This is a genomic window from Pseudomonas sp. NPDC096917, assembly GCF_044762555.1.
Classification (GTDB): domain Bacteria; phylum Pseudomonadota; class Gammaproteobacteria; order Pseudomonadales; family Pseudomonadaceae; genus Aquipseudomonas.
The window spans coordinates 1-113,643 of sequence record NZ_JBIWEO010000007.1 but is presented as its reverse complement, the minus strand read 5'-3'; the positions used below and the strand labels follow the sequence as shown (position 1 = coordinate 113,643).

General features: G+C 56.8%; 109 protein-coding genes, 1 tRNA gene and 2 pseudogenes (1 of these 112 only partly in view). 46 read left to right on the top strand and 66 right to left on the bottom strand.

The features are described from left to right. The 5 genes from gcvP to ACIQYF_RS10255 all read left to right on the top strand — a co-directional run. On the top strand, positions 1-1,785 hold the 3' portion of the coding sequence (gene gcvP, locus ACIQYF_RS10275) for an aminomethyl-transferring glycine dehydrogenase (RefSeq protein ID WP_402860442.1). 1,074 nt of this gene lie to the left of the window's left edge; only the last 1,785 of its 2,859 coding nucleotides appear in the window; the start codon falls outside the window, past its left edge; its stop codon occupies positions 1,783-1,785. Positions 1,786-1,936: 151 nt separating this feature from the next. Next, positions 1,937-3,313: an L-serine ammonia-lyase gene (locus tag ACIQYF_RS10270; RefSeq protein WP_402860439.1), complete on the top strand. Its 1,377-nt coding sequence runs from the start codon at positions 1,937-1,939 to the stop codon at positions 3,311-3,313. Positions 3,314-3,330: 17 nt separating this feature from the next. Further along, positions 3,331-4,455: a glycine cleavage system aminomethyltransferase GcvT gene (gene gcvT, locus ACIQYF_RS10265; protein ID WP_402860436.1), complete on the top strand. Its 1,125-nt coding sequence runs from the start codon at positions 3,331-3,333 to the stop codon at positions 4,453-4,455. 483 nt (positions 4,456-4,938) lie between these two features. Then, a complete protein-coding gene (locus ACIQYF_RS10260) occupies positions 4,939-5,151 on the top strand; it encodes a cold-shock protein (RefSeq protein WP_007977299.1) in 213 nt (70 codons plus the stop codon). Between the two features lie 94 nt (positions 5,152-5,245). Next, on the top strand, positions 5,246-5,734 hold the full coding sequence (locus tag ACIQYF_RS10255; protein ID WP_402860433.1) for an RDD family protein: 489 nt from the start codon (positions 5,246-5,248) through the stop codon (positions 5,732-5,734). A gap of 146 nt (positions 5,735-5,880) precedes the next feature. Here ACIQYF_RS10255 and ACIQYF_RS10250 read toward each other — a convergent pair whose 3' ends face one another. From ACIQYF_RS10250 to rpoE, 4 genes are all read right to left on the bottom strand, one after another. Continuing rightward, positions 5,881-7,305 (bottom strand): DegQ family serine endoprotease, encoded by a 1,425-nt coding sequence (locus tag ACIQYF_RS10250; protein WP_402860430.1) that lies wholly within the window; start codon positions 7,303-7,305, stop codon positions 5,881-5,883. A 184-nt stretch (positions 7,306-7,489) separates the two neighbouring features. Next, on the bottom strand, positions 7,490-8,458 hold the full coding sequence (locus tag ACIQYF_RS10245) for a MucB/RseB C-terminal domain-containing protein (RefSeq protein WP_402860427.1): 969 nt from the start codon (positions 8,456-8,458) through the stop codon (positions 7,490-7,492). Between the two features lie 8 nt (positions 8,459-8,466). Continuing rightward, entirely contained in the window at positions 8,467-9,057 is a 591-nt protein-coding gene (locus tag ACIQYF_RS10240; RefSeq protein ID WP_402860424.1) for a sigma-E factor negative regulatory protein, read from the bottom strand. Between the two features lie 31 nt (positions 9,058-9,088). Further along, on the bottom strand, positions 9,089-9,670 hold the full coding sequence (gene rpoE, locus ACIQYF_RS10235; RefSeq protein ID WP_019411405.1) for an RNA polymerase sigma factor RpoE: 582 nt from the start codon (positions 9,668-9,670) through the stop codon (positions 9,089-9,091). 519 nt (positions 9,671-10,189) lie between these two features. Between rpoE and nadB the strand changes: the two genes are divergently transcribed. Further along, on the top strand, positions 10,190-11,806 hold the full coding sequence (gene nadB / locus ACIQYF_RS10230) for an L-aspartate oxidase (protein WP_402860420.1): 1,617 nt from the start codon (positions 10,190-10,192) through the stop codon (positions 11,804-11,806). Here nadB and ACIQYF_RS10225 read toward each other — a convergent pair. Next, positions 11,775-12,227 carry a protein YgfX gene (locus ACIQYF_RS10225; RefSeq protein ID WP_402860417.1) on the bottom strand — a complete coding sequence of 151 codons (453 nt, stop codon included), beginning with the start codon at positions 12,225-12,227 and terminating at the stop codon, positions 11,775-11,777. The genes nadB and ACIQYF_RS10225 overlap by 32 nt on opposite strands. After that, entirely contained in the window at positions 12,211-12,465 is a 255-nt protein-coding gene (locus tag ACIQYF_RS10220) for a succinate dehydrogenase assembly factor 2 (protein WP_402860414.1), read from the bottom strand. Before ACIQYF_RS10220 ends, ACIQYF_RS10225 begins: the two co-directional genes overlap by 17 nt. A 149-nt stretch (positions 12,466-12,614) precedes the next feature. On the opposite strand from ACIQYF_RS10220, the gene ACIQYF_RS10215 reads away from it, so the two are divergent. Further along, entirely contained in the window at positions 12,615-13,559 is a 945-nt protein-coding gene (locus ACIQYF_RS10215; protein ID WP_402860411.1) for a YgfZ/GcvT domain-containing protein, read from the top strand. A gap of 21 nt (positions 13,560-13,580) precedes the next feature. Then, the gene (locus ACIQYF_RS10210) at positions 13,581-14,399 is read left to right on the top strand and encodes an HDOD domain-containing protein (RefSeq protein ID WP_402860408.1); all 819 of its coding nucleotides are present in this window, start codon (positions 13,581-13,583) and stop codon (positions 14,397-14,399) included. 168 nt (positions 14,400-14,567) lie between these two features. Here ACIQYF_RS10210 and ACIQYF_RS10205 read toward each other — a convergent pair whose 3' ends face one another. Next, entirely contained in the window at positions 14,568-15,971 is a 1,404-nt protein-coding gene (locus ACIQYF_RS10205; RefSeq protein ID WP_402860406.1) for a sensor histidine kinase N-terminal domain-containing protein, read from the bottom strand. Beyond that, positions 15,964-16,635, bottom strand: a complete 672-nt coding sequence (locus tag ACIQYF_RS10200) for a response regulator (protein WP_402860403.1) — start codon at positions 16,633-16,635, stop codon at positions 15,964-15,966. Before ACIQYF_RS10200 ends, ACIQYF_RS10205 begins: the two co-directional genes overlap by 8 nt. A 451-nt stretch (positions 16,636-17,086) precedes the next feature. Here ACIQYF_RS10200 and ACIQYF_RS10195 point away from each other — a divergent pair, with 451 nt between their 5' ends. The 7 genes from ACIQYF_RS10195 to ACIQYF_RS10165 all read left to right on the top strand — a co-directional run bounded on the left by ACIQYF_RS10195 (position 17,087) and on the right by ACIQYF_RS10165 (position 22,338). Beyond that, the gene (locus ACIQYF_RS10195; protein ID WP_402860400.1) at positions 17,087-18,064 is read left to right on the top strand and encodes a Bug family tripartite tricarboxylate transporter substrate binding protein; all 978 of its coding nucleotides are present in this window, start codon (positions 17,087-17,089) and stop codon (positions 18,062-18,064) included. Between the two features lie 56 nt (positions 18,065-18,120). Continuing rightward, a complete protein-coding gene (locus tag ACIQYF_RS10190) occupies positions 18,121-18,579 on the top strand; it encodes a tripartite tricarboxylate transporter TctB family protein (protein WP_402860397.1) in 459 nt (152 codons plus the stop codon). A 1-nt stretch (position 18,580) separates the two neighbouring features. Then, positions 18,581-20,101: a tripartite tricarboxylate transporter permease gene (locus tag ACIQYF_RS10185; protein ID WP_402860394.1), complete on the top strand. Its 1,521-nt coding sequence runs from the start codon at positions 18,581-18,583 to the stop codon at positions 20,099-20,101. After that, positions 20,094-21,128: an AbrB family transcriptional regulator gene (locus ACIQYF_RS10180; protein WP_402860391.1), complete on the top strand. Its 1,035-nt coding sequence runs from the start codon at positions 20,094-20,096 to the stop codon at positions 21,126-21,128. The genes ACIQYF_RS10185 and ACIQYF_RS10180 overlap by 8 nt, the downstream gene beginning before the upstream one ends. A 155-nt stretch (positions 21,129-21,283) precedes the next feature. Then, positions 21,284-21,553 (top strand): response regulator transcription factor, encoded by a 270-nt coding sequence (locus ACIQYF_RS10175; RefSeq protein WP_402860388.1) that lies wholly within the window; start codon positions 21,284-21,286, stop codon positions 21,551-21,553. Between the two features lie 34 nt (positions 21,554-21,587). Then, the gene (locus ACIQYF_RS10170; protein WP_402860385.1) at positions 21,588-21,998 is read left to right on the top strand and encodes a head completion/stabilization protein; all 411 of its coding nucleotides are present in this window, start codon (positions 21,588-21,590) and stop codon (positions 21,996-21,998) included. Further along, positions 21,988-22,338, top strand: coding sequence for a putative holin (locus ACIQYF_RS10165; protein ID WP_402860382.1), 351 nt, complete (start codon positions 21,988-21,990; stop codon positions 22,336-22,338). Before ACIQYF_RS10170 ends, ACIQYF_RS10165 begins: the two co-directional genes overlap by 11 nt. 1 nt (position 22,339) lies before the next feature. Here ACIQYF_RS10165 and ACIQYF_RS10160 read toward each other — a convergent pair whose 3' ends face one another. Beyond that, positions 22,340-22,759 carry a helix-turn-helix domain-containing protein gene (locus ACIQYF_RS10160; RefSeq protein ID WP_402860379.1) on the bottom strand — a complete coding sequence of 140 codons (420 nt, stop codon included), beginning with the start codon at positions 22,757-22,759 and terminating at the stop codon, positions 22,340-22,342. Between the two features lie 340 nt (positions 22,760-23,099). On the opposite strand from ACIQYF_RS10160, the gene ACIQYF_RS10155 reads away from it, so the two are divergent. Beyond that, positions 23,100-23,369, top strand: a complete 270-nt coding sequence (locus tag ACIQYF_RS10155) for an ogr/Delta-like zinc finger family protein (protein ID WP_322234192.1) — start codon at positions 23,100-23,102, stop codon at positions 23,367-23,369. Continuing rightward, the gene (locus tag ACIQYF_RS10150; protein ID WP_402860375.1) at positions 23,366-23,725 is read left to right on the top strand and encodes a hypothetical protein; all 360 of its coding nucleotides are present in this window, start codon (positions 23,366-23,368) and stop codon (positions 23,723-23,725) included. Before ACIQYF_RS10155 ends, ACIQYF_RS10150 begins: the two co-directional genes overlap by 4 nt. A gap of 88 nt (positions 23,726-23,813) precedes the next feature. On the opposite strand, the gene ung is transcribed toward ACIQYF_RS10150, so the two are convergent. Together ung and ACIQYF_RS10140 are read right to left on the bottom strand one after the other, a co-directional pair. Next, positions 23,814-24,506: a uracil-DNA glycosylase gene (gene ung, locus ACIQYF_RS10145; protein ID WP_402860372.1), complete on the bottom strand. Its 693-nt coding sequence runs from the start codon at positions 24,504-24,506 to the stop codon at positions 23,814-23,816. A 146-nt stretch (positions 24,507-24,652) separates the two neighbouring features. Then, the gene (locus tag ACIQYF_RS10140; protein WP_402860369.1) at positions 24,653-24,943 is read right to left on the bottom strand and encodes a hypothetical protein; all 291 of its coding nucleotides are present in this window, start codon (positions 24,941-24,943) and stop codon (positions 24,653-24,655) included. A gap of 226 nt (positions 24,944-25,169) precedes the next feature. Here ACIQYF_RS10140 and ACIQYF_RS10135 point away from each other — a divergent pair, with 226 nt between their 5' ends. The 4 genes from ACIQYF_RS10135 to ACIQYF_RS10120 all read left to right on the top strand — a co-directional run bounded on the left by ACIQYF_RS10135 (position 25,170) and on the right by ACIQYF_RS10120 (position 27,272). Next, on the top strand, positions 25,170-25,391 hold the full coding sequence (locus ACIQYF_RS10135) for a cysteine-rich CWC family protein (protein WP_402860366.1): 222 nt from the start codon (positions 25,170-25,172) through the stop codon (positions 25,389-25,391). A gap of 33 nt (positions 25,392-25,424) precedes the next feature. Continuing rightward, positions 25,425-26,138, top strand: coding sequence for a pseudouridine synthase (locus tag ACIQYF_RS10130; protein WP_402860363.1), 714 nt, complete (start codon positions 25,425-25,427; stop codon positions 26,136-26,138). An 80-nt stretch (positions 26,139-26,218) separates the two neighbouring features. Next, positions 26,219-27,091 (top strand): alpha/beta fold hydrolase, encoded by an 873-nt coding sequence (locus ACIQYF_RS10125; protein WP_402860788.1) that lies wholly within the window; start codon positions 26,219-26,221, stop codon positions 27,089-27,091. Between the two features lie 107 nt (positions 27,092-27,198). Continuing rightward, positions 27,199-27,272, top strand: a tRNA-Gly gene (locus ACIQYF_RS10120). 260 nt (positions 27,273-27,532) lie between these two features. Here the strand turns inward: ACIQYF_RS10120 and ACIQYF_RS10115 are convergent. The 12 genes from ACIQYF_RS10115 to ACIQYF_RS10060 form a co-directional block, all read right to left on the bottom strand. Then, the gene (locus ACIQYF_RS10115) at positions 27,533-28,537 is read right to left on the bottom strand and encodes an isopenicillin N synthase family dioxygenase (RefSeq protein WP_402860360.1); all 1,005 of its coding nucleotides are present in this window, start codon (positions 28,535-28,537) and stop codon (positions 27,533-27,535) included. 13 nt (positions 28,538-28,550) lie between these two features. Then, a complete protein-coding gene (locus tag ACIQYF_RS10110) occupies positions 28,551-29,294 on the bottom strand; it encodes an amino acid ABC transporter ATP-binding protein (RefSeq protein WP_402860357.1) in 744 nt (247 codons plus the stop codon). Continuing rightward, complete coding sequence (locus tag ACIQYF_RS10105; RefSeq protein ID WP_402860354.1) at positions 29,294-30,007, bottom strand: amino acid ABC transporter permease; 714 nt, start codon at positions 30,005-30,007, stop codon at positions 29,294-29,296. The genes ACIQYF_RS10110 and ACIQYF_RS10105 overlap by 1 nt, the downstream gene beginning before the upstream one ends. Beyond that, positions 30,004-30,702 (bottom strand): amino acid ABC transporter permease, encoded by a 699-nt coding sequence (locus tag ACIQYF_RS10100; RefSeq protein ID WP_402860785.1) that lies wholly within the window; start codon positions 30,700-30,702, stop codon positions 30,004-30,006. The genes ACIQYF_RS10105 and ACIQYF_RS10100 overlap by 4 nt, the downstream gene beginning before the upstream one ends. Before the next feature lie 109 nt (positions 30,703-30,811). Continuing rightward, positions 30,812-31,636, bottom strand: a complete 825-nt coding sequence (locus ACIQYF_RS10095) for an ABC transporter substrate-binding protein (RefSeq protein WP_402860351.1) — start codon at positions 31,634-31,636, stop codon at positions 30,812-30,814. A 227-nt stretch (positions 31,637-31,863) separates the two neighbouring features. Next, a complete protein-coding gene (locus ACIQYF_RS10090) occupies positions 31,864-32,751 on the bottom strand; it encodes a metal ABC transporter substrate-binding protein (protein ID WP_402860348.1) in 888 nt (295 codons plus the stop codon). A gap of 32 nt (positions 32,752-32,783) precedes the next feature. After that, on the bottom strand, positions 32,784-33,653 hold the full coding sequence (locus ACIQYF_RS10085; protein ID WP_402860345.1) for a metal ABC transporter permease: 870 nt from the start codon (positions 33,651-33,653) through the stop codon (positions 32,784-32,786). Beyond that, the gene (locus ACIQYF_RS10080) at positions 33,650-34,405 is read right to left on the bottom strand and encodes a metal ABC transporter ATP-binding protein (protein WP_402860342.1); all 756 of its coding nucleotides are present in this window, start codon (positions 34,403-34,405) and stop codon (positions 33,650-33,652) included. Before ACIQYF_RS10080 ends, ACIQYF_RS10085 begins: the two co-directional genes overlap by 4 nt. Positions 34,406-34,686: 281 nt before the next feature. Beyond that, entirely contained in the window at positions 34,687-35,967 is a 1,281-nt protein-coding gene (locus ACIQYF_RS10075; protein WP_402860339.1) for a diguanylate cyclase domain-containing protein, read from the bottom strand. Between the two features lie 76 nt (positions 35,968-36,043). Beyond that, entirely contained in the window at positions 36,044-36,679 is a 636-nt protein-coding gene (locus ACIQYF_RS10070; RefSeq protein ID WP_402860336.1) for a LysE family translocator, read from the bottom strand. Positions 36,680-36,812: 133 nt separating this feature from the next. After that, positions 36,813-37,967, bottom strand: a complete 1,155-nt coding sequence (locus tag ACIQYF_RS10065; RefSeq protein ID WP_402860333.1) for a phosphatidylserine/phosphatidylglycerophosphate/cardiolipin synthase family protein — start codon at positions 37,965-37,967, stop codon at positions 36,813-36,815. A 1-nt stretch (position 37,968) separates the two neighbouring features. Continuing rightward, positions 37,969-38,559 carry a YceI family protein gene (locus tag ACIQYF_RS10060; RefSeq protein ID WP_402860330.1) on the bottom strand — a complete coding sequence of 197 codons (591 nt, stop codon included), beginning with the start codon at positions 38,557-38,559 and terminating at the stop codon, positions 37,969-37,971. 233 nt (positions 38,560-38,792) lie between these two features. On the opposite strand from ACIQYF_RS10060, the gene olsB reads away from it, so the two are divergent. Together olsB and ACIQYF_RS10050 are read left to right on the top strand one after the other, a co-directional pair. After that, positions 38,793-39,548: an L-ornithine N(alpha)-acyltransferase gene (olsB, locus tag ACIQYF_RS10055; protein WP_402860327.1), complete on the top strand. Its 756-nt coding sequence runs from the start codon at positions 38,793-38,795 to the stop codon at positions 39,546-39,548. Further along, on the top strand, positions 39,548-40,396 hold the full coding sequence (locus tag ACIQYF_RS10050; protein ID WP_402860324.1) for a lysophospholipid acyltransferase family protein: 849 nt from the start codon (positions 39,548-39,550) through the stop codon (positions 40,394-40,396). Before olsB ends, ACIQYF_RS10050 begins: the two co-directional genes overlap by 1 nt. A 286-nt stretch (positions 40,397-40,682) precedes the next feature. Here the strand turns inward: ACIQYF_RS10050 and ACIQYF_RS10045 are convergent, their stop codons facing one another. Next, positions 40,683-41,267, bottom strand: coding sequence for an ACP phosphodiesterase (locus tag ACIQYF_RS10045; protein ID WP_402860321.1), 585 nt, complete (start codon positions 41,265-41,267; stop codon positions 40,683-40,685). Positions 41,268-41,437: 170 nt separating this feature from the next. Here ACIQYF_RS10045 and ACIQYF_RS10040 point away from each other — a divergent pair, with 170 nt between their 5' ends. Genes ACIQYF_RS10040 through ACIQYF_RS10030 form a run of 3 tightly spaced genes read left to right on the top strand, consistent with a single transcriptional unit; the run spans position 41,438 to position 43,988 of the window. Further along, positions 41,438-41,740 carry an ArsR/SmtB family transcription factor gene (locus tag ACIQYF_RS10040; protein ID WP_402860318.1) on the top strand — a complete coding sequence of 101 codons (303 nt, stop codon included), beginning with the start codon at positions 41,438-41,440 and terminating at the stop codon, positions 41,738-41,740. An 11-nt stretch (positions 41,741-41,751) separates the two neighbouring features. Continuing rightward, positions 41,752-42,918 (top strand): MFS transporter, encoded by a 1,167-nt coding sequence (locus tag ACIQYF_RS10035; RefSeq protein ID WP_402860315.1) that lies wholly within the window; start codon positions 41,752-41,754, stop codon positions 42,916-42,918. 20 nt (positions 42,919-42,938) lie between these two features. Further along, entirely contained in the window at positions 42,939-43,988 is a 1,050-nt protein-coding gene (locus ACIQYF_RS10030) for an alkene reductase (RefSeq protein WP_402860312.1), read from the top strand. Positions 43,989-44,675: 687 nt separating this feature from the next. On the opposite strand, the gene rpoS is transcribed toward ACIQYF_RS10030, so the two are convergent. The 8 genes from rpoS to ACIQYF_RS09990 form a co-directional block, all read right to left on the bottom strand. Next, positions 44,676-45,680 (bottom strand): RNA polymerase sigma factor RpoS, encoded by a 1,005-nt coding sequence (rpoS, locus tag ACIQYF_RS10025; protein ID WP_402860309.1) that lies wholly within the window; start codon positions 45,678-45,680, stop codon positions 44,676-44,678. A 108-nt stretch (positions 45,681-45,788) separates the two neighbouring features. Beyond that, positions 45,789-46,616, bottom strand: a complete 828-nt coding sequence (locus ACIQYF_RS10020) for a peptidoglycan DD-metalloendopeptidase family protein (protein ID WP_402860306.1) — start codon at positions 46,614-46,616, stop codon at positions 45,789-45,791. 209 nt (positions 46,617-46,825) lie between these two features. Next, on the bottom strand, positions 46,826-47,461 hold the full coding sequence (locus ACIQYF_RS10015; protein WP_402860782.1) for a protein-L-isoaspartate(D-aspartate) O-methyltransferase: 636 nt from the start codon (positions 47,459-47,461) through the stop codon (positions 46,826-46,828). Between the two features lie 41 nt (positions 47,462-47,502). Beyond that, positions 47,503-48,252, bottom strand: a complete 750-nt coding sequence (gene surE, locus ACIQYF_RS10010) for a 5'/3'-nucleotidase SurE (RefSeq protein ID WP_402860303.1) — start codon at positions 48,250-48,252, stop codon at positions 47,503-47,505. Next, positions 48,240-49,298: a tRNA pseudouridine(13) synthase TruD gene (truD, locus tag ACIQYF_RS10005; RefSeq protein ID WP_402860300.1), complete on the bottom strand. Its 1,059-nt coding sequence runs from the start codon at positions 49,296-49,298 to the stop codon at positions 48,240-48,242. Before truD ends, surE begins: the two co-directional genes overlap by 13 nt. Beyond that, positions 49,295-49,768, bottom strand: a complete 474-nt coding sequence (gene ispF, locus ACIQYF_RS10000) for a 2-C-methyl-D-erythritol 2,4-cyclodiphosphate synthase (RefSeq protein ID WP_322234258.1) — start codon at positions 49,766-49,768, stop codon at positions 49,295-49,297. Before ispF ends, truD begins: the two co-directional genes overlap by 4 nt. Before the next feature lie 52 nt (positions 49,769-49,820). Continuing rightward, positions 49,821-50,666, bottom strand: a complete 846-nt coding sequence (gene fghA / locus ACIQYF_RS09995) for an S-formylglutathione hydrolase (protein WP_402860295.1) — start codon at positions 50,664-50,666, stop codon at positions 49,821-49,823. 88 nt (positions 50,667-50,754) lie between these two features. After that, positions 50,755-51,867 (bottom strand): S-(hydroxymethyl)glutathione dehydrogenase/class III alcohol dehydrogenase, encoded by a 1,113-nt coding sequence (locus ACIQYF_RS09990; RefSeq protein WP_402860292.1) that lies wholly within the window; start codon positions 51,865-51,867, stop codon positions 50,755-50,757. A 108-nt stretch (positions 51,868-51,975) separates the two neighbouring features. Here ACIQYF_RS09990 and ACIQYF_RS09985 point away from each other — a divergent pair, with 108 nt between their 5' ends. Beyond that, the gene (locus tag ACIQYF_RS09985) at positions 51,976-52,872 is read left to right on the top strand and encodes a LysR substrate-binding domain-containing protein (protein ID WP_402860289.1); all 897 of its coding nucleotides are present in this window, start codon (positions 51,976-51,978) and stop codon (positions 52,870-52,872) included. Between the two features lie 70 nt (positions 52,873-52,942). Here ACIQYF_RS09985 and ispD read toward each other — a convergent pair whose 3' ends face one another. The 23 genes and pseudogenes from ispD to rpsB all read right to left on the bottom strand — a co-directional run bounded on the left by ispD (position 52,943) and on the right by rpsB (position 78,598). Then, positions 52,943-53,647, bottom strand: a complete 705-nt coding sequence (gene ispD, locus ACIQYF_RS09980; RefSeq protein ID WP_402860286.1) for a 2-C-methyl-D-erythritol 4-phosphate cytidylyltransferase — start codon at positions 53,645-53,647, stop codon at positions 52,943-52,945. Next, positions 53,644-53,922, bottom strand: coding sequence for a cell division protein FtsB (gene ftsB / locus ACIQYF_RS09975; protein ID WP_019411453.1), 279 nt, complete (start codon positions 53,920-53,922; stop codon positions 53,644-53,646). The genes ispD and ftsB overlap by 4 nt, the downstream gene beginning before the upstream one ends. 169 nt (positions 53,923-54,091) lie before the next feature. Continuing rightward, positions 54,092-55,381, bottom strand: a complete 1,290-nt coding sequence (gene eno / locus ACIQYF_RS09970; RefSeq protein WP_402860282.1) for a phosphopyruvate hydratase — start codon at positions 55,379-55,381, stop codon at positions 54,092-54,094. Positions 55,382-55,576: 195 nt separating this feature from the next. Then, a pseudogene (locus ACIQYF_RS09965) lies at positions 55,577-55,948 on the bottom strand (3-deoxy-8-phosphooctulonate synthase); the annotation flags it as partial. Positions 55,949-55,954: 6 nt separating this feature from the next. Further along, positions 55,955-57,586 (bottom strand): CTP synthase, encoded by a 1,632-nt coding sequence (locus tag ACIQYF_RS09960; protein ID WP_402860279.1) that lies wholly within the window; start codon positions 57,584-57,586, stop codon positions 55,955-55,957. A gap of 272 nt (positions 57,587-57,858) precedes the next feature. Next, positions 57,859-59,175 carry a tRNA lysidine(34) synthetase TilS gene (gene tilS / locus ACIQYF_RS09955; protein ID WP_402860276.1) on the bottom strand — a complete coding sequence of 439 codons (1,317 nt, stop codon included), beginning with the start codon at positions 59,173-59,175 and terminating at the stop codon, positions 57,859-57,861. 83 nt (positions 59,176-59,258) lie between these two features. Further along, a complete protein-coding gene (locus ACIQYF_RS09950) occupies positions 59,259-60,206 on the bottom strand; it encodes an acetyl-CoA carboxylase carboxyltransferase subunit alpha (protein ID WP_402860273.1) in 948 nt (315 codons plus the stop codon). Between the two features lie 184 nt (positions 60,207-60,390). Then, positions 60,391-63,912, bottom strand: coding sequence for a DNA polymerase III subunit alpha (gene dnaE, locus ACIQYF_RS09945; RefSeq protein WP_402860270.1), 3,522 nt, complete (start codon positions 63,910-63,912; stop codon positions 60,391-60,393). 78 nt (positions 63,913-63,990) lie between these two features. Further along, the gene (gene rnhB, locus ACIQYF_RS09940; protein ID WP_402860267.1) at positions 63,991-64,617 is read right to left on the bottom strand and encodes a ribonuclease HII; all 627 of its coding nucleotides are present in this window, start codon (positions 64,615-64,617) and stop codon (positions 63,991-63,993) included. Positions 64,618-64,628: 11 nt separating this feature from the next. Next, positions 64,629-65,759, bottom strand: a complete 1,131-nt coding sequence (gene lpxB / locus ACIQYF_RS09935) for a lipid-A-disaccharide synthase (RefSeq protein WP_402860264.1) — start codon at positions 65,757-65,759, stop codon at positions 64,629-64,631. 2 nt (positions 65,760-65,761) lie between these two features. Continuing rightward, positions 65,762-66,538, bottom strand: coding sequence for an acyl-ACP--UDP-N-acetylglucosamine O-acyltransferase (gene lpxA / locus ACIQYF_RS09930; protein ID WP_402860261.1), 777 nt, complete (start codon positions 66,536-66,538; stop codon positions 65,762-65,764). After that, positions 66,535-66,975: a 3-hydroxyacyl-ACP dehydratase FabZ gene (fabZ, locus tag ACIQYF_RS09925; RefSeq protein WP_019411583.1), complete on the bottom strand. Its 441-nt coding sequence runs from the start codon at positions 66,973-66,975 to the stop codon at positions 66,535-66,537. The genes lpxA and fabZ overlap by 4 nt, the downstream gene beginning before the upstream one ends. Positions 66,976-67,084: 109 nt before the next feature. Beyond that, positions 67,085-68,140, bottom strand: coding sequence for a UDP-3-O-(3-hydroxymyristoyl)glucosamine N-acyltransferase (gene lpxD / locus ACIQYF_RS09920; protein WP_402860258.1), 1,056 nt, complete (start codon positions 68,138-68,140; stop codon positions 67,085-67,087). A gap of 2 nt (positions 68,141-68,142) precedes the next feature. Continuing rightward, on the bottom strand, positions 68,143-68,646 hold the full coding sequence (locus ACIQYF_RS09915) for an OmpH family outer membrane protein (protein ID WP_402860255.1): 504 nt from the start codon (positions 68,644-68,646) through the stop codon (positions 68,143-68,145). 45 nt (positions 68,647-68,691) lie between these two features. Then, positions 68,692-71,040 (bottom strand): outer membrane protein assembly factor BamA, encoded by a 2,349-nt coding sequence (bamA, locus tag ACIQYF_RS09910; protein ID WP_402860252.1) that lies wholly within the window; start codon positions 71,038-71,040, stop codon positions 68,692-68,694. 74 nt (positions 71,041-71,114) lie between these two features. Further along, positions 71,115-72,467, bottom strand: coding sequence for a sigma E protease regulator RseP (gene rseP / locus ACIQYF_RS09905; protein WP_402860249.1), 1,353 nt, complete (start codon positions 72,465-72,467; stop codon positions 71,115-71,117). Between the two features lie 44 nt (positions 72,468-72,511). Beyond that, positions 72,512-73,699 (bottom strand): 1-deoxy-D-xylulose-5-phosphate reductoisomerase, encoded by a 1,188-nt coding sequence (gene ispC / locus ACIQYF_RS09900; protein WP_402860246.1) that lies wholly within the window; start codon positions 73,697-73,699, stop codon positions 72,512-72,514. Then, complete coding sequence (locus tag ACIQYF_RS09895; protein ID WP_402860243.1) at positions 73,696-74,502, bottom strand: phosphatidate cytidylyltransferase; 807 nt, start codon at positions 74,500-74,502, stop codon at positions 73,696-73,698. The genes ispC and ACIQYF_RS09895 overlap by 4 nt, the downstream gene beginning before the upstream one ends. Further along, complete coding sequence (uppS, locus tag ACIQYF_RS09890; RefSeq protein WP_402860240.1) at positions 74,502-75,257, bottom strand: polyprenyl diphosphate synthase; 756 nt, start codon at positions 75,255-75,257, stop codon at positions 74,502-74,504. The genes ACIQYF_RS09895 and uppS overlap by 1 nt, the downstream gene beginning before the upstream one ends. Positions 75,258-75,272: 15 nt before the next feature. Beyond that, positions 75,273-75,830 carry a ribosome recycling factor gene (frr, locus tag ACIQYF_RS09885; RefSeq protein WP_402860237.1) on the bottom strand — a complete coding sequence of 186 codons (558 nt, stop codon included), beginning with the start codon at positions 75,828-75,830 and terminating at the stop codon, positions 75,273-75,275. Continuing rightward, the gene (pyrH, locus tag ACIQYF_RS09880) at positions 75,827-76,570 is read right to left on the bottom strand and encodes a UMP kinase (RefSeq protein ID WP_003440426.1); all 744 of its coding nucleotides are present in this window, start codon (positions 76,568-76,570) and stop codon (positions 75,827-75,829) included. The genes frr and pyrH overlap by 4 nt, the downstream gene beginning before the upstream one ends. A gap of 208 nt (positions 76,571-76,778) precedes the next feature. After that, positions 76,779-77,648, bottom strand: coding sequence for a translation elongation factor Ts (gene tsf / locus ACIQYF_RS09875; RefSeq protein ID WP_402860234.1), 870 nt, complete (start codon positions 77,646-77,648; stop codon positions 76,779-76,781). A 206-nt stretch (positions 77,649-77,854) separates the two neighbouring features. Then, on the bottom strand, positions 77,855-78,598 hold the full coding sequence (gene rpsB, locus ACIQYF_RS09870; protein ID WP_055102581.1) for a 30S ribosomal protein S2: 744 nt from the start codon (positions 78,596-78,598) through the stop codon (positions 77,855-77,857). 579 nt (positions 78,599-79,177) lie between these two features. Between rpsB and map the strand changes: the two genes are divergently transcribed. Genes map through dapC form a run of 3 tightly spaced genes read left to right on the top strand, consistent with a single transcriptional unit; the run spans position 79,178 to position 83,944 of the window. Further along, positions 79,178-79,960 (top strand): type I methionyl aminopeptidase, encoded by a 783-nt coding sequence (gene map / locus ACIQYF_RS09865; protein WP_019411595.1) that lies wholly within the window; start codon positions 79,178-79,180, stop codon positions 79,958-79,960. Between the two features lie 58 nt (positions 79,961-80,018). Beyond that, a complete protein-coding gene (locus ACIQYF_RS09860; protein WP_402860230.1) occupies positions 80,019-82,721 on the top strand; it encodes a [protein-PII] uridylyltransferase in 2,703 nt (900 codons plus the stop codon). Positions 82,722-82,744: 23 nt separating this feature from the next. Beyond that, positions 82,745-83,944, top strand: a complete 1,200-nt coding sequence (gene dapC / locus ACIQYF_RS09855; RefSeq protein ID WP_402860227.1) for a succinyldiaminopimelate transaminase — start codon at positions 82,745-82,747, stop codon at positions 83,942-83,944. Between the two features lie 91 nt (positions 83,945-84,035). Here the strand turns inward: dapC and ACIQYF_RS09850 are convergent, their stop codons facing one another. Next, positions 84,036-85,682, bottom strand: a complete 1,647-nt coding sequence (locus ACIQYF_RS09850; protein ID WP_402860224.1) for a Na+/H+ antiporter — start codon at positions 85,680-85,682, stop codon at positions 84,036-84,038. Positions 85,683-85,928: 246 nt separating this feature from the next. On the opposite strand from ACIQYF_RS09850, the gene ACIQYF_RS09845 reads away from it, so the two are divergent. The 4 genes from ACIQYF_RS09845 (at position 85,929) to ACIQYF_RS09830 (ending at position 89,042) form a co-directional block, all read left to right on the top strand. Beyond that, positions 85,929-86,291 (top strand): ArsC family reductase, encoded by a 363-nt coding sequence (locus ACIQYF_RS09845; RefSeq protein ID WP_019411599.1) that lies wholly within the window; start codon positions 85,929-85,931, stop codon positions 86,289-86,291. A 47-nt stretch (positions 86,292-86,338) separates the two neighbouring features. Further along, entirely contained in the window at positions 86,339-87,373 is a 1,035-nt protein-coding gene (dapD, locus tag ACIQYF_RS09840; RefSeq protein ID WP_402860220.1) for a 2,3,4,5-tetrahydropyridine-2,6-dicarboxylate N-succinyltransferase, read from the top strand. A gap of 62 nt (positions 87,374-87,435) precedes the next feature. Next, positions 87,436-88,641 carry an aminotransferase class V-fold PLP-dependent enzyme gene (locus ACIQYF_RS09835; RefSeq protein WP_402860216.1) on the top strand — a complete coding sequence of 402 codons (1,206 nt, stop codon included), beginning with the start codon at positions 87,436-87,438 and terminating at the stop codon, positions 88,639-88,641. Next, entirely contained in the window at positions 88,638-89,042 is a 405-nt protein-coding gene (locus ACIQYF_RS09830) for a SufE family protein (RefSeq protein ID WP_402860213.1), read from the top strand. The genes ACIQYF_RS09835 and ACIQYF_RS09830 overlap by 4 nt, the downstream gene beginning before the upstream one ends. Positions 89,043-89,139: 97 nt before the next feature. Here ACIQYF_RS09830 and tcdA read toward each other — a convergent pair whose 3' ends face one another. Further along, a complete protein-coding gene (tcdA, locus tag ACIQYF_RS09825; protein ID WP_402860210.1) occupies positions 89,140-89,952 on the bottom strand; it encodes a tRNA cyclic N6-threonylcarbamoyladenosine(37) synthase TcdA in 813 nt (270 codons plus the stop codon). 277 nt (positions 89,953-90,229) lie between these two features. On the opposite strand from tcdA, the gene ACIQYF_RS09820 reads away from it, so the two are divergent. The 4 genes from ACIQYF_RS09820 (at position 90,230) to ACIQYF_RS09805 (ending at position 95,339) form a co-directional block, all read left to right on the top strand. Continuing rightward, on the top strand, positions 90,230-92,821 hold the full coding sequence (locus tag ACIQYF_RS09820) for a glycosyltransferase (RefSeq protein WP_402860207.1): 2,592 nt from the start codon (positions 90,230-90,232) through the stop codon (positions 92,819-92,821). 100 nt (positions 92,822-92,921) lie between these two features. Beyond that, positions 92,922-94,073 (top strand): succinyl-diaminopimelate desuccinylase, encoded by a 1,152-nt coding sequence (gene dapE, locus ACIQYF_RS09815; protein WP_402860204.1) that lies wholly within the window; start codon positions 92,922-92,924, stop codon positions 94,071-94,073. Further along, positions 94,073-94,882 (top strand): putative RNA methyltransferase, encoded by an 810-nt coding sequence (locus tag ACIQYF_RS09810; protein ID WP_402860201.1) that lies wholly within the window; start codon positions 94,073-94,075, stop codon positions 94,880-94,882. The genes dapE and ACIQYF_RS09810 overlap by 1 nt, the downstream gene beginning before the upstream one ends. Positions 94,883-94,961: 79 nt before the next feature. Beyond that, positions 94,962-95,339, top strand: coding sequence for a hypothetical protein (locus ACIQYF_RS09805; RefSeq protein ID WP_402860198.1), 378 nt, complete (start codon positions 94,962-94,964; stop codon positions 95,337-95,339). A gap of 138 nt (positions 95,340-95,477) precedes the next feature. On the opposite strand, the gene ACIQYF_RS09800 is transcribed toward ACIQYF_RS09805, so the two are convergent. Continuing rightward, positions 95,478-95,687, bottom strand: coding sequence for a cold-shock protein (locus ACIQYF_RS09800; protein WP_402860195.1), 210 nt, complete (start codon positions 95,685-95,687; stop codon positions 95,478-95,480). A gap of 239 nt (positions 95,688-95,926) precedes the next feature. Here ACIQYF_RS09800 and plsB point away from each other — a divergent pair, with 239 nt between their 5' ends. From plsB to ACIQYF_RS09780, 4 genes and pseudogenes are all read left to right on the top strand, one after another. Further along, positions 95,927-98,422 carry a glycerol-3-phosphate 1-O-acyltransferase PlsB gene (plsB, locus tag ACIQYF_RS09795; protein ID WP_402860192.1) on the top strand — a complete coding sequence of 832 codons (2,496 nt, stop codon included), beginning with the start codon at positions 95,927-95,929 and terminating at the stop codon, positions 98,420-98,422. A gap of 148 nt (positions 98,423-98,570) precedes the next feature. Continuing rightward, positions 98,571-98,960 carry a hypothetical protein gene (locus ACIQYF_RS09790; protein WP_402860189.1) on the top strand — a complete coding sequence of 130 codons (390 nt, stop codon included), beginning with the start codon at positions 98,571-98,573 and terminating at the stop codon, positions 98,958-98,960. A gap of 176 nt (positions 98,961-99,136) precedes the next feature. Next, entirely contained in the window at positions 99,137-99,535 is a 399-nt protein-coding gene (locus tag ACIQYF_RS09785) for a YbaY family lipoprotein (protein ID WP_402860186.1), read from the top strand. A gap of 78 nt (positions 99,536-99,613) precedes the next feature. Beyond that, a pseudogene (locus ACIQYF_RS09780) lies at positions 99,614-99,721 on the top strand (DUF4197 family protein); the annotation flags it as partial. Between the two features lie 68 nt (positions 99,722-99,789). On the opposite strand, the gene ACIQYF_RS09775 reads toward ACIQYF_RS09780, so the two are convergent. Together ACIQYF_RS09775 and ACIQYF_RS09770 are read right to left on the bottom strand one after the other, a co-directional pair. Further along, complete coding sequence (locus ACIQYF_RS09775) at positions 99,790-102,855, bottom strand: efflux RND transporter permease subunit (protein ID WP_402860183.1); 3,066 nt, start codon at positions 102,853-102,855, stop codon at positions 99,790-99,792. A gap of 5 nt (positions 102,856-102,860) precedes the next feature. Continuing rightward, positions 102,861-103,961, bottom strand: coding sequence for an efflux RND transporter periplasmic adaptor subunit (locus ACIQYF_RS09770; RefSeq protein WP_402860180.1), 1,101 nt, complete (start codon positions 103,959-103,961; stop codon positions 102,861-102,863). Between the two features lie 90 nt (positions 103,962-104,051). Here ACIQYF_RS09770 and ACIQYF_RS09765 point away from each other — a divergent pair, with 90 nt between their 5' ends. Next, positions 104,052-104,690 (top strand): TetR/AcrR family transcriptional regulator, encoded by a 639-nt coding sequence (locus ACIQYF_RS09765; protein WP_402860177.1) that lies wholly within the window; start codon positions 104,052-104,054, stop codon positions 104,688-104,690. 147 nt (positions 104,691-104,837) lie between these two features. Here ACIQYF_RS09765 and ACIQYF_RS09760 read toward each other — a convergent pair whose 3' ends face one another. Further along, complete coding sequence (locus ACIQYF_RS09760; RefSeq protein WP_402860174.1) at positions 104,838-105,626, bottom strand: class I SAM-dependent methyltransferase; 789 nt, start codon at positions 105,624-105,626, stop codon at positions 104,838-104,840. 92 nt (positions 105,627-105,718) lie between these two features. Here ACIQYF_RS09760 and ACIQYF_RS09755 point away from each other — a divergent pair, with 92 nt between their 5' ends. Beyond that, positions 105,719-106,339, top strand: a complete 621-nt coding sequence (locus ACIQYF_RS09755) for an energy transducer TonB (protein WP_402860171.1) — start codon at positions 105,719-105,721, stop codon at positions 106,337-106,339. On the opposite strand, the gene ACIQYF_RS09750 is transcribed toward ACIQYF_RS09755, so the two are convergent. The 5 genes from ACIQYF_RS09750 to ppc form a co-directional block, all read right to left on the bottom strand. Beyond that, complete coding sequence (locus ACIQYF_RS09750; RefSeq protein ID WP_402860168.1) at positions 106,336-107,205, bottom strand: DUF72 domain-containing protein; 870 nt, start codon at positions 107,203-107,205, stop codon at positions 106,336-106,338. The two genes, ACIQYF_RS09755 and ACIQYF_RS09750, sit on opposite strands and share 4 nt — an antisense overlap. A gap of 4 nt (positions 107,206-107,209) precedes the next feature. Beyond that, positions 107,210-107,506 (bottom strand): hypothetical protein, encoded by a 297-nt coding sequence (locus ACIQYF_RS09745; RefSeq protein WP_402860164.1) that lies wholly within the window; start codon positions 107,504-107,506, stop codon positions 107,210-107,212. Positions 107,507-107,667: 161 nt separating this feature from the next. Further along, complete coding sequence (gene tsaB / locus ACIQYF_RS09740) at positions 107,668-108,351, bottom strand: tRNA (adenosine(37)-N6)-threonylcarbamoyltransferase complex dimerization subunit type 1 TsaB (protein WP_402860161.1); 684 nt, start codon at positions 108,349-108,351, stop codon at positions 107,668-107,670. Positions 108,352-108,447: 96 nt separating this feature from the next. Then, positions 108,448-109,095: an adenylate kinase gene (gene adk / locus ACIQYF_RS09735; RefSeq protein ID WP_402860158.1), complete on the bottom strand. Its 648-nt coding sequence runs from the start codon at positions 109,093-109,095 to the stop codon at positions 108,448-108,450. Positions 109,096-109,380: 285 nt separating this feature from the next. Then, positions 109,381-112,011 carry a phosphoenolpyruvate carboxylase gene (ppc, locus tag ACIQYF_RS09730; protein ID WP_402860155.1) on the bottom strand — a complete coding sequence of 877 codons (2,631 nt, stop codon included), beginning with the start codon at positions 112,009-112,011 and terminating at the stop codon, positions 109,381-109,383. A gap of 268 nt (positions 112,012-112,279) precedes the next feature. Here ppc and ACIQYF_RS09725 point away from each other — a divergent pair, with 268 nt between their 5' ends. Continuing rightward, positions 112,280-112,693 (top strand): DUF4398 domain-containing protein, encoded by a 414-nt coding sequence (locus ACIQYF_RS09725; protein WP_402860152.1) that lies wholly within the window; start codon positions 112,280-112,282, stop codon positions 112,691-112,693. Positions 112,694-112,759: 66 nt separating this feature from the next. Further along, complete coding sequence (locus ACIQYF_RS09720) at positions 112,760-113,539, top strand: OmpA family protein (RefSeq protein ID WP_402860149.1); 780 nt, start codon at positions 112,760-112,762, stop codon at positions 113,537-113,539. Positions 113,540-113,643 lie beyond the last annotated feature (104 nt).

The following is a 113,643-nucleotide window of genomic DNA, read 5'->3' as shown; positions in this document are numbered from 1 at the left end:
CAGCGCATTCATCAGTTGACTGCGATTCTGGCGCAAGGCCTGACGGCGCTGGGTTTAAAGGTTGAGCAAAGCCAGTTCTTCGACACTTTAACGCTGAACACCGGCAGCCAGACGGCCGCCCTGCACGCCAAGGCGCATGCTCAGCAGATCAACCTGCGCGTGGTCGACAGCGAGCGTCTGGGCCTGTCGCTGGACGAAACCAGCAGCCAGTGCGACGTGATCGCTCTATGGACGCTGCTCGCCGCTGACGGCCAGGCACTGCCTGATTTTGACGCGCTGGCTCAATCGGTTAAAGGCACCTTACCCGCTGCATTGCTGCGCCAATCGCCGATTCTGACCCACCCGGTGTTCAACCGTTATCACTCCGAAACCGAGCTGATGCGTTACCTGCGCCGCCTGGCCGACAAGGATCTGGCGCTGGACCGCACCATGATCCCGCTAGGCTCGTGCACCATGAAGCTCAACGCCGCCAGCGAAATGATCCCGGTGACCTGGGCCGAGTTCGGCAACCTGCACCCGTTTGCACCCGCTGAGCAGAGCCTGGGCTATCAGCAACTGACCAACGAACTGGAAGCCATGCTCTGTGCGGCCACCGGTTACGACGCCATCTCGTTGCAACCCAACGCCGGCTCACAAGGTGAATACGCAGGCTTGCTGGCCATTCGCGCCTATCACCAGAGTCGTGGCGATGAGCGCCGCGACATCTGCCTGATCCCATCCTCAGCGCACGGCACCAACCCGGCCACTGCCAACATGGCGGGCATGCGCGTGGTGGTGACCGCCTGTGATGCACGCGGCAACGTCGACATTGAAGACCTGCGCGCCAAAGCCATCGAGCACCGCGACCACCTCGCGGCCCTGATGATCACTTACCCGTCGACCCACGGCGTGTTCGAAGAAGGCATCCGCGAAATCTGCGGCATCATTCATGACAACGGCGGCCAAGTGTACATCGACGGCGCCAACATGAACGCCATGGTCGGCTTGTGCGCTCCGGGCAAGTTCGGCGGCGACGTATCGCACCTCAACCTGCACAAAACCTTCTGCATCCCACATGGCGGTGGCGGCCCGGGCGTTGGCCCGATTGGCGTCAAGTCGCACCTCACGCCTTTCCTGCCGGGTCACGGCACCATGGAGCGCAAAGAGGGCGCGGTCTGCGCAGCACCGTTTGGCAGTGCGAGCATTCTGCCGATCACCTGGATGTACATCCGCATGATGGGCGGCGAAGGCCTCAAACGTGCTTCGCAACTGGCCATTCTGAACGCCAACTACATCGCCCGACGTCTCGAAGAGCACTACCCGGTGCTGTACTCGGGCGCCAACGGCCTGGTGGCGCACGAATGCATTCTCGACCTGCGCCCGCTCAAGGAGAGCAGCGGCATCAGCGTTGATGACGTGGCCAAGCGCTTGATCGACTTTGGCTTCCACGCCCCGACCATGTCGTTCCCGGTGGCAGGTACGTTGATGATCGAGCCGACAGAAAGTGAGTCCAAGGAAGAACTGGACCGTTTCTGTGAAGCCATGATCCGCATCCGCGAAGAGATTCGCGCGGTCGAAAACGGTAGCCTCGACAAAGAAGACAACCCGCTGAAAAACGCCCCGCACACAGCAGCCGAAATGGTTGGCGAGTGGACTCACCCCTACAGCCGTGAACAAGCGGTGTACCCGGTGGCGTCCTTGATCGAAGGCAAATACTGGCCGCCGGTTGGCCGTGTCGACAACGTGTTCGGCGACCGCAACCTGATCTGCGCGTGCCCGTCGATCGAGAGCTATCAGGAGGCTTGACACAAAACCTGTAGCCGCTGCCGCGGGCTGCGAAAAGGGCCGCAGGACCTTCGCTTTTCTGTCAAAAGCAGGGTCGCTGCAACTCATCGCAGCCTGCGGCAGCGGCTAGACAATGTTTTGCCAATACACCTAAAAGAAACCGGAGAACCCTATGTCGTTAAGCGTGTTCGACCTGTTCAAGATTGGCATCGGCCCCTCCAGTTCTCATACCGTCGGCCCCATGCGCGCTGCCGCGCGTTTTGTCGAAGGCTTGCGTCGTGATGATCTGCTGCATAGCACGGCCTGCGTAAAAGTAGAGCTTTACGGCTCCCTCGGCGCCACCGGCAAGGGTCACGGCAGCGACAAGGCCGTGTTGTTGGGGCTTGAAGGCGAACACCCGGACACCGTTGACACCCAAGCCGTGGCCGAACGTCTGGCTGCCATTCGCAGCAGCGGGCGTTTGAACCTGCTGGGCGAACATCCCATCGAATTCAACGAAAAACTGCACCTCGCGATGATTCGCAAACCCCTGCCCTTTCACCCCAACGGCATGATTTTTCGGGCCCTGGATGCGGCCGGCATTCAGATCCGTAGCCGCGAGTATTACTCGGTAGGCGGTGGTTTTGTGGTGGATGAAGGCGCCGCGGGCGCCGACCGCATTGTCGAAGACAGCACCGTCCTGAAGTACCCGTTCAAAAACGCCAAGGATCTGCTGCGCCATTGCGTCACGCACAACCTGTCGATCAGCCAGGTGATGCTGGCCAATGAAAGTGCCTGGCGCCCCGAAGCCGAAACCCGCAGTGGTTTGCTGCACATCTGGCAGGTCATGCAGGACTGCGTGAGTGCGGGCTGTCGCAATGAGGGGATTTTACCCGGAGGTTTGAAAGTGAAACGCCGGGCGGCCGCGCTGCACCGTCAACTGTGTGCAAACCCAGAGGCCGCGCTGCGCGATGCGTTGTCCGTGCTCGACTGGGTGAATCTGTATGCGTTGGCGGTCAATGAAGAAAACGCCAATGGCGGGCGCGTGGTCACGGCTCCCACCAACGGCGCGGCGGGGATTATTCCGGCCGTGCTGCATTACTACATGCGCTTTATCGGCGGCGCCAACGAAGATGGTGTGGTGCGGTTTTTGCTGACGGCGGCCGCCATCGGCATTTTGTACAAAGAGAACGCTTCAATTTCTGGCGCTGAAGTCGGCTGCCAGGGCGAGGTCGGCGTGGCCTGCTCCATGGCCGCTGGCGCGTTGTGCGAGGTGCTGGGCGGCAGTGTGCAGCAGGTCGAAAACGCCGCTGAGATTGGCATGGAACATAACCTGGGCCTCACCTGCGACCCGATTGGCGGACTGGTGCAAGTGCCGTGCATCGAGCGAAATGCCATGGGTTCAGTCAAAGCCATTAATGCTGTGCGCATGGCCTTGCGCGGTGACGGCCAACACTTTGTCTCGCTCGACAAGGTGATTCGCACCATGCGCCAGACCGGCGCCGACATGAAAAGCAAATACAAAGAGACCGCTCGCGGCGGTCTGGCTGTCAACATTATTGAGTGCTGATTTTCAAGGAGTCACGAATGTCCACCGAACACTTGCTTAAAACCCCGCTGCACGCACTGCACCTTGAACTCGGCGCCCGCATGGTGCCGTTTGCAGGCTATGACATGCCCGTTCAATACCCATTGGGCGTCATGAAAGAGCATCAACACACCCGTGAACAGGCCGGTTTGTTCGATGTGTCGCACATGGGGCAAATCCTCCTGACCGGCACCGATGCGGCCACAGCACTGGAAGCCCTGGTCCCCGTGGACATCATCGACCTGCCGGTGGGCATGCAGCGTTATGCCATGTTCACCAATGAGCAAGGTGGCATTCTCGATGACCTGATGGTGGCTAATCTGGGCAATGACCAACTGTTCCTGGTGGTCAATGCGGCCTGCAAGGATCAAGACCTGGCACATCTGCGTCAGCACGTGAGCGCCCATTGCGACATCCAGCCATTGTTTGAAGAGCGCGCTCTGTTGGCGCTGCAAGGCCCGGCGGCGGTGGCTGTATTGCAACGTCTGGCGCCAGAAGTGGCAAAGATGACCTTTATGCAGTTTGCCCCGGTCACCTTGCTGGGCGTTGACTGCTATGTCAGCCGCTCGGGTTATACCGGCGAAGACGGCTTTGAAATCTCGGTGCCTGCAGCAAGCGCTGAAGCCTTGGCACGCCACCTGTTGGCAGAACCAGAAGTTCAGGCCATTGGTTTGGGCGCACGCGATTCATTGCGGCTTGAGGCAGGCTTGTGCCTGTACGGGCATGACATGAACGAAAAAACCACACCTATTGAAGCCGGGCTGTTGTGGGCCATCTCCAAATCGCGTCGCGCCGATGGCCCGCGTGCTGGTGGTTTTCCCGGTGCCGAACAGATTTTTGCCCAGCAGCAAAACGGTGTTGCACAAAAACGGGTCGGCCTGCTGCCCCAAGAACGCACCCCCGTGCGTGAAGGCGCAGAAGTGGTTGATAAAGACGGCAAGGTCATCGGTCGCGTGTGCAGCGGCGGCTTTGGCCCGACACTCGGCGCCCCCCTGGCAATGGCTTACCTGGACACCGAACATACAGCGGTAGACAGCGAAGTCTGGGCGATAGTGCGTGGTAAAACTGTACCGATGAAAGTCTCGAAGATGCCATTTGTAGCGCAACGTTATTACCGAGGATAAGCGTCAGATCTGTCGCTATCCGTATATACAGTTGTATGCCCGTGTTACTTGTGTGCATACAACTGCTACAAAACAGTGCGAATTTTCGATAGTGAAAGCCTCATTTAAAACACGAAAACAATTGAACATCTCTATGACTAAACTTTCTTTAAGTCTGAACACACTCCACTTTAGTAGCGAGCTTGCCCAGGGATCTTTTGATCTTTAAACACGGTCGCGAAGCCAGCGCCCCCTACCGTTCTCATTCGTTTAAACGAACTACAGTGGGGTTATAAGGTGTTTATTTAAGGGGCTTGTTTTTTCAATCCTAGTTTCGTAGAGTTCGAGCACTGTGTTTGCATGGGTCGCTGGAATCGTGACCTGGGCAGTAGCTCTATGATTGCTACAACCCGTTCTGCGTCTCTTACTTTCCTGCAACCCAGCACCAGTCCTCTTTCAATACAAAGGGGCTGTCATTAATTGTTAGCGTCAAGGAATTAAGAAATGTCTCAACGTCAGAGCGGTACCGTTAAGTGGTTTAACGATGAAAAAGGTTTTGGTTTCATCACTCCGGAAAGCGGTCCGGATCTGTTTGTGCACTTCCGTGCCATTCAGGGCAACGGTTTCAAAAGCTTGAAAGAAGGCCAGAAAGTAACCTTCATCGCTGTTCAAGGCCAAAAAGGCATGCAGGCTGACGAAGTTCAAGCTGAAGCTTAAGCCTCTGCTGCACAAAAGCCTCTGATGCTGACATCAGAGGCTTTTTTATGGGCGTAATTTCGTACTATGGGTTTTTCCTTCACGAGACCCTGCCATGTCGAAACAACCACTTAGCCCTCAAGGCGACTTTCCCGCCGTTGGCCTGGGGCGCCGCCTGGCAGCCATGTTCTATGATTTCCTGCTGTGTACTGCCCTACTGATCGTCACCACTTTTATCTACAAGCTGATCATGATGGGCTTTATCGGCGAGGCCAAAATGCGCGCGCTGTCAGAGGCCGGAGCACTGGACGGTGATCCGTTGCTTTCAACCATTTTGTTCTTCGTGCTCTTCGCATTCTTTGCCAAGTTCTGGACCCACAACGGCCAAACCCTGGGCATGCAGGTATGGGGCGTACGGGTACAAAACGCTGACGGTACAGCCATCAGCCTGTGGCAAGCGCTGCTGCGGTTTATGGTGTCGATTGGTTCGTGGCTGTGTTTAGGGCTGGGGTTTATCTGGGCGGTGTTCGATAAACAGAACCGCACGTGGCACGACCTGTACTCAAGCAGTCAATTGGTGCGGATCCCCAAGCAGAAGAAATAAAAAAAGCCCGTATCGCTCGATACGGGCTTTTTTAAAGGTTCGGACTTACCTCAAATTTCCTGTGGGAGCGAGCTTGCTGTCGATGCAAGCCACTTGCTACCTCTGACCACTAGGTCATGCCGCTCACACAGGTCAGAGTTAACCCCTTACTCGGCCAGCTTGAAGGTAATGAAGCTGGCACGACCTTGGCGCAGTACACGCATCGACACAGAACGATTTTTCGGCAATGCCTTGGCAATTTCAGTGAATTGCTTGGCATCGGAAATCGCCTGGTTGTTGAGGTGAGTAATCACGTCGCCAGGTTGCAGACCGATCAATGCCGCAGGACCGTCCTGTACGTCTTTGATGATCACGCCACCCTTGATGTCGTTGGCCTTCTTCTGCTCATCGCTCAAGTCCGCCACGGACACGCCCAGACGGTTGCTGCTTTGCTCAGCACCGGTAGTGCCCGCCAGCTCTTTGCCTTCATCCGGGATCGCACCCACAGTCAGGTCCAGCGTTTGGCGCTTGCCGTTGCGAATCACTTCAAGAGTCGCTTTGCTACCCGCCTTGAGAGCACCCACCAAGTGCGGTAGGTCTGCCGACATGATGATCGGTTGACCGTTCATGCTCAGGATCACGTCACCCACTTGCAGGCCGCCTTTGGCAGCCGGGCCGTTATCCAGAACTTGAGCAACCAGAGCACCGGCAGGTTTATCCAACCCGAATGATTCAGCCAGGTCTTTGTTGACCTCTTGAATCACCACGCCCAACCAGCCACGACTCACTTTACCGCCAGTCTTGAGCTGATTGGAAACATCCATCGCGACATCAATAGGAATCGCGAAGGACACGCCCATGAAGCCACCGGAGCGGGTGTAAATCTGCGAGTTGATGCCCACGACTTCACCCGCCAAATTGAACAGTGGACCACCCGAGTTTCCTGGATTGATCGGCACGTCAGTCTGGATGAACGGTACATAGCTTTCATTCGGCAGGCTGCGGCCGATGGCGCTGATGATGCCTTGGGTCACCGTGTGGTCAAAGCCGAACGGGGAGCCGATCGCAACGACCCATTGACCGGCCTTGAGGTCCTGGGACTTGCCCAGTTTCAGAACCGGCAGGTTTTTGCCTTCAATTTTCAACAACGCCACATCGGAACGCGGGTCAGTGCCCACCAGCTTGGCTTTCATTTCGCTGCGGTCAGACAGACGCACGATGATTTCATCCGCATCCGCAACCACATGATTGTTGGTCAGGATGTAGCCGTCCGGCGAGATGATGAAGCCCGACCCCAAAGACTGGGCCTCGCGTTGGCGTCCGCCTTGACCACCACCGCCAATGCCTGGCGGCATGCTGCGTTCAAAGAAATCACGCAGACCCGGTGGCAGGCCTTCCAGATCAGGCATTTGCATGCTCGAGACTCTGCGGTCCGGCAGCTTTTGCGTAGTACTGATATTCACAACAGCGGGCGAGGCTTGCTCGACCAATTGCGTGAAGTCCGGTAGCTGTGCTTCAGCCAGGGCCGGTACTGCCTGCCCGAGCATCATCACCGCAGCAAAAATGGGTAAGTAAGATTTCAATCGAGGCATTGATTTACAGCTCCCGTTAATAGCAGCAGGGGTAGGCACCAGATCCAAAAAAACTAAAGCCAGCATAGACCGTATTTTCAGGACCCGGAAAACAAACAAGGCCAGCGCCCGAAGGGCACTGACCTAGATTAAAAGATGAAACACAGTGCACATGGATAGGGTCACTGCTCATTTCGGCGTTCCACTAAGGTTTGGCCTGAGACGGGGTTTCGGCCTGCCCTGCTCGTATTGAGAGGGCAATACGCTCGGCGGTACCCATCGGTATTTCGCCGACAACCGTCGCCATGATGTCTCCGTCGGGCGTGGTGAGATGCCTTGAGACGGCAACGGTCGGGCCAAGCTGCAACCGCATATCGGGAACAGCGGCACCTTTCAAGGGCTCAAGAAACACAGAAAACCGGGTCAGGCCATCGTCATACATGAGGCTGGTAACTTCTGACTTGGTCTTCGGATCGCGACGCACGGTACTGCTGAGCAACTCAAAACCCGGGGGCAGCCAGTCGGAATGCCACGCATGTGCAGGTTTAATCGAGGGCAAAGCATCGTCAACCATGGCAACAGACCGGCATTGCCCGCTGGGCTTGAGCTGGCTGTCATCAGGGGGCGTTAATTCCAGATGGGTGAACTGAAAGCGCTCCAGCAGCTGGCCTTTGTCATTGAGTAGCAATGATTTCAAGGGCAAGCCGGTTTCACGGTCCAGATACAGTTCGACGCCATAACGATGCTGGTCGCGCGGCGTCAGTGCGATCACCACTACCGGGCGACCTGCTACCCGTGAGTCACCGGTGCGGGTCACGGAATACCAGTCATCCAGTCGCTGAAGATTCAGTTGTCGCGCAGCGGGGTCTGCGACATCTCCAAGACCGGAGATAAATTTGCCAGAGACACATTCCGTGCGTCCATCGGCACGAACCACCTCATAAGCAGCGCCATCGAGTTGGATCAGCCGTTCACGAACCTTCCCGTCTTTTACACGGTGCCAGATGCCATGGGTCGAAAAGCTCCCATTGCGCTCGTAAATGAAGGTGCCCTGATAACTTTGCTGTTGATCGGCTTGCCCAAGCCGTTTAAGCCAGTCTTGGGCGTCATCAGCCTGCGCGGGTACAGCAAACCAGCCACTGAGCAAAAGCGGTAACAGAGGTAGGACGCGCATGATGGTCCTTAACGATTTTCCAGGCTGGCAGCACGTGCATATGGCAGAGGACTTTCAGCACCCTTCAAGGCCGCTTGCTCAGCATGTTGGCGCAGGTAGCCCGGCAAACGCTGATCTTGCCAACCAGGTTGACCTTGCAGCACTCCGTTAGCCATAGGCCCAGTGCCATGCTCTGTATTTTCGGTGTAGTTGGCCAGAACAGCCGGGCCTTTAACCATCGGAGCACTCAGGCTCGGCTGGCCGCTTTGCTGGGCAAGCTGGGCACCGACGATGTCATCCTGGTTGTACAGTCTGACACCCGCCAGCACCGCTACGGTCACCGAGGCGGCAACTGCCAGACGGCCTATGTTGCGCCAAGGGCCACGAACCCCTTTGGCCGGGGCCTGTTCTTCGGCCAACGCGGCCGACACAGCCGAGGCGATGTCCAGGCGCGGCATCAGCAAGTCCTTGTGCATCACTGCACGGGCAACTTGATAACGCGACCAGGTGTCACGTGTTTGTGGGTCGTCAAAGGCATTCAATACCCGACGTAATTCCAGTTCGTCCGCTTCGTTATCCATCACTGCGGACAGCGATTCCTGCAGGGCTTCACGACTCATGGCGGTTCCTCTCTTGGCTGTCGCCGCTGTCTCAGTTTTCCTGCAACAAGGGCTGCAGGGCTTTATCGATGGCCTCCCGAGCGCGGAAAATCCGGGAGCGCACGGTACCTACCGGACATTGCATGACGCTCGCAATGTCTTCGTAACTCAGACCATCAAATTCACGCAAAGTTAATGCCGTACGTAAATCTTCTGGCAGAAGCTGAATGGTGCGGTGAACCGTGCCTTCGATCTCGTCGCGGAGCAAGGCGCGCTCCGGCGATTCCAGATCTTTAAGCCCGTGATCACCATCATAAAACTCAGCATCTTCAGAACTCACATCACTATCGGGTGGACGACGACCGCGTGACACCAAATAGTTTTTCGCCGTGTTAATGGCGATACGGTACAGCCACGTATAAAACGCACTGTCACCACGAAAATTGCCAAGTGCTCGATATGCCTTGATAAAGGCCTCTTGCGCAACATCTTGGGCTTCATGGGTGTCGTGCACGAAACGCACGATCAACCCGAGAATTTTGTGCTGGTATTTCAGCACTAGCAGATCGAACGCACGCTTGTCACCGCGCTGTACGCGCTCGACCAGCTGCTGATCCTCTTCCTGGGTTAGCATGAATACTCCTCATAAGACCGGGAGGAAGAGCGCTTTGCTAATTGATCAGGCTTGCAAACATAGACTCGGGCTTTACACAAAAGTTCTCTCCCCCCTGGCAAGTTTCCTGCGCACTCGGATTTGGCACGCACGAAAACGCAGCTCGGGCCTGCCCGGCTGCGTCAATAATCTTGTCGACAAATTCACCTGCCGAGGCCGCAACAGCCACCCCGCATAGAACTGACGCGACTCCCCTTTATGATGGGCAACCCTATATGGAACCCTGGCCTATTGGAAAAGTTCCAAAATGCCATATCGGATTTAACACCCGGCACATCAAAAAATACGCTTCGCGCCTCGACTCGACGCTGAGAACAGGCCCTGATTCGCTTATTTATTCTGCAAATCGGCATGCAGACAGCTCAAGTCTGAGGCACACTTCTCGCCCGCTGTAATTTCCCGATGCCACAAAGGCCCGGCTATTGTGCCGATCCCCCCCTCTATATACTAGAGGGCGCTTTTTTTGCGGACATAAGAAGAATGAGCCGACATTTTCAACATGATGTGCTGGTGATTGGCAGCGGTGCTGCCGGTTTGAGCCTGGCGCTCACGCTGCCTGGCCACCTGCGTATTGCAGTGCTGAGCAAGGGCAATCTGGCCAATGGCTCGACGTTTTGGGCCCAGGGTGGCGTCGCTGCAGTGCTGGATGACACCGACACGGTGCAGTCCCACGTCGAGGACACACTCAATGCCGGAGGCGGCCTGTGTCACGAAGACGCCGTACGCTTCACGGTTGAACACAGTCGCGAAGCCATCCAGTGGTTAATTGACCAGGGTGTACCCTTCACCCGAGATGAACCCGCTGACCCAGAGCACCCAGGTTTTGAATTTCACCTGACCCGTGAAGGCGGCCACAGCCATCGCCGCATCATTCATGCCGCCGACGCCACTGGCGCGGCCATCTTCACAACCCTGCTCGAACAAGCCCGAAAGCGCCCGAACATCGAGTTGCTCGAACAACGGGTTGCCGTTGATCTGATTACCGAACGCCGCCTGGGCCTGGAAGGCGATCGCTGCCTCGGCGCCTACGTGCTTGACCGCACGACGGGCGAAGTCGACACCTTCGGTTCGCGCTTTACGGTTCTGGCCTCGGGCGGTGCCGCCAAGGTGTACCTCTACACCAGTAACCCCGACGGTGCCTGCGGTGATGGCATTGCCATGGCCTGGCGTTCGGGGTGTCGCGTCGCGAACCTGGAGTTCAATCAGTTTCACCCAACTTGCCTGTATCACCCACAGGCCAAGAGCTTTTTGATCACCGAAGCCCTGCGTGGCGAAGGTGCACACCTCAAGCTGCCCAATGGCGAGCGCTTCATGCACCGCTTTGACCCACGCGGCGAACTGGCCCCGCGAGACATTGTGGCGCGTGCCATCGACCATGAGATGAAGCGTCTGGGCATCGATTGCGTGTACCTGGACATCAGTCATGAGTCCGACACGTTCATCAAGACCCACTTCCCAACGGTCTATGAGCGCTGCCTGGAATTCTCCATCGACATCACCAAGCAAGCGATCCCGGTCGTGCCGGCTGCGCACTACACCTGCGGCGGCGTACTGGTCGACGTGCACGGCCGAACGGACGTCCCCGGACTGTACGCGATCGGTGAAACCAGCTTTACCGGCCTGCACGGGGCCAACCGCATGGCCAGCAACTCATTGCTGGAATGCTTCGTGTATGCCCGCTCTGCTGCCACCGACATCTTGACCCAACTGGATCAGATCGAGATCCCCGACGCCCTGCCTAGCTGGGATGCCAGCCAGGTGACGGATTCGGATGAAGACGTGATCATCGCCCACAACTGGGATGAACTGCGGCGTTTTATGTGGGACTACGTGGGTATCGTGCGCACCAACAAGCGCCTGCAACGCGCACAACACCGCGTCCGTCTGCTGCTGGATGAAATCGATGAGTTCTACAGCAACTATAAGGTCAGCCGCGACCTGATCGAGTTGCGCAACCTGGCCCAAGTGGCTGAGCTGATGATCCGCAGCGCGATGGAGAGAAAAGAGTCACGAGGTTTGCATTACACCCTTGACTACCCGGACATGCTGCCCGAAGCGCTGGACACTATTCTGGTGCCAACCACCTACGTCGACTGAACTTGAGCCGCACACGCAGGCGCCGATGTTGATCCGGCGCCATCGCGTCGCCGGGGATGCACACTGACCTCACCCCGCGCTCGCCCCGCAGCCTGAAACGCACCAGTACCATGAACGGCAGCGCCAAGCTGTCGCGGTGCAGTTGCACGGCCTGCCAGCCCTTGGCACGGCTCCATAATTGCCAGCCCTCGGCACTGTATCGCAGACCGGTAAATGCACTCGCATGGGTCAACCGAATGTGTCGCGGCAGCACCCAAAACCCATGCACCATGCACAACAAAACCCCGAGCAGGCGGGCCCACTCAGGCAGCGAAAGAAGGCAGATTGAGATCATCGCCAGCGATTGGGCTGCAAGATATGCCGCCAGCAATCGGCCTGAGGCCTGCCAGCGGCATTCAAAATAATTACTTGGGTTGTACACGGTCCAGAATCATGCGGACCATGCGCTGCAGCTCCGGGTCTTCAGACTCGGCACGCTCCATGAACCAGCCGAACATGTCCTGGTCTTCACACTCAAGCAGTTTGCGGTAGCACTCGCGATCAACGTCATTAAGGTGCGGGTAAACCTCCCTGACGAACGGCACCAGCAGTACATCCAGCTCAAGCATGCCGCGCCGGCTGTGCCAGTAGAGACGATTGAGTTCAACATCTTCGACCATGGAGCGCTCCTCAAATAGAGCGCAAGTATACAGACCGATCCGTTATAGAACAGTCGGCTTTGGTCGCTGTGTGTTGATCCTTTGCGAACTACCCATTTACAGGTCACCCCTCTATGATGTGCCCCAGACTTTATAACCTGCGATGACTCATGGCCGACTCTGCTTTTTTCTGCACCCTGTCTCACGAAGGCGTTCTCGCTGTTATCGGCAACGACGCCAGCAAGTTCCTGCAGGGGCAATTAACCTGCAACCTCAACTATTTGAGCGACACGCGCTCAAGCCTGGGTGCGCGTTGCACGCAAAAAGGCCGGATGCAGTCCAGCTTCCGTATCGTCCTCGAACCCCAGGGCTGCTTTCTGGCCATGGCACGCGAACTGGTTGAGCCGCAATTGGCTGACCTGAAAAAATACGCGGTGTTCTCCAAGTCCAAACTGACTGATGACAGCGCCAATTGGGTGCGCTTTGGCCTGAACCAGGCCGACGCGGTACTGGAAAATCTGGGCATCCCGCTGCCAGCCGACACCGACAGCGTGGCCCGTGCCAATGGCCTTATTGCCATTCGGGTTTCTGAAGGACGTGCCGAACTGTGGGCCCCGGTTGAACAAACCGACGCCCTGCGCCAGCACTTGCAGGCGCAACTGGTTGAAGCCGATCTCAATCAATGGCTTCTTGGCCAGATACGCGCCGGTATCGGCCAGGTCATGCCCCAGACTCGCGAGTTATTCATCCCGCAAATGCTCAATCTGCAAGCTGTGGGCGGTGTCAGCTTCAAAAAAGGCTGCTACACCGGGCAAGAAATCGTGGCGCGCATGCAATACCTCGGCAAACTCAAACGCCGTCTCTACCGTCTGTCGCTTGGGGCGAACAACGCTGTGCCAGAACCTGGAACACCGCTGTTTTCCCCGACGCACAACAGTTCCGTGGGCGAAGTTGTCATTGCCGCTCAAGCGCAAGACAGCATTGAATTGCTTGGCGTATTAACCGCTGAGGCGGCCGAAGCGGGAGACATTCATGTGGGTGATGTGCAGGGTCCTGAGCTTTTGCTGCTTGATCTGCCTTATCAGCTAGACCGTGATCGTGAGATCCAGCGCTAATTGCCACCCTAGAGAACAACAATGAGTATGCTGGCGCACAAAGTCCAAATGGACTTGGTAAAGGCCATCGATCGAGATGACCTGGTTTTGCCCACGCTACCGGAAGTGGCGTTAAACATCCGCAAGGCAGCAGAAAACCCTGAGATCAGCGTCAGTAATCTGAGTAAAGTCATCGGTCGCGATACGGCGCTGGCAGCACGACTGATCAAAGTCGTTAACAGCCCGCTCCTGCGTGCGCTCTACGAAGTCACCGACTTGCACACGGCCATTACCCGGCTGGGCGTCAATTACAGCAGTAATCTGGCCATTGGCTTGGTCATGGAACAGATTTTCCATGCCCGCTCGGAAGTCGTCGAAAACAAAATGCGTGACGTGTGGCGCCAAAGCCTGGAAGTGGCCGGTATTTGCTACACCTTGTGCCGTCGCTACACCTCGCTCAAACCCGACCAGGCCGCACTCGGGGGGCTGGTGCATCAAATTGGCGTGTTGCCGATCCTGACCTATGCCGAGGAACACAATGAACTGCTCTCGGACCCGGTGTCGTTGAACCACGTGATCGAACGCATTCACCCGCTGATTGGCGACAAGTTGCTCGCGGTCTGGGAGTTCCCGGAAATGCTGCTCAAGCTACCCGGCCAATACCTGGATTTCACCCGAGAATCCAAAGCCTTTGATTACATCGACCTGGTGCAAATCGCCACCGTGTTCTGTCATCAGCGCAACGCCTCGATCCTGAGCCAAGAACTGAACGCCCTCCCGGCCTTCAATCGGCTGCGGCTGGATGCGGACTGCGAAAAGCTTCGGCAAGAGCTGGACGATGCCCGCGGGATGTTTATTTAACGCCCAGCATGTTCGGCCAGCGTGGTTTAAGGGGGGCCTTTTAGATCAAAACCCAGATCAAAATCAAACACTGACGGCCTGACAGCCGACCTTTTTTCCCGTGGCCATACTCGCGTGGGAACTGGCGAAGGCTGCGATCTCTTGCGTTTTAAAATCGCGCCTGCAGGTTTACACCGCACGATTGCCGCTGGCCGGCACAAAGCTCACCCGCACTTTCAACCCACCCTGGGCGCCATCATGCAGGCTGATATGCGCCAGATGCGCGCGGCAGATCTCGCCGACGATCGCCAACCCCAACCCCGAACCCGCCACCTGTTGGTTGCGCCGATAAAAACGCTCAAAGACACGCTCGCGGTCTTCATACGGAATACCCGGTCCGTCGTCTTCAACTTCCAGCACCGCCGCAGAGGTCACTCGCAAAATCACATTGCCGCCCACCGGCGTGTGCGCCAAAGCGTTGTCTATCAGGTTGCTCAACAATTCATTGAGCAAAGTCGGTTCTCCTCGCAGCCACACCGGGTGATCAGCCTCCAGCGCCAACGCCACCCCTCGATAATGCGCCAATGGCGCCATGGCCATACCAAGGTCTCGCGCCAATTGGCTGAGGTCGAGTAATTGCGCACCGCCTTCAGCAATGGCGCGAGCGCCGTTTTCAATACGCGCCAGTGACAATAGCTGGTTCGCCAAATGCGTCAGCCGATCGGTGTCCTGGCCCGCTTGCTCCAGTGTATGACGCAAGGTCTGCGGGTTATCGGAACGCCCCCCTAGCTCAAGCCGGGCCTTGAGCACCGCCAGCGGCGTGCGCAGTTCATGGGCCGCGTCGGCGATAAACTGCGCCTGGCGCTCAAACTGTCCACGCAAGCGCTCGGTAAAGTGATTGAGCGCCTGCACCAACGGTCTCAATTCACGCTGCACCGGCACCAGCGGCAAAGGCCGCAAATCGTCTGGTTCACGCTCCTCAACAGCAGTGCGTAAACGTTCCAAGGGTCTCAGCGCGGCGCTGACGGCAAACCATACGACCAGTAATGCGCCCAGCCCGAGCATGCCCAAACGCAGCAATGTGTCGGCCATCAAACTGCGCGCCATGGCCACGCGTGCTTCATCGGTTTCTGCCACGCGAATTTCAGCCATGCCATTCATGTTGGGCTCGCTCACGGCTTTGAGCAGGCTCACCACGCGCACGTTCTGCCCCAGGTATTCACCGTTGTAAAAGCGCGCCAAGGCCGGGTAATCATCGGTGCGCGGGGTGCCGGGAGGCGGCGCGGGCAAGTGCTCATAACCGGAAATCAGCCGCTGGTGAATATCGTTGACCTGGTAGTAGATGCGGCCGGCACTGTCGTAGGCAAAGGTATCAAGTGCGACGTAAGGGACGTCAGCACTCAAACTGCCATCACGTTGCGACAAGCCCGCTGCGATGGTGCGGGCAGAGGCCAGCAACGTTCGATCATAGGCGGTGTCTGCCGCTTCGCGACCGTTGAAATATGCGCTTAAACCACTGGCCAGCATCAGTACCACCAGCAACAGCGTCAGGTTCCACAGCAGCCCCCAGCGCAAGCTGTCGACCTTAAACATCACGGCTTTCCAGCAAGTAGCCCAACCCCCGAAAAGTCACAATTGCAACCGCCTGACCATCGAGTTTTTTGCGCAGACGGTGCACGTAGATCTCAATAGCGTCAGCGCTCGCCTCCTCGTCCAGGCCAAACACTTGAGCCGCCAGTTGCTCCTTGCTCATGACCCGTCCAGGCCGCGCAATTAAAGCTTCCAGCACCGCCTGTTCACGCGAGGTAAGGGTCAGCAGTTCGCCTCCCAAAGAGAAGCGTCGGGTTTCAAGGTCATAGACCAGCGCGCCGCAGCGCTGCTGCCGCTCGCCGCCTAGCACGCTGCGGCGTAACAAGGCCTTGACCCGTGCTTCGAGCTCAGTCAGCTCAAACGGCTTGGCCAAATAATCATCAGCCCCAAGATTGAGCCCATGAACCCGATCCTTGACGTCACTGCGCGCCGTCAGCATCAACACCGGCAAGGTTTTGCCACGACTGCGCAAACGTGCCAGCACCTCAAAACCATCCATGCGCGGCAGGCCTACATCCAGAATGGCCACCGCATACTCTTCACTGCTCAGCGCCAGATCAGCAGTCACCCCATCGTGCAGGACATCCACGGTCAAGCCCGTGCTTTTCAGGGCTTGAGCCACGCTCTCGGCCAACTGCAATTGATCCTCGACCAAAAGAACACGCATCGGGTTTACCTCATTGTTTTTGTAGGGACTCAAGTCCTTCTTGGCGCGGAGTTTACAGGCGGTAAACGTGCTGTGAAGCCCAAAAAACAGTGAAAAAAAACTGAAAGGTTGGCGAAAGGTTAACCGATTACGATCAAGAAACAGGCAGTTACATCTGCCGCGCTTTTGATGGATGGCGCTGCGCAAAACACCTCGAAGTGTTTTCGCCAATAAGAACAATAATGGAGCACACCCCATGCTGATGCCTCAGCGCAAAAACTCTTGCCTTACCACGTCCTCTCTTTCGCTATTACCTGCTCCAGGTCTGCGAACGACCTTCTGCTGCCCCTCACTTTATCCATGACGCCCACGATGCAAGGCTTATGCCCTGCATAAACGCTGGCGATGGTAACGACTTATAGCGACACACTTCTGCTCGCTAAAAAAAAACAATAACTCCTCTGGAGACACCATGAATTACTCACTGCGCACTCTTGCTCTTGCGGCTGGCTGCATGCTGTTTGCCGGCCAACCAATGGCCGAACCGAAACGCCCGGAATGCATCGCACCGGCCTCCCCTGGCGGTGGTTTTGACCTGACCTGCAAACTGGTGCAAAGCGCTCTGGTGAACGAAAAGCTGCTTAGCAAACCCATGCGCGTGACCTACATGCCGGGTGGTGTGGGCGCAGTGGCGTACAACGCGGTGGTCGCCCAGCGCCCAGCAGATGCTGGCACCCTGGTGGCTTGGTCCAGCGGCTCGTTGCTGAATCTGGCCCAGGGTAAGTTCGGGCGTTTCGATGAGAGCGCCGTTCGCTGGCTCGCGGCCGTGGGCACAAGCTACGGCGCTATCGCCGTCAAAAGTGACTCGCCCTACAAGAACCTCGACGACCTGGTTCAAGCGCTTAAAAAAGACCCGAGCAAAGTGGTCATCGGCTCGGGCGGCACGGTCGGCAGCCAGGACTGGATGCAAACGGCCTTGATGGCCAAGGCAGCCGGTATCAACCCGCGTGACTTGCGTTACGTGGCCCTGGAAGGTGGCGGCGAAATTGCCACGGCACTGCTGGGCGGGCACATCCAGGTCGGCAGCACTGACATTTCTGACTCCATGCCTCACATCCAGAGCGGCGATATGCGCCTGTTGGCGGTCTTTGCCAATGAGCGCCTCGACGAGCCGGAAATGAAAGACATCCCGACCGCCAAAGAACAGGGCTACGACATTGTCTGGCCTGTGGTACGGGGTTTCTACCTGGGACCAAAAGTCAGCGATGCCGACTACGCGTGGTGGAAGGATGCCTTCGACCAACTGCTGGCTTCTGAAGAGTTCGCCACCCTGCGTGATCAGCGCGAACTCTTCCCGTTCTCCATGACCGGGCCGGAGCTGGACACTTACGTGAAAAAACAGGTGGCCGAGTACAAAATTCTGGCCCAGGAATTTGGCCTCATCCAGTAACCGCCGCTGATCACAGGCTGCGCCCTTGAACAAGGGGCACAGCCCTGGAGTGCCCCATGCTTTCACAACGTATTTTTGCCTCGGCGTTGCTCATCGTCTGCGCCGGTCTGGCGGCGATGGCCTGGCCGTATCAGGCTTCGTTCTCCTACGAGCCGGTCGGACCTCGCGCCTTCCCGCTGTTGATGCTCGGCCTGATGGGCCTGGGGTTGATCTACATGATCTTTCGCCCAACGCCGGTGGTGCATAGCGAAGACGACCCGCAACTGGATCGCGACACCCTGATCAAGATTGGCCTATGCACGGTATTGCTGCTGATCTTTGCCGGCACGTTCGAAACACTCGGTTTCATCCTCAGTGCCATGTTGATTGGCATCCCGATGGCTCGCCTGTATGGAGGCCGCTGGTTGCCCAGCATTGTGATCATCAGCCTGGTGAGCGTCGGCCTTTATCTGTTGTTTGATAAAGCCATGGACGTTCCGCTGCCACTTGGCCTGCTCGACGTTCTGGAGAACTGATATGGATACTTTTAGCTATTTGGGCCAGGGCTTCGGCGTCGCGCTCAGCCCTTACAACTTGGTCACCGCACTGTGCGGCACGTTGATCGGTACGGTCGTGGGTTTGTTGCCCGGCCTTGGGCCGATCAACGGCGTAGCACTGCTGATCCCGATTGCCTTTGCTTTGGGGCTGCCACCCGAGTCGGCGCTGATTTTGCTGGCGGCTGTGTACCTGGGCTGTGAATACGGCGGTCGTATCAGCTCCATTTTGCTGAACATCCCGGGCGAAGCATCGACCGTGATGACCACGCTCGATGGCTACCCTATGGCCCGTAAGGGCCTGGCAGGTGTTGCGCTGTCTTTGTCGGCCTGGAGTTCTTTTATCGGGGCCTTTATTGCCACGTGCGGCATGGTGTTGTTCGCCCCGCTGCTGGCCAAATGGGCAATTGCCTTTGGGCCGGCCGAATATTTCGTGCTGATGGTGTTCGCGATTGTCTGCCTAGGCGGCATGGCGGGCGACCGGCCGCTCAAGACCTTTATCGCAGCGCTGATTGGCCTGTTTCTGTCATGCGTCGGGATTGATGCCAACAGCGGGGTCTACCGTTTCACCGGGGACAATATCCACCTGACTGATGGCATTCAATTCGTAGTGCTGGTACTCGGGCTGTTTTCCATCAGTGAGATTCTGTTGTTGCTGGAAAAGACCCATCGCGGGCAAGAAGCCGTGAAAGCGACCGGGCGCATGATGTTCAACTTTAAAGAAGCCTCGGCAGTGTTCATGGTGAACATCCGCTGTGGCTTGCTGGGTTTCGTCATGGGCGTGCTGCCGGGAGCTGGCGCAACCTTGGCCAGCGCGGTGGCGTACATGACAGAGAAACGCCTGGCCGGTGCTTCTGGCACATTCGGTCAAGGTGACTCGCGAGGGCTTGCGGCGCCCGAAACGGCGATTGGCGCTTCGGCCTGCGGTGCACTGGTGCCCATGCTGACACTGGGTGTTCCGGGTTCTGGCACCACGGCGGTAATGATCGGCGCATTGTCGCTGTACAACATCACCCCTGGCCCGCTGTTGTTTCAACAGCAGCCGGACATTGTCTGGGGTCTGATCGCTTCGTTGTTTGTCGCCAATATCATGCTGGTAATCCTCAACATTCCGATGATTCGTATCTTCACCCGGATTCTGTCGGTGCCGAACTGGGCACTTGTGCCAGTGATTGCGATCATTACCGCCATCGGCGTTTATGCGGTTCACGCCACCACCTTCGACTTGTTCCTGATGATTGGTATCGGCATCTTCGGTTACATCCTGCGCAAGCTTGATTTCCCGCTTTCGCCAGTCCTTCTGGGGTTCATCCTGGGCGGCCTGATGGAGCAGAACCTGCGCCGTGCACTTTCAATTTCCAACGGCGCGCTGGAGATTCTATGGGCCAGCCCAATCACCATGGGTGTGTGGGCACTGGTCTCAATCATGCTGCTGTTACCTATTGTGCGCATCTGGCGCAAACGCAGTGCCCAGCGCCGCGCCATGGCTGATGCCAATGCCTGAGTCCAGCTTCAAGAGTTGGTGGGCTACCCCGCTGGTCGGTCTGGCTGGCGGCTACCTCGCCAGCCTTATCGGCTGGCCATTACCGTGGATGGTCGGCTCTTTGCTCGCGATCATCCTGGTGCGCTGCCTGACCCCTTGGCAATTGGCTGAAATCCCCGGCGGGCGCAAATGCGGGCAATGGGTGGTGGGCATCGGAATCGGCCTGCACTTTACGCCGGTGGTGATGGAGCAAGTGCTTGCACACTTCGGGCTGATCTTTGTTGGCGCACTGCTGACCAGCCTGTCGAGCGTTATCGGGGTATGGCTGATGCGACGCAGCGGAGAAGACCGCGCCACTGCGTTTTTTTCCAGCATGCCCGGTGGCTCAGGTGAAATGGTTAATCTCGGCGCACGCAATGGCGCCGTATTAAGCCGAGTGGCTGGCGGTCAAAGCCTCAGGGTGCTGGCCGTCGTGTTGTGTGTGCCAGCCGCCTTCAAGTACGGGCTGGGTGAAGGCGCCCCTGCTTTGCAACCCAGCACAATCGACTATTACTGGTTAGCCGTGTTGTTTCCAGCCGGTGCCCTGCTGGCCTGGATATGGCAGCGCTTGCGTCAACCCAATCCCTGGTTATTCGGGCCACTGCTGATCAGTGCCACGGTCAGCATCGCGTGGAACTTGCACATTGGCCTGCCTGACGGCAGTAGCCAAATGGGCCAATGGCTGATTGGCAGTGGGCTGGGCTGCCACTTCAATCGCGCATTTTTCCGGCGGGCCCCCTCGTTCATCGGACGAACCCTGCTGGGCACTGCGTTGACGATGCTGATCGCCAGCCTGTGCGCGTTGGGCTTGAGCGCCCTGACCCATCTCGATCTGCGCTCCATCACTCTGGGCATGATGCCCGGTGGTATTGCAGAAATGAGCCTCACCGCACAAACACTGCAACTGTCAGTGCCACTGGTGACAGCCTTGCAAGTCATGCGCTTGCTCTTTGTACTGTTTTTGGCAGAACCGCTGTTTCGATACTGGACACGCGCAATTCCCCGTTAATGCATAAACCTCACATTTTCATGTAGGAATATTCCCATACTGTAATCGGTATTCCTACAGACTTGCTTCGTTGTTCCGTGGCCACCCGAACGATTACTTTTAGTACTTCAAGAGTGATCCTTCCGTCCAGCGCACACTAAAAGCAAGGGCCGCATATGAAAAACTTCTCTCTTCACCAACCCCCATTCCTGGCTCAAAAATCGCACACCTCACCGCACTGTGTGCCGATTCTCACCCCGAAAGAGCGGGAGATACTCGGGTGGTGCGCGCAAGGAAAGACCAGTGCTGAGGTGGCGATGATTCTGAACAGATCAGAAACAACGATCAATTTCCACATCGCTAACTTGCGCCTTAAATTTGGTGTGACGTCGCGTCATGCCGCCGTCCTCAAAGCCATAAAACTCGGTATGCCTTTACTGCCTTAAGGGACACTACACAAGCTCGCCCAGGGATATAACCATGAACACCTCAACCGCATATACATCCACTTTTAACTGCCTCAGCGACGATACATTTTGGCCACCCGTCAACTTGACACGACTAAGGGACGCGCTGTCATTAAACGCAACCATCAGCGAGGCTCGACTTAAAATAGCGGCACTGAGCGCCACATTAAAAGTAAATAAAACGCTTGCCGCCTGGCGCTTTAACTTGCGACAACAAGGCTATGTTCATCTTGAGCATGTGCCTGCCCCAAGCATTGATAATTGCTCACTACTAGTTACGTACTACCTCAGCGCCATTGAAACAACCACCGCTCTTGAACTTTACCAACATCTCAACGTCGCAGAGTGCGGGCGGGCGTGCCATCTTGACGAGCTCTACACCAACGGCCTTTTCACGTGTGAGTACAGGCATCATGACAAATGAACTCTTTAGTCTTGCTCATCATTGGTACCTCAACATTGGGCTGCCCGTGATCGCGATGATCGATCGTGATGCGCTCTTTGGGGCATCTCTTGGAGCGTGGGTTGTGACCAGCGCACGCAGGAGCCTCAAGGGCTGGCAACATCTGGGGTCGTTTCTCCTGAGTGCCTGCGTAGGGTATTTATTTACCCCTGTCGCCTTGCCACACTTGACTGGCTTTTCAGCAGGGGTCACTGCATTTATCTGTGCACTCGTGGTTATTCCTATCAGTATTAAACTTATGATTTGGGTCAATACCACTGACATTATCGATGTGATACGACGGTTCAAAGGCCCCAAGTAATCTACATACTGGGCGTGACGACTTCAAGGCATGCTGACAACTCTTTAACTTTTCTATTGAGCCGTTGAAGCTGTTGTTTCTCTTCAATCACTTTATAAACGGCACGCTGATCCGAGCGATTTAACACACGAAACATTAACACCAGTTCTTTCTCGCACTCAGTCAACCTGCCCAGTGATTCAACCATGGGTTGTGGCGCCTGCAATAACATTGGGCCTCGACCACCAAATAACCAATCAAGAGAGACACCCCGTGCGTGCGCCACCTCCATACATACTGAATAAGGAATACGGTCTCTGCCCTTCCAGCTACTGAGCGTTTGCGGGCTGACACCCAACACCTCAGAAAGTCCCGAGTCCGTTTTTACGTGGGTTATTTTTTTCAACCGCCCGAGTATTTCAATTGATTTACTGCTACTCACTTTGAATTATTCCAATTTGACTTTGTTGTGTTTTTTGGCAGAATTTACGCATTTTGAGTAATTTAAAGCGCTAGATATGTAACAAATATGATCCAGACAAAAATTATATAGAAACAACAGCCTAGGAAAAAACAAACACTTCCAAACAACACATCAAAAAGATTACTCAACAGGAGTCAAAAATCTTACAAGCACGGTTAAAAACGCTTACCCGCCATCAAAAAAACTGACTACCTCTTCCATAGGCTGTCAGCTCGCACTGATCAATGGATTGGTCTTTTTTTGAAATTAATGTGCTTATTAAATCGAGCACAAAACAATAGTTCAACTGGAGTCAGTCATGAGCACTTATAAAATGGTTTGTCCGCATTGCTTAAGCAGAATGCGTATTCGCACCAGCGAAGGTCGACATATCTTCTTACGCGTCGCTTATTTGCAATGCACAACTGAAGCTTGCGGCTGGTCGGTCAGGGCTGAATTTGAAATGACCCATGAGTTGTCTCCCAGTGGCATGCCGAACCCGAATGTTCACCTTCCAGGCGTCAATCAGGAGTTGCGCCAAGCGGCGCTGCCTACAGAAAAAATTGTCGATGAGAGCGTACGAGCATGACCCCTATTTACTCTCAAATCGATGGACAGCAATGCATTCAGCAAACGGCGCTGGTGTTTTTACAACGTTACCAGGCTCAGCATGCCGGAAATGATCAGGTGCTATTTTGCAGAGCTGTTGAGTATTTGAGCTCGACCTTTGAGCTGGCCACGCCTATTGCGGAAAAACTAGTCAGTTATGCTTACGGCGATCTGAAAATTCTCCATGAACGACGACGTCTGGACATCAGCGCGAGCAGCGATACCCTTGCCGTCATTACCGACCCAGCCAACGGAATGACCTGGGCTGTGCCTGTCGGGGCAATTGTAGGAAGAGTGATTGAGGCGCCCGACAACCGACGATTGCGCCTGGTCTGACCCGAATCGACCGCTAACGCGAGCCAGCACACCAGGCGCACTACCTGGTGTGCCAGATATAAGGCCTCCCGAAGCAAACAGAGGCTGCTTAAATCGACGGTAACGCCCAGTCGATAGGCAGTAAGCCATTTTGCTCAAGAAACTTGTTGGTTCGGCTAAAGTGCCCATTGCCGATAAAGCCACGGTACGCAGAAAGCGGTGAAGGGTGCACTGACGTCAGCACCAAATGCTTGGTTGCATCAATCAGCTTTTGCTTGCTCTGCGCATGAGCCCCCCATAACAAAAAGACCAGCTTGGGCTGCTGCTCACTCACCACTTGAATAATACGATCAGTGAAACGCTCCCAGCCTTTCTTGGCATGAGAAGCCGCCATTCCCCGCTCCACAGTCATGGTCGTATTGAGCAGCAGAACCCCTTGATCCGCCCAATGCTGTAAGCAGCCATGCGGGGCGATATCAATATTCAAATCGCGCTTGAGTTCTTTATAGATATTGAGCAGTGAGGGCGGCACAGCGATGCCCGGTTGAACTGAAAAGCACAAGCCATGTGCCTGGCCCGGCCCGTGGTAGGGGTCTTGCCCCAGGATCACCACTTTGATTTTATCCAGCGGGGTGGAGTTCAACGCATTGAAAATAAGCGGCCCTGGCGGGTAGATTTCTTTACCGGCCGCGTGTTCCAGCCGCAAGAACTCACGCAACTCGCTCATGTAGGGCTCATCGAACTCCTCACGTAAAGCCTGCTTCCAGACAGCTTCAAGTTTTATACGATCATCCGACGTCATGGCTATACCCTGAAAAACAATGCCGCGGACACTAAAAAAGCTCGCCCCTATTGTCAATTGATCAATGCACCTGTGCCCTGCATCACAGGCCGACACAACGAGCGTCAGCCTGTGACAAGCAGTGCAGGACCGGTGCCTAACGCCTCTTATCGGCCTCCCCACCCCCTGCCCTGGCCTGCTCCGTAACCCCCGCCATAGCCACCGTCATGGCCGTTGTGATACCCCCCAGACGGCCGGTAGCCTGGCCCCCAGTAACGTGGCGACGGCGCGTAGTAGCCTCGCGGATAGACGTAGTAAGAGCGATAACCGCCGTAGTAATAGGGTGCTGGCGAGGTATACACCTCGGTCGTACGATAACCGCTATAGCCCGAGTAATAGGGCACGCAAGCAGACACAGCCAAACTCAATACAACGATAGTGAGTAGACGACGATACATGGCGGCCTCCTGGACCGCGAAAGGGCACGTACCAGCGGCGCTGGACGGCGACAAACAGCAACGCTGCCTGACATCTTTTAAGACCGTGAAAATGAGACTCGGTGCCCTGAATAAAAACTGTCAGACCAGCGGATGCGCCCGCGCTTGATGCATCGCCCCGCGCACAGGGTTTTCACAACGCCTACAATCAACTCCCTGACGCAGGCCCACCAACGGACACCCTGACATGACTGCCCCCAACCTCTGCCCCGCCTGCGGTGCGCGCAATGACTGCTCTATGGCCACTGCTGAAACCCAGGCCCCACCCTGCTGGTGCTACAGCGTCAACATTGACCCACGGATCCTCCAGGCCTTAACGCTCGATCAACGCAACAGTGCATGCCTCTGCCCCCGGTGCGCAGAGGTGTTAAGCCAATTGCCGCCTGCGTCGACTGAACAGCTCACGTAAGATGCACGCCTGTATTCCCTGTGATTGATCGCTATGCGCGTAGACCGTTTTCTTAGCAACTTGCCCCAGTTCAACCGCCGGCAAGTCCGCCTGCTGCTTATAGAAAAGCGAGTTCGGGTCGATGGCCAGGTTGTATCTGACCCGCACCATGATGTCCGGGAATTTAGCCGTGTCGAGCTTGACGATCAGGTCCTGCAGGCCGGTAAACCCGCGCGTTACTGGATGCTGCACAAACCGCCAGGCTGCGTCAGTGCCACACAAGATCCCGAACACCCGACGGTGCTTGATCTGCTGAACGAGCCGGACAAACACGACTTGCATATAGCTGGCCGACTGGACTTCAACACCAGCGGCCTGATGCTCATCACCAATGATGGCCACTGGTCACGCCATCTGACTCAACCGCAGACCAAATTGCCCAAGGTCTATTACGTCGAGACCGAACAGCCCATCAGCGACGCGTATGTCGCCAAGTTCGAAGAGGGGGTTTTTTTCGCCTATGAGAACCTGACCACATTGCCTGCCAAGCTGCAATTGCTCAGTCCTTGCAGTGCGCGTTTGAGCATTGTTGAAGGCCGCTACCACCAGGTCAAACGCATGTTTGGCCACTTCAACAACAAAGTGGTGCGCCTGCACCGTGAAAGCATTGGCCCCTTGACCCTCGACAGCCAGCTTGCTCCAGGCCAGTACCGGGCACTCACCGCTCAGGAAGTCGAACAGTGCGGCCCCGCGGTACCACTGCGATAGGAACGAGCACGCCTGCCTGTCACAATCGCAGCGCATTATCCGCCTGACACAAGCTCGATTCACTGGAGTCAGACGCCATGATGAAGCCCGAAATCGCTGTGCTCGACCTTCAAGGGCATTATCGGATTCACACCGAGTTCTATCGTTCTGATACCGCAGAGAACACCATCCTCCTGGTCAACGGGTCGATGGCTACCACAGCATCCTTTGCCCAAACCGTGAAGAACCTGCACCCGTATCTGAACGTCGTGCTGTACGACCAGCCCTATGCTGGCAATTCAAAACCACACAATCGGCATCAAGACATGCTGACCAAAGAACTCGAAGCCCAAGTGCTTCTGGAGTTGGTCGAGCATTTTGATGCGCAGTACTTACTATCATTTTCATGGGGGGGGACATCCGCGCTGACGGCGCTGGCAAGCGCGCCACGACGCATCGAAAAAGCCGTGATCAGCTCTTTTTCGCCACTCATCAACGCCCCCATGCGCAACTACCTGGAGCGTGGTCGAAGTTGCCTTGCAGACTGCAACCGCACGCAAGTCGGCAACCTGGTCAATGAAACCCTGGGCAAACACTTACCGTCGCTGTTCAAGCGTTTCAACTTTCGGCACGTCAGCACCCTGGCCGAGCATGAATACGCTCAAATGCACTTTCATATCGATCAGGTACTGACGAGCGATCAGCAGTGCTACCTCAACGCCACGAAAAGCATTGAAATACCGGTGCTGTTTATTAATGGCGCTTGGGATGAGTACACCGCGGCCAGTGATGTTGTGCAGTTTGCGCGCCCGATCCGCAACAGCCAGTTTATTTGTCTGGAAAACACCGGGCACTTTCTGGACATGGAACACAAGCAGGCCAGTCACATCAGCAAGATGGCCCTGCTGAACTTTTTAAAACCGCCTGCCCCATTATTTTCCAGACCGCCGCACCACATGTCGCTTGCGCTGTGATGCTCCAAGCTACAAGGAAACGTTTTATACAACGTCGAAAATTGCATGTTTCAAGAATAAAAACTTCTCATCAGAGCCGACTTCTGGTACAAAGTTAGCCGCTTTGAGCGGGTATAGTTTAGTGGCAAAACGAAAGCTTCCCAAGCTTTAGTTGAGGGTTCGATTCCCTCTACCCGCTCCACATTTCAAGTGCTTGCTGGCTTATCTGCCGACCTCCTGTTTTATCTCCTTGTCCTCGCTGCGAATCAGTATTTCCATACTCAATGATGCCTGCAGGGCACAAAGCCCGAATGCCCGCGCCCGAATTTCTCGGATCAGGTTCAAGCATCGCGACAGCCCCTCTTTCAATCCCGGCTTTAACCAAAACCTGCGCACCCAACCCGTCTCATAAAATGGGCCAGGAAAAAGCCTGGGCAATGTCTATTCATCTTTACCCTCACCTCACAACACGTTCTCACGCAGTTGTGGAAAGACCTTAGAGACCTTGTTCAACAAGTAGTCGCCATACTCTCCGTGAAAGGCATGCACATTAACCTTGTCCCAGCGCTGGGCGCTGTCGTCCTGCTGCTCAACCCCGGGCAGGCCGCCTATCGGTTGCACACGAGCACGAAAGTTTGGATCGAAGAACAACGGGAACGACAAACGATCGGAGCCCGAGGTGTTGCGGGCGACACGATGCGGCGTCGAGCGATATAAGCCACCAGTCATCCGATCCAGCATGTCGCCGATGTTGCACAGAAATGCGCCGGGAATCGGCGTCGCCTCGATCCAGCCCTGGGGAGTGCGCACTTGCAGGCCGCCGATGCTGTCCTGATGAAGAATGGTCAACAGCCCATAGTCAGTGTGTTCGCCCACGCCCCATTGCACATCCAGCCCTTCAGGAACGGGTTGCGACGGGTAGTTGAACAGTCGGAACAAAATCAGTGGGTCAGCGGTGTAGCGGTCGAAAAAATAATGCTCGTCCAACCCCAGGCTTAAGGCGACGCCTTCCATCAAGCGATGCGCCAATTGGGTGACCGCCGCCATATAAGCGAGGATGGTTTCGCGAAAGCCGACGACGTCAGGAAACAGGTTTGCGCCATGAACCGGGGTCTTGGCCACGACTTCGGGCGCCGACTCATCCAGTTCAGTCCCCAGGTACAACCCTTCTTTCCAGTCTGGCCGGTTGGATGTCAGCTCGCCGCCAAGCGGGAAGTAACCGCGCCAGGCGCGCCCGCCCAGTTCCATCCGCCAACGCAATTTAGTGGCCTCATCCAGAGCAAAAAACTCATGGCTCAAGGTTTCCAGCCGCTGTACCAGTGCAGGGTCGATCCCATGCCCGATGACATAGAAAAAACCCTGCTCGCGGCACGCGCGACGGATGTGCTCAGCGACTTCGGCGCGTGCGCTGTCAGTGAACAGGGGGGCCACATCAATGATGGGTAATTCCTGGATCGCAGTGCTCATAACAACTCACCCCTCAAACGGCAGAAGAAAACGGTGTGCGGATATCCGCTAAAAATTTCTGCGTGCGTGGATGCTGCGGGTTCTGGAAAAACGCTCCGGCTGGCGCTCGCTCCAGCACCCGCCCCTGATCCATAAACAACACCCGGTCTGCAACTTCGCGCGCAAAGCCCATTTCATGGGTCACCACGACCATCGTCATGCCATCGCGAGCCAGGTCACGCATGACCAACAACACTTCACCGACCATCTCCGGGTCGAGTGCGCTGGTGGGCTCGTCAAACAGCATCAGTGGCGGACGCATCGCCAGCGCCCTCGCGATGGCTACCCGCTGCTGCTGACCACCTGAGAGATTGGCTGCGTAGGCATCCGCCTTGTGCGCAAGCCCCACACGCTCCAACAAAACCATGGCCTCTTTGCGAGCGTCAGCCACGCTCAGGCCGCGCAGTCGAATCGGCGCCAGGGTGCAGTTTTCCAACACGGTAAGGTGCGGGAACAGGTTGAACTGCTGAAACACAAAACCGATATGTGAGCGGAACTGGTTCAGATCCAGGCCCTTGGCATGAATGTCTTGGTCATCAATCAAAATGCGTCCGGACTTGATCGGTTCGAGGCGATTGAGCGTGCGAATCAATGTCGATTTGCCCGAACCCGACGGCCCGCAAATCACCACCACTTCGCCCTTGGCAATGTGCTCGTCGACATCCACCAACGCGTGGTAGGCGCCGTACCATTTATTAACCTGCTCCAGCCGAATCATCAGGCAACCTTGCTGTTGTCAGTTAAGGAAACACGTTGCGTCTGCCGCCGTTCCAGCCAAAAGGCGAAACGCGATAAGCCAAAGCACAACACAAAATAAGTGAGCCCCAGAATCAGGTAGACCTGGGTCGGCATGGTGAATACCTGAGTGTTGATCTGCGACGCGATGAAGGAGATTTCCGACAGGCCAATGATGTAGCCCAACGAGGTCTCCTTGATGGTCGACACAAACTGGTTCACCAGCGAAGGCAGCATCGTGCGCAGCGCCTGAGGCAGGATGATCCAGCGCATCGTGCGCCAGTAACCAAAGCCCAGCGAACGCGATGCCTCGACCTGCCCCCGATCAACCCCCAGCACCCCGGCACGAACGATCTCTGCCAGATACACCGCATCGAAGAGCACCAGCGCCATCAACATCGTCGTGAACTGATCGGTCTTGTACCCGGTCAGGCTGGGCAAAAAGAAATACGCCCAGAAGATCACCATCAACAGCGGAATGCCGCGAACCCCGAACACCAGCCCCGTGACCGGCCAGCGCAGCCAGCGCCACGGGCTGAGCCGCGCCAGCCCCAGCAACACACCCAGCGGTATCGCCAGGATCAGGCCCAACGACGCCAATAACAGCGTTAACGCCAGCCCACCGAGCGGCCCATTGGGGTATTGCCCCACCAGAAAATACACCCAGTAGGTGTCGATCAACTCGAAGGTGGTCATCGTGCTTTCGCCTGTACATAGCGGTGCTGATACCACGACGCGGCGCCGGTAATGAGCAGCGACACACTGAGATAAGCCGCCGTCGCAAAGGCAAAGGATTCAAGACTACGGAACGTTGCGCTTTCAACCTGGCCCGCCTGATACATCAGCTCGGCCACACCAATCACGGTGGCGATGCTGGTGTTCTTCCACAAGTTTAGGGTTTGCGAGATCAATGGGGCGACTGTCACCCGTAATGCCTGCGGCAAGATCACCAGGCGCATGCTCGCCAAGTAGCCAAAACCCAGGGCGCGGCCAGCTTCCATCTGTACGGCGGGAATGGCACGAATGCCGCTGCGAATGTCTTCGCTCATGAATGCTGCGGTGTACAGCGTGAGCGCAACGATGGCGCTGGTGGCCTCGATGTTGCCAGCATACAACCACTCACGCATGCCTTCTGGCAGGAACTGCGGCGCAGCGAAATACCAAAACAGCATGTGCGCCAGCAGTGGCACATTTCGGATCGACTCGACGTACATGAAGCCGAGCCATTGCAACGGGCGCAAAGGCGACAGTCGTAACAAGGCTACCAACAGCGCCAGCGGTAATGCGCACACCAAGGTGACACAGGCAAGCTTGAGAGAAAGCGCCAAACCGCTTAAGAGCATGTCGTGGTAGTGGCCGCTCAGCAGTAACGAGTAATCAAAATCCAGCATCTCGCGCAGAACTCTTAGGACCGGCGAGCCGTTCATCGTCGTTGCCCGGCAAGCCTCGCAAGGCTCACCCGACCAGCAATGTCACGACCCGCCAGCCGAATGGCGGGTGTTACTCAACTTGATCGGAGTCAATCTTGAAGTGACGTTCAGGCTGGTTCGACTTGGTGCCAGGGCCGTACCATTTCAGGTACAACTTTTCGGCTTCTCCCGAGCTTTCAAGGCGCGCAAGCGTTTTGTCGACAGCCACCTTCAGGTCGCCGCTGTCCTTGGGCAAGGCCAGCGCAAGCGCTTCGGTGCTGAGGTTTTCAGGCAGGATCGAATAACCGGCGGACGCTGCGCCAATCTTTGCAAAATCGTTGGTCAACGCAGACTCGTCATCGACGAAGGCCTGGCCCTTGCCTTGTTGCAACGCCAACAGGGCTTGTTGCGAGGTTTCAAAGGTCACGACTTGAGCGGTAGGAATCGCCTTGCGGATGTTCGGCTCTTGAGTCCCGCCCTTGACTGTCAGGACTTTTTTGCCCGCCAGTTGATCCAGCGAGGTAATGCCACTGGATTTTTTCACCAGGGCTTTCTGGCCTGTGATCAAGATCGAGGAAGAAAAATCGACCAACGACTCACGCTCCTTGTTGTGAGTCAGCGAAGCTGCCAGCAAATCGACACGGCCCTGCTGCAATTCTGGAATGCGTGCAGCCACCGAGATCTGTTTGTAGACCGGCTTTACCCCCAAATCCTTGGCCACTTCGTTACCCAGGTCAATCTCATAACCAATGATCTGGCGCGTCTTGGCATCAATAAAACTGTTTGGCTCATCGGTACCCAAGGTACCAATAACGATCTCACCCTTGTTTTTGATGGCGGCTACATCGGCGAAAGCGCCAGCACTCACCAGAAAAAGTGCGGCAGCAACGGCTGAACTCAGAAGGCTAATTCTCATCCCAGGATCTCAAAAGAAAAACTCAAGAAGGTGACCCCAGCCACTGCTCAGCAGTGCAGGCCATTAGCCTTGGATACTAACAATCAGAACTTAAAGAGATAAAAGAACTATTTAATATATCCATATCGCATTAATGATGGTCGCGCTGACGAGGCATCAAGGCTGCGATCTCTTGATCTCTGGTTAAAAAATCGCAACCGGCGCCCGCGCCTATCGCAGTGACGACCTCAATTGCCTTTCATGGCTGCGGTCAGCTTGTCGACGTTGTAATGAAACATTTGCACGTAGGTAGCCGCAGGGCCATCAGCCGGCGACAGGGCTTCGACATACAACTCACCGCCCGGCTGTGCACCGCTGGCATCGGCAATTTGTTTAACCAGACGTGGGTCACTGGCGTTTTCGAAGAAGTAAGTGCTGACGTGCTCTTTCTTGATCTGGCGGATCAACTTGGCAACGTCTGCAGCCGACGCTTCAGTTTCTGTAGAAAAGCCCAGAGGCGACAAGAAAGTCACACCATAGGCATCACCGAAATAACCGAAAGCATCATGGGAGGTTAAGACCTTGCGCTTGTCGTTCGCAATCGCATGCACCTGCGTACGGGCGTATGCATCTGCTTGCTCTAAGTCTTTGATGTAATTCTCGCCCCTGGCCTGGTAGTCGCGGGTATTTTCCGGGTCGGCTTTTTGCAAGGCACTGATGATATTGCGCACATAGATCACGCCATTCGCAGCACTGTTCCAGGCGTGCGGGTCGGTGATCTGCTGGCCGTCTTCCTCCATGCTGCGGGTCTTGATGCCATTGGACAGCACCACCGGTGGGCCTTTGTAGCCCGAGGCTTTGATCAGGCGATCGAGCCAGCCTTCCAGCTGCAAGCCACTGACGAAAACGATGTCGGCGCGCTTCAAGGCTTGCGCATCATTGGGCGTCGGCTCGTAGGCATGCGGGTCGCCGTTGGGGCCAATCAGTGAGGTCACATGCACATGGTCGCCGCCCACGTTGTGCACCATGTCGGCGATGACGGTGAACGACGCCACCGCTTCGATGGGCTTGGCCTGCGCAAGACCGGCAATACTCGACAATACGAAAACAGCAGCCAGCAGTGTTAACGGCTTCATTCGAATCCCCTCTTCTTTTTGCATGCCTGAAATCAGTGGGCGAGATGCGCTTTCGGGAACAGGCGACGCACAATTCCACTGCGCCCGAACAGTAGCGAAAACACATAAAAGGCGCTGGCCGTCAGCACAATCGCGGGGCCGGAAGCGACCCCGGCATGGAAGGAAACGATCAAGCCAATAAAGCCTGACAGGATGGCAACGAGGGTCGAGATGCTCATCAGCGCGCTCAAAGACGTGGCCCAGAACCGCGAGACGGTCGCCGGAATAATCATCATGCCCACGGCCATCAATGTGCCAAGTGCCTGGAAGCCCACCACCAGATTCAGGACCACCAGCAACAGAAATAGCACGTGATACAGCGAGCCGCTGCCGCCAACTGCACGCAAGAACCCTGGATCAAAACATTCCAGCACCAGCGGTCGATAAATCAGTGCGAGCACGATCAAGGTAAATGAAGCGATGCCACCGACCATGTAAATGGCCGGATTATCGATGGCCAAAATCGTGCCGAACAGCACATGCAGCAGGTCCACGCTGGAACCATGCAGCGAGACAATAAGCACGCCCGCGGCCAAAGACGTCAGGTAAAAACTCGCGAAACTGGCGTCTTCACGCAGGGTCGTGAATCGGCTGACCAGCCCTGACAGCAAGGCCACCAAGAGGCCTGCGATCAATCCGCCAAAGCCCATCGCAGGCAAAGACAAACCTGCAAACAGGAAGCCCACCGCAGCTCCCGGCAACACCGCATGGCTCATGGCGTCTGCGACCAGACTCATGCGCCGCAACATCAGCAACACGCCAACCGGGCCAGAGCCGATACCGAGCGCCAGGCAAGCAATCAAGGCTCGGCGCATAAAGCCAAACTCGACAAAAGGCTCAATCACCATCTGATACACCATCATGGCAGCGGCTCCTCATTCATCGAGCAGGGCGTGGCATCGTCACTCCAGTACTGCGCCATGTTGCGCGCCCGACGCAAATTGTCGGTGTGCAAAACGGCTTCAGTGTCGCCCCAGGCAATGGCTTCGCGCGCCATCAGCAGGGTGCTTGGAAAATGTTTGCGCACTTGGTCTATGTCGTGCAAAACCGCGATCACCGTACGGCCCTGACCATGCCAGTCGCGGATCAGCTTCAGCAGATCTTGCGTGGTGCGGGCGTCAATCGCAGTGAAGGGTTCGTCCAGGAGAATGACTGACGCGTTCTGCATCAATAAGCGCGCGAACAACACTCGCTGGAATTGCCCTGATGAAAGCGACCCGACACTGCGACCTTCAAACCCCTCAAGGCCTACTGCCAGCAACGCTTCTTGTGCCTGCCGGGCCTGCTCGCGACTGACACCGCGAAAAGCCCCGATGCTGCGCCACGCGCCCATGATCACGGTGTCTGCAACGTTTAAGGCAAAGCTGCGGTCGATCTCGGCTGCTTGCGGCAAATAACCGACATTGCGCAGCGCAAGACTTGCACGATCAATGCGCCCGGCAGCCGGTTTTAACGTACCGGCAATAGCTTTGATCAGCGTCGACTTGCCCGCGCCATTGGGGCCAACAATCGCCGTGAGGCTGCCCGCCTCAAAACACCCGCTGATGTGGTGCACCGCAGGGCGGCGCTCGTACGTGACGGTAAGGTCATGCAGGCTAATACGCACAGCACTCATGGAACAGACACCGCCCAGACAATGCCCAGCCACAGCACAACCAGAGCGGCCAAAGAAACCAGCAGTCGCCTGCCCGCAGATTGAGCCAGAGCGGAACCGGCGATTGTGCAAGCCAAGGGGGATCGAGAAGTCTTCACGCGGGTCGCTCGAAACATAATGTAATGATATTACATCTCGATCATGCGTTATGCCTAGTGAATATCAGCTACCGATCATCGAAAGCTGAAAATGACTGCGGGAGCCGACTTGCCCGCTCCCACATAGTCCCTGCCAGTCTTACTTCAGTATCCGTTCCTTTTAATCGTGTACATCGCCGTGTCCGCGTAGTGCAGCAACTGCTGAGGGTCGTCACCGTGTTCGGGGTATACGGCAATACCAATGCTGGAAAAGATGTTGAGCACGTGACCGTCAAGCTGTATCGGTTGGCTGAGGTTTTGACGAACTTTTTCTGCAACGATTAACCCGTGCTCTGGACGCTTGAGGCTTTCCAGCACCAGCACAAATTCGTCTCCACTCATTCTGGCAACCGTGTCGCTTTCACGTACGCACTTCCTCAATCGCAGCGCCACCCGTTGCAACAGTGCATCGCCGACAGCATGTCCGTAACTGTCGTTCACACGCTTGAAGTCGTCCAGGTCCACATACAGCACAGCCAAATACTCTTGCTCGCGTTTGGCACGGGCCAGCGCGCTGTTCAAACGCTCATAGAGAAACTCACGATTGGGCAAGCGTGTCAGCGCGTCGTGCTGAGCCAGATACTGCAAACGAGCATGCAGCTTTTGCCGTTCGATGGCCGCGGCCACCTGTGCTGACACGAACTGCAGCATTTCCTTGTGTGACTCGGTATAGCGCTCGCTACCTGCTGAGCTCATTACCAGCAGTGCTCCAATGATGCCGTTTTGCGTGGCCAAAGGGACTCCCAGCCACGACGGTGAATCCTGAACGCTATGCAGCACAGGCAGTCCGCTGCGAATCACTTCGTCACTTAACCGACCGATCTCGAACATAGGTCGCTCAGCGTGCTCGACAACGTAATAAGGAAAATCAAATGAGCCTTGGGGCTGATCACACAGCGCTATCGAAAAATTCAACGCCGGCAACCATTGCCCAATCAGTTGGTGCACTCGCTTGAACAGCGCTAACAAATCCTCAGCAGCATGGGCGGCTTCGGAGATGGCAAACATCGCCAATTGTCGCGACTCGGCCTGTTTGCGCTCGGTGATGTCACGGGCAACAGCGATGCGCAGCTGATGGGTCTCGGACCAGCGCGCAGACCATGAAATATGGACCACGCGCCCATCCTTGCGCAGGTAGCGATTCTCGAAGTTGAAGTTGGGTTCGCCGCCCATGACTTCACTGGCCGCGAGTAGCGTGCGCTCACGATCCTCGAATAAAACCAGCTCAATCATGGGGCGGCCGATCAGTTCGTGTGGCTCGTAGCCGAACACGCGCTCACAGGCCGCACTGACATAAACGAAATACCCCTGACGATCGACGACACACACCGCGTCCAGCAACAGGTCAATAAAACGGGCTTGTGACAGGTATTTTTTGATATCCATAGAGCGTTCGATGCCTCAAGGTCAAACGTAAGCCTCCATCCCTGCCACTCGCACGCTGCACGCCTTGCAGCTCACCTCAATCGTGATGGCTCACCAACCCTGGCAATGCATGCGCCAAGGCACTGATCGCAAAACCAATAAACATGACGCCGCACAAACGTGTAATCAGCAACTCATGACGTTGATACAAGGCGCGAACGTGCCCAGCCCCCACGATCCCGATCAAGATCGCGTAAGCCAGCGCTCCGCCCACAAAGCTCAATGCGATGAGCCAAGGCAGCATGGACCAGGTCAGCAGTTCTGCACGCCCTGACAGCAGCGCGGTAAATGTCGCCACGGCCACCGGATAGGCCTTGGGATTGGTCAACCCAAAGAAAATACCGTGGGCAAAGGGCTGTCGGGCCGGGCCTTGTTGCGCCCCGCTACTGCGTTTGGCCCGGACGGCACGCAGGCCTAACCAAAACAGATAAAGACCGCTGAGCAGGCCGAGCACATTGAAGGCGGTGCTGCCAAATTCGCGCGCCCCGACAATCGCAATCAGCGCCGTGCTGCACCACATCACATCCCCCAGCAAATGCCCGCAGAGAAATCCGGCGCCCGCACGACGCCCGCGAGCAGCACCAATACCAAAAACAGCCAAGACGCCAGGGCCCGGAGTGATGCCATAAATAAAGCCCGAGGCCAGGACGGCCAGCAACAACGAAGGTGTCATGCGAAACGCTCCAGAAAAATCATGCTTCACGTTTTCCCATCGCCCGTAAAGTTGATCGATTTTGCACGTTCAGAAACGTTATGTAACCGCGTGTTAAACAAAATGCGAGGTAACCCTCAACAAAACACTGTGTCTAGCGACGCCCGAAGAAATTCACCACCAACCGGTCAACCCAGCCCCAGATACGCTGTTTAACTCGCCGCCACAGGGGCCGTGACTGCCAGGCTTGCAGGCTGATGGGCTGGCTCTGGGCGAAGTCAGCGATGAAACTGGCGGTCACCGCCTGAGTCAACGCGGGGTCGAGCGCTTCAAGGTTGGCCTCAAGGTTGAAGCGCAGGTTCCAATGATCGAAGTTGCAAGAGCCGATGCTGGTCCAGCCGTCGACCAACACCATTTTCAGATGCAAAAAACACGGCTGATATTCAAAAATCTGCACCCCGGACTTCAGAAGTCGCGGGTAGTAACGATGCCCGGCATAGCGCACGGACGGGTGATCAGTGCGCGGGCCCGTGAGCAGCAGACGCACATCAACCCCCCGATTGGCCGCACGGCGCAGTGATCGTCGAACACTCCAGGTCGGTAAAAAATAAGGCGTGGCCAACCAGATGTTCTGTTGGGCGCTGTTAATGGCCCGCACCAGCGAATGCAGAATATCGCGATGCTGATGGGCATCGGCATAAGCCACGCGGCCCATGCCCTCGCCCACTTCAGGCACCTGCGGCAAGCGCACAAGCCCGAAGTGCCTGGCGGGCTTCCAGGCTTTTCGGCTGATGTTAGCGCGCCATTGACGCTCAAACAGCATTTGCCAGTCTTGAACCAGCGGGCCTTGAATCTCGACCATGACTTCATGCCAGTCACAGGTGTTTACGAGGGGCTGCCAGAACTCATCGGTGACACCCGTGCCGCCCACCACCGCCAACTGCTGATCCACCAGCAACAACTTGCGGTGGTCGCGGTACAGATTATTCAGGCCACGGCGCCAGCTCAGCGGGTTGTAAAACCGAAGCTCAATACCCGCCTCGGTCAGCCTGCGACGCAAGTCCGAGGTCAATGCCAGGCTGCCATAGCCATCGAACAGACAGCGCACCCGCACCTCACGCCGGGCCGCTTGCTCCAGCGCATGGACGATGGTTTCAGCGCAGCTTCCGGCTTCTACCAGATAGAGCTCAACATCAATGTGTGTTTGCGCCTGATCGATGGCTGCCAGCATGCGCGGGAAAAATGTCGGCCCATCAATCAGCAATTCGAACTGGTTGGCGCTACGCCATGGAAACACTGCGCCAGCCATATCAGCGGGCCGTGAAAATCAGCACCGCACTCACCGGCACTGAAAAACTGATAGCCGACAATCCGGCCAATTTACGCAGGCTTTCAAGTTCTGGCTGCAAGCCAAAGTCTTCGGCTTGCAACATCAGGGGCTCCAGGGTCACGACTTGAAAACGATGTTCGTCCAGACGCGTCGCCAACAGTTCAGCCTCATAGGTGTGCTGCTTGTCACGCAAATGGACAGTCACCGGCAAGTGCAACTCCAGTTGCGCGCCAGGCGCAAGGTCATTGATGGGTTGCAGGTTTATTTGCGCGGTAATTTGCGCCTCAGGGAAGTGCTTGAAATCAAACAACTGATCGCGCATACGCTCATCGCGCAAAGGCACCGCACTGTTGACCGAGTCCATTTCGATACGCAATTGCGCCTGTCCCTTGCGGTCCACTTTGCCGTGCAACACCAAAAAACGGTGCATGTTCGCGACATTGGCATTTTGCGTGGTGATAAATGCAAGACGGGATGACTCACCGTCCAGGTACCAATTGGCCTGAGCAGTCAGGCTCACACCCAAGGTCAACAACAGGGCGCAGATGGAAGATAAAAACGCTTTAAACATAGAAACTCATCGACAGATAAACAGGAGCGAACATTACCTCTAGTGAAGAGGTCTGGGCAGGATTTTTATTAAGCAACGTTAGGACGCTCATCTGCAACGCCAGTTCCTTGAATCCGAATGAGCTGTCATACAAGCATCACCCAATTGTCATGGTCATGACACTGCTGCTCCTTAGCCTGAGATTGCACACCTCAGTCGACAAGGCAGGCTTGATACCTGCACGGAGATTCGCAATGGCCCAGATCGCCCGTATCCGCGACACCGCTCAAGAACGCCGACTGCAGGCAGAACGCTTGCTTGTTCCAGAGGCCTTGCGCGAGGCCCAAGCCTTGCGTTTTCGTGTCTTCAGCGGCGAGCTAAACGCCAAGCTGAAAAGTGCAGAGCGGGGTCTGGACATAGACGATTACGATGCTCATTGCGACCACATTGGGGTTCGCGACCTCAACACCGGCCTGTTAGTCGCCACCACGCGCCTGCTGGACCACAGTGCCGCGCGAAACATCGGTCACTTTTACAGTGAAGAAGAATTCAGCCTTCACGGCCTGGCTCACTTGCAAGGGCCGATCCTTGAGATTGGCCGTACGTGTGTCGATCCGGCCTACCGCAATGGCGGCACCATCGCGGTGTTGTGGGGCGAATTGGCTGAGGCCCTCAATCAGGGCGACTATCACTACCTGATGGGCTGCGCGAGCATTCCCATGCAAGACGGCGGCATCCAGGCACAAGCGATCATGCAACGTCTGCGCGAACGTTATCTGTGCACTGAGCACTTGCGTGCCGAGCCTAAAAAGCCGCTGCCGGCGCTGGAAATTCCAGCCAACGTCATCGCAGAAATGCCGCCGTTGCTCAAAGCCTATATGCGCCTGGGCGCCAAGATATGTGGCGAGCCGTGTTGGGATGAAGACTTTCAGGTAGCGGACGTTTTTATCCTGCTCAAGCGTGATGAGTTATGCCCGCGTTATGCCCGCCACTTCAAGGCAGCCATGTGATGAGCCGCTTGCGCCGATACGGGCGAGTGGCACGCGTGCTCGCGGTGGTCAGCCTGGGGCTCGGCATGGCGAGTGTTTTCGGGTTAATGGAACAACTGCGCCTGAACAGCACGATGGACCGTCGACAGCGCTGGTCGCAGTTTTTCATGAAGCGCCTGAGCAACGCCCTACCCTTTCGGGTCACTGTATTTGGCGAACGACCTGAAACGCCGATGTTGTGGGTCAGCAATCACGTGTCATGGACGGATATTGCGTTACTGGGGCAACTGACGCCGCTGTCGTTTTTGTCCAAGGCAGAAGTGCGTGGCTGGCCCGTGGCCGGATGGCTGGCGGTCAAGGCCGGCAGTCTGTTTATTCGCCGGGGTGCAGGTGATAGTCAGCAGATTCGCGAGCAAATGACCGGACATTTGCGACAAAAGCATTCGTTGTTGATGTTTCCTGAAGGGACGACGACCGATGGTCGCTCAGTGCGCACATTTCACGGGCGGCTGTTGTCGGCAGCGATTGACAGTGATGTGTCGTTGCAGCCGGTGGCTATTCGTTATTTGCGTGATGGGGAGCCTGATGCGATAGCACCGTTTATTGGGGATGATGATCTGCTGTCGCATTTGTTGAGGTTGTTTTCTCACGAACAGGCGCAGGTTGAGATTCATTTGCTGAAGCCGATTGTTTGTCAGCAACAGGAGCGTGCGGCGCTGGCGTTTAAGGCTCAGCAAGCAATTGGAAGGGTTGTGACGGGTGCGGCAAACGCGGACGTGGAGAAAGTCGCAGAAGAGGTGGGATTGCAAGCCGATTACTTAGCAGTAGCCGAGCCTGCGAGGCTACATCCGATTGCACAGCAATCGTAAATGCTGACTGACCAAGGCTTCGATCGGGTGCGAAGCCGTGGCGCTTTGTGTACATATCCATTGATGCGCAACGGCTTTTTACGGGTTTCGCCCTTACGGCGAGGCACTTTTGGCAAACAGCCCCAAAAGCCCCCAAAAAGGTCCTTGCTCCCACGTACGGTATCCCGAAGTCGTGGGTAGATCAAAAGCCGGGATCACGGTGAACACACATTTTGTAGCCGCAGCGGCTACAGAGGCCGCGGCCACAGGATACCGAGCATGTCACGACCTCTCGGTAGATCAAAAACTACTGCTTCACCCGTTTTTCTTTCTCTGCAAACGCCTGTAACTGTGGGTAGAAGGCTCGAAAGTCTTCGCTCAGCGGTTCGTAAAGGGCCTGCAGGTCTTGCATGGCGCCCGTCAGTTCTTGCGGGTGCGACAGGCGCCGCGAGATACCTTTGAAGACTTGTTCGAGTACGCCAAAGTCTCGATATGACCCAAGCCAGTCGTGCGCAGCCATGTGCGGGGCGATGCTCGCCAGGCGCTTGGGTAGCTGGGGTTGCGAGACCAGGACTTGGTAGAAGTCTGTAGTAAAGCGCTCTAAAGGACCTTCGGCATAGTGCGACCAATCACGCGCAAGGCAGTGATCGAAGAATACGTCGAGCACGATGCCTGCATAGCGGCGCCGGGTTTGGGTGAAGCGCGATAAGCAATGGTCAACCAAGGGGTGGGCGTCAGTGAAGACGTCGATGCTGCGATGCAGTTGGATAGCAGATTCAATCGCCGGGCTGTACTGGCCTTGCAGGCGACCTTTTACGAAGTCGCCATAAAGGCTGCCGAGTAATTCTTCTGGCCGCTGGCCACCCAGGTGCAGATGTGCGAGATAATTCATGTCGCGCAGTTTAGCACCCCGCTATTCAGCACGACCTATAAATATCGTTATAACCCGATATACCGATTTGTACTGATTTCAGATCAAAATCATATTTGTATATCGCGATATAACGATTTAAAGTTCGCTTCATCGCGATATAACGCTACACACCATTGAGCACTGCCACTATGCCGATCGACCTCGACGAAATAATAAAAGCGCTGGCACACCCAGTACGCCGAGAAATCATTCGCCTGCTTAAAGATCCGCAGGTCGAGTTTCCTGACCAGCATCACAGCACTGAGCACGGCGTATGTGCCGGGCAGTTCGATCAACGCTTCGGCCTGTCGCAATCCACTGTTTCTGCCCATCTCGCCACGTTGCAACGGGCGGGCTTGATCAGCAGTCAAAAGGTAGGTCAGTGGCACTTCTTCAAACGTAATGAGGAAACCGTTCAGGCGTTCCTCACAACACTGAGCCAAGAGCTTTAACAAGGATTTCCATGCCTCTCTCGCTACTCATCCTGGCGCTCAGCGCCTTTGCCATCGGGACCACTGAGTTTGTGATCATGGGCTTGCTGCCCGATGTCGCCGCTGATCTTGGTGTTTCTATCCCCGGCGCCGGCTGGCTAGTGACAGGTTACGCATTGGGCGTGGCCATTGGTGCGCCTTTTATGGCACTGGCCACGGCCAAGCTGCCGCGCAAGGCCGCTCTGGTAGCGTTGATGGGCATATTTATTGTCGGCAACCTGCTCTGCGCACTGGCCAGTGATTACAACGTGCTGATGTTTGCGCGTGTGATCACGGCGTTGTGCCACGGCGCGTTCTTCGGCATTGGCTCGGTGGTGGCCGCAGGGCTGGTGCCTGCCAACAAGCGCGCGTCTGCTGTGGCTCTGATGTTTACCGGCCTCACGCTGGCTAACGTGTTGGGCGTGCCATTGGGTACCGCTCTGGGCCAGGCAGCTGGATGGCGCTCTACGTTTTTTGCCGTGACGGTGATTGGTGTGGTGGCGTTGATTGGCCTGATCCGCTTTCTGCCAGCCAAACGTGACGAAGAAAAACTCGATATGCGGGCCGAGCTGGCCGCGCTCAAAGGCGCTGGGATTTGGCTCTCCCTGAGTATGACCGCGCTGTTTTCTGCGTCGATGTTCACCCTCTTTACCTACGTCGCGCCATTGCTCGGCGACGTGACGGGCGTATCGCCCACTGGCGTGACCTGGACGCTGCTGCTGATCGGCCTGGGCCTGACCGTCGGCAATATCATCGGCGGCAAATTGGCTGACAAGCGTTTGTCCGCCACCTTGATCGGCGTATTCATTGCAATGGCGGTGGTGTCGACCGTATTGAGCTGGACCAGCGTTGCGCTGATTCCAACCGAAATCACGCTGTTCCTGTGGGCCACCGCCTCGTTTGCCGCGGTGCCCGCCCTGCAAGTCAACGTTGTGACCTTCGGCAAAGCGGCACCGAACCTGGTGTCCACGCTGAACATCGGTGCCTTTAACGTCGGTAATGCTCTCGGCGCCTGGGTAGGCGGCAGTGTGATTGCCCACGGTTTTGGCCTCACCAGCGTGCCATTGGCCGCTGCGGCACTGGCAGTACTTGCGCTGCTGGTCACCCTGATTACTTTTCGCCAGAACGGCAATGCCGAGCTGGCCACTGCTACACACTGATCCTTGAGAGGGCTGCATAAATGACCACGATTTTTGATCCGATCAAGCTGGGCGATCTCGAACTGCCTAACCGCATCATCATGGCGCCGCTTACCCGCTGCCGTGCCGATGAAGGCCGAGTTCCAAACGCGCTGATGGCTGAATACTACGTTCAGCGCGCATCTGCCGGGCTGATCCTGAGCGAAGCCACTTCGGTAACCCCTTTGGGCGTCGGCTACCCGGACACCCCAGGCATCTGGTCCGACGAGCAAGTGCGCGGCTGGACGAACATCACCAAGGCGGTACATGCCGCCGGTGGCCTTATCTCTTTGCAACTGTGGCACGTTGGGCGTATCTCCCACTCGCTGTACCTGAACGGTGAAGCACCGGTGGCACCGAGCGCCATTGCAGCCAAAGGCCAGGTCAGCCTGTTACGCCCTAAAGCTGATTTCCCTGTACCGCGCGCTCTGGAAACCGCTGAGATCGCAGACATTGTCGATGCCTATCGCACCGGTGCCGAGAACGCCAAGGCTGCAGGCTTTGACGGCGTTGAAATTCATGGCGCCAACGGCTACTTGCTGGATCAGTTCCTGCAAAGCAGCACTAACAAACGTACCGATCAGTACGGTGGCAGCGTAGAAAACCGTGCACGGCTGTTGCTTGAAGTCACCGATGCCGCCATCGAAGTCTGGGGCGCTGGCCGGGTAGGCGTGCACTTGTCTCCGCGTGCCGACTTGCACGATATGGGCGATGAAAACCTGGCTGAAACCTTTGGCTATGTGGCCAGCGAACTGGGCAAACGCGGTATCGCGTTTATCTGCTCGCGTGAGGCTGAAGGCCCGGACAGCCTGGGCCCACAGCTCAAGGCAGCGTTTGGCGGCCCCTACATCGTCAACGAACGCTTCACGGCCGAAACCGCCAACGCCTGGATCGCAGAAGGCAAGGCGGATGCTGTCGCGTTTGGCGTACCTTTTATCGCCAACCCTGATCTGCCAGCGCGCTTGAAGGCCGGGGCACCGCTCAATGAGGCGCACCCTGAAACCTTCTATGCGAAAGGCCCGGTTGGCTACATCGACTATCCAACGCTGTAAGCCTGACCGGATCACCCCGCGCATTTTCCGATACGCGTAACGCAAAACGCCCAAGGCCATTAATGCCTTGGGCGTTTTTCTTTTCATTCGGGCCCACGCCTAAGCCATGCGCCAAAACACTTTTTTTCAGGCAAAAAAAGGGGCGGTTTGACCCGCCCACATTTTTTCCCTAATCCCTTTTGTTCCTTCTCATCATCCTGATGAATTGCGTCCTGCAATGTCCTGAGCGTTCTTCCTTGAGCGCCGTGTCGATCCGTCGACACAGTTAAGATACTAGAGAATTCTAAAATTGCTGCAACCGCACCAGTTATAGATTTTTATTACGAGAAAGTGATACGTAAAATAATTAAATCTTTAACTTTCAATAAGTTATAAAAAAAATAAAGTAAGAAAAAGTCATTCCTGACCACGCCTTACGCGGTTGGCTTACAGAAAACGTAAGTAAAGGCTTACAACCGCTCGCTGATAAAGCTCAACCTCGTACGTGACATGACATTTCCAACGCCTAAATTTAATAGAACACGCCGCAAAAATGCCTGAGTACACGCGGCATCGACAGCATCTGACGCCCAGCCGCTCTGGTCATGGGTTTTACACCGCGCATAAAAAACCCCGAAAATTCGCAATGTTGTTCACTCACGTGAGCAGCATGACCAAAAAATCCGGGGTTTAGTCAGTAAACGGCGTTTACTGAAACAGTGACTCACTCGACAGGCCATTACGTTCGAGGATCTCTCGCAGCCGCTTGAGCCCCTCAACCTGGATCTGTCGTACACGTTCCCGCGTCAGGCCGATCTCCAGCCCGACATCTTCAAGTGTGCTGCTTTCATGACCCCGCAGCCCGAAACGGCGAATCACCACTTCACGTTGCTTATCAGTCAATTCGGACAGCCACTGATCAATGCTCTGCGATAAATCATCGTCCTGAAGCAGCTCACAAGGGTCTGTGGGGCGATCGTCAGTCAAGGTATCAAGCAGTGTTTTGTCTGAGTCGGGGCCCAAAGAAACGTCTACCGAGGAGACCCGTTCATTGAGCCCAAGCATACGCTTGACCTCTGCGACAGGCTTTTCAAGCAGATTGGCAATTTCTTCAGGGGAAGGTTCGTGATCGAGTTTTTGCGTCAGTTCGCGCGCGGCTCGCAAGTAGACGTTGAGTTCTTTGACAACGTGGATCGGTAAACGAATGGTGCGGGTTTGATTCATGATCGCCCGTTCAATCGTCTGGCGAATCCACCAGGTAGCGTAGGTCGAGAATCGGAAGCCGCGTTCCGGATCGAATTTCTCGACAGCTCGAATCAGTCCCAGGTTGCCCTCTTCAATCAGGTCTAGCAGCGATAGCCCACGATTGACGTAACGTCGGGCGATTTTCACAACCAGTCGCAAGTTACTTTCAATCATGCGTTTTCGCCCGGCCGGATCTCCACTCTGCGACAAGCGCGCATAGTGAACTTCTTCTACAGGGGAGAGTAACGGGGAGAAGCCAATTTCATTGAGGTACAGCTGAGTCGCATCAAGCGCCCGGGTGTAGTCAATGTACTTGTGCTGTTTTGAAACAGGTGCTTTTTTTGACTTGGTGCGAGTGCTAGGGGTTGAATCATTTTCTTCTGACATCAAGTCACTTTCGATGCTGGAGTCCATAAGGAGCACCTCATCGTCGATGTCAAACCCCGGCGCTTCTTTACTAAGAGCCATTGCTGTAGTCCTTTGGTGAGTTCGACCTCAAGCTCAAGCATCGCCTTTATCCTTGGCAACGCTGGAGCCTGTTCCTTTTAACTACATCAGGAACAGGCTGGTAACTGATCAACGGCGTGGTAGGAATTGCAGTGGATCTACAGGTTTACCTTGACGGCGAATTTCAAAGTGAAGTTTCACCCGGTCTGTACCAGTTGACCCCATTTCGGCAATTGTCTGTCCGACCTTGACCTGCTGCCCCTCCCGAACCAACAACCTGCGGTTATGACCATAGGCACTGACGTAGGTATCGCTATGTTTGATGATGACTAATTCGCCGTAGCCCCTCAATCCACTGCCAGCGTATACAACGGCCCCATCAGACGCAGCTAAAACAGGCTGTCCCAAATCTCCGGCAATATCAATACCTTTATTCAAACTGCCGTTTGAAGAAAATTTACCTATCAAAATGCCATCAGATGGCCATCCCCAGCCTTTGGGAGCAGGCCCGTCCGGCAACGGCGCAGGGGCTGCCGGTGCGGTCGTTGTGGCGCCAGAACGCTTGATAACCGTGGTCTTGCTGCCTGCAGAAGACGAAACGACAGTGGTGGTCGAGCCCGCAGCGGGCACAGTGCCTGCGCGGCCATCAAAACGAATGGTCTGGCCTGGAACGATCGTGAACGGTGCATCGATCTTGTTGCGTGCGGCCAGTGCCTTCCAATCCCAACCGTAGCGAAAGGCAATTGAAAACAAGGTATCGCCACGTCGTACCACGTATTGGCCAGTGGTCACTGCCGGGCGCTGCGCTACTCCATTACGACTACCGGTGCTTGTACTCGTTTTGGATGCGCTGGAGCACGCTGCCAGCAAAACCAAGGCGGCACTTAACGCTAGACCGACCGCGAGTCTCTGATAGCTTTTGGTGCCCATACGCTGCGTAATGACTGTGAGACTCACCCGCCGCTCCCTTTGAAGATGGCTAAAAATTAAAATGCCAGTAACGGCCCTCGATGGGCGCAAGTATAACTGGCCTGCGCAGCTTTACAGTTCGCAAAGCCAACTCATAAACGCATTGTTTAACGCCAAACAAATGCTGGGCATGGCCTGCCCGCTGGGCTGTATGACCCGTACCCGGTCTTATAATTCATCCAGGCCGATCTAAAGATTCAGGCCAGCGGCCCATTGAGCAGTGGCACAAAGCGCACATTGCCAATCACCCGCCGGGCAAAACCGTGATCTTCGCGCACGATCACCATCAACTGTTGAACATCGCCCGCACCGACTGGAATCACCAGGCGGCCGCCAGGTGCCAGTTGATCAAGCAATGCCTGGGGAACATCTGTGGCCACAGCGGTCACGATAATGCCGTTGTAAGGTGCCAGCGCTGGCCAGCCTTCCCAGCCATCTCCCCAGCGGAAGACCACGTTGCGCAGGTTGAGTTCGAGCAGCCGCTCTTTGGCCCGATCTTGCAACACCTTGATTCGCTCGACCGAGAAGATCCGCTCAACCAACTGCGACAGCACAGCCGTCTGGTAGCCCGAGCCAGTGCCGATCTCCATGACCTTGTCCAGTGGGCCATCCTCAAGTAGCAGCTCGCTCATGCGCGCCACCATATAAGGCTGGGAAATGGTCTGGTTATTGCCAATCGGCAGCGCCGTGTCTTCATAAGCCCGGTGTGCCAGTGCCTCGTCAACAAACAGGTGACGAGGTGTGCGACGAATGACTTCAAGCACATTCTGGTTAACGATGCCCTCTTCACGCAGGCGCTGAATCAGACGCTCACGAGTACGTTCGGAAGTCATGCCAATGCCGCGATGCATCAGGCCATCCTGCTCACGCCCCATCAGCCCAAGCCCTCCAGCCAGCCATCAAGACTTTTGAACGCATCGCTGAAGGTGCGATCCAGTTGCAACGGCGTGATCGACACATAACCTTGCATCACCGCATGGAAATCGGTGCCCGGCCCACCGTCTTCGGCATCGCCAGCCGCAGCAATCCAGTAACCGGCCTTGCCGCGCGGGTCAACAACACGAACCGGGGCGGCTGCGCGCGCGCGATGCCCCAGGCGGGTCAGCTGGATTCCGCGGATGTTCTCCAGCGGCAAGTTAGGGATATTTACGTTGAGCACCGTGCGCGGCGGCAGATCGAGCAAAGGATGGGCTTCGACCAGCTTGCGGGCAAAATACGCGGCGGTCGGCAGGTTATCGACCTGACGCGACACCAGCGAAAAAGCAAACGAAGGGCGCTCCAGAAAACGCCCTTCAAGCGCCGCTGCTACCGTGCCCGAATACAGCACGTCATCGCCCAGATTGGCGCCCAGATTGATCCCTGAAACCACCATGTTCGGCTGCTGTGCCAACAATCCGTTAAGACCAAGGTGTACGCAGTCGGTGGGAGTGCCATTGATGCTGATAAAGCCATTGGCCAGGGTGTGCGGATGCAGGGGACGGTCCAGCGTCAGCGAGCTGCTCGCGCCACTTTTGTCTTGCTCGGGAGCAATCACCACGCATTCACAGTAATCGGCCAATGCGCCATAAAGCGCGGCAATCCCCGGGGCGGTGACCCCATCATCGTTTGAAATCAGAATACGCATAGGCTGTCCGTTTGACCCAAAGACACCAGATCAACAAGTTCGCGCACCAGAACAGTGGCGAAGCATCCGGCCGGCAGTACAAATTCCAGTTGCAAAATATCTGGTTGCGGATAATGCCACGTCAATCGGCCAATGGGCAGCCGCAGGATGCGTCGCTCATGGCTCATTCCCGCTCGAACCAACCAGTCGCGCAAATCAGCTTCGCGCTCGGCAATCGACTGCTCCAGCGCCTGGGTTGCACCGGTAGTCGGTGACTCACCCTCGCCCCACTGAGGGCCAGTGGGGTGAAGATCAAGAATAGCCAAACGCGGGTCGCTGCACTCAGCTTCGCCCGCCGGGAAAAAACTGCGGCTGTCGGTGAACGCCAGCAAATCGCCCACCTGCGCACGCTGCCAAGAGCCATCGGCCACACGGGCTGCCAACACTTGGTTAAACAGGTAGCTGCGGGCGGTGGATAGCAGGCGCGAACGCACATTGCGCTGCTCAGGCAGGGCTTTACGTGCCGCGTAATCGCGTGCCTCGCCCAAATTGCCGCCCTGCCAGCCAAAACGCTGCGTGCCGAAATAGTTTGGCACGCCCTGCTTGGCGATCAGTTCCAGGCGCTGTTGCAACGCGTCTTTGTCAGCGGCCAATTGGGTGAGACGCAACGTGAAACCGTTGGCAGCGTGGGCGCCGCGCTGCAATTTGCGCTTGTGACGGGATGTCTTGAGAATTTTAAGCGTGTCGTTTTCAGCACCCGACAGGTCGGGATCAGCCTTACCCGGCAGTTGCACACTGAACCATTGACGGGTCAGCGCCTGGCGGTCTTTCAAGCCTGCGTAACTCACCGTACGCAACGGCACACCCGCGGCCTTGGCAATACGCCGCGCCGCTTCTTCAGTGTTCAGGCCACGCTTTTCGACCCACAACCACAGATGCTCGCCATCGCCGGACAGCGGAATATCAAGCACTTCGTCAACTTGAAAATCCTCGGCCGTGGCCTTGAGCACCGCGGTGCCCAATGGCTCGCCGTAAGCGGTCGGCCCCAGCAGATCACGCTCGTTCATGCGCGAACCAACAACGCAATGGCGTGCACTGCGATGCCTTCTTCGCGGCCCACAAAACCGAGTTTTTCAGTGGTGGTGGCTTTTACGTTTACCTGATCCAAATCAACCTCAAGATCCGCCGCTATCAGCGCACGCATCGTTTCGATATGCGGCGCCATTTTTGGCGCCTGAGCAATGATGGTGTTGTCGACATTGCCGACTTTCCAGCCCTTGGCGTGGATCAGACCCACGACATGGCGCAACAAAACGCGGCTATCTGCGCCCTTGAATTGCGGGTCGGTGTCCGGAAAATGTTTGCCGATGTCGCCCAGTGCCGCCGCGCCCAGCAGTGCATCGCTGAGCGCGTGCAAAAGCACATCGCCATCAGAGTGGGCCAACAGCCCGAATTTATGTGCAATACGCACGCCGCCTAGGGTTATAAAATCGCCTTCAGCAAAACAGTGCACATCATAGCCGTGGCCAATACGCATAAAAAAACGCCCCGATTAAGTCAGGGCGTGATTCTACCTACTTTGGCCGCTGTTAGGCGCTTAGTGCACGAGCGTGATGACGCAAGTGATCATCTATAAAGCTGGCGATGAAGAAATAGCTATGGTCATAGCCCGGTTGCAGACGCAAGGTCAGCGGGTGACCGGCCAGTTTGGCCGCTTGTTGCAAGGCTTCAGGCTTGAGCTGGACGGCTAAAAAGTCGTCCCTGTCGCCTTGGTCCACCAGCAACGGCAGCTTTTCACGGGCCTCACTGATCAACACACACGCATCCCACTCACGCCAGCGCGCACGTTCTTCGCCCAAATATTGGGAGAACGCTTTTTGCCCCCAAGGGCAATCCATCGGGTTGCTGATCGGTGCAAAGGCCGATACCGACTGATAGCGCCCCGGATTACGCAAGGCACACACCAGCGCACCGTGCCCGCCCATGGAATGGCCGCTGATTCCGCGTTTTTGCGACGCTGGAAAATGCGCTTCGACCAACGCCGGCAGCTCCTGCACCACGTAATCGTGCATGCGGTAATGCTGAGCCCAGGGTTGCTGGGTCGCGTTCAGGTAAAAACCTGCGCCCAGACCAAAATCCCAGGCCGCATTCGGATCATCCGGCACCCCCTCGCCGCGCGGGCTGGTGTCCGGGCACACAATAATCAGGCCCAGCTCGGCGGCCATCTTCATGGCGCCAGCCTTGTGCATGAAGTTTTCGTCGGTGCAGGTCAGCCCCGACAACCAGTACAACACAGGCAGCGTTGCGCCCTGCTCGGCCTGCGGCGGCAGATACACGGCAAATACCATGTCACAGCCCAGCACTTCAGAGCGATGCGTATAACGCTTGTGCCAGCCACCGAAGCTTTTCTGGCAAGAAATGTTTGTCAAAGGCATAAGGGCAGCTCCTGGCTTGAAGTTAAAAGCCCAATGCCAACCCTTTGTAGGGTCAGTGTTTGGGCTTATCTCGTCTTGCCGCTATTCGTCAGAAATGGATGACAGTACGAATGCTTTTACCTTCATGCATCAGGTCGAATGCCTTGTTGATGTCTTCCAGGCCCATGGTGTGGGTGATGAATGTATCGAGCGGGATCTCGCCGGTTTGCGCCATGTCGACATAGCTTGGTAACTCAGTGCGACCGCGCACGCCACCGAACGCCGAACCGCGCCAGACGCGACCGGTAACCAGTTGGAACGGACGGGTCGAGATTTCCTGGCCGGCACCGGCAACGCCGATGATCACCGACTCACCCCACCCTTTATGGCAGCACTCCAACGCCGCACGCATCAACTGCACATTGCCGATGCACTCGAAGGAGAAATCAACACCGCCGTCGGTCATGTCGACGATCACTTCTTGAATCGGGCGATCAAAGTCTTTCGGGTTTACGCAGTCTGTCGCGCCCAGTTGTTTGGCGATCTCAAACTTGGCCGGGTTGATGTCGATGGCAATAATCCGCGCCGCCTTGGCTTTTACGGCGCCGATCACGGCTGACAGGCCAATGCCGCCCAGACCGAAGATAGCCACAGTGTCGCCCGGCTTGACCTTGGCGGTGTTGATCACTGCACCAATGCCAGTGGTCACGCCGCAACCCAGCAGGCAGACTTTTTCCAGCGGCGCTTGCTTTTGAATCTTGGCGACGGAAATTTCCGGAAGCACGGTGTACTCGGAGAACGTCGAAGTGCCCATGTAGTGGAAGATTGGCTGACCTTTGTAAGAGAAGCGCGTAGTGCCGTCAGGCATCAAGCCTTTGCCCTGAGTGGAGCGAATGGCCTGACACAGGTTGGTCTTGCCCGACAGGCAGAATTTGCACTGACGGCATTCCGGGGTGTACAGCGGGATCACATGGTCACCCACGGCAACTGAGGTCACGCCTTCGCCGATGGCCTCAACAATTGCGCCACCTTCATGGCCCAGAATCGATGGAAAGATGCCTTCCGGATCCGCACCCGACAAGGTGTAGGCGTCGGTGTGGCAAACACCCGAAGCCACGACACGCAACAGCACTTCGCCCGCCTTGGGCATGGCAACGTCTACTTCTACGATTTCCAGCGGCTTTTTGGCCTCGAATGCTACGGCAGCACGTGACTTGATCATGCATCGTCTCCAGCAAAGTAAAAACAAGACGCCGAGTGTAAATCAGCGCTGAGTGATTAATAATCCAGGCAAAAGCAAAACATTATTGCTCTGCAGGGACAATCAACCGTGAACGAGAACCGCTGGGAAGGTATAGACGAATTTGTGGCTGTGGCCGAGCGAGGTCAGTTCACGGCCGCAGCCGAAAGCCTAGGGGTGTCGTCTTCACACATCAGCCGTCAGGTTGTCCGTCTTGAAGAGCGCCTGCAAACTCGCCTGTTCTACCGCAGCACCCGAAGGGTGACACTGACTGAAGCCGGACAAACCTTTTTGCAGCATTGCCAACGCTTGCAAGACGGTCGCGAAGAAGCGCTGAGGGCCATCGGCGACTTGACCAGCGAACCCAAAGGCATGCTGCGCATGACCTGCGCAGTGGCCTACGGCGAACGTTTTATCGTGCCGCTGGTGACGCGCTTTATGGGCTTGTACCCACAATTGCGGGTCGACATTGAGCTGAGCAATCGCCCCTTGGACTTGGTGCACGAAAGCCTTGACCTGGCGATTCGGCTAGGCCGACTCCAGGATTCAAGGCTGGTTGCGACCCGCCTGGCACCCCGACGCATGTACCTGTGCGCGTCGCCGTCCTATCTGGAACATTACGGGCGCCCCCACAGCTTGTCGGAATTGAGCCGCCACAACTGCCTCATTGGCAGCTCGGACATCTGGCAACTGGAGCAGGATGGACGAGAATTTTCGCAACGGGTACAGGGCAATTGGCGCTGTAATAGCGGGCAAGCGGTACTCGACGCAGCACTGCAAGGCGTCGGCTTGTGTCAGTTACCGGACTATTACGTACTGGAACATTTAAAGACCGGAGCCTTGGTGTCGCTGCTCGACGCGCATCAACCGCCCAATACCGCCGTCTGGGGGTTGTACCCGCAACAACGGCATTTGTCGCCCAAAGTCAGAAAGCTGGTGGATTACCTGAAGGAAGGGTTGGCCAAGCGGGAGGAGTATTGGGTGTGATCAAAAATCGGCAGGAGCACGCTTGCCCCTGCACAGTTTTCGGCGCGATGCAGTGTGCAAAAACAGGCGCTCAGCGATTGGCCCAGCGCAGCCGTAGCCACTCAAGGTCTTCGGGGCGGGTGACTTTGATATTGTCCGAACGGCCTTCGATCAGGCGTGGAGCCAAACCTGCCCATTCCATGGCGGACGATTCATCCGTGATGTTCGCATCAGCCACCAGACTGTCAGCCAAAGCTCGATGCAATGCCCCCAGTCGGAACATCTGCGGCGTATAAGCCTGCCAGATCGAGCTACGATCGACGGTTTCGACCGCCCGGCCATTTTTATCTACGCGTTTGAGTGTGTCGCGAGCCGGTACTGCCAGCAAACCACCCACCGGGTCGTCTACCAATTCACTGAGCAACTTGTCCAGATCATCACGCGCCAGGTTGGGCCGTGCAGCATCGTGCACCAACACCCAATCCTCATCGTCGGCACCCTGCGCATGCAAGTACAACAAGGCGTTCAATACTGAATCCGCACGCTCGCGGCCTCCGTCAACCCGAGCAATACGAGGGTCGGCAGCACATTGCAAGGACGGCCAGAAGGGATCATCGAATGCCAGACTGACCACCAGCCCTTTGAGGCCAGGGTGATCAAGGAAACAGCCAAGGCTGTGTTCAAGAATACTGCGCCCGCCCAACGGCAAATACTGTTTGGGACGGTCCGCGGCCATACGGGCACCCACGCCCGCGGCAGGAATCACGGCCCAGAAGGCCGCCGATGTAGAGCTCATTGGGCCAACTGGTAGAGGGTCTCGCCCTCTTTCACCATGCCCAACTCATGGCGAGCACGTTCTTCAACGGTCTCCATGCCTTTTTTCAACTCAAGCACTTCCGCATCGAGCACGCGGTTACGCTCCAGCAGCACTTCGTTTTCAGCACGTTGATCAGCGATTTGCTGGGTCAGGTCGGTTACCTGCGCCAAACTCCCATTCCCCACCCACAGTCGATACTGCAGGCCAGCCAGAAGCAAGAGCAAAATGAGGAACAACCAATTGGGACTGCGCATCGAATATCAGGTATCCAGTGAAAAGACAGCCATGCCGAAAAACGTAAACAACTAACAGTACAAAGCCTGGAAGAACCAGGCTTGTACTTAATAAGCATCAGATTAGTGTCAAAAGACTCGCGATGGCGAATTTTCTGACACGATCTGTGGTCTTTTTACCAACCACTGCTTAGCCGCGGAACTCGTTGCGACCGTTGTACTTGGCTTTCGCACCCAACTGCTCTTCGATACGCAGCAATTGGTTGTACTTGGAAACGCGGTCAGAACGGCACAGGGAGCCGGTCTTGATCTGGCCAGCCGAAGTGCCCACAGCCAGATCGGCGATGGTGGAGTCTTCGGTTTCGCCGGAGCGGTGCGAGATCACAGCGGTGTAACCAGCAGCTTTGGCCATTTGAATGGCTTCCAGCGTTTCGGTCAGGGTGCCGATCTGGTTGAACTTGATCAGGATCGAGTTGGCGATCTTTTTATCGATGCCTTCTTTCAGGATCTTGGTGTTGGTCACGAACAAATCGTCGCCTACCAGTTGAACTTTCTCACCGATTTTGTCGGTCAGGATTTTCCAACCATCCCAGTCAGACTCGTCCAGACCGTCTTCGATAGAGATGATCGGGTAACGCTGAGTCAGACCTTTCAGGTACTCGGCGAAACCTTCGGAGCTGAACACCTGGCCTTCGCCGGACAGGTTGTATTTGCCGTCTTCGTAGAATTCGCTGGCCGCGCAGTCCAGAGCCAGGGTCACGTCAGTACCCAAGGTGTAACCGGCGTTGGCGATCGCTTCGGAGATCACTTTCAGTGCATCTTCGTTGGATGCCAGGTTAGGCGCGAAACCACCTTCGTCGCCCACGGCGGTATTCAGGCCACGAGCCTTCAGCACAGCTTTGAGGTGATGGAAGATTTCGGTGCCCATGCGCAGCGCGTCGGAGAAGGTCTTGGCGCCTACCGGCTGAACCATGAACTCCTGGATATCGACGTTGTTATCAGCGTGCTCGCCACCGTTGATGATGTTCATCATCGGAACAGGCATCGAGTAAACGCCCGGCGTGCCATTCAGGTTGGCGATGTGTGCGTACAGCGGCAGGTCCTGGTCCTGAGCCGCAGCCTTGGCTGCCGCCAGGGACACAGCGAGGATCGCGTTAGCGCCCAGCGAACCTTTGTTTTCAGTGCCGTCCAACGCGATCATCGCGTGGTCCAGCGCTTTTTGATCAACCGGGTCTTTACCCAGCAGCAAATCGCGAATCGGGCCGTTGATGTTGGCAACAGCTTTCAGAACGCCTTTGCCCAGGTAACGGCTTTTGTCGCCATCACGCAGCTCCAACGCTTCGCGCGAGCCGGTGGAAGCACCGGACGGAGCGCAAGCACTGCCGATGATGCCGTTGTCGAGAAGCACGTCGGCTTCCACAGTGGGATTGCCACGGGAGTCGAGAACTTCACGACCTTTGATGTCGACGATTTTTGCCATTGTTGTAAACACTCCAAAGTTGACGAAAACGACGCAGCTGAGGGAAATTTTGTCACCGCCGGCAAGGGTCAAATAACGGGCAGCCTTGCGGGCGATAAGGCCCGGGCCCGAGGGCCCGAGAAATCGTGCGTTACTTTACCGGAGAACCGAGGGTTACGCGGTTTCTATTATCGGAAAACGCTTAACCAACTCATCCAGCGACTTAAGCTGAGCCAGGAAACCCGGCAGTTGAATGATGTCGCAGACTTCTGCAACCACGGCTGCTTGCGCAGGCTCGTGGACGTCGGTAATCACCGACACACCAAAGGCTTGCTTGATGTCCTGGACAATCCGCATACCCTCTTCGAGGCCTGGGCCACGGCAAGAGCTGACAGATGAACGGTTGGCCTTGTCGAAACTAGCCTTGAATACGTAAGGAATACCGAGCTTTTCGGTAACACACACGTACTCTTCGCACACCTGCATGGCCATATCACGGCTTTCGAACACGTTCATGCCAGCGAACAAGACCATTGGCTTGTCGTTGGCAATTTCGATATTGCCTACACGGATAATCTTTTGCGCCACCCTGCTTTATGCCTTCTTCTCGTGTTGCGCCAGTGCCGCTTTGACGAAACCCGTGAACAGCGGATGACCATCACGTGGAGTCGAGGTGAACTCCGGGTGGAACTGGCAAGCAACGAACCAAGGATGATCCGGCGCTTCAACCACTTCTACCAGCGCACCGTCACCGGAACGACCGGTCACTTTCAGGCCCGCTTCAATCAGTTGTGGCAGCAGGTTGTTGTTCACTTCATAGCGATGACGGTGACGTTCAACAATCACGTCTTTGCCATAGCAATCGTGAACCAGGGAACCGGCTTCAAGCTGGCAATCCTGGGCACCCAGACGCATGGTGCCGCCCAGATCCGAGGTTTCGGTACGGGTTTCGACTGCACCGGTGGCGTCTTCCCACTCAGTGATCAGGCCCACAACCGGGTGGCCGCTGCTGCGATCGAACTCGGTGGAGTTAGCGTCTTTCCAGCCCAGCACATTACGTGCGAACTCGATAACCGCCACTTGCATACCCAGGCAGATACCCAGGTAAGGCACCTTGTTTTCGCGAGCATATTGAACCGCGGTGATTTTGCCTTCTACGCCGCGCAGACCGAAGCCGCCCGGAACCAGAATGGCATCAGCGCCTTCAAGCAGTTCAGTGCCTTTGTTTTCGATGTCTTCAGAGTCGATATAACGCAGGTTGACCTTGGTACGGTTGGAGATACCGGCGTGGCTCATCGCTTCGATCAGCGACTTGTACGCGTCCAGCAGCTCCATGTACTTGCCAACCATGGCGATAGTGACTTCGTGTTCCGGGTTGAGCTTGGCGTCGACCACTTTGTCCCATTCGGACAGGTCGGCGCTGTTGCATTGCAAGCCAAAACGTTCAACGACGAAATCATCCAGACCCTGAGCGTGCAGCATGCCCGGGATCTTGTAGATGGTGTCGGCGTCTTCCAGCGAAATCACTGCACGCTCTTCAACGTTGGTGAACAGCGCGATCTTGCGACGCGAGGACACATCAACATGGTGGTCGGAACGGCAGATCAGAACGTCTGGCTGCAGGCCGATGGAGCGCAATTCTTTAACCGAGTGTTGCGTTGGTTTGGTTTTCGTTTCGCCAGCAGTGGCAATGTACGGAACCAGAGTCAAGTGCATCAGCATGGCGCGCTTGGCGCCCACTTCGATGCGCAACTGACGGATTGCCTCGAGGAACGGTTGGGACTCAATGTCACCCACAGTGCCGCCAATCTCAACCATCGCTACGTCGGCATCGCCGGCGCCCTTGATGATCCGACGTTTGATTTCGTCGGTGATGTGCGGAATCACCTGGATGGTAGCACCCAGGTAATCACCACGGCGCTCCTTGCGCAGGACGTGTTCGTAAACGCGGCCCGTGGTGAAATTGTTGTTCTGGGTCATGGTCGTGCGGATGAACCGCTCGTAGTGACCCAAGTCCAGGTCGGTCTCGGCGCCGTCGTGAGTGACGAACACTTCGCCGTGCTGGAACGGGCTCATGGTGCCCGGATCAACGTTGATGTAGGGGTCCAGCTTCAGCATGGTGACCTTAAGTCCCCGCGCCTCCAGGATGGCTGCCAATGAAGCCGAGGCAATGCCTTTCCCCAATGAAGAAACAACACCGCCCGTGACGAAGATGTAGCGCGTCATGAAAAACCCTAGAAGTCTGCGTTAAAGCGGTCAGAGCCGCCGGGGAGAGCGAAGGAAGGCCGAAGCCCCCAATCACCAGCATTAGTCACAGTGCACCTTTCGAAAAACTGCTGCATTGAAACAGACCGAAGGAAACCAACGGTTCGATACAAGCCATACATTTTTTTAAAATCGCCCAGCAAAGACTGCTTGGTAATCGGCAACATCTGCAATTCTGGTGAATCTACAGAAGTTGTATCAAGAAGGGAGCGTAGTCTACCGGAAAGCACCTTTCAGCTCAAACCTTGATCTCGCGAAGTTGGCAACCACTGCAATTGCCAACGCCCACGGGGGTCGCGGTCCAGTCCATCGAGGTTTGCCACGGCCAATAACTGCTCATTGCACGACAACAGCGGCAATCTGCCACGTATAAAACCGGGGACACCCCGCTCGTTAAGCAAGCGCTTGAGGTCACGATGACCACGCTGCGCCACCTCCATCACCTCGCCTCCTTGACGATAGCTCACGCGCAGGGGGCCATCGGGAATATCTCCCAGTAAACGCAGTTGGCCATTACCCGGCAGTTGCAATGGCAAGTCCGGGCGCTCCCACAACAAGGACGCAACAGGCTGACGCAACCAGTCCCCCCACAACCACCAGATACGGCCAGCCGCACGATGCAACTCGCCTTCGGCCAGTTTCCAGACCGGTTGCGCATCGTCTCGGGCGTCACGCAGGGCATTCCAGCCCGCCCAATGATCGGTGTCCGGCAGTTGACTGAGGGCTGCCAGCCAATACCGCAAGGCATTGCGTTGACGCGCCGCAGAAAGCCCGGCAATCGGAGCAAGCACCAGAGAGGGCAGCCCAAGCCAGGAAAGTTCAGCGCCTGGGTTCGCCCCGGCCAGATCTTGTTGCGCCAGCTCATCGAGCAATCCTTGCGCCTCGGCACAATGCGCCGCGCTACGCGCCATGCTGGCAGTTGCTTGCGGCCAGCGCCGGGTCAGCGCCGGAAAGATTTCATGGCGCAAGTAGTTGCGCGAAAAGCCTGTCTGCGCGTTGGACGGGTCTTCAACCCAGGTCAATGCATTCGCGCGTGCATACGCCTCAAGCTCGGCCCGAGAAACGTCCAGCAAGGGACGGCACAAATGCCCCTGCCCCAGCGCTCGCTGACGCGGCATGCCCGCCAGACCACTGACCCCTGCTCCACGCAGCAGACGAAACAGCAAGGTTTCGGCCTGATCGTCGCGGTGCTGCCCCGTGAGCAGCACCTCGTGAGCCTGAGTAACCGCGACAAACGCCTGGTAACGCGCATCCCGCGCAGCACGCTCAAGGCTTGCGCCCGCCTGCACCTGCACGCGAAACACCTGCAATGGCACGCTCAGCGCATCACACAGCGCCTGACAATGGGCCGGCCACGCGTCAGCGGCCGCCTGTAGACCATGATGCACATGGACGGCAGTCAACGCGGGAAGCGAGTGGGTTTGGCGCAGCTTTACCAGAAGATGCAGCAAGACGGTCGAATCAAGCCCGCCGGAAAATGCGACGTGCCAGGCCTTGGCGTTGCGCCACGATTTTAAGGCGTGAAGAAGCTGGATTGATAGGTTCGTCATCACACAATCCTGTGGGAGCTGGCTCGCCAGCGATGCAATCGCGGCGTAACCAGCTCCCACATTAGATCTTCGTTAAGAGTGAATCAGAGGCCGTAGCTCATCAGGCGGTCATAACGACGCTTGAGCAAGGTCTCGGTGTCCAGCTTTTTCAACATATCCAGCTGCGATGCCAGTTCGCTGCGGATGGTCGCAGACGCCGCCGCCGGGTCGCGATGTGCGCCGCCCAATGGCTCAGTGATCACCTTGTCAACAATACCCAGGCCTTTGAGGCGCTCAGCAGTAATGCCCATGGCTTCTGCTGCGTCCGGCGCCTTTTCGGCGGTCTTCCACAGAATCGATGCACAACCTTCCGGCGAGATCACTGCGTAAGTCGAGTACTGAAGCATGTTCAGTTGATCGCAAACGCCAATCGCCAATGCACCACCCGACCCCCCTTCACCGATAACAGTAGCGATGATCGGCGTTTTCAAACGCGCCATCACACGCAGGTTCCAGGCAATCGCTTCGCTCTGGTTGCGCTCTTCTGCGTCGATACCCGGATAAGCACCCGGGGTGTCAATGAAGGTCAGGATCGGCATTTTGAAGCGTTCTGCCATTTCCATCAGACGGCAGGCCTTGCGATAGCCTTCAGGGCGCGGCATACCGAAGTTGCGACGAACCTTCTCGCGAACTTCACGACCTTTCTGGTGGCCGATAACCATGACTGGCTGACCATCAAGACGCGCAATACCGCCCACGATGGCAGCGTCATCAGAGAAGTGGCGGTCGCCGTGCAACTCATCGAACTCAGTGAAGATGTGATCGATGTAGTCCAGGGTGTAAGGACGACGCGGATGACGTGCCAGACGAGCAATTTGCCAGCTGGTCAGCTTGCCGAAAATATCTTCAGTCAGCGTTTTGCTTTTGTCTTGCAGGCGAGAGATTTCATCGCTGATGTTCAGCGAATTGTCATTACCGACCAAGCGCAACTCTTCGATTTTGGCTTGCAGGTCAGCAATCGGCTGTTCGAAATCAAGAAAATTCGGGTTCATAAGCATCCGTCTTGGGTCGGCGGCAAAGCATGCCAGCGGGTTCGAAGCCCAGCATTTGCTGGTGATTCCAACCTGACTGGGGCAGCCGGTTGATCTGTATCGCGCCTACCTTAAGGGACAGGCGCTCTCAGGTCGAGATTAAAAATTCAGGTCGAGGTCAGGGCGCGCTAATCGCCCCTGACCGTCAACGGTATTGGAGGAAGACGTTGTCTTTGCCGAACTGGTCACGCAAGGCTTGAATCAAGCTGTCTGCCGGATCAATCCGCCAGGTATCACCGAACTGCAACATGGCCTTGGCGTCTTCGCCGGTGTAATCCATGGTGATTGGGCACGCCCCGCGATGCTTTTTGAACAAATCGCCCAGCACACGCAGTTGATCCCCTTTCAGTGCAGTCCGCGTCACCTTCAGACGCAGGCTTTCAGCCAGGCTGGTACGCGCTTCCTCCATGCTCATTACGCGCTTGACACGCAGACGCAAGCCACCGGAGAAGTCGTCGTTGCTGACTTCGCCTTCGACCACAACCATGGCATCCGTCTGCAACAACGATTGCGCCGAATGGAAGGCCTCGGCAAACAGCGACGCCTCAATCCGCCCCGAACGATCGTCGAGAGTGATGAAGCCCATCTTGTCGCCTTTTTTGTTCTTCATCACCCGTAACGCGATGATCATGCCGGCGACGGTCTGTGTATCTCGCGCAGGCTTGAGGTCAATGATGCGCTGACGCGCAAAGCGGCGAATTTCACCTTCGTACTCGTCAATCGGATGGCCGGTCAGGTACAGGCCAAGCGTATCTTTCTCACCCTTCAAACGCTCTTTGAGCGTCAGCTCCTTCGCATTGCGATGGTTAGCGTAGACATCCGCATCTTCCTCGACAAACAGCCCGCCGAACAAATCGGCATGCCCGCTGTCATGGGTTCTCGCTGTTTGCTCTGCCGCCTTGATCGCCTCTTCCATCGCCGTGAGCAACACCGCACGGTTCTGGTCAATGTGCGCTTGATAAGCCTTGGGTTCGTCATGGAAGTAAGGCCCCAGACGATCCAGTGCACCGCTGCGGATCAAACCGTCCAGGGTGCGCTTATTGATACGTTTAAGATCGACACGTGCGCAGAAATCGAACAAGTCCGTAAACGGACCGTCCTTGCGCGCTTCGGTAATGGCCTCAACCGGCCCCTCACCTACCCCTTTGATCGCACCCAGGCCATAAATGATGCGACCTTCATCGTTAACGGTGAACTTGAACTCCGAAGCATTCACATCCGGCGCGTCAAGACGCAGCTTCATGGTGCGAATTTCTTCGATCAAGGTCACAACCTTGTCGGTGTTGTGCATATCCGCCGACAGTACCGCGGCCATGAACGGCGCCGGGTAATGGGTTTTCAGCCAAGCCGTCTGGTACGACACCAGTCCGTAGGCGGCGGAGTGGGATTTGTTAAAGCCGTAACCGGCGAATTTCTCTACCAGGTCGAAAATGTTACCGGCCAGATCAGCATCAATATTGTTGTTGCCACACCCTTCGATGAAACCGCCGCGCTGCTTGGCCATTTCTTCGGGTTTTTTCTTACCCATGGCTCGACGCAGCATGTCAGCGCCGCCGAGGGTATAACCGGCCATGACCTGCGCAATCTGCATCACCTGTTCTTGATACAGAATAATGCCGTACGTCGGCGCCAATACCGGCTTGAGCCCTTCGTACTGATAATCAGAGTGCGGGTACGCCAGTTCGGCGCGGCCATGCTTACGATTGATGAAGTCGTCAACCATGCCTGATTGCAGAGGCCCAGGACGGAACAGGGCCACCAGGGCGATCAAGTCTTCCAGGCAGTCGGGCTTGAGCTTTTTGATCAGCTCTTTCATGCCGCGCGACTCAAGCTGGAACACCGCAGTGGTCTCAGCCTTTTGCAGCAACTGATAAGTCGGTTTGTCGTCCAGCGGAATGAAGGCGATGTCCAGCGGCGCTTCATTGACCTTGGCACGATCGCGGTTGATGGTTTTCAGTGCCCAGTCGATAACGGTCAGGGTCCGCAGCCCCAGGAAGTCGAACTTCACCAGTCCTGCCGACTCAACGTCATCCTTGTCAAACTGGGTCACCAGACCGCCGCCCTCTTCGTCGCAGTAAATCGGCGAAAAGTCAGTGAGTTTGGTCGGCGCAATAACCACACCACCGGCGTGCTTACCCACGTTACGCACAACGCCCTCAAGCTTGCGCGCCATTTCCCAGATTTCGGCGGCTTCTTCATCGACCTTGATAAAGTCGCGCAGGATCTCTTCCTGCTCGTATGCTTTTTCGAGGGTCATGCCGACTTCAAACGGAATCATCTTCGACAGACGATCCGCCAAGCCATAAGACTTGCCTTGAACCCGCGCCACGTCGCGGATTACCGCCTTCGCCGCCATCGAACCAAAGGTGATGATCTGGCTTACCGCGTTGCGACCGTACTTCTCGGCCACATATTCAATGACCCGGTCGCGACCATCCATACAGAAGTCGACGTCGAAGTCGGGCATCGATACCCGTTCCGGGTTAAGGAATCGCTCGAACAGCAGGTCGTATTCCAGCGGATCAAGGTCAGTAATCTTCTGCACATAAGCCACCAGCGATCCGGCACCCGATCCCCGGCCCGGCCCCACCGGTACGCCGTTGCTTTTAGCCCACTGGATAAAGTCCATTACGATCAGGAAGTAACCGGGAAATCCCATCTGGATGATGATATCCAGCTCGAAATTCAGTCGATCTACGTACACCTGACGCTTGGCGTCGTAATCCTCGGTGGTGTCTTTGGGAAGCAGGACGTTGAGACGCTCCTCCAGGCCATCAAACGACACTTTGCGGAAATACTCATCGATGGTCATGCCATCGGGAATCGGGAAGTTGGGCAGGAAGTGAGTCCCCAGCTTCACCTCAATGTTGCAGCGCTTGGCGATTTCGACCGAGTTCTCCAGCGCCTCGGGCAAGTCACTGAACAGCTCGGCCATTTCCTCGGCGCTTTTGAGGTACTGCTGATCGCTGTAGTTTTTGGAGCGCCGCGGGTCATCAAGGGCTCGACCTTCGCCAATGCACACGCGAGTCTCGTGGGCTTCGAAATCCTGCTGCTTGAGGAAGCGCACATCGTTGGTGGCCACCAATGGCGCGCCGATTGCGTCGGCCAGCGCCACAGCCGCATGCAGATGCTCTTCGTCATTGGGACGCTTGGTGCGCTGTACTTCCAGGTAAAAACGATCCGGGAACACCGCCATCCATTCACGGGCCAGTACCTGCGCTTCTTCGACGTTACCACTGATCAGGGCAAGGCCGATTTCACCCTCTTTGGCCGCCGAGAGCATGATCAAACCTTCAGCGGCTTGCGCCACCCACTCGCGCTCGATAATCACCTGACCGTTGCGCTGGCCGTCGATAAAGCCACGCGAAATCAGCTCTGTCAGGTTGCGATAACCCACGGCATTCATCGCCAACAGGCTGATACGGCTCAACGGGTTGTCCGGGTCTTTGTTCGACAGCCACAGGTCAGCGCCGCAAATCGGCTTGATCCCGCCGCCCATTGCCGCTTTATAAAATTTGACGAGGGAGCACATGTTGTTCTGATCGGTCACCGCCACGGCAGGCATGTTCATGCCGGCGAGGGTTTTGATCAGCGGTTTGATCCGCACCAGGCCATCGACCAGGGAGTATTCAGTGTGCAGGCGCAGGTGAACGAATGAAGCCGGCATGGTGATCCTGTCTATAAGCTTTGGGAAACAACAAGGCCCGGATTGTACCGGGCCTTGGCAAAAACATCAGCCTTGCGGCTAAACCTTGGCAAGCCCTTCAAGGGCCTCATAGGCGCGGCGAACCGGACCAAACGATCGCCGATGAATCGGTGTAGGCCCCAGTCGCTCAAGCGCTTCCAGATGGACGGTCGTCGGATAGCCTTTGTGACCGCCAATCCCGTAGCCAGGATATTGCAGCTCGTAGGCTGCCATCTCGCGATCACGGCTGACCTTAGCCAGAATTGAGGCGGCTGCAATTGCAGGCACTTTACTATCGCCTTTGACCACCGCCTCAGCCGGCATCGCGAGTTTGGGGCAGCGATTGCCGTCGATCATTGCCAGCTTGGGGGTAATACTCAGCCCCTCCACCGCGCGCTGCATGGCCAACATCGTGGCATGCAGAATATTCAGCTCGTCGATTTCCTCGACTTCAGCCCGCGCGATATGCCAGCTCAGCGCTTTTTCACAGATTTCGTCAAAGAGCTTTTCGCGTCGTGCCTCGGTGAGCTTCTTGGAGTCGTTAAGCCCTGCGATAGGACGCGCAGGGTCGAGAATCACCGCTGCTGTGACCACTGCGCCACATAACGGGCCACGACCGACTTCATCAACGCCGGCAACGAGGTCGTCGACCTGATTGACCAGATTGAAGTCCAATCCGATTTGCATATTCACTTTACTCATTTGGATGTTGCGATCAGACCCAGTACCGCGTCTGCGGCCTGATTGGAGGCGTCCAGACGCAAGGTTCGATGGATCTCATCGAAGCCACGGGTTTGCTCTTCGCCACTGTCCAGCAAAGGCAACAGGGTTTCAGCCAGCGCTTCGGGAGTCGCTGCATCTTGCAATAACTCAGGCACCAGCAGCCGTTGAGCCAACAAGTTGGGCAATGACACGTAAGGGCTTTTAACCAAACGCTTGAGAATCCAGAACGTCAGCGACGAAAGACGGTAAGCGACGACCATAGGACGCTTGTACAGCAGCGCCTCCAGGGTGGCAGTTCCGGACGCAATCAACACCGCATCGCAGGCGGCCAGGGCCATGTGTGATTGACCATCGAGCAAGGTCACGGGCAAATCACGGTCGGCCAGCAGTTGCTCAATCTGGATACGCCGCGCATTACTGGCGCACGGCAGGACAAAGCGTACTTCGGGGCGCGCCTCGCGAATTTTCTGCGCTGCATCCAAAAACAGCCCACCCAGCTTGCCGACTTCGCCGCCACGGCTACCAGGCATCAAAGCCACCAACGGCCCATCAGGCAAGCCCAACTCGGCGCGGGCAGCCGCACGATCGGCGACAAGCGGAATGGCATCTGCCAATGAGTGCCCGACAAATCGTACCGGAACGCCCCTCTCTTCATAGAATTTGGCTTCAAACGGAAACAGCGTGAGCATCAAATCGCAGCCTTCGCGAATCTTCAGCACCCGCTTCTGACGCCAGGCCCATACAGACGGGCTGACGTAGTGCACAGTTTTAATCCCGGCACGACGCAATTGGAGTTCGATATTGAGGGTGAAGTCAGGCGCATCGATACCGATAAACACATCAGGCTTTTCAGCAATCAGCGTTTGCACCAACGCTTTACGCCGCTTGAGCAGCTCACGCAAACGGCCAAGGACTTCAACCAGCCCCATAACCGATAAACGTTCCATCGGGAAGTAAGAGGTCATGCCCTCGGCTTCCATCAATGGCCCGCCCACACCGATAAATTCGATATCAGGATGCCGAGCTTTAAGCGCTCGCATCAGCCCTGACCCCAGAATGTCACCGGAGGCTTCGCCTGCCACCAACGCAATACGCAATCTAGCCATGACTAGCGCGTAATGCCGCGAGTGGAGGAACGGATAGATTCGACGAACATGGCCACTTCAGGAAATTGCACAGCAGGCTCGGCGAGTTCGGCAAGTGCCTGTTCAACTGTCAGACCTTGTCGATAAACCACTTTGTAAGCACGACGCAGGGCATGAATGGCTTCGTCACTGAACCCCCGGCGACGCATGCCTTCAAAGTTCATGCTGCGCGCCTCGGCAGGGCTGCCAAACACGGTCACAAACGCCGGAACGTCCTTGCCAATAGCAGTGCCCATGCCCGAAAAGCTGTGCGCGCCAATACGGCAGAACTGATGGACGAGCGTAAAACCCGACAGAATCGCCCAATCACCCATATGCACATGACCCGCCAACGCGGCGTTATTGACCAGAATGCAGTGATTGCCGATTACGCTGTCATGCCCGATGTGGGCATAAGCCATGACCAGGTTGTGATCGCCCAGGGTGGTTTCGGACCGGTCCTGGATCGTGCCACGATGAATGGTGACCCCTTCACGAATCACGTTATGGTCACCGATCACCAGGCGCGTTTCTTCGCCCTTGTACTTCAGATCAGGTGTGTCCTCGCCTACCGAAGAAAACTGGTAGATGCGATTGTGTTTACCGATCCTGGTTGGGCCTTTGAGAATCACATGCGGCCCAATCACAGTCCCCTCGCCGATTTCCACACCTGCGCCGACGATCGACCACGGGCCGACCTCGACGTCGTCGGCCAATATGGCCGTCGGATCGATGATTGCGCGAGGGTCAATCAAACTCATAGTTTGCGTTCCGCACAGATAATTTCAGCCGAGCACACCGGCTTGCCATCAACCGATGCCTGGCACTCGAATTTCCAGATAGAGCGTTTGCAGCTCAGAAACTTGGCTTCAAGGATCAACTGGTCGCCTGGCAGCACGGGCTGGCGGAAACGCAGTTTGTCAGAACCTACGAAATAATAGAGTGTGCCGTCCGCGGGTTTAACATCCAGCATCTTGAAACCCAGAATGCCAGCGGCCTGAGCCATGGCTTCAATGATCAATACACCGGGCATGATCGGGTGCGCCGGGAAGTGACCATTGAAGAAAGGTTCGTTGATGCTGACATTCTTGTAGGCACGAATGCGCTTGTTCTCGACATCCAGATCCACCACCCGGTCCACCAGCAGGAAAGGGTAACGGTGGGGCAGATATTCGCGAATCTCGTTGATGTCCATCATTTCGTGGGGAAGCCTGTAATAAAGATTGGGCGCGCGCGACTAAGGCGCGCTCCTCTAGCAAATCAAGGAAGCAAACCAGTGGCTATGCATGCTTGATATGGAAAATGTACTAGCCCTCTGAAGAAGCTTTACCGTTCGGGGTCACTTCCCCAACGCGCTTTTCCAGATGTTTTAGCCGTCTTGCAATGTCATCCAACTGACGAATACGTGCCGCACTTTTGCGCCACTCGGCAGCCGGCTGCATGGCAGTACCGGAGGAATAGGCTCCCGGCTCGGTGATCGAATGAGTCACCATCGTCATGCCAGTCAAGAACACGTTGTCACAAACTTCAATGTGACCTACCAAACCAACACCACCTGCCAGCATGCAATGCTTGCCGATTTTAGTGCTGCCGGAGATCCCCACACAGGCGGCCATCGCCGTATGGTCACCAATTTGAACGTTGTGCGCGATTTGGATCTGGTTATCCAGCTTGACGCCATTACCGATGATTGTGTCGGCCAGGGCGCCACGGTCGATGGCGGTGTTAACGCCAATTTCGACATCATCACCCAAGGTGACGCCACCAATCTGGGCAATTTTTTGCCAGACACCTTTTTCGTTGGCGAAACCAAAACCTTCGCCACCCAGCACAGCGCCTGATTGAATAACCACACGCTTGCCAATATGCACATCGTGATACAGGGTCACGCGAGGGGCCAGCCAACCGCCTTCACCGATCGAGCTACGAGCACCGATAAAGCAATGCGCGCCCAGGGTGACACCCGCCGCGATTCGAGCACCGCTCTCAATCACCACAAATGCACCAACACTGGCCAAAGGATCGACCACCGCATCATCCGCAATCACAGCCGTCGGATGAATCCCGGCAGCCGCTTTGGGTTTGGGATCGAACAAATGGGAAATTCGGGCATAGGCCAAATAAGGATCAGGCACAACCAGCGCATCCCCAGCGTACTCCTCAGCGTCCCCAGCCTTGAGCAATACAGCTCCTGCCTGGCAATCGACGAGGTATTTACGGTAGTGGGGATTAGCCAGAAAGCTCAACTGAGCTGGGCCAGCCTCTTGTAAAGTGGCCAGCCCAGTAATTTCTTTCTCCGCAGAGCCACGCAAGGTGGCTGCGAGGAACTCGGCCAATTGGCCGAGTTTTATAGTCGCGGTCATAATTACTTCAGCTGGTTCATGCGCTCGATGACTTGGCGAGTGATGTCGTACTGCGGCTTAACATCAATCACAGCGCCACGCTCGAACACCAGGTCAAAGGCGCCTTTCTTGATGACTTCTTCAACAGCGCTGTCCAGTTTTGGCTTCAGCTGTTTCAGCATTTCACGGTCAGCAACAGCTTTGGCTTCGTTCAGTTCTTTGGACTGGAACTGGAAGTCACGAGCCTTTTGCTTGAATTCAAGCTCAAGACGCTCACGCTCGCCCTGCTGCATTTTGTCGCCACCGCTTACCAGACGGTCCTGAATACCCTTGGCACTGCTTTCCAAGGACTTAAGCTTGGTCAGTTGAGGACCGAACTTCTTCTCGGCATCCACTGCATAACGCTTGGCAGCGTCTGATTCAAGCAGTGCCATTTGGTAGTTCAGCACAGCAATTTTCATGTCAGCAAAAGCTGGACCTGCTGCCAACAGCGAAGCCAGGAGAACCAATTGAGTCAACTTACGCACGATGCACCCCTAAAAAATCCGTTGTCTGTATCTAAAGTCAGGCTTTTAGAAAGTCTGGCCGAGGGAGAATTGGAACACTTGAGTGTCTGCGTCATTCGGTTTTTTGACTGGCATGGCCAAACTGAAGCTCAGCGGGCCAAGCGCAGTCACCCAAGTCACACCAACACCGACAGAACTGGCCATATTGCTAAAGCTGATGTCGCAATCTTTGGTTTCGCCTTTGCAGTTGGTGTCGAACACGTTACCCACATCCCAAAATACGGAGGTGCGCAGGGAACGTTGATCTTTCACAAACGGCATAGGGAAGAGAACCTCTACACCCCCCTGGATCAGCACGTTACCACCGAACGGTAGCGGATCTTGATCCGGATCGGCGATGGTGCCAGGGTTCTTGCCAGTGCTTGGCGTACTGCGCGGGCCCAGGGTACTGTCTTTGAAACCACGTACCGAGTTGAAACCACCGGCGTAGTAGTTCTCGTAGAACGGCAGACCTTCGGTCGAACCGTAACCATCACCATAGCCCAATTCTGTGTGCAGACGCATGGTGTAGGTGTCGGTCAACGGCTGGAACAGCTGTGCACGATAGTCCAGTTTGTAGAACTGCAGGTCGCTGCCAGGAATGGTGCTTTCCAGTACCAAGCTTTGCGAGCTGCCGCGTGTTGGCAATACGCCCTTGTTCAGAGTCGATTCAGACCAGCCAACCGACGCCTTGAAGTTGAGGTATTTGTCGCCTTCACGGTTTACGAAGTCGAAAATCTCGTCAACGGTGTAACGACCGGTGCTGATTTCATCCTGCTGTACGGTCAGACCGTAGGTCAGACGCGAAGTATCGCTGATCGGGTAACCCATGGTCACACCAGCACCCAGGCTGTCGACCGAATAGTTGGCTACGTCAACGTCCAGCTCTTTGTAGTCAGTGGTGCGATAGAAAACGTTGTAACCCAGGCTCACACCATCGGCAGTCCAGTACGGGTCAACGTAGCTGAAGTTGTAACGGCTTTGGTATTCGCTGCGGGTCAGGCCAATGCTGACCTTGTTACCTGTACCCAGGAAGTTGTTCTGAGTAATCGAGCCACCCAGGATCAAACCTGCGCTCTGAGCAAAACCGACGCTGGCAGTGATCGAACCCGAGGCTTGTTCTTCAACGGCGTAGTTCACATCAACCTGGTCGTCAGTGCCTGGCACTGCCGGAGTCTCAACGTTCACTTCCTTGAAGAAGCCCAGACGCTCAAGGCGAACCTTGGACTGGTCAATCAGGTAAGTAGAAGCCCAGCCACCTTCCATTTGGCGCATTTCGCGACGCAGCACTTCGTCTGCCGACTTGGTATTGCCACGGTAATTGATACGGTTTACGTAGGCACGCTTACCCGGATCGACCACAAACGTAATGGCCACTGTGTGGTTTTCAGGATCTGGCTGAGGCACGCCGTTCACGTTTGCGAAGGTGTAGCCCTCGTTACCCAGACGGCGGGTGATCAGTTCAGAGGTGGTGGTCATCAGCTTGCGCGAGAACACCTGGCCTGGCTGAACCAACAGCAGCGACTTGATCTGATCTTCTGGGACCTTGAGGTCACCGCTAAGCTTCACTTCGCCTACGTTGTATTTTTCGCCTTCGTTCACGTTGACCGTGATGTAGACGTTTTTCTTGTCAGGCGTGATCGAAACCTGAGTCGAGGCAATATCCATGTTGATATAGCCGCGATCGAGGTAGTAGGAGCGCAGACGCTCCAGGTCACCCGACAGCTTTTCACGCGCATACTTGTCATCGTTCTTGAAGAACGACAACCAGTTGGTGGTTTTCAGCTCGAAAAGATCAACCAGGTCGGCTTCAGGGAAGACCGTGTTACCCACCACGTTGATGTGCTGGATAGAAGCAACGGTGCCTTCGTTGATGTTGACCTTCAAGGCAACGCGGTTACGCGGCTCGGGCACCACTTCGGTGTCTACGGTCGCCGAATAGCGGCCCTGGGCAACATACTGACGTTGCAGCTCGTTACGCACACCTTCAAGGGTGGCACGCTGGAAGATTTCACCTTCAGCCAGGCCTGATTGCTTCAGACCTTTCATCAGGTCATCAGTGGAGATCGCCTTGTTACCGTCAATCGTGATGCTAGAGACGGAAGGACGCTCGACAACCGTAATGACAAGCACATTGCCATCACGCCCCAGTTGGATATCCTGAAAGAACCCGGTTTTGAACAACGCACGAGTGGATTCCACCAAACGGCGGTCATCCGCTACCTCACCCACGTTCAGCGGTAGCGCACCAAACACACTGCCGGCGGAAACCCGCTGGAGCCCGTTGACACGAATATCAGAGATAGTGAAGGACTCGGCGTGAACTTCGGCGATCATCAGTACGGCGAGAACCGCAGTTAGCAGCAGACGTTTCATGAAGTCCTTTCTTATTCCAACTGGCAATAAACAAACTGCCGCAAAATGCGGCAGATTCGCAATTCAGCGAAGTGTTACAGACGTCCCAGATCGTTGACCAGGGCAAGCAACATCACCCCAACCACCAAACTGATACCGATCTGCATCCCCCAACCCTGTACCCGTTCCGACAAGGGGCGACCACGCGCCCACTCAATCAGATAAAACAACAAGTGCCCACCATCCAGTACAGGAATGGGCAACAAGTTCAGAACCCCCAGGCTAATACTTAGATAGGCCAGGAAATTCAAGAAATCAGCAACGCCCGACTGGGCAGAAGCGCCCGCCACTTTAGCAATGGTTATCGGTCCACTCAAGTTTTTTACCGAGAGCTCGCCGAACAACATTTTCTTGAGCGAATCGAGCGTCAATACGCTCATGGTCCACGTGCGCTTGGCCCCCTCCCCGATCGCAGCAAGCGGGCCGTAGCTGACCTCGCGAACCATCTCAGGTGGCCAATCGACACCCTTGACCCCTGCCCCCAGATAACCGGTTGCAGCTTCTCCCTCACCGCGCGCCGCAAGAATGACAGGCATATCAACCGCCACGCCATCACGCTCAACTTTTAATACAACACGTGCAGCGGGTCGCACACGAACCCAATCGACCACCTGCTGCCAATCGTTGATCGGCTGACCGTTCATGGCCAGAAGCTTGTCACCGGTCTTGAGGCCAGCGGCGTGAGCCGGGCCATCAGGGTCCAGCTCAGCCAGAATCGCTGGCAACTCAGGGCGCCACGGGCGAATACCCAAGGACTTGATCGGATCAGGCTCGTTAGCCCCTCTGAGCCAGTCATGCAGCGCCAACTGGTGCGACGTTTCAACATCAGCCCCAGGCCCGCGCACCAGCACTTGAATAGAACCGCTTTCGCCCAGGCGACGAACCAGCTGCAGGTTGACGTTCGACCAACCTACAGTCGGCTCGCCATCAATAGAGACGATTTCCTGGCCAGGCACCAAACCGGCCTGCGCAGCCAGGCTGCCGCTTTCGACAGCACCAATCACCGGCCGCACCTGCTGGCTGCCCATCATGGCCAACACCCAGAAAAACACGATTGCCAACAGGAAATTAGCAATGGGTCCGGCAGCCACAATGGCAATGCGCTGCCCGACACTTTTACGATTGAACGCTTGATTGAGCTGCTCGGCCGGAACATCGCCTTCGCGCTCGTCGAGCATTTTTACATAGCCACCCAGCGGAATCGCAGCGACGACAAACTCGGTACCCTGGCGATCATGCCAGCGCAGCAACGGCGTACCGAAGCCCACAGAAAAGCGCAGAACCTTGACGCCGCAACGGCGCGCCACCCAAAAGTGACCGAATTCATGAAATGTAACCAGCACCCCCAATGCCACCAGGGTGCCAACAATCATATAGAGCGCACTCATCTACTTTCTCCGCGATTCTGTCCGACTCCGACTTTTATCACCTGTCAGCCGTTACGGCTCAACCACTGTTCCGCCCGCAGTCGCGCTTTGGCATCCACCACAAATACCGCATCCAGCTCGTTTAGAGCAATCACCGGCTCACGAGTCAAGACGTCTTCAATAATATGAGCGATTTGCGGATAACGGATTCGCCCATCAAGGAACGCCCCTACCGCCACCTCATTCGCTGCATTGAGCATCGCCGGCGCGCTATTGCCCGCCACTGCTGCTTCACGCGCCAGGCGCAAGCAAGGGAAGCGCTGCTCATCCGGACGCTGAAAATCCAGGCGTGCAACAGCAAACAGATCCAGCGGCGCAACACCCGAATCAATCCGCTCAGGCCACGCCAGTGCATTCGCAATCGGCGTGCGCATGTCTGGATTGCCAAGCTGAGCCAATACCGAACCGTCAACGTAGTCAACCAGCGAATGGATCACGCTTTGCGGATGGATCACCACCTCAACCTGGCTCGGCTTGGCATCGAACAACCAGCACGCTTCAATCAGCTCCAGCCCTTTATTCATCATGCTGGCCGAATCGACCGAAATCTTGCGCCCCATCGACCAATTGGGATGGGCACACGCCTGATCCGGCGTTACATGCTGCAAATCAGTCAGCGGGGTTTCACGAAAAGGCCCGCCTGACGCCGTCAGCAATATCCGGCGCACACCGACCGCGCCCAAGCCTCGGGCATAGTCTTGCGGCAAACACTGAAAAATGGCGTTGTGCTCACTGTCGATAGGCAGCAACACCGAACCACTGCGACGCACCGCCTGCATAAACAGGTCGCCCGTCATGACCAGCGCTTCTTTATTGGCCAGCAGGATTTTCTTGCCCGCGTTCACGGCCGCCAACGTCGGACGCAAACCCGCAGCCCCCACGATTGCCGCCATCACAGCGTCAACCTCAGGCGCCGAAGCAATGTGGCACAAGCCCTCTTCACCCACCAGCACTTCGGTACTGAGGCCCGCCGAAAGCAAACCCGCCTGCAGTTGGCTGGCCGCACGCTCATCCGGCACAACAGCAATTTTCGGCACGTGCTTGATGCACAAAGCCAGCAACTCGGCGAGGCGACTGTAACCACTCAAACCGAAAACCTGATAGCGATCAGGATGACGCGCAATAACATCCAGAGTGCTCAGGCCAATCGAGCCTGTAGCCCCCAAAACCGTAATCTGTTGTGGATGACTCATGACGCCGCAATCCAGAGCAGTACAGCAAACACAGGGATCGCCGCGGTCAAACTGTCGATACGATCCAAAACGCCGCCATGCCCTGGCAACAGGTTACTGCTGTCTTTAATACCGGCTTGACGCTTGAACATGCTTTCCGTGAGGTCGCCCACCACTGAAATCAACACAATTATCGCAGCACCAAACAGCGCCGCCAGCATCTCGCCAGCGCTCCAGCCGCGTGTAAACCCTACGGCAGCGGTGATCACCAAACTCAGAAGCAGACCACCAAAAACCCCTTCCCAGCTTTTGCCTGGACTGACTTTAGGTGCAAGTTTGCGCTTGCCGAATTTTCGTCCCGAGAAGTAAGCACCAATATCAGCCCCCCACACCAGAACCATAACGGCCATAATCAGCCAATTCCCCAATGGCATGGCCTTGATCAGCACCAGGCCTTGCCAGGCAGGCAGCAAAATCAACAGACCGATAACGAGCTTGGTCGAGGTAGCCGACCAGCGCTCAGCCGATTGCGGGAAGGTCAGCACCAACCAGCTCGCTGCACCCCACCACACTATTGCAGCCCCCAGCACCCACGGCGCCAGGTCGGGAAAGACGTACAACCCAAACAGCAGCAAAGCCACTACTACGGCAAAGACAACCCGCGCGACCTGAGCCTCGAAGCCCGCCAGACGCGCCCACTCCCAGGCTCCAAGAGTCACAACCAGGCCAATAAACAGCGCAAACCCAGCTCCTTCAAGCAGGAAAAAGCCGCACAAGGCGATGGGTAGCAATATAAGTGCAGTAATGATGCGTTGCTTAAGCATTAAATCCGGGCTCCAGCCTCAACCTGCTCGCTCGTTTTACCGAAACGACGCTGGCGAGAAGCGAAATCAGCCAATGCATTACGCATGGCTTCGTGTTTGAAGTCCGGCCAGAACAGGTCGGAAAAGTACAACTCAGAGTAGGCCAACTGCCACAGCAAGAAGTTGCTGATGCGATGCTCACCACCTGTGCGGATACACAGATCAGGCAAGGGCAGATCGCCCGTAACCAGACAGGTTTGCAACAGGCCTGGCGTGATGTCTTCAGGCTGCAAGTGCCCCGCCTGCACGTCACGCGCCAGCCGTTGCGCAGCCTGCGCGATGTCCCACTGACCGCCGTAGTTAGCGGCGATCTGCAGGACAAAGCGATCAGAACCTGCCGTCATCTGCTCAGCGTCACGCATCGCCGCCTGCAAGTCGGGATGAAAACGCGAGCGATCACCGATGATCCGCAAGCTGATGTTGTTTTCATTGAGGCGTTTGGTCTCACGACGCAACGCCCGGAAGAACAAGTCCATCAGGGCGCTGACTTCAGCCGCAGGGCGTTGCCAGTTTTCACTGGAGAACGCGAACAAAGTAAGCACCTCGACCTTGGCCTTGGCACACACTTCAATCACTGCACGAACAGCATCCACTCCCGCTTTATGCCCGGCAACACCCGGCATAAAGCGTTTCTTCGCCCAGCGATTATTGCCATCCATGATGATCGCGACATGTCGCGGCACCGATGAAGGCTCTGTCTGCTTGGTCTTTTCCATAAAACGCCCAGACCCTTATACGGCCATCAGGTCCGCTTCTTTCTGCTTGGTAGCCGTATCAATATCTGCCTCGGCCTTATCGGTCAGCTTCTGAATGTCGGCCGCAGCACGACGCTCTTCGTCTTCACTGATCGCTTTGTCTTTAACCAGCTTTTTCAGCTCGCTCAAGGCATCACGACGAATGTTGCGCACAGCAACACGTGCGTCTTCAGCTGCACTGCGCGCCTGCTTGGTGAAGCCTTTACGGGTTTCTTCAGTCAGGGCAGGCATGGAGATCAACAACAATTCGCCCAGGTTGGTCGGATTGAGGTTCAAGCCAGCGCTCTGGATAGCCTTGTCGACAGCAGCCAGCATGTTGCGCTCAAAGGCCACGACCTGCAGGGTGCGCGAGTCTTTAACGGTGACGTTGGCAACACTGCTCAACGGGGTGTCAGCGCCGTAGTAAGGCACCATCACGCTGCCCAGAATGCTTGGGTGCGCCTTGCCGGTACGGATCTGGCCAAATGCATGGGCCAGCGATTCCAGCGATTTCTGCATGCGCTCTTGAGCGTCTTTTTTGATTTCGTTGATCATTGTTGACCTTCCTCGATCAGAGTCCCTTCAGCGCCGCCATGGACAATGTTAAGCAGGGCGCCGGGTTTGTTCATATTAAATACGCGCAATGGCATTTTGTGGTCACGGCACAGACAGATAGCCGTCAGGTCCATAACACCCAGCTTGCGATCCAGGACTTCATCGTAAGTCAGATGATCGAACTTCTCGGCATGCGGGTCTTTAAATGGATCTGCGGTATACACGCCGTCAACCTTGGTCGCTTTAAGCACCACATCAGCGTCGATTTCAATGGCACGCAAGCAAGCAGCCGAGTCAGTGGTGAAGAACGGATTACCGGTACCCGCTGCAAAAATCACCACATCCTTGGCATTCAAGTGACGCATGGCTTTGCGACGATCGTAATGATCGGTCACGCCAACCATGGAGATAGCCGACATTACAATGGCAGAGATATTGGCACGTTCCAGCGCGTCGCGCATGGCCAAGGCGTTCATCACAGTTGCCAGCATGCCCATGTGGTCGCCAGTGACACGATCCATGCCTGCCGCACTCAGCGCAGCGCCACGGAACAGGTTGCCACCACCAATCACCAAACCTACCTGAACGCCGATGCCGACCAACTGGCCCACTTCCAGCGCCATGCGGTCGAGCACTTTGGGATCGATCCCGAACTCTTCAGAGCCCATCAGGGCTTCGCCGCTTAGCTTGAGTAGAATGCGTTTATAGCGAGCTTGATAACCACTGCCCTGCTGAGCCATTGCGAATCTCTCCTGCCGCGTTTTTTAAAAAAATCTGTGCGAGGCCATTTTCAGCCCGCGCTTACTCTAGCGTGGCACTGCACAGCAGCACCATCGGAACACGACTTCATCAATCGGTTCCGCAAGAGAAGGTAAAACCCTCTCCCATTTGAAAAGAGGCTGCGCGCGTAAGCGGGCAGCCTCTTCGGGGCGACAGTTTAAAACTGTCTTATTGCTTGGCTGCAGCCAGCTGAGCAGCAACTTCTTCAGCGAAGTTGTCGACTGGCTTCTCGATGCCTTCGCCTACCTTGTAGTAAGTGAAAGAAACGATTTCAGCACCGGCTTTCTTAGCCAGCTCGCCAACTTTGATTTCCGGGTTCTTAACGAACGCTTGCTCAACCAGGCTGGCCTCAGCCAGGAACTTGCTGATACGACCGGCAACCATTTTTTCAACGATTTCTGCTGGCTTGCCTTTGATCTTGTCTTCGTTGAGGCTCAGGAACACAGCTTTTTCGCGTTCGATGGCTTCAGCGGAAACTTCGCTTGGCAGCAGGAATTCTGGGTTGCTGGCTGCTACGTGCATAGCGATGTCTTTAGCCAGTTCAGCGTTGCCGCCTTTCAGAGCAACCACAACACCGATTTTGTTGCCGTGCAGGTAAGCGTCTACAACGTCACCTTCAACGCGCGTCAGGCGACGGATGTTGACGTTTTCGCCTACTTTACCAACCAGTGCTTCACGAGCTGGCTCTTGTGCTGCGATCAGCGGAGCTGCGTCGGTCAGCTTATCGGCGAATGCTTTTTCGATGCTGGCAGCAACGAAGTTTTTGAAGTCGTCTTGCAGAGCCAGGAAGTCGGTTTGCGAGTTAACTTCAAGGATAACGGCAGACTTGTTATCGCCAGCAACTTTAACCGCGATAGCACCTTCAGCAGCAACGTTGCCTGCTTTCTTGGCAGCCTTGATGGCGCCCGAAGCACGCATGTCATCAATGGCTTTTTCGATGTCGCCGCCAGCCTTGGTCAAGGCTTTCTTGCAATCCATCATGCCTTCGCCGGTACGCTCACGCAGTTCTTTAACCAACGCTGCAGTAATCTCTGCCATTTCAAAATTCCTCTTGGATAGGTTTTCAACCATTCCACCCGACCGAACGGGCGTTCAAATTCGTATGAAGCCTGCCTCGAGGCTCCCTGCCAGCCGCAATCTGATACAGCAACGGCGGGAACATGTCCAACAAATGGATTTCGAGGTGGCAAAAAGGGGGCCAAGCCCCCTTTTTGCGCACTGAGTAAACGCTAGGCGTTAGTTACTCAGCCTTCAACTACCGCTGCAGCTGGAGCTTCTTCGACGAAAACGTCGGTGCCGCCAGCAACGTGGTTACGACCACGGATAACAGCATCAGCCATCGCGCCCATGTACAGCTGGATAGCGCGGATTGCGTCATCGTTACCTGGGATGATGTAGTCAACGCCTTCTGGGCTGCTGTTGGTATCGACAACGCCGATAACCGGGATACCCAACTTGTTAGCTTCGGTGATCGCGATACGCTCGTGGTCAACGTCGATAACAAACAGAGCGTCTGGCAGACCGCCCATGTCCTTGATACCACCCAGGCTACGATCCAGCTTTTCCAGATCGCGAGTGCGCATCAGCGCCTCTTTCTTGGTCAGCTTAGCGAAAGTGCCGTCTTCTGCTTGAATTTCAAGGTCACGCAGACGCTTGATGGAAGCACGGATGGTTTTGAAGTTGGTGAGCATGCCGCCCAACCAGCGGTGATCCACGTACGGCGAACCGCAACGTGCTGCTTCTTCAGCAACGATCTTGCCAGCGGAACGCTTGGTGCCGACGAACAGAATCTTGTTTTTGCCCTGGGCCAGACGCTCTACGAAAGTCAGAGCTTCGTTGAACATTGGCAGGGTTTTTTCAAGGTTGATGATGTGGATCTTGTTACGCGCGCCAAAGATGTATTTACCCATCTTTGGGTTCCAGTAACGGGTTTGGTGACCGAAGTGCACACCGGCCTTCAGCATATCGCGCATGTTGACTTGGGACATGGTAGTTCCTTAATAAGTCGGGTTAGGCCTCCACGTATCCCAACGACCAACCAGCAGCTTCAAGCTGAAGGCACCCAGGTCATCGTGTCGATACGTGTGTGGGTTTGTGCTCTGCGGGCTATACCCGCAAAGCGGCGCATTTTATATCACAAGACGCGTAAAAAACGAAGCGTGAATTCAGACTTTATTGCCAACCCCTTGCCGTGCAAGGGGTTGCGCGATGCTCGAGCATTCAAATCCCTCTAGGCGCGCGTGCCCAACACGGCTACTGCGCCACCGAAATATTCCAGACACCCGCGCGACCTCCCAAAAGGCCGGTCAGATCAAGATCAAAAGCCTACAGATCAAATGCAGGTCAAAACCATAGCGCATCAAGACTCATTCGGCCCGCCTCCCTTTTGCACGAGGCTTGGAATAGCGCCAGAATGCCCCACTCTATTAATAGAAGCGATGGCGCAAGGCTCATGTTTAAAGCCGACCGTCTGTTAGAATCGCGTTTTTATGGCGGTGTGTAGCCGTAATGTCTCGTCACACACCCGCAACCCTGATGATGAGCGCTAACGCGCGAAGAGAGCTCGTATGACCGTCACCCTCAAAACCCCCGAGGACATCGCAAAGATGCGTATCGCCGGCAAGCTGGCCGCCGATGTGCTGGAAATGATCGCCGAATACGTAAAACCTGGCGTTACGACTGAAGAGCTGGATCGCATTTGCCATGACTATATTGTCAATGTGCAACAGGCCATTCCTGCGCCGCTCAATTACAAAGGTTTCCCCAAGTCGATCTGCACCTCGATCAATCATGTGGTTTGTCACGGTATTCCCGGTGACAAGGCGCTCAAAGACGGCGACACGCTGAACATCGACGTAACGGTTATCAAAGATGGCTATCACGGCGACACCAGCCGTATGTTTCACGTCGGCAAAGTGCCGGTCTGGGCTGAGCGCCTGTCGCAAGTGACTCAAGAATGCATGTACAAGGCCATCGAAATCGTAAAACCAGGCTGCCGCCTGGGCGATATCGGTGAAGTGATCCAGAAGCACGCCGAAAAGAACGGTTTCTCGGTGGTTCGCGAATTCTGCGGTCACGGCATTGGCAAGGTGTTCCACGAAGAACCGCAAATCCTGCACTACGGCCGCGCAGGCACCGGCATGGAGCTCAAAGCTGGCATGACCTTCACCATCGAGCCCATGATCAACCAGGGCAAAGCCGACACCAAGGTGCTGGGCGATGGCTGGACGGCAATCACCAAGGACCGCAAGCTGTCTGCCCAGTGGGAGCACACCCTGCTGGTCACTGACACCGGCTACGAGATTTTCACCCTGCGCAGTGATGACACCATCCCGCGCGTTTCGGCCTGATAGTTGCTTAATGCCGGCCACTGAATCGAAACAACCCCCACGATAGGAAAGCCAATCGATGCCGCAGGTGGATCCCGAACTTTTTGACCGCGGCCAGTTCCAGGCCGAATTGGCATTAAAGGCAAGCCCGATTGCCGCTTTCAAAAAGGCGATCCGCCAGGCACGTGAAGTGCTTGACGAACGTTTTCGCAAAGGCCGCGATATTCGCCGCCTGATCGAAGACCGAGCCTGGTTCGTCGATAACATCCTGCAGCAGGCGTGGGAGCAGTTCAGCTGGAGCGATCAGGCCGATATCGCCTTGGTCGCCGTGGGCGGTTATGGCCGTGGCGAGCTGCATCCCTACTCCGACATCGACTTGCTGATCCTGCTCGATAACGCTGATCACGAGATTTTTCGCGACTCTATCGAGCGGCTTCTGACACTGCTTTGGGACATCGGCCTCGAAGTGGGCCAGAGCGTACGCTCCGTCGACGAATGCGCCGAGCAAGCCCGCGCCGACCTGACCGTCATCACCAACCTGATGGAAAGCCGCACCATTGCAGGGCCTGAACGCTTGCGTCAGCGCATGCTGGAGGTCACCAGCACCGAACACATGTGGCCCAGCAAAGACTTTTTTCTGGCCAAGCATGCCGAGCAAAAAGCCCGGCACCACAAGTACAACGACACGGAATACAACCTGGAGCCCAACGTCAAAGGCTCGCCCGGCGGCCTGCGCGACATCCAGACCATCTTGTGGGTAGCCCGCCGCCAATACGGCACCCTGAATTTGCGTGCCCTGGCAGGTGAAGGCTTTCTCGTCGAAAGCGAACACGCCCTGCTGGCCTCCTCCCAAGAGTTTTTGTGGAAGGTACGCTACGCCCTGCACATGCTCGCCGGGCGCGCCGAAGACCGTTTGCTGTTTGACCATCAGCGCAGCATCGCCGAACTCCTCGGATTTACCGGCGAAGATACCAAGCAGACCATCGAAAACTTCATGCAGCAGTACTACCGGGTGGTCATGAGCATTGCCCAGCTCAGCGACCTGATCATCCAGCACTTCGAAGAAGTGATTCTGGCCCCCGAAGACGAAGCGCCGCCGACACCCATCAACTCGCGCTTTCAACTGCATGACGGCTATATAGAAGCTACCAGCAACAACGTGTTCAAGCGCACGCCGTTTGCCATGCTCGAAATATTCCTGCTGATGGCCCAACAGCCAGAAATCAAAGGCGTTCGGGCTGACACCATCCGTTTGCTGCGCGAGCACCGTTACCTGATCGATGACGACTTTCGCAACGACATTCGCAATACCAGCCTGTTTATCGAACTGTTCAAGTGCAAAATCGGCATCCATCGCAACCTGCGCCGAATGAATCGCTACGGCATTCTCGGTCGCTACCTCCCGGAATTCGGCTTTATCGTCGGGCAAATGCAGCACGACCTGTTCCATATCTACACCGTTGACGCGCACACCCTGAACCTGATCAAGCACCTGCGCAAATTGCAGTACACCCAGGTTTCAGAGAAATTTCCGCTGGCAAGCAAACTAATGGACAAGCTGCCGAAACCGGAACTGATCTACCTGGCCGGGCTGTATCACGACATTGGCAAAGGGCGCCACGGTGACCACTCCGAGATTGGCGCGGTGGATGCCGAAGCCTTCTGCATTCGCCATCAACTGCCGGTCTGGGATACCCGTCTGATCGTGTGGCTGGTGCAAAACCATCTGGTGATGTCGACCACCGCCCAGCGCAAAGACCTGTCCGACCCGCAAGTGATTCACGACTTTGCTCAGATCGTGGTCGATGAGACCCATCTTAACTATCTATATGTCCTGACCGTGGCAGACATCAACGCCACCAACCCGACACTGTGGAATTCATGGCGCGCCAGCCTGTTGCGCCAGCTCTACACCGAGACCAAGCGTGCCTTGCGCCGCGGCCTGGAAAACCCGGTGGATCGCGAAGAGCAGATTCGCCAGACCCAAAGCGCCGCGCTGGACACCCTGGTACGCAATGGCAATGACCAGGACGACGTGGAGCAACTCTGGTCGCAATTGGGTGACGACTACTTCCTGCGCCACACCTCGGCCGATGTAGCCCTGCACACCGAAGCCATCCTGCAACAACCGACCGATGGCGGCCCGCTGGTGCTGATCAAGGAAACCACTCAGCGCGAGTTCGAGGGCGGCACGCAAATCTTCATCTATGCACCCGACCAGCACGACTTCTTCGCCGTGACTGTGGCCGCCATGGACCAGCTCAACCTCAACATCCATGACGCGCGCATCATCACCTCCAGCAGCCAGTTCACCCTCGACACCTACATCGTCCTCGACAACGACGGCGGCTCGATCGGCAACAACCCGGCACGCATCGAAAAAATCCGCAAAGGCCTGAGCGAAGCCCTGCGCAACCCGGACGACTACCCGAACATCATCCAGCGCCGGGTACCGCGCCAGCTCAAGCACTTTGCCTTCGCGCCGCAGGTAACGATTCATAACGACGCCCAGCGCCCGGTCACCGTACTGGAACTCAGCGCCCCCGACCGCCCGGGCCTGCTGGCCCGCATCGGGATGATATTCCTGGAGTTCGACCTGTCGTTGCAAAACGCCAAGATCGCCACCTTGGGCGAGCGCGTCGAAGACGTATTCTTTATCACCGACGAAAACAACCAACCCCTGTCTGACCCGCAACTGTGCATACGTTTGCAGGAAGCCATCGTCGAGCAACTAACGGTCAACAAAGACTCAACCCCAGAAACCTGGCGCCTGAGCATCTAGCCGCCGAGTGAGACCCGCCCCCAATGAACAACGCACTAAACCAGTTGCAGCCTTACCCGTTCGAAAAACTGCGCGCCCTGCTAGGTACCGTGCAGCCCAACGCCGACAAGCGCCCGATTGCGTTGTCGATTGGCGAACCTAAACACCGCTCTCCCGATTTCGTGGCCAAAGCCCTGGCGGACAACCTTGACCAGATGGCGGTCTACCCGACCACGCTCGGCATCCCCGCCCTGCGTGAAGCCATTGCAGGCTGGGCCACACGCCGCTTCAACGTGCCGGCTGGCTGGCTCGACCCGGCGCGCAACATCCTGCCGGTCAACGGCACCCGTGAAGCGCTGTTCGCCTTCACCCAAACCGTGGTCAATCGCGGCGACGACGCACTGGTTGTAAGCCCAAACCCGTTCTACCAGATCTACGAAGGCGCAGCCTTTCTGGCCGGTGCCAAGCCGCACTACCTGCCGTGCCTGGCCGAACATGGCTTTAACCCGGACTTTGACGCCGTACCGGCTGACATCTGGAAACGCTGCCAGATTCTGTTCCTGTGCTCTCCCGGAAACCCGACCGGTGCCCTGATCCCGCTTGAAACGCTGAAAAAGCTGATCGCTCTGGCCGACGAGCATGACTTCGTAATCGCCTCTGACGAATGCTACAGCGAGCTCTACTTCGACGAGCAAACGCCACCCACAGGCTTGCTCAGCGCCTGCGTAGCGCTCGGCCGCCAAGACTTCAAGCGTTGCGTGGTCTTCCACAGCCTGTCCAAGCGCTCCAACCTGCCGGGGCTGCGTTCGGGCTTTGTGGCCGGTGACGCCGAAATTCTCAAGGCTTTTCTGCTGTACCGCACCTACCACGGTTGCGCCATGCCCGTTCAAACCCAACTGGCGAGTATTGCCGCCTGGAACGATGAAGATCACGTGCGCACCAACCGCGATTTGTATCGCGAGAAGTTCGATGCCGTGCTGAACATCCTGACCCCGGTACTCGATGTACAGCGTCCGGATGGCGGTTTTTACCTGTGGCCAAAGGTTGTAGGCGATGACGCCGAATTCTGCCGCGACCTGTTCGCCGAAGAACACGTGACGGTGGTACCGGGTTCGTACCTGTCACGCGAAGTTGATGGCTTCAATCCGGGCGCAGGCCGTGTGCGCATGGCTTTGGTTGCGCCATTGGCCGAATGCGTCGAAGCCGCCGAGCGGATTCGCGACTTTATCCAGCGCCGCCTCTAACCCCCGCCCGCCAACTGTAGGAGCGAGCTTGCTCGCGATCTTTTGATCTTTTAAAAGCTCGCGCCTACAGTGGAACGGTGTATTGCCAGCCTTACTTCACCGTCCCCAGATTCGCTTCACTCAAGTCCAGATCACGCAAAATTTCGCTGAGTACGTCGTCTCCAATCTCATGCTGACGACGCAGGTTATACAGCTCCAGTCGCTGCGCCCTGAGCGCCTTGAGTCGCAATCGGCTCTCCAGCAAGTCCATTTGCGAGGCCAGCGCCTGAGCTTCAGCAGAGTCATTGAAGACTTCAAGCTGATGCCGATACTCCGACATGATCCGCGCCTTAAGTTCGGCCGCCAATGCTGCCTGTGCCGCGTCTTGCGGGTTGGCCGGCTCTACTACTTCTTCGGCTTCAAGCGAATGAATTGCGGCCTCGGCCGTACGCCTCCACGCGTCTCGTACTTCTTTGCGCATGGCGTCGTCCGGGCTCTTGGGAATACCGCGCAACAACAGGGGCAAGGCAATACACGCCGCCACCAACGACAGCAAAATCACGCCGGCCGCAATGAAGATCAGCAGATCGCGTTCAGGGAAGTCCACGCCCTTGCTGATAAACAACGGCACCGACATTACACCGGCCAAGGTCACGGCACCGCGCACGCCACCGACCGTCAACAACCAGCAGGAACGGGCCGTCGGCACCATCGTCAACTCGCCCTTGCCGCGCCAGCGACGCAGCAGGCCAGACAAGCGCCAAATGCTTTGCACCCAGATAAAACGCAACGCCAGCAGTACCAGGAAAATCACTGCCACATCCAGGCAGCGGTACAACAAGGTAGGCCAAAGCGTGGTTTCGTGACTGACAACCGCCTTGATGATGTCAGGCAGTTGCAGGCCCAGCAGCAAGAAGATCAGGCCATTGAACGCGAACTCCAGCAGCCCCCACACACTGCGGTTAAGCAGGCGGGTGCTGGTTTGACGCGGCAACAAATCCAGCCAGCTCTGCATCATCCCCGCAGCCACCGCCGACAAGATGCCTGAAGCCCCCAAGCGCTCGGCCAGTACGTAGGCGGCAAATGGCAGCAGCAACATAAACACCACGTGCGTGGCCGGGTCATCCCAACCGCGGGCAATCATCCAGGCGCGCATGCGCCCAACCAGCCAGCTCAGGGCCACACCGATGGCCAAGCCACCACAGGCCACCAGCAAGAATGTCAGGCTAGCATTGGCCAGCGAAAAGACACCCGTTACGGCAGCGGCCAGGGCAAATTTGAAAGTCACCAGACCCGACGCGTCATTCATCAAGGCTTCGCCCTGAAGCATATGCATCAACGGGCCGGGCAAGCGGTTCTGGGAAATGGCCGACACCGCAACCGCGTCAGTTGGCGACAGCACGGCCGCCAGGGCAAAAGCCACCGGCAAAGGAATCGTCGGCAAAAGCCAATGAATGAAGTACCCCGCCCCCACGACCGTGAACAGCACAAGGCCTACGGCCAGGGTCAGAATCGGCCCGCGCAGGCGCCAGAACTCACGCTTGGGCATGCGCCAGCCGTCAGAAAACAACAGCGGTGGCAAAAATAGAAACAGGAACAACTCAGGGTCCAGCGCAACGTGCAGGCCCAGGGTGGGCCATGCCAGCACGGCGCCAGCAGCGATTTGCACCAAAGGCAGAGGTAACGGGACCACACGCCCCAATAAACGCGAGACTCCCACTAACATCAGCAAGATGAGTACGGTATAGGCGGTTTGCATATCTACAGAATTCCCAAACAATCAGCTTCAACTAAACAGCTTTTAATCAAACACAGCTAGCAACAATTTCCTGTTGCGCCTCATAGTAGCTTCAAATTGCCAAAGGAGAGCCTGAACAAAAGTCGCGGTGCGACGACATGTCACAACAACCTGCCAAGGTTGCAGGCACCCTGCGCTCAAGCGCTTCGCACATGGCATAATCCGCTACCGCACATTTCCAAGCATCTCCAAAGGAGGGGCAATTCAGTGACCGATTCAAGCAAAACGTTGCACCTTTTCGGCATCAAGGCCTGCGACACCATGAAAAAGGCTCGCACCTGGCTAGATGATCATGCAGTGCGTTACGACTTTCATGATTACAAAACCAGCGGTATCGACCGAGAACACCTCACCCAGTGGTGCAACGAGCACGGCTGGCAAGTGGTGCTAAATCGCGCCGGCACAACCTTTCGCAAGCTCGAAGACGAACAAAAAGCCGATCTAGACCAAGCGAAAGCCATTGAGCTGATGCTCGCCCAACCCTCGATGATCAAGCGCCCGGTGCTCGATCTCGGAGATAAAACCCTGATTGGCTTTAAACCTGATCTTTATGCGGCGGCCCTTCTTTAAGCCCAATGGCTAAAACCCGCCCATTCATTTTTGTAAGAGGTAATTGCATGTCTACTACCCTGTTCAGCGCGGCCTTCGGCGTCGGCACTCAAAATCGTCAAGGCGCATGGCTGGAAGTGTTTTACGCCCAACCTCTGATCAACCCGTCGGCCGAGCTGATCGCAGCCATCGCGCCGATCCTGGGCTACACCGGTGGCAATCAGGCAATCACCTTTACCACCGCACAAGCCGCACAACTGGCAGAAGCCGTCAAATCGGTCGACGCTGCCCAAGCCGCGCTGCTGACCCGCCTGGCCGAAAGCCACAAGCCACTGGTTGCCACTGTGCTGGCAGAAGATGCTGCGCTGACGTCCACCCCAGAGGCTTACCTGAAGCTGCACCTGCTGTCGCACCGCCTGGTCAAGCCGCATGGCCTGAGCCTGGCAGGCGTGTTCCCGTTGCTGCCAAACGTGGCATGGACCAGCCAGGGCGCCATCGACCTGAGCGAGCTGGCAGAGCGTCAACTCGAAGCCCGTCTGCGCGGCGATTTGCTGGAAGTGTTCTCGGTCGACAAGTTCCCGAAAATGACCGACTACGTGGTACCGGCTGGCGTGCGTATCGCTGACAGCGCGCGTATCCGCCTGGGCGCCTACATCGGCGAAGGCACCACCGTCATGCACGAAGGTTTCGTCAACTTCAACGCGGGCACCGAAGGCCCGGGCATGATCGAAGGCCGCGTATCGGCAGGCGTTTTCGTCGGCAAGGGGTCGGACCTGGGCGGCGGTTGCTCGACCATGGGCACCCTGTCGGGCGGCGGCAACATCGTGATCAAGGTTGGCGAAGGCTGCCTGATCGGCGCCAATGCCGGTATCGGTATCCCGCTGGGCGATCGCAACACCGTGGAGTCCGGCCTGTACGTAACCGCTGGCACCAAAGTGGCACTGCTGGACGAAAACAACCAACTGGTCAAAGTGGTTAAAGCCCGTGAACTGGCTGGCCAGCCTGACCTGTTGTTCCGTCGTAACTCGGAAACCGGCGCGGTGGAATGCAAAACCCACAAGTCGGCCATCGAACTGAACGAAGCGCTGCACGCTCACAACTAAGCGTTTGTCTGCCACTGATGGGGCCGGCCACGGCTGGCCTCGTCAACAGAGCCTTGAACACCATGCTTTTGCCTTCTCCGTGGCGCGCCGACTTCCCGGCCATCGCTGCCTTGCAACGTCAGGACCAGACCTATCTGGACAACGCTGCAACCACGCAAAAACCCCAAGCCCTGCTTGACGCACTGACGCATTACTACGCCAGTGGCGCCGCCAATGTGCACCGGGCCCAACACCTGCCGGGCGCCCACGCGACCCAGGCGTTTGAAAACAGCCGCAACAAAGTCGCCCAATGGCTCAACGTGGCCGATTGCGGGCAGATTGTCTTCACCCACGGTGCCACGTCGGCACTCAATCTTCTGGCTTATGGGCTGGAACACCAATTCAATCCGGGCGATGAGATCGTCATCAGCGCCCTGGAACACCACGCCAACCTATTGCCGTGGCAACAGCTTGCAAAGCGCAAAGAGCTCAAGCTGGTGGTGCTGACGCTGAATACCGACGGGGTAATTGACCTCGACGAAGCCGCGCGCCTGATCACGCCGCGCACCCGCCTGCTGGCCGTCAGCCAATTGTCCAACGTGCTCGGTGCATGGCAGCCGCTGCCGCAACTGCTGGCACTGGCCAAAGCGCACAACGCACTGACCGTGGTCGATGGCGCCCAAGGCGTCGTTCACGGCCGTCAGGATGTACACGCACTGGGCTGCGACTTCTATGTTTTTTCCAGCCACAAACTGTATGGCCCTGATGGTTTGGGTGTGTTGTTTGGCCGTCATGAGGCGCTGGCCCGTCTGCAACACTGGCAGTTTGGCGGCGAGATGGTGCAAGACGTCGACTACCAGCACGCCACGTTTCGAGCAGCACCGCTGGGCTTTGAAGCGGGCACGCCTGCGATTGCCAGCGTGATCGGCCTGGGCGCAACCCTCAGCTATTTGAGCAGCCTCGACCAGGCAGCCATCCACGCCCACGAAGCCGCGCTGCATCGACTGTTGGTTGACGGCTTGCAACAACGCCAAGGCATTCGTCTACTCGGCTCGCCGCAGCTGGCACTGGTGAGTTTTGTGGTTGAAGGCGTGCACAACGCCGACTTGGCCCACCTGCTCACCGAGCAAGGTATCGCCGTGCGGGCCGGACATCACTGCGCCATGCCACTGCTCAAAAGCCTGGGTTTGGCGGGGGCGATTCGCGTGTCTCTGGCGCTGTACAACGACTCTGACGACGTGGAGCGCTTTTTCAATGCGCTCGACCAAGCACTGGCGTTACTGCAATGACCCTGCCTGCTGACGCCCAAGCGGCCCTCGACAGTTTTGAGCACTGTGCCAGTTGGGAACAGCGCGCACGCTTGCTGATGCAATGGGGCCAACGCCTGCCAGAACTGAGCGCTGCCGACAGAACCGACGCCAATCGCGTGCATGGCTGTGAAAGCCAAGTGTGGCTGGTGGGCGGGTTAAAAGATGGCCACTGGCAATTTGCGGCCAGCAGCGATGCGCGATTGATTCGAGGGCTGGTGGCATTGCTGCTGGCGCGGGTCAATGGTTTATCCAGCGAAGCGCTGCAACAAGTGGATCTGCCTGACTGGTTTAACCAACTGGGCCTGAGCCGCCAGTTATCGCCGTCGCGCAGCAATGGGCTGAATGCGGTGTTGCAGCGGATGCGCGAGTTGTCCGCTTAAACCTTGATCCTGACTATCTTGCCCGTAGTCGCTGACGAGGTACGTGGGGTCGCTTCGCAATCCATCGCAGCCTCATTCTTCGGCAGCGACTACAGGCTCAGGGTTTGGCCTTGACCTTCTCCGAAGGCCGGCGCACGCCTGCCACGATCTTGTCCACCGCCTTGGTGGCCGCGACCATGCCAAACGTTGCGGTGACCATCATGACTGCGCCAAAACCTCCGGCACAATCGAGCTTCACGCCGTCCCCGACAAAGCTTTTTTGTAAGCAAATGCTGCCATCAGGCTTGGGATAACGCAGTTGCTCCGTCGAGAACACGCACGGCACGCTGTAATGACGGGTTACGGTGCGCGAAAAGCCATAGTCGCGGCGCAGGGTCGAACGCACTTTCGAAGCCAGCGGGTCATTAAAGGTGCGGTTCAAGTCACATACCTGAATCAGCGTCGGGTCTATCTGCCCGCCCGCACCGCCGGTGGTGATGATCTGGATCTTGCGTCGTTTGCACCAGGCAATCAGCGCCGCCTTGGCATTCACGCTATCGATGCAGTCAATAACGCAATCAATGTTGGGGGTGATGTACTCGGCCATGGTTTCGCGAGTCACGAAATCAGCGACCTCGTGCACGATGCAGTCCGGATTGATCTGACGCAGACGCTCAGCCATCACTTCGACCTTGTCCCGACCAATGGTCGAGCTCAAGGCATGTAACTGGCGGTTACTGTTGCTGACGCAGACGTCATCCAGGTCAAACAGCGAGATTTCTCCCACGCCGCAGCGTGCAATCGCCTCGGCCGCCCATGACCCCACGCCGCCCACACCGACGATCGCCACGTGCGCCGCACGCAGTCTTTCCAAGCCTACCAAGCCATATAACCGGGCTACACCGGCAAACCGCGGATCTTCTGTACTCATCGCCAACACCCCAAAAACCGGGGCGCATTATAGGGGGCCTACGTGTTGTTGAGTATCTTTCCTACGCCATAAGCGACCAAGCCTGCTTTAATGACTTACAAAGCAACAAGACAAGAGCCACAAGAATTAAAAACACAGCCTCCGTCGAGTGCGCCAAACCTAAGCCCAAGCTGACTCCGTGCCCTGTACGGCTGGTCAGAGAGAAGTGTAGGATGCGCGCCGCTGTAGAACCTGCCGATCGTTCTTCGTTCCACTCCCTTTGGAACCCGAAATAGTTATGTCATCGCGTAAATTTGGACTCAACCTGGTGGTGGTGCTGGCCATCGCTGCCCTATTCACTGGCTTCTGGGCGCTGATCAACCGCCCGGTTTCTGCTCCCAACTGGCCCGATCAAATTTCTGGCTTTTCGTATTCGCCGTTTCAGCAAGGCCAATACCCGCAGAAAGACCAGTACCCGACCGACGATGAAATGCGTCGCGACCTGGAAATATTGAGCAAGCTGACCGACAACATTCGGACCTACTCGGTCGACGGCACCTTGGGCAATATCCCCAAATTGGCGGAAGAGTTCGGTTTGCGGGTCACGCTCGGCATCTGGATCAGCCCCGATCAAGCGCGCAATGAACGTGAAATCCAAAAGGCCATCGAACTGGCCAATCACTCGCGCAGTGTGGTGCGCGTTGTGGTGGGCAACGAAGCCCTGTTCCGCGAAGAGATCACGCCTGAAGAGCTGATCGTGTTGCTGGACCGTGTTCGCGCAGCCGTCAAAGTGCCGGTGACTACGTCCGAGCAATGGCACATCTGGGAGAAATACCCGCAGTTGGCCAAACACGTTGATCTGATTGCCGCGCACATTCTGCCGTACTGGGAATTTATCCCGATGGACAAGGCCGGCGAGTTCGTTCTGGAGCGCGCCCGCGACCTGAAAAAGATGTTCCCGAAAAAACCACTGCTGCTCTCAGAAGTCGGCTGGCCAAGTAACGGCCGCATGCGCGGTGGCGCAGACGCCACACAAGCAGACCAGGCCATTTACCTGCGCACGCTGGTCAACACCCTGAACCGGCGCGGCTACAACTACTTCGTGATCGAAGCCTTCGACCAGCCGTGGAAAGCCAGCGATGAAGGTTCCGTGGGCGCCTATTGGGGCGTCTACAACGCAGCCCGCCAGCAGAAGTTCAACTTTGAAGGCCCGGTTGTGGCCATTCCGCAGTGGCGCGTGCTGGCCATCGGTTCGGTGGTGATGGGCTTGCTGTCGCTGGCCTTGCTGCTGATTGACGGCTCGGCCTTGCGCCAGCGTGGTCGCACGTTCCTGACGTTTACCGCGTTCCTGTGTGGCTCGGCTCTGGTGTGGATCGGCTACGACTACAGCCAGCAATACAGCACCTGGTTCAGTCTGACCGTGGGTTTCCTGCTTGGATTGGGCGCACTCGGGGTGTTTATTGTGTTGCTCACCGAGGCCCATGAACTGGCCGAGGCGGTATGGGTTCGCAAACGCAGACGGGAGTTTTTACCGGTCGAAAGCGATGATGCCTATCGACCTAAAGTCTCGATCCATGTGCCGTGCTACAACGAGCCGCCGGAGATGGTCAAACAGACCCTCGATGCACTGGCCAACCTCGACTACCCGGATTTCGAAGTGTTGCTGATCGACAACAACACCAAAGACCCGGCCGTCTGGGAGCCGGTGCGCGACTACTGCGCCACTCTGGGCCCGCGCTTCAAATTCTTCCACGTTGCGCCCTTGGCCGGCTTCAAGGGCGGCGCGCTGAATTACCTGATCCCGCACACCGCGCCGGATGCCGAAGTGATCGCCGTGATCGACTCCGATTACTGCGTCGATCGCAACTGGCTCAAGCACATGGTGCCGCACTTTATCGACCCGAAAATCGCCATCGTGCAGTCCCCGCAGGACTACCGCGACCAGAGCGAAAGCACCTTCAAAAAGCTCTGCTACTCGGAATACAAAGGGTTCTTCCACATCGGCATGGTCACCCGCAATGACCGTGACGCGATCATTCAGCATGGCACCATGACCATGACCCGCCGCTCCGTTCTCGAAGAGCTGGGATGGGCCGACTGGTGTATCTGTGAAGACGCCGAACTGGGTCTGCGCGTGTTCGAAAAAGGTTATTCCGCAGCCTATTCCCAGCACAGCTACGGCAAAGGCCTGATGCCCGATACCTTTATCGACTTCAAGAAACAGCGATTCCGCTGGGCCTACGGGGCGATTCAGATCATCAAGCGTCACACCTCCAGCCTGCTTCTGGGTAAGGACACGGAACTGACCCGTGGCCAGCGTTATCACTTCCTTGCGGGCTGGTTGCCGTGGGTGGCTGACGGCATGAATATCTTCTTCACCGTGGGCGCCCTGTTGTGGTCCGCGGCGATGATTATTGTGCCGACGCGGGTCGACCCACCGCTGCTGATCTTCGCGATCCCGCCTTTGGCACTGTTTGTGTTCAAAGTCGGCAAGATCATCTTCCTCTACCGTCGCACCGTGGGAGTTAACCTCAAGGACGCGTTTGCCGCCGCCCTGGCAGGTCTGGCGTTGTCGCATACGATTGCCAAAGCGGTGCTATACGGCTTTTTCACCTCCAGCATTCCGTTCTTTCGCACCCCTAAAAACGCCGACAACCATGGCTTTTGGGTCGCCATCTCGGAAGCACGCGAAGAAGTGTTCATCATGCTGCTGCTCTGGGGCGCTGCCCTCGGGATCTTCGTCGTGCACGGCTTGCCAAGCAACGACATGCGTTTCTGGGTGGTCATGCTGCTGGTGCAATCGCTGCCGTACCTGGCAGCCCTGGTCATGGCCTTCACCTCTTCGCTGCCAAAACCTGCGCAGGCGCTTGAGCAACAACCAACGGCATAAATTGACAGTAACGACTAAACGGCGGCCTCTGGCCGCCGTTTTGCTTTAAGATAACCGCCCTTTTGTGCCGCGCCACCTGTCCCGCTTCGGAGTCTTTACCATGACGGCCCACGCCGACCTTTCGCCGACCCTGCAACTTGCCTGCGATCTGATCCGTCGCCCTTCCGTGACGCCGATCGACGCTGACTGCCAGAAGCTGATGATGCAGCGCCTGGGCGATGCCGGCTTTAAGCTGGAACCGATGCGTATCGAAGACGTCGACAATTTTTGGGCCACCCACGGTACACACGATGGCCCGGTGCTGTGCTTCGCCGGTCACACCGACGTGGTGCCGACCGGCCCGGTGCAAGCCTGGCAAAACGACCCGTTTAATGCAGTGATCGACGAACACGGCATGCTCTGCGGACGTGGCGCTGCCGATATGAAAGGCAGCCTCGCGGCCATGCTGGTCGCCGCTGAGCGTTTCGTCGCTGACTACCCGGACCACAAGGGTTCGGTCGCGTTTCTGATCACCAGCGACGAAGAAGGCCCGGCCCATCACGGCACCAAGGCCGTGGTTGAGCGCTTCGCAGCGCGTAATGAGCGTCTGGACTGGTGCATCGTCGGCGAGCCGTCGAGCACTTCGCTGGTCGGTGACGTGGTCAAGAATGGCCGTCGCGGCTCGCTGGGCGCCAAGCTCACCGTTCGCGGCGTTCAAGGCCACGTAGCCTACCCGCACCTGGCCAAGAACCCGATCCACCTTGCAGCCCCGGCGCTGACTGAGCTGGCAGCTGAACATTGGGACAACGGCAACGCCTTCTTCCCACCGACCAGTTTCCAGATCTCCAACCTCAATTCCGGTACCGGCGCGACCAACGTGATCCCCGGTGACATGGTGGCGGTGTTCAACTTCCGTTTCTCGACCGAGTCCAGCGTTGAAGGGTTGCAGAAACGTGTTGCCGATATTCTCGACAAGCATGGCCTGGACTGGCACATCGAGTGGGCGCTGTCTGGCCTGCCATTCCTGACCGAGCCGGGCGCGCTGCTGGACGCCGTGTCGTCGAGCATCAAGCACGTCACAGGCCGCGAAACCAAAGCGTCCACCAGCGGCGGTACCTCGGATGGGCGCTTTATCGCCACCCTGGGCACGCAAGTGGTTGAACTGGGCCCGGTCAACGCGACCATTCACCAGGTCAACGAACGGGTGCTGGCCAGCGATCTCGACGTGCTGACCGAGATCTACTACCAGACCCTGATCAAGTTGCTCGCCTGATGCTTGCCTGCCCTATCTGCTCTGAACCGCTCACGGCGGTCGATAACGGTGTGGTCTGCCCAGCAGGCCATCGCTTTGACCGCGCCCGTCAAGGCTACCTGAACCTGTTGCCGGTGCAGCACAAAAACAGCCGTGACCCGGGTGACAACCAAGCCATGGTTGAAGCACGCCGCGACTTCCTCAACGCTGGCCATTACGCACCGGTGGCCAAGCGCCTGGCAGCGCTTGCCGCCGAGCGAGCCCCACAACGCTGGCTCGACATCGGCTGTGGCGAGGGTTACTACACCGCGCAGATCGCCGAAGCCTTGCCGGATGCCGACGGCTACGCACTGGACATCTCTCGCGAGGCGGTGAAACGCGCCTGCAAGCGCAACCCGAATCTTACCTGGCTAATCGCCAGCATGGCCCGCGTGCCATTGGCCGATGCCAGTTGCCAGTTTTTGGCCAGCGTATTCAGCCCGCTGGACTGGCTCGAAGCCAAGCGCCTGCTCAGCCCGGGCGGTGGTCTGATGCGTGTGGGCCCAACGCGTGGTCACTTGATGGAGTTGCGCGAACGCCTCTACGACGAAGTGCGCGATTACGCAGACGACAAGCACTTGGCGCTGGTACCTCAAGGCATGCAGTTGCAACACAGCGAAACACTGGAGTTCACCCTCAGTTTGAGCGCGCCGCAAGACCGCGCCAACCTGCTGGCCATGACCCCACACGGCTGGCGCGCCAGCGCCGAGCGTCGGGCTCAGGTCATCGAGCATCCAGAGCCGTTAATCGTGACGGTGTCCATGCGCTACGATTACTTCGTGCTTCAATAACCCTTTTACGGCCTGCGGCACGCGCGGCAGGCCCGACTAATCCGCGAATGGATTTTTCAGACACGCAGTGAGGACATCCATGCGCCAACCCGATATCGAGATTTACCTAAAAGAATCCGTCACGTACAAAGACGTCGCCGATTGGCTGTCCACCGTGTTGGGCACGTGTTCGCCATGGACACAAAAAGGCCAGGTATGGAAATGCACAGCGGGTGAAGTCCCGGTGACCTGGATGCCAAAAGCCGTGGGCAAATGGAACAGCCTGTACCTGGAAAGTGACCAAACGCCGTGGGACGACGACATCGCCTGCGCCCGTGATGCCTTCAAGGCATTAAACGTCGAAGTCCGCTGCGCGCCGGGCACTTGGGTCGAAGAGGAAGGCGAAGAAACCGCTGACAACTGGATCCGAATCAGCGCAGACGGTGAAGAAGAAATCACCTGGCGAACCGGTTCCTGATTTACGCGAATTCGCTTAAATCCATGTGGGAGCTGTCTTGCCAGCAATAGCATCACTGCGATCATTCAGACAGACCGCATTGCTTGCATCGCCGGCAAGCCAGCTCCCACAGGATTTTTATAATCCCACAATGGGGTTTTACAGCCCTACCACGTCTTCAGCCTGAAACCCTTTTTCACCTGTCACGCGCGTGTATTCGACCTGCTGGCCTTCAGCCAGAGAACGATGGCCTTCACCGCGAATCGCGCGGTAATGCACAAATACGTCGCCCCCATTTTCACACTGAATAAAACCGTAGCCTTTGGCGTCGTTGAACCATTTCACATTGCCTGTCAAACGTGTGGTCATAGATCCTTCCCCTTTTTTATTTTTGAATGGGCCCGTTGGTTAGCCCGCTAAGAACTGTCGCTCGAACTTAACTCTCTAAGACTCGGTCTTACGCAGCATGGCGAAAGAGCCTCGAGTATAAGTCAGCGCGAAGAACACTCAATCAATATTAGTTCGCCGCTTTTTTGCCGATTTTCCAGAGATACGGCACACTACCAGCCCGAGCAAACGCTCGTTTTATCCACTAATGCAGAAGCCGTATGACCCGCTCCCCATTCCACCGTCTTGTATTTGGCGCCCTTCGTCGCTTGCTGTACCTGTGGGTACGCTCGGAGACGATCAATCAGTCGTCCTTATCCTTGAATCTGGATCGCAGCCGACCGGTGTTCTACGTCCTGCAATCGCCTTCCATCACCGAATTGGCGGTGGTCGACGCTGAATGCACCAAAGTGGGCTTGCCTCGTCCGGTATTACCCGTGGCTGTAGGCCCCATGATCGAACCTGCCGCGTTCTTCTACCTGACCCCCGAGCCCGATTGGCTGGGCCGTCAGGACAAACGCGGCGCACCCCCGACCTTGACCCGCCTGGTTGATGGTTTAACGCAACACCCGAGTGAAGATGCACAAATCATTCCGGTAAGCGTGTTCTGGGGCCAATCACCCGACAGCGAGTCCAGCCCCTGGAAGCTGCTGTTTGCCGATAGCTGGGCGGTCACCGGGCGTCTGCGTCGCCTGTTACGCATCCTGATCCTGGGTCGTAAAACCCGCGTGCAATTCTCTGCACCTATTCACTTGCGTGAATTGATCGACCTCAATAAAGGTCACGAACGCACCGTGCGCATGGCGCAGCGGATTTTGCGTGTGCACTTTCGTAACCTCAAAACATCAACCATTGGCCCCGACCTGTCGCACCGTCGCAACCTGGTCAAAGGCCTGGTCAATGAGCCCTCCGTTCGCCAGGCCATTGTCGAAGAGGCTGAGCGCGAAAATATCACCCCGGAAAAAGCCAAGGCCCTGGCGCTGCGTTACGCCAATGAAATTGCTTCGGACTACACCTACACCGCCATCCGCTTTTTTGAAGTGATCCTGAGCTGGTTCTGGAACAAGATCTACGACGGGGTCAAAGTCAATCACATCGAGGGGGTGCAGAACGTCGCGCAAGGCAATGAGATCATCTATGTACCGTGCCACCGCAGCCATATCGACTATTTACTGCTGTCTTACCTGCTGTTTCGCAACGGCCTGACCCCGCCGCACATCGCAGCCGGGATCAACCTCAACATGCCGGTCATCGGCCGTTTGCTGCGCCGTGGGGGGGCCTTCTTCATGCGCCGCACGTTCAAGGGCAACCCGCTGTACACCTCGGTGTTCAACGAATACCTGCACACCTTGTTCACCAAAGGTTTCCCGGTGGAATACTTCGTTGAAGGCGGCCGCTCGCGTACAGGACGCATGCTGCAACCCAAAACCGGAATGCTGGCCATCACCCTGCGCAGCTTTTTGCGTTCATCGCGCACACCGATTGTGTTCGTGCCGGTGTACATCGGCTACGAACGCGTACTCGAAGGCCGTACATACCTGGGAGAACTGCGTGGGGCGAGCAAGAAGAAGGAATCGATTTTCGATATTTTCAAAGTCATCGGCGCCCTCAAGCAGAAATTTGGCCAGGTCGCGGTCAACTTTGGCGAGCCAATCAAACTGGCTGATTTTCTTGATCAGGAACAACCGAACTGGCGCCAGCAAGTACTGGCGCCGCTGTACCGGCCTGAATGGCTGAACGCGACCACCAACCGCCTTGGGGAAAAAGTCGCTCAACACCTCAACGAAGCCGCTGCGATCAACCCGGTCAACCTGGTGGCGCTGGCCTTGCTGTCGACTAGCAAGCTGGCACTCGATGATCGGGCCATGGCTCGGGTACTGGATTTATACCTGGCCTTACTGCGCCGCGTGCCTTACTCGCCGCACACGACCTTGCCGCAGGGTGATGGCCGGGCATTGATCGAACACGTCAAAGACATGGATCTGCTCTCGGAGCAAAGCGATGCGTTGGGCAAAGTCCTTTATCTGGACGAGCAAAACGCAGTCTTGATGACGTATTACCGCAACAACGTGCTGCATATTTTTGCGTTGCCAGCGTTGCTCGCCAGCTTCTTCCAAAGCTCGTCGCGCATGACCCGCGAGCAAATCCTGCGCTACACCCGCGCGCTGTATCCGTACCTGCAATCGGAACTGTTTATCCGCTGGTCGCTGGAAGAACTGGATGGCGTGGTCGATCAATGGCTTGAGGCTTTTGTCGAACAAGGATTACTGCGTTTCGAAAATGACATCTACCTGCGCCCGGCCCCGAGCTCGCGGCACTTTGTACTGCTGACGCTGTTGTCCAAAAGCATTGCGCAAACCCTGCAACGCTTCTACATGGCTATCTCGCTGCTGCTCAACAGCGGCCAGAACACCTTAAGCAGCGAAGAGCTGGAAGATTTGTGCACCATGATGGCCCAGCGTCTGTCGATCCTGCACGGGCTTAACGCCCCAGAATTCTTCGACAAGAGCCTGTTCCGTCACTTCATCGAAACATTACTTGAACAGGACGTGCTCAAACGTGATGAGAACGGAAAGTTGAGCTACCACCCATTGCTCGGCGAACTGGCCGAAGGCGCAGCGAAGCGCGTATTGCCGGCCGAAATTCGCCTGTCTATTCGTCAGGTAGCGTTGCATCGCAGTGAAGATGCTGCCGATCAACCCGATATTGTCGGATAAAAGCTGATTCGGATCAGGACACGTCCTCAAAACTGTACTGAAGCGTCCCGAACTGATTTGAGTGTTGAAACTGTCGCTAGTCTTGGGTGTGTGCCGATTTTTTCGGCACAACATTCATTTTTAGAACACGCAGATAAGGACATCTCAAATGACTCAACAGAACAACACCGACATAAAAGACCGGCAGAATATCGCGCCGACAATCGACAGCAGCGGCGTTCATGGCGGTAACGGCATCAAGCCAACCACCGACAGCGGCGGTGTTCACGGTGGCAACGGTATCAAGCCAACCACCGACAGCGGCGGTGTTCACGGTGGCAACGGTATCAAGCCAACCACCGACAGCGGCGGTGTTCACGGTGGCAACGGCATCAAGCCAACCACCGACAGCGGCGGTGTTCACGGTGGCAACGGTATCAAGCCTTCTACCGGTAGCTTCGGTGTGTCCGGTGGGATCAGCACCAAGCAAAACGAAGACAAGGCGGTGATCACAATTGAAACTGACCGGCTCAAGCTGTCGATCTACGCTCCTCTCTAAGCACTGACTTAGAAACTGCCTTTGCCTTACTGCCGGTTATCTCGGCAGTAAGGATCACTTCGCTGTTAAGTACTTTCACACCAGGCAATGCCGCCTAAACCGAACTTCATTGTTAGACTCCTCTCAATTTCTTCTGCATGACGCCTCTTATCAGAGATAAATACGGAGTTTCTCTCATGAAAAAAATCCTTTTGCTCAGCCTTACAGCCCTGCTCGGAGCCTGCAGTTCAATGAACTCGACCCCGCAAGCCGCTCTCGACGGCGAAGTGTATTACCTGCAACGCATCGCGCTGCCACCGACCGCGACCCTTGAAGTGAGCCTGCAGGATGTATCGCTGGCTGATGCACCCGCCATTACCCTGGCCAAACAAAGTGGCCCGATCAAGGGCCAGGTGCCGCTGCCGTTCCACCTGACGTATGACCCGGCCGAGGTCAAACCTGGCCACACCTACGCGGTGAGCGCGCGAATTGAAGAAGACGGCAAGTTGCTGTTTATCAGCACTGAGCGCAACAGCGTTGACCTCAATGCCAAGACACTGCAACCCATCCGTTTGCGTGTGGATCAAGTTCGTTAATGTGACGCCCCAAGAGTCAGGAAGCGCCCAAGGCTCCGATTCGCCGGTTTTTGCGCGGGCTTGCTGATGTCGGCTAACGCCCTGGATGGCGTGTTCGAAATGATGGGCAAGCAAAAAGAAAGCATCCGCCAAAACCCGGCCGCTGCGGCGACCCTTTTGGCGAAAAAGGTGTTGGGAACACGGTAAGCAGCCCCCTGCCTGGAGATCTTTTTAAAAGATCGCGAGGTAGGGGGCGGTTACTCAAAGCCCTTGCTTTAGACCTTCTTCACTTTGAACCATGCCGCGTACAACGCCGGCAAGAACAGTAAGGTCAGCGCCGTGGCCACGATCAGGCCCCCCATGATCGCCACCGCCATCGGTCCGAAGAACACGCTGCGTGACAACGGGATCATCGCCAGCACCGCCGCCAGCGCGGTCAGCACAATCGGCCGGAACCGACGTACCGTCGCTTCAATAATGGCCTGCCACGCATCCAGCCCCGCCGCTCTGTCTTGCTCGATCTGGTCCACCAGGATCACCGAGTTGCGCATGATCATCCCGGACAAGGCAATCGTGCCGAGCATCGCCACAAAGCCAAAGGGTTTGCCGAACATCAGCAAAAACAAGGTGACCCCGATCAACCCTAGCGGCGCGGTCAAGAACACCATCGCCATGCGCGAGAAGCTGCGCAGTTGCACCATCAGCAACGTCAGCACCACCACGATAAACAACGGCACACCGGCTTTAACCGAGTTCTGTCCGCGCGTGGAATCTTCAACCGTACCGCCCACTTCCAGCAGATAACCGTCGGGCAATTGGGCACGAACGTCTTCCAGCGTCGGAAGAATCTGTTGCACTAAGGTCGCGGGTTGTTCTTTGCCGTAAATATCCGCACGCACCGTCACCGTCGGCAGGCGATTTCGGTGCCAGATGATGCCTTCCTCAAAGCCATATTCCAGGGTCGCGATTTGCGACAAGGCCACGCTTTGGCCATTGTCCGTTGGTACCGACAGGCTCGGCAGCAACGACAATTCGGTGCGTTCCTGCGAGGTGCCGCGCAACAGGATTTCGATCAACTCGTTGTCCTCGCGGTATTGGCTGACCGTGGACCCCAGCAAAGTACTTTGCAGAAAGCGCGACAGGTCGGCCGTGCTCACGCCCAGCGCCCGCGCCCGGTCCTGATCGACATTGAGGTACACCACTTTGCTTGGTTCCTCCCAGTCCAGGTGCACGTTCACCACGTGCGGGTTATTGCGCACCTTAGCGGCCACTTTACGCGCCAGTGCCCGAACTTCTTCGATGTGTTCGCCGGTGACCCGGAACTGCACCGGATAGCCAACCGGCGGACCATTTTCCAGGCGCGTGACCCGCGCACGAACGGTCGGGAATTGCTGGTCCAGGGTATCAATCAGCCAGGTGCGCAGGCTTTCACGGTCTTCGATAGTCTTGGCCAGCACCACAAACTGGGCAAAGCTGGCGGCCGGCAATTGCTGGTCCAGCGGCAAGTAAAAGCGCGGCGAGCCGGTGCCCGCGTAGGCCACGTAGTTCTCGATGCCAGGGTGATCCTTAAGCAAGTTTTCGAGCTGTTTGACCTGCTCCGTGGTGTTACTGAGCGATGCGCCTTCGGCCAGTTTCAAATCGACCATCAACTCCAGTCGACTCGACGCCGGGAAGAACTGCTGCGGCACAAACTTGAAGAGCACCACCGAGCCCAAAAACAGTAACACCGTCAGCACTATCACGGTTTTGCGGCGGCGTACGCACCACTCCACCAGCCGTCGAACGCGCTGATAAAACGGCGTGCCGTAGGGGTCCAACGCACCGTCACCGGTGCCGTGTTTAGCGGCATGAATCTTCGCCAGATCCGGTAACAGCAACGCGCCCAGGTACGGTACAAACACCACCGCAGCAATCCACGACGCTACCAGCGCGATGGTTACCACTTGGAAAATCGAGCGGGTGTACTCACCTGTACTCGACTGCGCCATGGCAATCGGCAGAAAACCGGCAGCCGTAATCAGTGTCCCGGTAAGCATCGGAAAAGCCGTACTGGTCCAGGCGAAACTGGCCGCCTTGAGCCGGTCGTAGCCTTGCTCCATCTTGATCGCCATCATTTCCACAGCAATGATCGCGTCGTCCACCAGCAACCCCAGCGCCAGCACCAGCGCGCCCAGCGAGATTTTGTGCAAGCCGATGCCGAAGTAATGCATGGCCGCAAAGGTCATCGCCAGCACCAGCGGAATGGTCAGCGCCACTACCATCCCGGTGCGCACACCGAGGGAGAAAAAGCTCACCAGCAATACAATCGCCAGAGCTTCCACCAGCACCTGGACGAATTCACCCACACTGGTTTTCACTGCTGCCGGTTGGTCCGAGACTTTGGACAAATGCATACCGGCCGGAAGGTTCTTCTGTAACCGTTCAAACTCGGTTTCCAGCGCCTTGCCCAGTACCAGAATGTCGCCGCCGTCCCTCATTGCGACAGCCAGACCAATCGAATCCTGGCCCATAAAACGCATGCGCGGCGCGGGCGGATCGGTAAAACCACGGCGCACATCGGCTACATCGCTGATGCGCAGCGTGCGCTCCCCGACTCGAATCGCAAAACGCTCAATCTCTTCAACGGTTTTGAAATTGCCGGTGACACGCAATTGCACGCGCTCGGTCGGCGTCTCGAAGAAGCCCGCCGTCGACACCGCATTTTGCTCTTGAAGGGCCTGTTGCACCGCCGCCAGCGGCAAGCCAAGGGTCGCCAGTTTGAGGTTGGAAAGCTCGATCCAGATTTTTTCGTCTTGCAGGCCCAGCAACTCCACCTTGCCGACATCCTTGACCCGTTGCAGCTGGATCTGGATGCGGTCGGCGTAGTCCTTGAGTACCGCGTAGTCGTAACCATCACCACTCAGGCTGTAGATATTGCCGAACGTGGTGCCGAACTCATCGTTGAAAAACGGCCCCTGAATATCAGGCGGCAAGGTCTGGCGAATGTCGCTGACTTTCTTGCGTACCTGATACCACAGCTCAGGCACTTTAGAAGCGTCCATCGAATCGCGGGCAATAAAGGTCACTTGCGACTCGCCAGGGCGCGAGAACGAGACAATGCGCTCGTACTCACCCGTTTCCATCAACTTCTTTTCGATGCGCTCGGTCACCTGGCGCGAGACTTCTTCGGCGGTGGCACCCGGCCACAGCGTACGAATGACCATGGCTTTGAAGGTGAACGGCGGATCTTCGCTTTGTCCTAATTTGGTGTAGGAAAGTGCGCCGACAATGGCCAGCAACAGCATCAAGAACAGAACGATCTGGCGATTGCGCAGTGCCCAGGCGGAAAGGTTAAAACCCATCGGGATTACTCCTTCACCGCCACATTGATCGTTCGGTTGGAACGGTCAATCGGTCGCACCTCCTGGCCTTGATGCAATACATGCACGCCAGCGCTGACAATCCAGTCAGTGGCCTTGAGGCCTTCGAGCACCGGCACACTGTTTTCACCGAACGGCCCGACACGGACAGGCACCTGCTCCAGCTTGTTGCCCTGGCCGACGCGCCACACATAGGTCGCGCCATTTTCTGCGCTCAAGGCCGATAACGGCACCGACAACGGAGCGGCGCCTTCACCTGGAATAAAGACCCGGGCACTTTGCCCCAGTTCAGCAGGCACCTTGCCCGCTTCGAAAGCGATACGGGCTGCAAAGGTGCGCGACTTTGGATCAGCCGAAGGTGAAAGCTCACGAATCCGCCCGTTGAAACGCTGACCCGGTTGTGACCACAGTTCAACAGAGACCGGCAAACCGATCTTGAAGCGGCCAAAGGCTTGTTCCGGCAAGCTGATCAACACTTCACGCTCGCCATCGGCGGCCAGGGTAAACACCGTCTGTCCCGCGGCGACCACCTGCCCGACTTCCACCTGGCGTTGAGCAATCACGCCGTCTTGCGGCGCTCGCAACACTGCATAACTGGCCTGATTGCTGGCCACGTCCTGCTCCGCCTTCAGTTGCTGAAGCTTGGCTTCACCGGAGCGATAGAGGTTTTCGGCGTTATCGAACTGCGAACGGCTGACCATTTGGCGGTCGAGCAAGGTTTTGTAGCGATCACGCTCGGCGCGCACCAAATTCAAGTTGGCCTGCCCCGCCGCGACCTGAGCTCGGGTGGCCTCCAACTGCAGGCGCGCGTCTTGGGGGTCGAGTTCAGCCAGTGGCTGGTTAGCCTTGACTCGCTCACCTTCGTCCACTAGACGCTTGGTCACTTTGCCGCCGATACGGAATGCCAATTGCGGGTCAAATCGCGCCCGCACCTCGCCTGGATAGCTTTGCGACGCCAATGCCGAAGGCTGCGGTTGAACCACCATGGCCGGGCTGATCGAGACTTGAGCAGGCTTTTCCTGCCCACATGCCGATAACAAAAACACCAGACACACAGGTAAAGCGCGGGGCAAGGCATGGCGCAACATGGAGATGACCTTTCGCTAATAGGGCTTGGAATATTTATACTGGGCGGCATGTTATTAATACCAAACTCACCAGTCCAGTAATAAACGGAAATGTCCGACAATCCTTTACTCCCCAATGCCCTCGGGCGCCCCAAAGACATGGCAAAACGCCAGTCCATCCTTGATGCGGCCAAATCCCTGTTTTTGAACAAGGGCTATGCCAGCACCAGCATGGACGCGGTCGCGAACCTGGCCGGGGTATCCAAACTGACGGTCTACAGCCACTTCACCGATAAGGAGACGCTGTTCTCCTCAGCGATCCTGGCCAAATGCTCTGAACAGTTACCGGAATTGTTTTTTGAGCTGCCCAGCGGCGTGCCCGTTGAAACGGTGTTGTTGAACATTGGCCGGGGCTTTCAGACGCTGATTAACAGCGAAGAGTCGGTGAACCTGCATCGACTGATGGTGACCCTGGGCAGTCAGGACCCGAAGCTCTCGCAGATATTCTTCGAGGCCGGGCCGGAGCGGTTGGTACACGAGATGGAGGGTCTGCTGAGCAAAATTCACCAAACGGGAGCACTGTGCATTGAGCGACCGCATTACGCGGCGGAGCATTTTTTTTGCATGCTCAAGGGCTCACCCAACTTTCGCTTGTTGTACGGCTACGGCGGGCTGCTGACGCCGCAAGAGGCCGACGCGCATGTGCAGGAGGTGGTGAGCGTATTTATGCGGGCTTATCGACCCGCCTAAGCTTCGTCAACGCTCACTGAAATCTGTCGTGGGCGCTGCCGAAGACGGTGATCTTTTGATCTTGAAAATCAAGAGATCACCGCCTTCGACAGCTCCCACACTAGATCGCGTCGATCAAATCGTCAGCAAGAGAGGGATTTACAGCGCTTAAGGCTTCAGCGCTTTCTTCGGGTAAATATCATAGCGGCTTGATTTGCCGTCCAATGCATGACTCGGTTTAGGCCCGGCAATACACGGTGCTTTGCGCGGGCGCTTTACCACGACCCGATGCGTGGCCAACGCCAATGCAGCTTCCAGCAAGGCTGGCGCGTCGTTGTCATCCCCAACCAGCGGCCGGAACAGGCGCATTTCTTTCTTCACCAGGGCAGTTTTCTCACGATGCGGGAACATCGGGTCGAGGTAGATCACCTGCGGCGCCTCGCCCTCCCAATTGCGCATCACGTCAATCGAGTTGCCTTTGAGCAAGCGCATGCGCGACACAATCGGCGCCACGTCAAAGTCATCCAGGCCACGGGCCAGACCGTCTTCGAGCAATGCGCCAATCAACGGCTGGCGCTCGACCAAGCTCATCTCACACCCCAGGCTTGCCAGCACAAACGCATCCTTGCCCAACCCCGCCGTGGCGTCCAGCACGCGTGGGCGCACGCCCTGCTGGATACCGACCGCCTTGGCAATCATTTGCCCGGTGCCGCCACCAAATAATCGACGGTGGGCCGCGCCGCCTTCAACAAAGTCGACCCGCACCGGGCCGGGAGCATCCGGGCCAAGCTGTTGCAGTTGCAAACCCTGGGGGCCGACTTGCAAGGCAAATGCAAAGTCAGCCCCAGGCTCGGCCAAAGGCAGCCCCAGGCGCTCAGCCCATTGCTCGGCCAAGGCCTGATAAGCCTCCTCCAATGCCTCGACGTTGATACGACTGCCCGCTGGTTGCTCAATCATCTAAAACACGCTCAAAAATTTAATGATCGGCAAACGCTGCCGATAAATGAAATATCCGGCATTTTGCCAGAGCTGGGCGTCGACCGAGAGCTATGTCAGACATTCATTGCACATCCATCGGCTTTATCGCACCTATTGGCGACTTTGGCCGACACAATTCGCAGATCACAGGCAGCGTCAATCACCTGTGGAAGGACGTCTATGCCCAGGCACTGGCAGAACACTCCTCGACTGACGAATATGCGGCTATCGAGACGGGCGCCGCGCCCTTGGATGAAAACGCCGAGCCCACAGGTGGCAGTGATCTGTTGAGCCATATCGTGACTCAGCGCCATTGCGAGGTGCAGGACACCGAGCTGAAGCCGCCTCAAGCACTGTTTTTGCCGATTGCCGAATTCGAGCTCGATTTGCTGCCGCCAACAGCGCTGCTCTTCCCGCCCGAAGACATCGCCCAACAACAACACCAGCAGGATTTCAACAACACCTGGATTCGCCCGCGGGTGATGGCGCAAGGTCATCCGCTGCCTGAGCCTGGGCCAGCGCCTGAGCCACGTCCATTGCACCTGCCGATTGCCGAGTTTGAACTGGATTTGCTCGACAAACCCGCCGAGCCATTTGACGCCATGACCTTGATTGAACAGCAACACGCGCTGGACTTTGACTTGGCCTGGGCCCGCCCTTTGATCATCAACAACCTGCGGATGGCCGCTTAAAGCAGTCCCAATTGCTCGCTGGTTTGCGGCTGATGCAACTCAGCCAGGGCCGGCAGCCCCGGCAAGCGCTCACTCAACTGCTGATGAAAGCGCCTTGCCAACTCCGGCGCCCGATGGTTGTCCGGGGTGTGCAAAAACACATACGGGGTGCGCCCTTCTTCGATCCAGCCCGCGACTTTTTCAACCCAGGGTTTCAAATAAGGGTCATTGGCTTCCAGCTCCGGACGGCCGATAAAGCGCACCTGCGGGAACTGGGTGAACGCTGCCGGGCGCGGGGGCACTTTGGGCTTTTTCGATTGTGCGTGCAGGACTGCCGGATCTCTGGAGGTGCAACTGAACAGCGCTCGAGAATCCAGGCAAATGCGCTCAACCCCACGCGCCCTCAACAAGCGATTGAGCAAACGCTCGGCATCGCCCTTGGCAAAAAACTCCGGGTGACGCACTTCAACAGCCAACGGGCGCTCCAGAGCGTCTATAAAGCTCACCAGCTCGGCCAGACGCTGTGGGCTGAAGCTCGCAGGCAGTTGTAGCCAAAAGGGCGCTACACGCGCTCCCAACGGTTTTAATAGCTGCAGGAAATTTTCGACGGCCTGGGTTTGCTCGCGCAAATCGCCGCCGTGGCTGATCTCACGCGGGAACTTGGCGGTGAACCGAAAGTGTTCGGGCAGGCTTTGCGCCCAACGCTCGACCGTGGCCGGTTTGGGATTGGCGTAGAACGTGGTGTTGCCTTCGACAGCGTTAAAGACCTGCGCATACAGGCTCAAAAATTCCGTTGAGTGGGCATTCTGCGGGTACAGGCCTTCGCGCCAGGCGTTTTCACTCCAGGACGGGCAACCGAGGTAATACGGGAGTTGGGGGTCAGTCATGCCGTCAAATGTACAGGTCTAGCCCCAGCACTTCTATTTCCCAATCGACAAAACCGGCGGTCGTCAGGTAGCTGGCCAAGGCGCTGGCAGCGTTTTTGCTCATGCCGCGCTGGAAGATCATGTCTTGCGAGCGCACGGGCAATTGACTGATACGTTCACTGGAAGGCGCTGGGCGAGCGGCTTGCGGCGCACGTTCAGACACCGCCTCGCTGTCGTCCACCGCCTCATCAACCTGCACCTTACCTTTGCGAGGCTTGCGCTTGATGGGGTAGGACTGAGAGGGAAAGCCGTCTATGCGCATGGCTGCATGCTCTGTAGCGATAGTGGCAATTTAACTGCGTTAGCGCGACTAAGCAAATAACTGAACCCAATGCCTGTAGCCGCTGCCACCGGTTGCGATAAGAACCGAAGGGCCTTCGTGCGCCCCCCATCGCAGCCTGCGGCAGCGGCTACAAAAGCAGATCAAGCGTTACGTTCGGCTTTTGTAGCCGCTACCTTGTCGCGCAGGTACACCGGCTGGGCGTTGTCGGCGGGGATGGCTTCGCCTCGCTCCCAGGCGAAGCGCGCCAGGGTCAGCAAGTCTTCTGCGTGCGGCAGCATGCCTGCGTCCAGTGCATACGGCTTGACGCTCAAGCGCTCGGCGTATCCCCAGCCCGTGCCCGCGCCAAACCATTCACCGCTGGCACCGTTCGGCAAACCGGCAGCTTCTGGCGCCAATACGGCTTCAACGCCTTGCAGGCACATTTCACCAGCCTGCTCGCGGTAGCAGCCCCAATACACTTCATCCATGCGCGCATCAATGGCCGACGCCACTTGGGTCGCGCCGTGCTCGCGGTAGGCGCGCTGGGCCAAGACGGCCAGGTTGGAGATCGGCAATACCGGGCGCTCCAGCGCAAAGGCCAGGCCTTGCACCACGCCAATGGCGATGCGCACGCCGGTAAAGGCCCCCGGCCCGCGACCGAAGGCAATCGCCTCGACCGCCGATAGCTCAACCCCAGCCTGGGACAGCAGTTCTTTGATCATCGGTAACAGCTTTTGCGCATGCAGGCGCGGGATCACCTCGTAGTGGCTCGTGACCTTGCCATCGTGCAGCAAGGCAACAGAACAAGCTTCAGTCGCGGTATCCAGGGCCAGCAAGGTGCTCATCGGTGTTCCCGTCAGAATCAGAATTGAAAAAAAGTGCAGCAGTATAAACAACAACAGCCCGCAAGCGGGCCGTTGTCAAACGTCAACATCGACTTATCAGCTCAGTGCTTCAAGCACTTTGGCAGTGATCGATTCAACCGAGCCAACGCCTTCAACGTGGCTGTACTTCGGTTTGCCTTGGGCGGCAGCCAGCTTCTGGTAGAAGTCCACCAGCGGCTTGGTTTGCGAATGGTAGACCGACAGGCGGTGACGAACGGTTTCTTCGGTGTCGTCTTTACGCTGCACCAGGTCTTCGCCGGTCACATCGTCTTTGCCTTCAACCTTTGGCGGGTTGTAGACAGTGTGGTAAACGCGGCCCGACGCTTCGTGCACACGACGGCCAGCAATACGCTGAACGATTTCTTCGTCTTCAACTGCGATTTCCAGCACGTGATCCAGCTCAACGCCATTTTTTACCAGCGCTTGAGCTTGAGGAATGGTGCGTGGGAAACCGTCAAACAGGAAACCGTTAACGCAGTCCGGCTGAGCAATGCGCTCTTTAACCAGATTGATGATCAAATCGTCAGAAACCAGACCACCGCTGTCCATCACGCTTTTAGCGATCAGGCCCAACTCGGTGCCGGCCTTTACGGCTGCACGCAACATATCGCCAGTGGAGATTTGCGGGATGCCAAATTTTTCAGTGATGAACTTTGCCTGAGTACCTTTACCGGCCCCGGGAGCTCCCAGCAGAATTACGCGCATCGATGTGCTCCTCAATTTTTTATTTAAATGACAACAGACTCGCCTCTTTGGGCCAATCTCAAAATCGGGTGATGGCCGCATAAATGGCCAAGGGCTGATCAAGATACACAGCAGGCCCGGACCACACAAGCAGGCCAAAGTAGGATTAATCAGTGGTAAACCCGCCCTTGCGACCCGGTGTCACAGGTCGCAACCCCGCCACAAACTGTCGCGCCAACGCGAGATCGAGCACAAAAAAGGCTCGTTGTTACGCACCCTGACGCGACACATGACCGACCCCAGCACTTAGCCCGTGTTACGCAAGCCCGCCGCGATCCCGGCCACAGTGACCAGCAACGCTTGTTCCAGAGGGCTGTCCTGGGCCGCCTCCTGACGTCGCGAACGCGCCAGAAGCTCGGCCTGCAACAGATGCAGAGGATCAAGGTAGGTGTTGCGCAAGCGAATGAACTCCAGGGTCTCAGGGCTGTGCGCCATCAGTTGCGACTGGCCGGTCAAACCCAATACCACGCTGCACGCCTGCGACAATAAGTCGCGTAACTGCGCACCCAAAGGCAGCAGATCCTGGCTCACCAAACGCTCGTCATAGAGCCGGGCAATATCGGCATCGGCTTTGGCCAGGACCATTTCCAGCATGTCGATACGGGTTCGGAAAAACGGCCACTGCTCGCGCATTTGCGCCAGCAGTTCGCCCTCACCACGCTCTAGTGCCTGGCTTAGAGCAGTTTCCCAACCCAGCCAGGCCGGTAACATCAGGCGGGTTTGGGTCCAGCCGAAGATCCACGGAATCGCGCGCAAGCTTTCAATTCCGCCGGCACGGCGTTTGGCCGGACGACTGCCCAACGGCAAACGGCCCAGCTCTTGCTCGGGGGTGGACTGCCGAAAATACTCGACGAACTGCGGGTTATCACGCACCACGGCACGGTAAGCCTTGACCCCGTCGGCGGCCAGTTCGTCCATCAGCACGCGCCATCCAGGCTCTGGAAGAGGGGGCGGCAGCAGAGTCGCTTCAAGCACGGCCGACAGGTATAGATTGAGGTTCTGTTCGGCGATGTCCGGCAGGCCGAATTTGAAGCGAATCATCTCGCCCTGCTCCGTGGTGCGAAAACGCCCGTCCACCGAGCCCGGCGGCTGCGACAGAATGGCTTCGTGGGCCGGACCGCCACCACGCCCCACGGTGCCACCACGGCCGTGAAACAACAGCAATTCGACTTGCTGTTCTCGACAGATATTGACCAGGTTTTCCTGCGCCCGGTACTGCGCCCAGGCCGCGGCGGTGGTGCCCGCATCCTTGGCCGAATCCGAGTAGCCGATCATCACTTCCTGCGGCCCATGCAAGCGTGCGCGATAGCCCGGCAGCAACAGAAGGCGCTCAATCACAGGCCCGGCATTGTCAAGGTCAGCCAGGGTTTCAAACAGCGGCACGACGCGCATCGGACGCTCAAGCCCGGCCTCTTTTAGCAGCAATTGCACGGCCAGTACGTCCGAGGCGGCACCTGCCATCGAAATCACGTAAGACCCCAGCGAAGCCCCCGGTGCAGCGGCCACTTCGCGACAGGTGGCCAACACTTCAGCGGTCTCGGCGCCGGGCTTGAAGTAACCCGGCAACAGCGGTCGCCGGTTGTTCAATTCGCGCATCAGGAAGATCAGCCGCGCATCTTCGTCCCAGTCTTCATAACGGCCCAGGCCCAGATATTCGGTGATTTCAGTCATGGCCGAGGTGTGGCGGGCCGCATCCTGACGCACATCGAGGCGGACCAGAAACAGGCCAAACGTCACGGCCCGGCGCAGGCAATCGAGCAGCGGACCCTGCGCAATCACGCCCATGCCACAGGCATGCAGCGAGTCATAACAGAGCTTCAATGGCGCCAGCAGATCCTGGTTGTCGCGCAACAGTCCCTCGGGGGCAGGCTGTACGCTGCTCAAGGAATTCTGCGCCCAGGCCCGGGTGATGCGCAGGCGTTCACGCAATTGCTTGAGCACCGCCCGATAGGGTTCGACACTCTCCCCCGCCACGGCCAGGAGCGCCAGCGTGGCCTGCTGCATCGATAAATCGGCGGCGAGCTTATCAATGTCGCGAAGGTACAAATCGGCCGCCATCCAGCGCGCAAGCAACAGCACTTCGCGGGTAACGCTGGCCGTGACATTCGGGTTGCCATCCCGGTCGCCGCCCATCCAGGAAGCAAATCGAATCGGCGCCGCTTCCAACGGCAAATGCAGGCCAGTGGCGGCGTACAAGGCCGCGTCGGTCGTGCGCATCATGTTCGGCACGGCTTGCCACAGTGAATGTTCAATGACCGCAAACCCCCACTTGGCCTCGTCCACGGGCGTGGGTCGGGTGCGGCGGATTTCTTCGGTGTGCCAGGCTTCAGCGATCAGCCGCTGCAAACGTTGTTCGATCCGCGACTTCTCGGCCAGGGTCAAATCACGATGGTCCTGGGCCGCCAGTTGCTCGGCAATGGCATCGTATTTCTGGATCAGGGTGCGGCGCGTGACCTCGGTTGGGTGCGCCGTCAGCACCAGTTCAATGTCCAGACGGCTGAGTTGGCGCGCCAGCGACTCGGCACCATGGCCTTCAGCCAGCAGCCGCCCGAGCAACGTCGGTAACACTTGAGATTCAAAAGGCTGTTGCTCGTCATCGTCGCGACGGTGAATCAACTGGTACTGCTCAGCGATGTTGGCCAGGTTCAAAAACTGATTGAACGCCCGCGCCACGGGTAACACTTCGTCATCGCTCAGGGCGTCCAGTATTGCGCTCAATTCCGCGCCCGTCGTACCACGCCGGTCATCCTTGGCGCCCTGGCGGATCCGTTCGATTTTGGCGAGAAAGGCTTCGCCGTATTGGTCACGAATCGTATTACCCAACAGCTCACCCAGCAGGTGAACATCATCGCGCAAGCGTGCATCAATATCGGTCATCAGCATTTCTCCAGCAGATTGCGGGGGGAGCTCTTACACCAAGAGTGCGTTGCAACGGCGGTCTGTGGCAAGACGTGCGCTAAGCAAACCAGCAATTGCCTCCTGACCAATCAGTCAGGAATATTTTAGGCAATTAGCCATCTTTTTTTTTGAACTATTCAAAATTCGTTCAGGTCACACCCTTTAACCATCACTGCTCGAACCTGTGTCCAATACTCCAGGTAACGCGAACGTTGTGATGGATATGATGTTTTTAAGGAGTTTCCTAATGGAGTTGAAGACCATGATGACCCGCACTGTCAAAACCACCACACCTCGCCTGCGCGGGCTGAAACTGGCTGCACTGGCGATCGGTACCAGCTTCGTTTTGGCCGGTTGTGCCGGCAACCCACCGTCCGAGCAATACGCCGTGACGCAATCGGCCGTGAATAACGCCGTAAGCGCTGGCGCTACCGAATACGCTCCAGTGGAAATGAAGTCTGCCCAAGACAAGCTCAAACAAGCTGAGCTGGCCATGCATGACAAAAAATATGACGAAGCCCGTCGCTTGTCCGAACAAGCTGAGTGGGACGCTCGTGTAGCAGAACGTAAAGCCCAAGCCGCTAAAGCCGAGAAGGCCGTTCAGGATGCTCAGAAAGCCGTTCAGCAACTGCGTCAGGAAGGCATGCGCGGCCTGCAGTAATAGCCGCCCCTCCTGGTACGCAACTGGCGACACAGCATTCCTAATCGATAGAAAGGACTAACTATTATGCGCAATACAGTATTGATCCCAGCCCTGTTGGCTCTGAGCGTTGGCCTGGCAGCGTGCTCGCACCAGCCAAACGTTAACCTGGAAAACGCCAAGACCAACTACTCGGCCCTGCAAACCAACCCTGAAGCCACCAAAGTTGCCGCTCTGGAAACCAAGGATGCTGGCGAGTGGCTGGATAAGGCTGAAAAGGCTTACCTCAACAAAGATGACGAGTCCAAGGTCGATCAACTGGCTTACCTGACCAACCAGCGTGTTGAACTGGCCAAGCAGACCATCGCCCTGCGCACCGCTGAAAACAAACTCAAAAGCGCCGGCTCCGATCGTGCTCAGGCACTGCTGGACGCTCGTGACGCTCAGATCAAGCAACTGCGCGGCATGAACGCCAAGCAAACCGAGCGCGGCACCTTGGTAACCTTTGGTGACGTGTTGTTCCAGTTCGGTAAATCCGACCTGCAACCCAACGCTCGCAACAACATCAACACCCTGGCCAACTACCTGATCCAGAACCCGGATCGCAAGGTAATTGTTGAGGGTTACACCGACAGCGTAGGTTCTGCTGCTTTCAACCAGACCCTGTCTGAGCGCCGTGCCAACTCTGTGCGTACGGCACTGGTCAAAGCAGGCGTTGACCCAAGCCGTATCGTGGCCCAGGGTTATGGCAAGGAATACCCGGTAGCCAGCAACGCTACTGATTCTGGCCGTGCTCAGAACCGTCGCGTTGAAGTGACCATCTCGAACGACAACCAGCCGGTTGCGCCGCGTTCGTCGATGCAGTGATGCGCTAAGTGTCTAGTCCTGAAATAGGTTTACACCCATTTCAGTCTCAAAACGCCCGATGCACCGCATCGGGCGTTTTGTATTTCAATGCCAGATGTGGCCGC

Excerpts from the sequence above, each read along its gene's own strand:
- ACIQYF_RS10175 (WP_402860388.1), top strand. The coding sequence starts at position 21,284 with ATGAAAAACTTCTCTCTTCACCAACCCCCATTCCTGGCTCAAAAATCG.
- ACIQYF_RS10215 (WP_402860411.1), top strand. The coding sequence starts at position 12,615 with ATGGCCGACTCTGCTTTTTTCTGCACCCTGTCTCACGAAGGCGTTCTC.
- ACIQYF_RS10015 (WP_402860782.1), bottom strand. The coding sequence starts at position 47,461 with ATGACTTCCGAACGTACTCGTGAGCGTCTGATTCAGCGCCTGCGTGAA.
- dapC (WP_402860227.1), top strand. The coding sequence starts at position 82,745 with ATGAACAACGCACTAAACCAGTTGCAGCCTTACCCGTTCGAAAAACTG.
- ACIQYF_RS09895 (WP_402860243.1), bottom strand. The coding sequence starts at position 74,502 with ATGCTTAAGCAACGCATCATTACTGCACTTATATTGCTACCCATCGCC.
- ispD (WP_402860286.1), bottom strand. The coding sequence starts at position 53,647 with ATGAGCTCTACATCGGCGGCCTTCTGGGCCGTGATTCCTGCCGCGGGC.
- tilS (WP_402860276.1), bottom strand. The coding sequence starts at position 59,175 with ATGACGAACCTATCAATCCAGCTTCTTCACGCCTTAAAATCGTGGCGC.
- ispF (WP_322234258.1), bottom strand. The coding sequence starts at position 49,768 with ATGCGTATTGGCCACGGCTATGATGTGCACTGTTTTGCTGAAGGCGAT.
- ACIQYF_RS09820 (WP_402860207.1), top strand. The coding sequence starts at position 90,230 with ATGTCATCGCGTAAATTTGGACTCAACCTGGTGGTGGTGCTGGCCATC.
- ACIQYF_RS10080 (WP_402860342.1), bottom strand. The coding sequence starts at position 34,405 with ATGAGTGCTGTGCGTATTAGCCTGCATGACCTTACCGTCACGTACGAG.
- ACIQYF_RS10260 (WP_007977299.1), top strand. The coding sequence starts at position 4,939 with ATGTCTCAACGTCAGAGCGGTACCGTTAAGTGGTTTAACGATGAAAAA.
- ACIQYF_RS09745 (WP_402860164.1), bottom strand. The coding sequence starts at position 107,506 with ATGCGCATAGACGGCTTTCCCTCTCAGTCCTACCCCATCAAGCGCAAG.
- ACIQYF_RS10270 (WP_402860439.1), top strand. The coding sequence starts at position 1,937 with ATGTCGTTAAGCGTGTTCGACCTGTTCAAGATTGGCATCGGCCCCTCC.
- pyrH (WP_003440426.1), bottom strand. The coding sequence starts at position 76,570 with ATGGCTCAGCAGGGCAGTGGTTATCAAGCTCGCTATAAACGCATTCTA.
- ACIQYF_RS09830 (WP_402860213.1), top strand. The coding sequence starts at position 88,638 with ATGACCCTGCCTGCTGACGCCCAAGCGGCCCTCGACAGTTTTGAGCAC.
- ACIQYF_RS09770 (WP_402860180.1), bottom strand. The coding sequence starts at position 103,961 with ATGTTGCGCCATGCCTTGCCCCGCGCTTTACCTGTGTGTCTGGTGTTT.
- ACIQYF_RS10185 (WP_402860394.1), top strand. The coding sequence starts at position 18,581 with ATGGATACTTTTAGCTATTTGGGCCAGGGCTTCGGCGTCGCGCTCAGC.
- ACIQYF_RS10170 (WP_402860385.1), top strand. The coding sequence starts at position 21,588 with ATGAACACCTCAACCGCATATACATCCACTTTTAACTGCCTCAGCGAC.
- ACIQYF_RS09790 (WP_402860189.1), top strand. The coding sequence starts at position 98,571 with ATGACTCAACAGAACAACACCGACATAAAAGACCGGCAGAATATCGCG.
- adk (WP_402860158.1), bottom strand. The coding sequence starts at position 109,095 with ATGCGCGTAATTCTGCTGGGAGCTCCCGGGGCCGGTAAAGGTACTCAG.
- fghA (WP_402860295.1), bottom strand. The coding sequence starts at position 50,666 with ATGCCTTTGACAAACATTTCTTGCCAGAAAAGCTTCGGTGGCTGGCAC.
- ACIQYF_RS10060 (WP_402860330.1), bottom strand. The coding sequence starts at position 38,559 with ATGTTTAAAGCGTTTTTATCTTCCATCTGCGCCCTGTTGTTGACCTTG.
- ACIQYF_RS10110 (WP_402860357.1), bottom strand. The coding sequence starts at position 29,294 with ATGATTCGGCTGGAGCAGGTTAATAAATGGTACGGCGCCTACCACGCG.
- ACIQYF_RS10070 (WP_402860336.1), bottom strand. The coding sequence starts at position 36,679 with ATGACACCTTCGTTGTTGCTGGCCGTCCTGGCCTCGGGCTTTATTTAT.
- ACIQYF_RS10045 (WP_402860321.1), bottom strand. The coding sequence starts at position 41,267 with ATGAATTATCTCGCACATCTGCACCTGGGTGGCCAGCGGCCAGAAGAA.
- ACIQYF_RS10130 (WP_402860363.1), top strand. The coding sequence starts at position 25,425 with ATGCGCGTAGACCGTTTTCTTAGCAACTTGCCCCAGTTCAACCGCCGG.
- ACIQYF_RS10075 (WP_402860339.1), bottom strand. The coding sequence starts at position 35,967 with ATGGATATCAAAAAATACCTGTCACAAGCCCGTTTTATTGACCTGTTG.
- ACIQYF_RS10150 (WP_402860375.1), top strand. The coding sequence starts at position 23,366 with ATGACCCCTATTTACTCTCAAATCGATGGACAGCAATGCATTCAGCAA.
- ppc (WP_402860155.1), bottom strand. The coding sequence starts at position 112,011 with ATGACCGATATTGATGCACGCTTGCGCGATGATGTTCACCTGCTGGGT.
- ispC (WP_402860246.1), bottom strand. The coding sequence starts at position 73,699 with ATGAGTCATCCACAACAGATTACGGTTTTGGGGGCTACAGGCTCGATT.
- plsB (WP_402860192.1), top strand. The coding sequence starts at position 95,927 with ATGACCCGCTCCCCATTCCACCGTCTTGTATTTGGCGCCCTTCGTCGC.
- dapE (WP_402860204.1), top strand. The coding sequence starts at position 92,922 with ATGACGGCCCACGCCGACCTTTCGCCGACCCTGCAACTTGCCTGCGAT.
- rnhB (WP_402860267.1), bottom strand. The coding sequence starts at position 64,617 with ATGCAAATCGGATTGGACTTCAATCTGGTCAATCAGGTCGACGACCTC.
- eno (WP_402860282.1), bottom strand. The coding sequence starts at position 55,381 with ATGGCAAAAATCGTCGACATCAAAGGTCGTGAAGTTCTCGACTCCCGT.
- surE (WP_402860303.1), bottom strand. The coding sequence starts at position 48,252 with ATGCGTATTCTGATTTCAAACGATGATGGGGTCACCGCCCCGGGGATT.
- ACIQYF_RS10250 (WP_402860430.1), bottom strand. The coding sequence starts at position 7,305 with ATGCCTCGATTGAAATCTTACTTACCCATTTTTGCTGCGGTGATGATG.
- frr (WP_402860237.1), bottom strand. The coding sequence starts at position 75,830 with ATGATCAACGAAATCAAAAAAGACGCTCAAGAGCGCATGCAGAAATCG.
- dnaE (WP_402860270.1), bottom strand. The coding sequence starts at position 63,912 with ATGCCGGCTTCATTCGTTCACCTGCGCCTGCACACTGAATACTCCCTG.
- ACIQYF_RS10200 (WP_402860403.1), bottom strand. The coding sequence starts at position 16,635 with ATGCGTGTTCTTTTGGTCGAGGATCAATTGCAGTTGGCCGAGAGCGTG.
- ACIQYF_RS09775 (WP_402860183.1), bottom strand. The coding sequence starts at position 102,855 with ATGGGTTTTAACCTTTCCGCCTGGGCACTGCGCAATCGCCAGATCGTT.
- ACIQYF_RS09860 (WP_402860230.1), top strand. The coding sequence starts at position 80,019 with ATGCCGCAGGTGGATCCCGAACTTTTTGACCGCGGCCAGTTCCAGGCC.
- rseP (WP_402860249.1), bottom strand. The coding sequence starts at position 72,467 with ATGAGTGCGCTCTATATGATTGTTGGCACCCTGGTGGCATTGGGGGTG.
- lpxB (WP_402860264.1), bottom strand. The coding sequence starts at position 65,759 with ATGGCTAGATTGCGTATTGCGTTGGTGGCAGGCGAAGCCTCCGGTGAC.
- ACIQYF_RS10195 (WP_402860400.1), top strand. The coding sequence starts at position 17,087 with ATGAATTACTCACTGCGCACTCTTGCTCTTGCGGCTGGCTGCATGCTG.
- ung (WP_402860372.1), bottom strand. The coding sequence starts at position 24,506 with ATGACGTCGGATGATCGTATAAAACTTGAAGCTGTCTGGAAGCAGGCT.
- ACIQYF_RS10040 (WP_402860318.1), top strand. The coding sequence starts at position 41,438 with ATGCCGATCGACCTCGACGAAATAATAAAAGCGCTGGCACACCCAGTA.
- ACIQYF_RS10100 (WP_402860785.1), bottom strand. The coding sequence starts at position 30,702 with ATGCTGGATTTTGATTACTCGTTACTGCTGAGCGGCCACTACCACGAC.
- ACIQYF_RS09800 (WP_402860195.1), bottom strand. The coding sequence starts at position 95,687 with ATGACCACACGTTTGACAGGCAATGTGAAATGGTTCAACGACGCCAAA.
- ACIQYF_RS10115 (WP_402860360.1), bottom strand. The coding sequence starts at position 28,537 with ATGAGCACTGCGATCCAGGAATTACCCATCATTGATGTGGCCCCCCTG.
- ACIQYF_RS10140 (WP_402860369.1), bottom strand. The coding sequence starts at position 24,943 with ATGTATCGTCGTCTACTCACTATCGTTGTATTGAGTTTGGCTGTGTCT.
- rpoE (WP_019411405.1), bottom strand. The coding sequence starts at position 9,670 with ATGCTAACCCAGGAAGAGGATCAGCAGCTGGTCGAGCGCGTACAGCGC.
- bamA (WP_402860252.1), bottom strand. The coding sequence starts at position 71,040 with ATGAAACGTCTGCTGCTAACTGCGGTTCTCGCCGTACTGATGATCGCC.
- dapD (WP_402860220.1), top strand. The coding sequence starts at position 86,339 with ATGTCTACTACCCTGTTCAGCGCGGCCTTCGGCGTCGGCACTCAAAAT.
- rpoS (WP_402860309.1), bottom strand. The coding sequence starts at position 45,680 with ATGGCTCTTAGTAAAGAAGCGCCGGGGTTTGACATCGACGATGAGGTG.
- ACIQYF_RS10220 (WP_402860414.1), bottom strand. The coding sequence starts at position 12,465 with ATGGTCGAAGATGTTGAACTCAATCGTCTCTACTGGCACAGCCGGCGC.
- ACIQYF_RS10245 (WP_402860427.1), bottom strand. The coding sequence starts at position 8,458 with ATGCGCGTCCTACCTCTGTTACCGCTTTTGCTCAGTGGCTGGTTTGCT.
- ACIQYF_RS10105 (WP_402860354.1), bottom strand. The coding sequence starts at position 30,007 with ATGACCACCTTCGAGTTGATCGACACCTACTGGGTGTATTTTCTGGTG.
- ACIQYF_RS09810 (WP_402860201.1), top strand. The coding sequence starts at position 94,073 with ATGCTTGCCTGCCCTATCTGCTCTGAACCGCTCACGGCGGTCGATAAC.
- tsaB (WP_402860161.1), bottom strand. The coding sequence starts at position 108,351 with ATGAGCACCTTGCTGGCCCTGGATACCGCGACTGAAGCTTGTTCTGTT.
- ACIQYF_RS09725 (WP_402860152.1), top strand. The coding sequence starts at position 112,280 with ATGGAGTTGAAGACCATGATGACCCGCACTGTCAAAACCACCACACCT.
- ACIQYF_RS10050 (WP_402860324.1), top strand. The coding sequence starts at position 39,548 with ATGAGCCGCTTGCGCCGATACGGGCGAGTGGCACGCGTGCTCGCGGTG.
- ACIQYF_RS09765 (WP_402860177.1), top strand. The coding sequence starts at position 104,052 with ATGTCCGACAATCCTTTACTCCCCAATGCCCTCGGGCGCCCCAAAGAC.
- tcdA (WP_402860210.1), bottom strand. The coding sequence starts at position 89,952 with ATGAGTACAGAAGATCCGCGGTTTGCCGGTGTAGCCCGGTTATATGGC.
- ACIQYF_RS09760 (WP_402860174.1), bottom strand. The coding sequence starts at position 105,626 with ATGATTGAGCAACCAGCGGGCAGTCGTATCAACGTCGAGGCATTGGAG.
- tsf (WP_402860234.1), bottom strand. The coding sequence starts at position 77,648 with ATGGCAGAGATTACTGCAGCGTTGGTTAAAGAACTGCGTGAGCGTACC.
- lpxA (WP_402860261.1), bottom strand. The coding sequence starts at position 66,538 with ATGAGTTTGATTGACCCTCGCGCAATCATCGATCCGACGGCCATATTG.
- ACIQYF_RS10165 (WP_402860382.1), top strand. The coding sequence starts at position 21,988 with ATGACAAATGAACTCTTTAGTCTTGCTCATCATTGGTACCTCAACATT.
- uppS (WP_402860240.1), bottom strand. The coding sequence starts at position 75,257 with ATGGAAAAGACCAAGCAGACAGAGCCTTCATCGGTGCCGCGACATGTC.
- ACIQYF_RS09835 (WP_402860216.1), top strand. The coding sequence starts at position 87,436 with ATGCTTTTGCCTTCTCCGTGGCGCGCCGACTTCCCGGCCATCGCTGCC.
- ACIQYF_RS09950 (WP_402860273.1), bottom strand. The coding sequence starts at position 60,206 with ATGAACCCGAATTTTCTTGATTTCGAACAGCCGATTGCTGACCTGCAA.
- nadB (WP_402860420.1), top strand. The coding sequence starts at position 10,190 with ATGAGCCGACATTTTCAACATGATGTGCTGGTGATTGGCAGCGGTGCT.
- ACIQYF_RS10190 (WP_402860397.1), top strand. The coding sequence starts at position 18,121 with ATGCTTTCACAACGTATTTTTGCCTCGGCGTTGCTCATCGTCTGCGCC.
- ACIQYF_RS10205 (WP_402860406.1), bottom strand. The coding sequence starts at position 15,971 with ATGTTTAAGGTCGACAGCTTGCGCTGGGGGCTGCTGTGGAACCTGACG.
- ACIQYF_RS09755 (WP_402860171.1), top strand. The coding sequence starts at position 105,719 with ATGTCAGACATTCATTGCACATCCATCGGCTTTATCGCACCTATTGGC.
- ACIQYF_RS09850 (WP_402860224.1), bottom strand. The coding sequence starts at position 85,682 with ATGCAAACCGCCTATACCGTACTCATCTTGCTGATGTTAGTGGGAGTC.
- ACIQYF_RS10085 (WP_402860345.1), bottom strand. The coding sequence starts at position 33,653 with ATGATGGTGTATCAGATGGTGATTGAGCCTTTTGTCGAGTTTGGCTTT.
- fabZ (WP_019411583.1), bottom strand. The coding sequence starts at position 66,975 with ATGATGGACATCAACGAGATTCGCGAATATCTGCCCCACCGTTACCCT.
- ACIQYF_RS10090 (WP_402860348.1), bottom strand. The coding sequence starts at position 32,751 with ATGAAGCCGTTAACACTGCTGGCTGCTGTTTTCGTATTGTCGAGTATT.
- ACIQYF_RS10255 (WP_402860433.1), top strand. The coding sequence starts at position 5,246 with ATGTCGAAACAACCACTTAGCCCTCAAGGCGACTTTCCCGCCGTTGGC.
- lpxD (WP_402860258.1), bottom strand. The coding sequence starts at position 68,140 with ATGACCGCGACTATAAAACTCGGCCAATTGGCCGAGTTCCTCGCAGCC.
- ACIQYF_RS10210 (WP_402860408.1), top strand. The coding sequence starts at position 13,581 with ATGAGTATGCTGGCGCACAAAGTCCAAATGGACTTGGTAAAGGCCATC.
- ACIQYF_RS10135 (WP_402860366.1), top strand. The coding sequence starts at position 25,170 with ATGACTGCCCCCAACCTCTGCCCCGCCTGCGGTGCGCGCAATGACTGC.
- ACIQYF_RS10065 (WP_402860333.1), bottom strand. The coding sequence starts at position 37,967 with ATGGCTGGCGCAGTGTTTCCATGGCGTAGCGCCAACCAGTTCGAATTG.
- ACIQYF_RS10240 (WP_402860424.1), bottom strand. The coding sequence starts at position 9,057 with ATGAGTCGTGAAGCCCTGCAGGAATCGCTGTCCGCAGTGATGGATAAC.
- olsB (WP_402860327.1), top strand. The coding sequence starts at position 38,793 with ATGGCCCAGATCGCCCGTATCCGCGACACCGCTCAAGAACGCCGACTG.
- ACIQYF_RS09785 (WP_402860186.1), top strand. The coding sequence starts at position 99,137 with ATGAAAAAAATCCTTTTGCTCAGCCTTACAGCCCTGCTCGGAGCCTGC.
- ACIQYF_RS10180 (WP_402860391.1), top strand. The coding sequence starts at position 20,094 with ATGCCTGAGTCCAGCTTCAAGAGTTGGTGGGCTACCCCGCTGGTCGGT.
- ACIQYF_RS09750 (WP_402860168.1), bottom strand. The coding sequence starts at position 107,205 with ATGACTGACCCCCAACTCCCGTATTACCTCGGTTGCCCGTCCTGGAGT.
- ACIQYF_RS09960 (WP_402860279.1), bottom strand. The coding sequence starts at position 57,586 with ATGACGCGCTACATCTTCGTCACGGGCGGTGTTGTTTCTTCATTGGGG.
- ACIQYF_RS10155 (WP_322234192.1), top strand. The coding sequence starts at position 23,100 with ATGAGCACTTATAAAATGGTTTGTCCGCATTGCTTAAGCAGAATGCGT.
- ACIQYF_RS10030 (WP_402860312.1), top strand. The coding sequence starts at position 42,939 with ATGACCACGATTTTTGATCCGATCAAGCTGGGCGATCTCGAACTGCCT.
- rpsB (WP_055102581.1), bottom strand. The coding sequence starts at position 78,598 with ATGTCCCAAGTCAACATGCGCGATATGCTGAAGGCCGGTGTGCACTTC.
- ACIQYF_RS10125 (WP_402860788.1), top strand. The coding sequence starts at position 26,219 with ATGAAGCCCGAAATCGCTGTGCTCGACCTTCAAGGGCATTATCGGATT.
- ACIQYF_RS10035 (WP_402860315.1), top strand. The coding sequence starts at position 41,752 with ATGCCTCTCTCGCTACTCATCCTGGCGCTCAGCGCCTTTGCCATCGGG.
- gcvT (WP_402860436.1), top strand. The coding sequence starts at position 3,331 with ATGTCCACCGAACACTTGCTTAAAACCCCGCTGCACGCACTGCACCTT.
- truD (WP_402860300.1), bottom strand. The coding sequence starts at position 49,298 with ATGAACGAGCGTGATCTGCTGGGGCCGACCGCTTACGGCGAGCCATTG.
- ftsB (WP_019411453.1), bottom strand. The coding sequence starts at position 53,922 with ATGCGCAGTCCCAATTGGTTGTTCCTCATTTTGCTCTTGCTTCTGGCT.
- ACIQYF_RS10095 (WP_402860351.1), bottom strand. The coding sequence starts at position 31,636 with ATGAGAATTAGCCTTCTGAGTTCAGCCGTTGCTGCCGCACTTTTTCTG.
- ACIQYF_RS09720 (WP_402860149.1), top strand. The coding sequence starts at position 112,760 with ATGCGCAATACAGTATTGATCCCAGCCCTGTTGGCTCTGAGCGTTGGC.
- ACIQYF_RS09990 (WP_402860292.1), bottom strand. The coding sequence starts at position 51,867 with ATGATCAAGTCACGTGCTGCCGTAGCATTCGAGGCCAAAAAGCCGCTG.
- ACIQYF_RS09805 (WP_402860198.1), top strand. The coding sequence starts at position 94,962 with ATGCGCCAACCCGATATCGAGATTTACCTAAAAGAATCCGTCACGTAC.
- map (WP_019411595.1), top strand. The coding sequence starts at position 79,178 with ATGACCGTCACCCTCAAAACCCCCGAGGACATCGCAAAGATGCGTATC.